Origin of the sequence: Marinobacter sp. 1-4A, from assembly GCF_016597725.1 — a bacterium.
GTDB lineage: Bacteria > Pseudomonadota > Gammaproteobacteria > Pseudomonadales > Oleiphilaceae > Marinobacter.
This window is the reverse complement of the sequence record NZ_VCGY01000002.1, coordinates 458,199-573,118: the sequence shown is the minus strand read 5'-3', so window position 1 is coordinate 573,118 and position 114,920 is coordinate 458,199. Positions and strand designations below refer to the sequence as shown.

General features: G+C 53.8%; 103 protein-coding genes. 59 read left to right on the top strand and 44 right to left on the bottom strand.

Going from position 1 to position 114,920, the window contains the following annotated elements:
- The first annotated feature begins 22 nt into the window (after window positions 1-22).
- The 4 genes from FE845_RS06365 (at window position 23) to FE845_RS06350 (ending at window position 2,641) form a co-directional block, all read left to right on the top strand.
- On the top strand, window positions 23-523 hold the full coding sequence (locus tag FE845_RS06365) for a DUF4198 domain-containing protein (protein WP_227714117.1): 501 nt from the start codon (window positions 23-25) through the stop codon (window positions 521-523).
- Between the two features lie 26 nt (window positions 524-549).
- A complete protein-coding gene (locus FE845_RS06360; RefSeq protein ID WP_200362492.1) occupies window positions 550-1,719 on the top strand; it encodes a lipase family protein in 1,170 nt (389 codons plus the stop codon).
- 55 nt (window positions 1,720-1,774) lie between these two features.
- Window positions 1,775-2,233 carry a DUF6795 domain-containing protein gene (locus FE845_RS06355; RefSeq protein ID WP_200362490.1) on the top strand — a complete coding sequence of 153 codons (459 nt, stop codon included), beginning with the start codon at window positions 1,775-1,777 and terminating at the stop codon, window positions 2,231-2,233.
- A gap of 102 nt (window positions 2,234-2,335) precedes the next feature.
- Window positions 2,336-2,641 carry a hypothetical protein gene (locus tag FE845_RS06350; RefSeq protein ID WP_200362488.1) on the top strand — a complete coding sequence of 102 codons (306 nt, stop codon included), beginning with the start codon at window positions 2,336-2,338 and terminating at the stop codon, window positions 2,639-2,641.
- A 75-nt stretch (window positions 2,642-2,716) separates the two neighbouring features.
- Here FE845_RS06350 and FE845_RS06345 read toward each other — a convergent pair whose 3' ends face one another.
- The 6 genes from FE845_RS06345 to mutM all read right to left on the bottom strand — a co-directional run bounded on the left by FE845_RS06345 (window position 2,717) and on the right by mutM (window position 7,811).
- A complete protein-coding gene (locus tag FE845_RS06345; RefSeq protein ID WP_200362486.1) occupies window positions 2,717-4,252 on the bottom strand; it encodes a phosphoenolpyruvate carboxykinase in 1,536 nt (511 codons plus the stop codon).
- 174 nt (window positions 4,253-4,426) lie between these two features.
- The gene (gene hslO, locus FE845_RS06340) at window positions 4,427-5,281 is read right to left on the bottom strand and encodes an Hsp33 family molecular chaperone HslO (protein WP_200362484.1); all 855 of its coding nucleotides are present in this window, start codon (window positions 5,279-5,281) and stop codon (window positions 4,427-4,429) included.
- A 58-nt stretch (window positions 5,282-5,339) separates the two neighbouring features.
- On the bottom strand, window positions 5,340-5,747 hold the full coding sequence (gene hslR / locus FE845_RS06335; protein WP_200362482.1) for a ribosome-associated heat shock protein Hsp15: 408 nt from the start codon (window positions 5,745-5,747) through the stop codon (window positions 5,340-5,342).
- Between the two features lie 41 nt (window positions 5,748-5,788).
- Complete coding sequence (gene yrfG, locus FE845_RS06330) at window positions 5,789-6,478, bottom strand: GMP/IMP nucleotidase (RefSeq protein WP_200362480.1); 690 nt, start codon at window positions 6,476-6,478, stop codon at window positions 5,789-5,791.
- Window positions 6,479-6,545: 67 nt separating this feature from the next.
- Entirely contained in the window at window positions 6,546-6,878 is a 333-nt protein-coding gene (locus FE845_RS06325; RefSeq protein ID WP_200362478.1) for a hypothetical protein, read from the bottom strand.
- 120 nt (window positions 6,879-6,998) lie between these two features.
- Complete coding sequence (mutM, locus tag FE845_RS06320; RefSeq protein WP_200362476.1) at window positions 6,999-7,811, bottom strand: bifunctional DNA-formamidopyrimidine glycosylase/DNA-(apurinic or apyrimidinic site) lyase; 813 nt, start codon at window positions 7,809-7,811, stop codon at window positions 6,999-7,001.
- Between the two features lie 164 nt (window positions 7,812-7,975).
- Here mutM and FE845_RS06315 point away from each other — a divergent pair, with 164 nt between their 5' ends.
- Entirely contained in the window at window positions 7,976-9,154 is a 1,179-nt protein-coding gene (locus FE845_RS06315; RefSeq protein WP_200362474.1) for a fatty acid desaturase, read from the top strand.
- On the opposite strand, the gene rsmD is transcribed toward FE845_RS06315, so the two are convergent.
- On the bottom strand, window positions 9,130-9,777 hold the full coding sequence (gene rsmD / locus FE845_RS06310; RefSeq protein ID WP_200362472.1) for a 16S rRNA (guanine(966)-N(2))-methyltransferase RsmD: 648 nt from the start codon (window positions 9,775-9,777) through the stop codon (window positions 9,130-9,132). The genes FE845_RS06315 and rsmD overlap by 25 nt on opposite strands.
- A 159-nt stretch (window positions 9,778-9,936) precedes the next feature.
- On the opposite strand from rsmD, the gene ftsY reads away from it, so the two are divergent.
- The 8 genes from ftsY (at window position 9,937) to FE845_RS06270 (ending at window position 18,133) form a co-directional block, all read left to right on the top strand.
- The gene (gene ftsY, locus FE845_RS06305; protein ID WP_200362469.1) at window positions 9,937-11,154 is read left to right on the top strand and encodes a signal recognition particle-docking protein FtsY; all 1,218 of its coding nucleotides are present in this window, start codon (window positions 9,937-9,939) and stop codon (window positions 11,152-11,154) included.
- Window positions 11,155-11,193: 39 nt separating this feature from the next.
- Window positions 11,194-11,883: a cell division ATP-binding protein FtsE gene (gene ftsE / locus FE845_RS06300; RefSeq protein ID WP_200362467.1), complete on the top strand. Its 690-nt coding sequence runs from the start codon at window positions 11,194-11,196 to the stop codon at window positions 11,881-11,883.
- Complete coding sequence (ftsX, locus tag FE845_RS06295) at window positions 11,873-12,886, top strand: permease-like cell division protein FtsX (protein WP_200362464.1); 1,014 nt, start codon at window positions 11,873-11,875, stop codon at window positions 12,884-12,886. Before ftsE ends, ftsX begins: the two co-directional genes overlap by 11 nt.
- Before the next feature lie 195 nt (window positions 12,887-13,081).
- Window positions 13,082-13,942 (top strand): RNA polymerase sigma factor RpoH, encoded by an 861-nt coding sequence (rpoH, locus tag FE845_RS06290; RefSeq protein ID WP_200362462.1) that lies wholly within the window; start codon window positions 13,082-13,084, stop codon window positions 13,940-13,942.
- 237 nt (window positions 13,943-14,179) lie between these two features.
- Window positions 14,180-15,091, top strand: coding sequence for an NAD(P)-dependent oxidoreductase (locus FE845_RS06285; RefSeq protein ID WP_200362460.1), 912 nt, complete (start codon window positions 14,180-14,182; stop codon window positions 15,089-15,091).
- A gap of 5 nt (window positions 15,092-15,096) precedes the next feature.
- Window positions 15,097-15,870 carry a hydroxypyruvate isomerase gene (hyi, locus tag FE845_RS06280; RefSeq protein WP_200362458.1) on the top strand — a complete coding sequence of 258 codons (774 nt, stop codon included), beginning with the start codon at window positions 15,097-15,099 and terminating at the stop codon, window positions 15,868-15,870.
- Between the two features lie 108 nt (window positions 15,871-15,978).
- Entirely contained in the window at window positions 15,979-16,659 is a 681-nt protein-coding gene (locus FE845_RS06275) for a response regulator transcription factor (protein WP_113816488.1), read from the top strand.
- Window positions 16,646-18,133 carry an ATP-binding protein gene (locus tag FE845_RS06270; protein ID WP_200362456.1) on the top strand — a complete coding sequence of 496 codons (1,488 nt, stop codon included), beginning with the start codon at window positions 16,646-16,648 and terminating at the stop codon, window positions 18,131-18,133. Before FE845_RS06275 ends, FE845_RS06270 begins: the two co-directional genes overlap by 14 nt.
- Here the strand turns inward: FE845_RS06270 and FE845_RS06265 are convergent.
- On the bottom strand, window positions 18,130-18,411 hold the full coding sequence (locus tag FE845_RS06265) for a hypothetical protein (protein ID WP_200362454.1): 282 nt from the start codon (window positions 18,409-18,411) through the stop codon (window positions 18,130-18,132). The genes FE845_RS06270 and FE845_RS06265 overlap by 4 nt on opposite strands.
- 283 nt (window positions 18,412-18,694) lie before the next feature.
- A complete protein-coding gene (gene greB / locus FE845_RS06260; protein ID WP_200362452.1) occupies window positions 18,695-19,168 on the bottom strand; it encodes a transcription elongation factor GreB in 474 nt (157 codons plus the stop codon).
- 190 nt (window positions 19,169-19,358) lie between these two features.
- Between greB and FE845_RS06255 the strand changes: the two genes are divergently transcribed.
- Window positions 19,359-19,817 (top strand): hypothetical protein, encoded by a 459-nt coding sequence (locus FE845_RS06255; protein WP_227714114.1) that lies wholly within the window; start codon window positions 19,359-19,361, stop codon window positions 19,815-19,817.
- 83 nt (window positions 19,818-19,900) lie between these two features.
- Here FE845_RS06255 and FE845_RS06250 read toward each other — a convergent pair whose 3' ends face one another.
- Entirely contained in the window at window positions 19,901-20,161 is a 261-nt protein-coding gene (locus FE845_RS06250) for an acyl-CoA-binding protein (protein ID WP_200362450.1), read from the bottom strand.
- Window positions 20,162-20,438: 277 nt separating this feature from the next.
- Between FE845_RS06250 and FE845_RS06245 the strand changes: the two genes are divergently transcribed.
- A complete protein-coding gene (locus tag FE845_RS06245; protein ID WP_227714113.1) occupies window positions 20,439-21,293 on the top strand; it encodes a DNA ligase in 855 nt (284 codons plus the stop codon).
- Between the two features lie 30 nt (window positions 21,294-21,323).
- On the opposite strand, the gene FE845_RS06240 is transcribed toward FE845_RS06245, so the two are convergent.
- Window positions 21,324-22,106: a substrate-binding periplasmic protein gene (locus tag FE845_RS06240; protein ID WP_200362448.1), complete on the bottom strand. Its 783-nt coding sequence runs from the start codon at window positions 22,104-22,106 to the stop codon at window positions 21,324-21,326.
- 270 nt (window positions 22,107-22,376) lie between these two features.
- Here FE845_RS06240 and FE845_RS06235 point away from each other — a divergent pair, with 270 nt between their 5' ends.
- The 4 genes from FE845_RS06235 (at window position 22,377) to FE845_RS06220 (ending at window position 25,034) form a co-directional block, all read left to right on the top strand.
- Window positions 22,377-22,700 (top strand): DUF883 family protein, encoded by a 324-nt coding sequence (locus FE845_RS06235; protein WP_200362446.1) that lies wholly within the window; start codon window positions 22,377-22,379, stop codon window positions 22,698-22,700.
- On the top strand, window positions 22,700-23,212 hold the full coding sequence (locus tag FE845_RS06230) for a hypothetical protein (protein ID WP_227714112.1): 513 nt from the start codon (window positions 22,700-22,702) through the stop codon (window positions 23,210-23,212). The genes FE845_RS06235 and FE845_RS06230 overlap by 1 nt, the downstream gene beginning before the upstream one ends.
- A 289-nt stretch (window positions 23,213-23,501) precedes the next feature.
- A complete protein-coding gene (locus FE845_RS06225) occupies window positions 23,502-24,080 on the top strand; it encodes a porin family protein (RefSeq protein WP_200362444.1) in 579 nt (192 codons plus the stop codon).
- 171 nt (window positions 24,081-24,251) lie between these two features.
- Complete coding sequence (locus FE845_RS06220; protein ID WP_200362442.1) at window positions 24,252-25,034, top strand: ATP-binding protein; 783 nt, start codon at window positions 24,252-24,254, stop codon at window positions 25,032-25,034.
- A 9-nt stretch (window positions 25,035-25,043) separates the two neighbouring features.
- On the opposite strand, the gene FE845_RS06215 is transcribed toward FE845_RS06220, so the two are convergent.
- From FE845_RS06215 to pdsR, 3 genes are read right to left on the bottom strand one after another with little or no spacing between them, the layout of a single operon-like run.
- A complete protein-coding gene (locus FE845_RS06215; protein WP_200362440.1) occupies window positions 25,044-26,351 on the bottom strand; it encodes a DUF3422 family protein in 1,308 nt (435 codons plus the stop codon).
- Entirely contained in the window at window positions 26,348-28,432 is a 2,085-nt protein-coding gene (locus tag FE845_RS18785; RefSeq protein WP_200362438.1) for an ATP-binding protein, read from the bottom strand. Before FE845_RS18785 ends, FE845_RS06215 begins: the two co-directional genes overlap by 4 nt.
- Before the next feature lie 3 nt (window positions 28,433-28,435).
- Window positions 28,436-29,137 carry a proteobacterial dedicated sortase system response regulator gene (gene pdsR / locus FE845_RS06205; protein ID WP_200362436.1) on the bottom strand — a complete coding sequence of 234 codons (702 nt, stop codon included), beginning with the start codon at window positions 29,135-29,137 and terminating at the stop codon, window positions 28,436-28,438.
- A 424-nt stretch (window positions 29,138-29,561) separates the two neighbouring features.
- On the opposite strand from pdsR, the gene FE845_RS06200 reads away from it, so the two are divergent.
- The 4 genes from FE845_RS06200 to FE845_RS06185 are packed head-to-tail and all read left to right on the top strand — an operon-like array spanning window position 29,562 to window position 33,472.
- The gene (locus tag FE845_RS06200; RefSeq protein WP_227714111.1) at window positions 29,562-31,616 is read left to right on the top strand and encodes a marine proteobacterial sortase target protein; all 2,055 of its coding nucleotides are present in this window, start codon (window positions 29,562-29,564) and stop codon (window positions 31,614-31,616) included.
- Window positions 31,613-32,266, top strand: a complete 654-nt coding sequence (locus FE845_RS06195; RefSeq protein ID WP_200362432.1) for a class GN sortase — start codon at window positions 31,613-31,615, stop codon at window positions 32,264-32,266. The genes FE845_RS06200 and FE845_RS06195 overlap by 4 nt, the downstream gene beginning before the upstream one ends.
- 47 nt (window positions 32,267-32,313) lie before the next feature.
- On the top strand, window positions 32,314-33,012 hold the full coding sequence (locus FE845_RS06190; protein WP_200362430.1) for a lysophospholipid acyltransferase family protein: 699 nt from the start codon (window positions 32,314-32,316) through the stop codon (window positions 33,010-33,012).
- 58 nt (window positions 33,013-33,070) lie between these two features.
- Window positions 33,071-33,472: an MAPEG family protein gene (locus tag FE845_RS06185; RefSeq protein ID WP_200362428.1), complete on the top strand. Its 402-nt coding sequence runs from the start codon at window positions 33,071-33,073 to the stop codon at window positions 33,470-33,472.
- Between the two features lie 71 nt (window positions 33,473-33,543).
- On the opposite strand, the gene FE845_RS06180 is transcribed toward FE845_RS06185, so the two are convergent.
- Window positions 33,544-33,984 carry an OmpA family protein gene (locus FE845_RS06180; RefSeq protein WP_200362426.1) on the bottom strand — a complete coding sequence of 147 codons (441 nt, stop codon included), beginning with the start codon at window positions 33,982-33,984 and terminating at the stop codon, window positions 33,544-33,546.
- Between the two features lie 199 nt (window positions 33,985-34,183).
- On the opposite strand from FE845_RS06180, the gene FE845_RS06175 reads away from it, so the two are divergent.
- Window positions 34,184-35,632, top strand: coding sequence for a rhomboid family intramembrane serine protease (locus FE845_RS06175; protein WP_200362424.1), 1,449 nt, complete (start codon window positions 34,184-34,186; stop codon window positions 35,630-35,632).
- A 28-nt stretch (window positions 35,633-35,660) separates the two neighbouring features.
- Here FE845_RS06175 and FE845_RS06170 read toward each other — a convergent pair whose 3' ends face one another.
- The 3 genes from FE845_RS06170 to FE845_RS06160 are packed head-to-tail and all read right to left on the bottom strand — an operon-like array spanning window position 35,661 to window position 41,031.
- Window positions 35,661-37,115 carry a hypothetical protein gene (locus FE845_RS06170; RefSeq protein ID WP_200362422.1) on the bottom strand — a complete coding sequence of 485 codons (1,455 nt, stop codon included), beginning with the start codon at window positions 37,113-37,115 and terminating at the stop codon, window positions 35,661-35,663.
- Window positions 37,116-37,117: 2 nt separating this feature from the next.
- Entirely contained in the window at window positions 37,118-38,107 is a 990-nt protein-coding gene (locus FE845_RS06165) for a two-component system response regulator (RefSeq protein ID WP_200362420.1), read from the bottom strand.
- On the bottom strand, window positions 38,107-41,031 hold the full coding sequence (locus FE845_RS06160; RefSeq protein ID WP_200362418.1) for an MHYT domain-containing protein: 2,925 nt from the start codon (window positions 41,029-41,031) through the stop codon (window positions 38,107-38,109). Before FE845_RS06160 ends, FE845_RS06165 begins: the two co-directional genes overlap by 1 nt.
- A gap of 271 nt (window positions 41,032-41,302) precedes the next feature.
- Between FE845_RS06160 and acnA the strand changes: the two genes are divergently transcribed.
- On the top strand, window positions 41,303-44,071 hold the full coding sequence (gene acnA, locus FE845_RS06155) for an aconitate hydratase AcnA (RefSeq protein ID WP_200362416.1): 2,769 nt from the start codon (window positions 41,303-41,305) through the stop codon (window positions 44,069-44,071).
- Between the two features lie 70 nt (window positions 44,072-44,141).
- Here acnA and FE845_RS06150 read toward each other — a convergent pair whose 3' ends face one another.
- The gene (locus FE845_RS06150) at window positions 44,142-46,136 is read right to left on the bottom strand and encodes an ATP-binding protein (RefSeq protein ID WP_200362414.1); all 1,995 of its coding nucleotides are present in this window, start codon (window positions 46,134-46,136) and stop codon (window positions 44,142-44,144) included.
- The gene (locus FE845_RS06145; protein ID WP_227714110.1) at window positions 46,133-47,920 is read right to left on the bottom strand and encodes an ATP-binding protein; all 1,788 of its coding nucleotides are present in this window, start codon (window positions 47,918-47,920) and stop codon (window positions 46,133-46,135) included. Before FE845_RS06145 ends, FE845_RS06150 begins: the two co-directional genes overlap by 4 nt.
- A 105-nt stretch (window positions 47,921-48,025) precedes the next feature.
- On the opposite strand from FE845_RS06145, the gene FE845_RS06140 reads away from it, so the two are divergent.
- The 5 genes from FE845_RS06140 to FE845_RS06120 are packed head-to-tail and all read left to right on the top strand — an operon-like array spanning window position 48,026 to window position 52,584.
- Window positions 48,026-49,684, top strand: a complete 1,659-nt coding sequence (locus FE845_RS06140) for a diguanylate cyclase (RefSeq protein WP_200362412.1) — start codon at window positions 48,026-48,028, stop codon at window positions 49,682-49,684.
- Window positions 49,650-50,888 carry an HDOD domain-containing protein gene (locus FE845_RS06135; RefSeq protein WP_227714109.1) on the top strand — a complete coding sequence of 413 codons (1,239 nt, stop codon included), beginning with the start codon at window positions 49,650-49,652 and terminating at the stop codon, window positions 50,886-50,888. The genes FE845_RS06140 and FE845_RS06135 overlap by 35 nt, the downstream gene beginning before the upstream one ends.
- Window positions 50,878-51,276 carry a response regulator gene (locus tag FE845_RS06130; protein WP_200362410.1) on the top strand — a complete coding sequence of 133 codons (399 nt, stop codon included), beginning with the start codon at window positions 50,878-50,880 and terminating at the stop codon, window positions 51,274-51,276. The genes FE845_RS06135 and FE845_RS06130 overlap by 11 nt, the downstream gene beginning before the upstream one ends.
- Before the next feature lie 40 nt (window positions 51,277-51,316).
- On the top strand, window positions 51,317-51,673 hold the full coding sequence (locus tag FE845_RS06125) for a DUF2288 domain-containing protein (RefSeq protein WP_200362848.1): 357 nt from the start codon (window positions 51,317-51,319) through the stop codon (window positions 51,671-51,673).
- A complete protein-coding gene (locus FE845_RS06120; protein ID WP_200362408.1) occupies window positions 51,673-52,584 on the top strand; it encodes a lysine exporter LysO family protein in 912 nt (303 codons plus the stop codon). The genes FE845_RS06125 and FE845_RS06120 overlap by 1 nt, the downstream gene beginning before the upstream one ends.
- A gap of 19 nt (window positions 52,585-52,603) precedes the next feature.
- Here the strand turns inward: FE845_RS06120 and FE845_RS06115 are convergent, their stop codons facing one another.
- Together FE845_RS06115 and FE845_RS06110 are read right to left on the bottom strand one after the other, a co-directional pair.
- Window positions 52,604-53,812 carry an HD-GYP domain-containing protein gene (locus tag FE845_RS06115; RefSeq protein WP_200362406.1) on the bottom strand — a complete coding sequence of 403 codons (1,209 nt, stop codon included), beginning with the start codon at window positions 53,810-53,812 and terminating at the stop codon, window positions 52,604-52,606.
- Window positions 53,809-54,618, bottom strand: coding sequence for a TatD family hydrolase (locus FE845_RS06110; RefSeq protein ID WP_200362404.1), 810 nt, complete (start codon window positions 54,616-54,618; stop codon window positions 53,809-53,811). Before FE845_RS06110 ends, FE845_RS06115 begins: the two co-directional genes overlap by 4 nt.
- 162 nt (window positions 54,619-54,780) lie before the next feature.
- Between FE845_RS06110 and FE845_RS06105 the strand changes: the two genes are divergently transcribed.
- Both FE845_RS06105 and FE845_RS06100 read left to right on the top strand, forming a co-directional pair.
- Entirely contained in the window at window positions 54,781-56,052 is a 1,272-nt protein-coding gene (locus tag FE845_RS06105) for a D-amino acid dehydrogenase (protein WP_200362402.1), read from the top strand.
- Window positions 56,049-57,296, top strand: a complete 1,248-nt coding sequence (locus FE845_RS06100) for a methyltransferase (protein ID WP_320159669.1) — start codon at window positions 56,049-56,051, stop codon at window positions 57,294-57,296. The genes FE845_RS06105 and FE845_RS06100 overlap by 4 nt, the downstream gene beginning before the upstream one ends.
- A gap of 32 nt (window positions 57,297-57,328) precedes the next feature.
- Here FE845_RS06100 and FE845_RS06095 read toward each other — a convergent pair whose 3' ends face one another.
- The gene (locus FE845_RS06095) at window positions 57,329-58,528 is read right to left on the bottom strand and encodes an OmpA family protein (RefSeq protein WP_200362400.1); all 1,200 of its coding nucleotides are present in this window, start codon (window positions 58,526-58,528) and stop codon (window positions 57,329-57,331) included.
- Between the two features lie 171 nt (window positions 58,529-58,699).
- Complete coding sequence (locus FE845_RS06090; RefSeq protein WP_200362844.1) at window positions 58,700-61,027, bottom strand: ATP-dependent helicase; 2,328 nt, start codon at window positions 61,025-61,027, stop codon at window positions 58,700-58,702.
- 275 nt (window positions 61,028-61,302) lie between these two features.
- Here FE845_RS06090 and FE845_RS06085 point away from each other — a divergent pair, with 275 nt between their 5' ends.
- From FE845_RS06085 to FE845_RS06075, 3 genes are all read left to right on the top strand, one after another.
- Window positions 61,303-61,680, top strand: coding sequence for a DUF2237 family protein (locus FE845_RS06085; protein ID WP_200362398.1), 378 nt, complete (start codon window positions 61,303-61,305; stop codon window positions 61,678-61,680).
- A complete protein-coding gene (locus FE845_RS06080) occupies window positions 61,680-63,842 on the top strand; it encodes a tRNA(Met) cytidine acetyltransferase TmcA (RefSeq protein WP_200362396.1) in 2,163 nt (720 codons plus the stop codon). Before FE845_RS06085 ends, FE845_RS06080 begins: the two co-directional genes overlap by 1 nt.
- Before the next feature lie 70 nt (window positions 63,843-63,912).
- Window positions 63,913-64,620: an ankyrin repeat domain-containing protein gene (locus FE845_RS06075; protein WP_200362394.1), complete on the top strand. Its 708-nt coding sequence runs from the start codon at window positions 63,913-63,915 to the stop codon at window positions 64,618-64,620.
- Between the two features lie 17 nt (window positions 64,621-64,637).
- On the opposite strand, the gene FE845_RS06070 is transcribed toward FE845_RS06075, so the two are convergent.
- Window positions 64,638-65,744 (bottom strand): enoyl-CoA hydratase/isomerase family protein, encoded by a 1,107-nt coding sequence (locus FE845_RS06070; RefSeq protein ID WP_200362392.1) that lies wholly within the window; start codon window positions 65,742-65,744, stop codon window positions 64,638-64,640.
- A 233-nt stretch (window positions 65,745-65,977) separates the two neighbouring features.
- Here FE845_RS06070 and FE845_RS06065 point away from each other — a divergent pair, with 233 nt between their 5' ends.
- Window positions 65,978-66,313: a c-type cytochrome gene (locus tag FE845_RS06065; RefSeq protein ID WP_200362390.1), complete on the top strand. Its 336-nt coding sequence runs from the start codon at window positions 65,978-65,980 to the stop codon at window positions 66,311-66,313.
- A 23-nt stretch (window positions 66,314-66,336) separates the two neighbouring features.
- Here FE845_RS06065 and ppnN read toward each other — a convergent pair whose 3' ends face one another.
- Entirely contained in the window at window positions 66,337-67,719 is a 1,383-nt protein-coding gene (gene ppnN / locus FE845_RS06060) for a nucleotide 5'-monophosphate nucleosidase PpnN (RefSeq protein WP_200362388.1), read from the bottom strand.
- Window positions 67,720-67,829: 110 nt separating this feature from the next.
- On the opposite strand from ppnN, the gene thiI reads away from it, so the two are divergent.
- Complete coding sequence (thiI, locus tag FE845_RS06055) at window positions 67,830-69,284, top strand: tRNA uracil 4-sulfurtransferase ThiI (protein ID WP_200362386.1); 1,455 nt, start codon at window positions 67,830-67,832, stop codon at window positions 69,282-69,284.
- 5 nt (window positions 69,285-69,289) lie between these two features.
- On the opposite strand, the gene FE845_RS06050 is transcribed toward thiI, so the two are convergent.
- A complete protein-coding gene (locus FE845_RS06050) occupies window positions 69,290-70,303 on the bottom strand; it encodes a histone deacetylase family protein (protein ID WP_200362384.1) in 1,014 nt (337 codons plus the stop codon).
- Window positions 70,304-70,549: 246 nt separating this feature from the next.
- Between FE845_RS06050 and FE845_RS06045 the strand changes: the two genes are divergently transcribed.
- Window positions 70,550-72,004 carry an NAD-dependent succinate-semialdehyde dehydrogenase gene (locus FE845_RS06045; RefSeq protein ID WP_200362382.1) on the top strand — a complete coding sequence of 485 codons (1,455 nt, stop codon included), beginning with the start codon at window positions 70,550-70,552 and terminating at the stop codon, window positions 72,002-72,004.
- Window positions 72,005-72,070: 66 nt separating this feature from the next.
- Here the strand turns inward: FE845_RS06045 and FE845_RS06040 are convergent, their stop codons facing one another.
- The 3 genes from FE845_RS06040 to FE845_RS06030 are packed head-to-tail and all read right to left on the bottom strand — an operon-like array spanning window position 72,071 to window position 75,335.
- Window positions 72,071-72,484, bottom strand: coding sequence for a phosphate ABC transporter substrate-binding protein (locus FE845_RS06040; protein WP_200362380.1), 414 nt, complete (start codon window positions 72,482-72,484; stop codon window positions 72,071-72,073).
- A gap of 11 nt (window positions 72,485-72,495) precedes the next feature.
- Entirely contained in the window at window positions 72,496-73,689 is a 1,194-nt protein-coding gene (locus FE845_RS06035) for a hypothetical protein (RefSeq protein ID WP_200362378.1), read from the bottom strand.
- 32 nt (window positions 73,690-73,721) lie between these two features.
- Window positions 73,722-75,335, bottom strand: a complete 1,614-nt coding sequence (locus FE845_RS06030; RefSeq protein WP_200362376.1) for a methyl-accepting chemotaxis protein — start codon at window positions 75,333-75,335, stop codon at window positions 73,722-73,724.
- A gap of 218 nt (window positions 75,336-75,553) precedes the next feature.
- Here FE845_RS06030 and uvrD point away from each other — a divergent pair, with 218 nt between their 5' ends.
- Complete coding sequence (uvrD, locus tag FE845_RS06025) at window positions 75,554-77,719, top strand: DNA helicase II (RefSeq protein WP_200362374.1); 2,166 nt, start codon at window positions 75,554-75,556, stop codon at window positions 77,717-77,719.
- Window positions 77,720-77,949: 230 nt separating this feature from the next.
- On the opposite strand, the gene FE845_RS06020 is transcribed toward uvrD, so the two are convergent.
- From FE845_RS06020 to arsH, 3 genes are all read right to left on the bottom strand, one after another.
- The gene (locus FE845_RS06020) at window positions 77,950-78,747 is read right to left on the bottom strand and encodes an undecaprenyl-diphosphate phosphatase (RefSeq protein WP_200362372.1); all 798 of its coding nucleotides are present in this window, start codon (window positions 78,745-78,747) and stop codon (window positions 77,950-77,952) included.
- A gap of 144 nt (window positions 78,748-78,891) precedes the next feature.
- Window positions 78,892-79,956 (bottom strand): ACR3 family arsenite efflux transporter, encoded by a 1,065-nt coding sequence (arsB, locus tag FE845_RS06015; RefSeq protein WP_200362370.1) that lies wholly within the window; start codon window positions 79,954-79,956, stop codon window positions 78,892-78,894.
- Between the two features lie 9 nt (window positions 79,957-79,965).
- Window positions 79,966-80,682 (bottom strand): arsenical resistance protein ArsH, encoded by a 717-nt coding sequence (arsH, locus tag FE845_RS06010; protein WP_200362368.1) that lies wholly within the window; start codon window positions 80,680-80,682, stop codon window positions 79,966-79,968.
- Between the two features lie 134 nt (window positions 80,683-80,816).
- Here arsH and FE845_RS06005 point away from each other — a divergent pair, with 134 nt between their 5' ends.
- The 3 genes from FE845_RS06005 to arsJ are packed head-to-tail and all read left to right on the top strand — an operon-like array spanning window position 80,817 to window position 83,448.
- Entirely contained in the window at window positions 80,817-81,212 is a 396-nt protein-coding gene (locus tag FE845_RS06005; protein WP_200362366.1) for an ArsR/SmtB family transcription factor, read from the top strand.
- A gap of 36 nt (window positions 81,213-81,248) precedes the next feature.
- The gene (locus tag FE845_RS06000; RefSeq protein WP_200362364.1) at window positions 81,249-82,253 is read left to right on the top strand and encodes an ArsJ-associated glyceraldehyde-3-phosphate dehydrogenase; all 1,005 of its coding nucleotides are present in this window, start codon (window positions 81,249-81,251) and stop codon (window positions 82,251-82,253) included.
- A 1-nt stretch (window position 82,254) separates the two neighbouring features.
- Entirely contained in the window at window positions 82,255-83,448 is a 1,194-nt protein-coding gene (gene arsJ, locus FE845_RS05995) for an organoarsenical effux MFS transporter ArsJ (protein ID WP_200362362.1), read from the top strand.
- 12 nt (window positions 83,449-83,460) lie between these two features.
- Here arsJ and FE845_RS05990 read toward each other — a convergent pair whose 3' ends face one another.
- A complete protein-coding gene (locus FE845_RS05990; RefSeq protein WP_200362360.1) occupies window positions 83,461-84,087 on the bottom strand; it encodes a hypothetical protein in 627 nt (208 codons plus the stop codon).
- 135 nt (window positions 84,088-84,222) lie between these two features.
- Here FE845_RS05990 and FE845_RS05985 point away from each other — a divergent pair, with 135 nt between their 5' ends.
- Both FE845_RS05985 and FE845_RS05980 read left to right on the top strand, forming a co-directional pair.
- Window positions 84,223-84,894 carry an SDR family oxidoreductase gene (locus FE845_RS05985; protein WP_200362358.1) on the top strand — a complete coding sequence of 224 codons (672 nt, stop codon included), beginning with the start codon at window positions 84,223-84,225 and terminating at the stop codon, window positions 84,892-84,894.
- Window positions 84,891-86,030 carry a DUF3524 domain-containing protein gene (locus FE845_RS05980; protein ID WP_320159668.1) on the top strand — a complete coding sequence of 380 codons (1,140 nt, stop codon included), beginning with the start codon at window positions 84,891-84,893 and terminating at the stop codon, window positions 86,028-86,030. The genes FE845_RS05985 and FE845_RS05980 overlap by 4 nt, the downstream gene beginning before the upstream one ends.
- A 27-nt stretch (window positions 86,031-86,057) precedes the next feature.
- On the opposite strand, the gene FE845_RS05975 is transcribed toward FE845_RS05980, so the two are convergent.
- On the bottom strand, window positions 86,058-86,462 hold the full coding sequence (locus FE845_RS05975; protein WP_200362356.1) for an acyl-CoA thioesterase: 405 nt from the start codon (window positions 86,460-86,462) through the stop codon (window positions 86,058-86,060).
- 180 nt (window positions 86,463-86,642) lie between these two features.
- Here FE845_RS05975 and FE845_RS05970 point away from each other — a divergent pair, with 180 nt between their 5' ends.
- From FE845_RS05970 to phoU, 5 genes are all read left to right on the top strand, one after another.
- Entirely contained in the window at window positions 86,643-87,692 is a 1,050-nt protein-coding gene (locus FE845_RS05970) for a substrate-binding domain-containing protein (RefSeq protein ID WP_413785072.1), read from the top strand.
- Between the two features lie 64 nt (window positions 87,693-87,756).
- Window positions 87,757-89,145 (top strand): phosphate ABC transporter permease subunit PstC, encoded by a 1,389-nt coding sequence (gene pstC, locus FE845_RS05965; RefSeq protein WP_200362354.1) that lies wholly within the window; start codon window positions 87,757-87,759, stop codon window positions 89,143-89,145.
- Window positions 89,138-90,415, top strand: coding sequence for a phosphate ABC transporter permease PstA (gene pstA / locus FE845_RS05960; protein WP_200362352.1), 1,278 nt, complete (start codon window positions 89,138-89,140; stop codon window positions 90,413-90,415). Before pstC ends, pstA begins: the two co-directional genes overlap by 8 nt.
- 76 nt (window positions 90,416-90,491) lie before the next feature.
- Entirely contained in the window at window positions 90,492-91,340 is an 849-nt protein-coding gene (gene pstB, locus FE845_RS05955; protein ID WP_265091982.1) for a phosphate ABC transporter ATP-binding protein PstB, read from the top strand.
- A 42-nt stretch (window positions 91,341-91,382) separates the two neighbouring features.
- Entirely contained in the window at window positions 91,383-92,105 is a 723-nt protein-coding gene (gene phoU / locus FE845_RS05950) for a phosphate signaling complex protein PhoU (RefSeq protein ID WP_200362350.1), read from the top strand.
- Between the two features lie 28 nt (window positions 92,106-92,133).
- On the opposite strand, the gene FE845_RS05945 is transcribed toward phoU, so the two are convergent.
- The 6 genes from FE845_RS05945 to FE845_RS05920 form a co-directional block, all read right to left on the bottom strand.
- A complete protein-coding gene (locus FE845_RS05945; protein ID WP_200362348.1) occupies window positions 92,134-92,499 on the bottom strand; it encodes a histidine triad nucleotide-binding protein in 366 nt (121 codons plus the stop codon).
- A gap of 34 nt (window positions 92,500-92,533) precedes the next feature.
- On the bottom strand, window positions 92,534-93,829 hold the full coding sequence (locus FE845_RS05940) for an FAD-dependent monooxygenase (RefSeq protein ID WP_200362346.1): 1,296 nt from the start codon (window positions 93,827-93,829) through the stop codon (window positions 92,534-92,536).
- 85 nt (window positions 93,830-93,914) lie between these two features.
- On the bottom strand, window positions 93,915-94,469 hold the full coding sequence (locus tag FE845_RS05935) for an aminoacyl-tRNA deacylase (RefSeq protein ID WP_200362344.1): 555 nt from the start codon (window positions 94,467-94,469) through the stop codon (window positions 93,915-93,917).
- Between the two features lie 170 nt (window positions 94,470-94,639).
- The gene (locus tag FE845_RS05930; RefSeq protein ID WP_200362342.1) at window positions 94,640-95,473 is read right to left on the bottom strand and encodes a mechanosensitive ion channel family protein; all 834 of its coding nucleotides are present in this window, start codon (window positions 95,471-95,473) and stop codon (window positions 94,640-94,642) included.
- 127 nt (window positions 95,474-95,600) lie between these two features.
- Window positions 95,601-96,713, bottom strand: coding sequence for a tRNA 2-selenouridine(34) synthase MnmH (gene mnmH / locus FE845_RS05925; protein ID WP_200362339.1), 1,113 nt, complete (start codon window positions 96,711-96,713; stop codon window positions 95,601-95,603).
- A gap of 469 nt (window positions 96,714-97,182) precedes the next feature.
- Window positions 97,183-97,587 (bottom strand): VanZ family protein, encoded by a 405-nt coding sequence (locus FE845_RS05920; RefSeq protein WP_200362337.1) that lies wholly within the window; start codon window positions 97,585-97,587, stop codon window positions 97,183-97,185.
- A gap of 97 nt (window positions 97,588-97,684) precedes the next feature.
- On the opposite strand from FE845_RS05920, the gene cysZ reads away from it, so the two are divergent.
- The 7 genes from cysZ to FE845_RS05885 all read left to right on the top strand — a co-directional run bounded on the left by cysZ (window position 97,685) and on the right by FE845_RS05885 (window position 107,451).
- Complete coding sequence (gene cysZ / locus FE845_RS05915; protein ID WP_200362335.1) at window positions 97,685-98,434, top strand: sulfate transporter CysZ; 750 nt, start codon at window positions 97,685-97,687, stop codon at window positions 98,432-98,434.
- Between the two features lie 16 nt (window positions 98,435-98,450).
- Window positions 98,451-101,333, top strand: coding sequence for an RNA polymerase-associated protein RapA (gene rapA / locus FE845_RS05910; protein WP_200362333.1), 2,883 nt, complete (start codon window positions 98,451-98,453; stop codon window positions 101,331-101,333).
- 67 nt (window positions 101,334-101,400) lie between these two features.
- Window positions 101,401-103,851 carry an acyl-CoA dehydrogenase gene (locus FE845_RS05905; RefSeq protein WP_227714105.1) on the top strand — a complete coding sequence of 817 codons (2,451 nt, stop codon included), beginning with the start codon at window positions 101,401-101,403 and terminating at the stop codon, window positions 103,849-103,851.
- Between the two features lie 18 nt (window positions 103,852-103,869).
- Window positions 103,870-104,250 (top strand): fluoride efflux transporter CrcB, encoded by a 381-nt coding sequence (gene crcB / locus FE845_RS05900; RefSeq protein ID WP_200362331.1) that lies wholly within the window; start codon window positions 103,870-103,872, stop codon window positions 104,248-104,250.
- 235 nt (window positions 104,251-104,485) lie between these two features.
- Window positions 104,486-104,692 (top strand): cold-shock protein, encoded by a 207-nt coding sequence (locus FE845_RS05895; RefSeq protein WP_071265711.1) that lies wholly within the window; start codon window positions 104,486-104,488, stop codon window positions 104,690-104,692.
- Window positions 104,693-104,860: 168 nt separating this feature from the next.
- Window positions 104,861-105,436, top strand: coding sequence for a glutathione S-transferase family protein (locus tag FE845_RS05890; protein WP_200362329.1), 576 nt, complete (start codon window positions 104,861-104,863; stop codon window positions 105,434-105,436).
- Window positions 105,437-105,705: 269 nt separating this feature from the next.
- Window positions 105,706-107,451: an alkaline phosphatase D family protein gene (locus FE845_RS05885; protein ID WP_227714104.1), complete on the top strand. Its 1,746-nt coding sequence runs from the start codon at window positions 105,706-105,708 to the stop codon at window positions 107,449-107,451.
- 3 nt (window positions 107,452-107,454) lie between these two features.
- Here the strand turns inward: FE845_RS05885 and FE845_RS05880 are convergent, their stop codons facing one another.
- Window positions 107,455-109,854 carry a xylulose 5-phosphate 3-epimerase gene (locus FE845_RS05880; RefSeq protein ID WP_200362327.1) on the bottom strand — a complete coding sequence of 800 codons (2,400 nt, stop codon included), beginning with the start codon at window positions 109,852-109,854 and terminating at the stop codon, window positions 107,455-107,457.
- 130 nt (window positions 109,855-109,984) lie between these two features.
- Between FE845_RS05880 and ilvD the strand changes: the two genes are divergently transcribed.
- From ilvD to FE845_RS05865, 3 genes are read left to right on the top strand one after another with little or no spacing between them, the layout of a single operon-like run.
- Window positions 109,985-111,661: a dihydroxy-acid dehydratase gene (gene ilvD / locus FE845_RS05875; RefSeq protein ID WP_200362324.1), complete on the top strand. Its 1,677-nt coding sequence runs from the start codon at window positions 109,985-109,987 to the stop codon at window positions 111,659-111,661.
- 30 nt (window positions 111,662-111,691) lie between these two features.
- Window positions 111,692-112,633, top strand: coding sequence for a D-alanyl-D-alanine endopeptidase (pbpG, locus tag FE845_RS05870; RefSeq protein WP_227714103.1), 942 nt, complete (start codon window positions 111,692-111,694; stop codon window positions 112,631-112,633).
- A gap of 45 nt (window positions 112,634-112,678) precedes the next feature.
- Window positions 112,679-113,158 carry an asparaginase domain-containing protein gene (locus FE845_RS05865; RefSeq protein ID WP_200362322.1) on the top strand — a complete coding sequence of 160 codons (480 nt, stop codon included), beginning with the start codon at window positions 112,679-112,681 and terminating at the stop codon, window positions 113,156-113,158.
- A 2-nt stretch (window positions 113,159-113,160) separates the two neighbouring features.
- Here the strand turns inward: FE845_RS05865 and rsuA are convergent, their stop codons facing one another.
- Window positions 113,161-113,853: a 16S rRNA pseudouridine(516) synthase RsuA gene (gene rsuA, locus FE845_RS05860; protein WP_200362320.1), complete on the bottom strand. Its 693-nt coding sequence runs from the start codon at window positions 113,851-113,853 to the stop codon at window positions 113,161-113,163.
- A gap of 5 nt (window positions 113,854-113,858) precedes the next feature.
- Entirely contained in the window at window positions 113,859-114,887 is a 1,029-nt protein-coding gene (locus FE845_RS05855; RefSeq protein WP_200362318.1) for a metal-dependent hydrolase, read from the bottom strand.
- Window positions 114,888-114,920 lie beyond the last annotated feature (33 nt).

Genomic DNA, 114,920 nt, shown 5'->3' with positions numbered 1-114,920 from the left:
TCTTTTCCGGGACGGTGTTGTCTTGTTTAAGCGCTTCTGGATTTTTTCTGTTATTGCATTGGCCGTTTTAATGGCGACTGGGGTTTACGCAGGTATGTTTGGGTTTACTAAAAAAACAACTGTTCATCTTTCTCCACTGGTTGAGGGCGTTGTAACCCTAAATGGGCAGCCTCTTGTGGGAATTGAGGTGTATAGAACTCTTGATTACGACCAAGAGTACAAGGATAAGGCTCTTACCGATGCGGAAGGGCGCTTTGCCTTCCCAGAGAAAAATCTAGAGTCACGAAGACCAAATCAATTGGGAGACGAGACGCGAGTCCGTCAGGTGATTGGCTTGGATTATGAAGGGAGGAACTATCTACTCTGGTACGCAGTGCCTGGCGGTATTACTCCCAGAAAAGCTATATCTCAACGTTTAGCTGAAATGAAGTGTGAACTTACAACTCCGGAAAAAGAGCAGGTTTTTGAGAATGTCGAGCGACCGGAGTTTCCCCATAGCGTTTTCAGTATTTGCCGCTGGTAACCTAAAACAAGCAAAGGATTATGCAGATGAAACCTATATCTCCAAGGATGGCGTCAGAGTTCGCGGAACTTGTGTATCAGATTCGAGCGCCTAATACTGAGGGTAATTATCGCGTTCCAGTGGCGCACCTTTCACTATCGCGTGCTTTCGATCTGGATCTATCAGGTGGCCCTGTAACCGGTCGTACGGGTGGGGTATTTGGGTTGTTTCGAAAGACATCCGGATTTGCTTTTCTCGCGAACGGAAAACAGAATTTCGAGGGGCACCATGTGATCGCTGTGCGTGGCACGGCGACTAGTCATGACTGGCTGACCAATGGGAACGTTGGGATATCGACGTCGGTTAATGGTAGCTCTGTTCATGCGGGCTTTAACACTACGTTTGAGAGTATGAAGCCAGCACTTGACCGCCTGCTAACGCCAGCAATAGCTCAGGGGCCAGTGCGAGGTATTCATTGCGTCGGCCATAGTCTGGGGGGAGCTCTGGCTTCGCTCACGGCGGACTGGGTTAGGAGTCGCTATCGGAAGCCGGTAAACCTTTACACCTTTGGCGCGCCCAGAGTTGGAATGATTGGTTATTCTAGATCTGCGTCGGAAGGTGTACACGCCCTTCATCGTTGTACCCACGGTGCCGACCCTGTTCCGAATGTACCGCTTTGGCCTTTTGTTCATGCGCCAACCAGTGGGGCTGAGTATCGTTTGGACGGTGGCACAGGAATTAGTGTCACCGCGCACGGAATGAGTGAAGACGATGTTCCCGGCTACCGCAATACCGCAAACGTTGAAGACTGGTCCCAGCTGCATCGGCGCTCCGAAAGTAACTTGACCCGACCGGTTCGTCTTGAGTATGAGCGCCGTAATGAAGCATTTTTTTCCAGCCAGTGGGCCGATAAACTGTCGGCAGCCCTAATCACACTGCTTCGAGACTCGGGGTACTACGCTGCAGTGGTGGCGCAGGCTGCAATAAGCTCGACGCTGACTTTTTACGACCTATTGGCAAGGACGATAGAGCAGATTGCTGCTGCATCCAGTCGTTTTGCGAATCAGGCGAGGGGGCTTTTGGGGCATATGCTGGCTTTTGCTAGGGTGGCCGTCACCACAGTAACTGAGTTGACCTTTCGCTTCATTCGTTGGGTTTTCGATCAGACAGCGGGAGCGCTATACCGAGCCGTTCGTCAGGCTATAGAGCGGACTTGATATAAGCTTGCTCAAGTGCATGTGCATTTTGTCTGTCGTTGTATCGGGCACTTCAATGGCGACTGAGGCCTGTGCAGAAATGTTTGGTTTCCTTAAGCAATACGATGTTGAGCTTTTTCCTCTAGTCGAAGGCCAGCTTTTTCAGAATGGGGAGCCTCTGGAAGGCGTGGAGATCATAAGAGAAGCGACCTATGACGACGTGGAAACTGAAACGACTGTGACAGATGTAAATGGGCACTTTGCTTTTCCCGGGTGGAGAGCTCGGTCGAATACTCCCGGTAAGCCTCTGATCGAGGCTCGGCTTCGGCAGGTGGTGGCTGCAAGGTATCAGGGTGAGTTTTATATTCTGTGGCAGTACACAACAGATCAAATTACGCCGGAACCTATGATTGCTGATCTTCTGGGGCGTCTTGATTGCGATATTGCGAATGAGCAAGCTGACTACTATTTCCCTATTTCAGATAGTCCGGGTTTTGAGCACATCATTGGTAGTATCTGTAAATTGAAACCCTAACCATAAGGATATGTCGGCAGATACAGGGTTGCTAAGGCTGGCTGAATGGCCTCTTTTACCGAGCTGTCCAAACTGCCTACAAAGGACTTAGGAATAATCGCTATGTCGCTAGATGATTCGTTCTATTTGCGTAATGAGTTGAATCAGCCAGTCGTTTTTACGGCCACACCGAGGCTTGATGAGTCAGGGGCGCCAGAAAGCGAGGCGTTTTTGCCCCACGCCACTTATGCTAAGGAAGCGTTGCGTGCGATTGTTGATGCGCAGCAGGATCCCTTTGCCAATCTGCTTACGGAGTTGTGGCTTTACGCCTACCAAAAGCCGTGGGCTGTGCCTGATACCGTGGAAAAGTTAATTGTGGATATCGCAGACAAAATTGAATGCAGAGAGCTGTTCGTCTATCTGGATTGATCTGCGTTTTCGTACGGGGACGTCGGAAGGTGCGGGCACAAAAAACTCAATCAGAGTCTTTTGTGCCCGATAGTTTTACTGCAGTTTTGGACCGGCTGCGACAATTGAGTCGGAAACATCAAACTTCTTGAAGTTTTCCACGAACTGGTTGATCAGCTCTTCTGCTTTTTTGTCGTAGGCGTCTTTACTAGCCCAAGTGTTCCGTGGGTTCAGTAGGGCGGTATCAACACCCGGTACTTGCTTTGGAACGCTCACATTGAGGGTGGGCAAGTGTTCGGTTTCAACGTCATCCAAGTCGCCGTTTTGAATTCCGCTAATAATCGCACGGGTCGTCGGTATGCTGAAGCGTATGCCTTCGCCGTAGGAACCGCCAGTCCAGCCGGTGTTTACTAGGAAGACCTTACTGCCGTATTCGTCGATGCGCTTCATCAGCAGTTCTGCGTAAACGCCTGCCGGGCGCGGGAAGAATGGAGCGCCGAAACACGTAGAGAAGGTGGATTTGAGCTTGGACGACGAACCCATCTCCGTAGAGCCAACCAAGGCGGTGTAGCCGCTTAGGAAGTGGTAGGCAGCGCCTTCACGGCTCAGGATAGACACCGGGGGCAGAACACCGGTCATGTCACAAGTCAGGAATACAATGTGCGAGGGCTCACCTGCACGGTTTTCCAGCACGCGCTTTTCTACGTGCTCAAGCGGGTAGGCACAACGGGAGTTTTCGGTGAGTGAAACGTCGTTGTAATCCGGCTCACGGGTTTCCGGGTCAATGGTAACGTTTTCAACAATGGCACCGAAGCGGATAGCGTCCCAGATGATGGGCTCGTTCTTCTTGCTTAGGTCGATGCATTTGGCGTAGCAGCCGCCTTCGATGTTGAACACGGTACCCGGGCCCCAGCCGTGTTCATCATCACCGATCAGGAAACGGTGCGGGTCGGCAGACAGGGTGGTTTTACCGGTGCCGGAGAGGCCGAAGAACAGGCAGGTTTCGCCGTCTTCACCTACGTTGGCAGAACAGTGCATCGGGAGTACGTCTTTTTCCGGAAGCAGAAAGTTCTGCACGGAGAACATGGCTTTTTTCATCTCGCCTGCGTAATGCATGCCGGCTAGAAGCACTTTGCGACGGGCGAAGTTAATGATCACGCAGCCATCGCTGTTGGTGCCGTCACGTTCTGGTACGCATTCAAAGTTGGCAGCGTTCAGAATCTGCCACTCTTGCTTATCAGCCTGGTTGTAGCTTTCCGGGCGAATGAACAGATTGCGACCAAACAAGTTTTGCCAAGCGGTCTCGGTGGTCATCTTCACGGGCAAATAGTGCTCAGGGTCTGAGCCTACGTGCACTAAGGAAACAAAGCTGTCTTTTTCAGCAATGTAGGCCTCTACACGATCCCAAAGAGCATCGAATTTATCCGCATCGAATGGGCGGTTGATCGGCCCCCAGTGGATGCTGTCAGAGGTGCTTGGCTCTTCGACAATATAGCGATCCATAGGGGATCTGCCGGTGCGTTCGCCGGTCTTAACGACTAGTGAACCGTTGGAAGCCAGCTGGCCTTCGTTGCGCGCCAGTGCTTGCTCTACCAGCTGTGCTGTACTCAGATCATTATAAGTGTTGCTCACTTCGACCTCGCCCTCGGGATGTCTTAGTGACTGCTCAGGCCGCCTGCCCAAAATTGACGGAAATCTGAACAATCGGGTCAATTCAGGCGCGCTATTATGCCAGAGGCGCCGGTAAAAAACGACTGCTCCAGAAGCCGCATGATTGCTGGCTTCCGGGCGAATTCGTAACCAAGCTTAGTGTAGCGTGTGGCCAGCGAAAAGGTGATCTATATCGTTTCTATCGAAGCGATAGTGTGCGTGGCAGAACTGGCAATCCATATCGATGGCACCCTGCTCCTCCAGTATGCTGTAACACTCGTCTTTGCCTATGGCTTCCAGCGCGACGAGGGTTCTGTCTCTGGAGCAGCTGCACTGAAACGCTACCGCCTCGGCGTCGAAAAGCCGAACGGTTTCTTCGTTAAACAAGCGGTGTAGTAGGGTTTCGCTATCTAATTCAAGCAACTCGGCAGCTTCAACAGTGCGCGCAAGGTGATTGACCCGCTCCCAAAGCTCGTTGTCCTCCTCGGTAGCACCGGGTAGACGTTGGAGCATTAAGCCAGCAGCGCCGTTTTCATTGGAAAATAGAAACAGGCTTGTGGGGATTTGCTCCGAGCGCTCAAAATACTCTTCAAGGCAACCGGCGAGGGTTTCGCGCTCCCGGGGCACAACACCCTGATAGCGGTTGCCCTGTCTAGGGGTAATAGTAATGGCCATGCGACCATCGCCCAGCAGGTTGTGGAAACTGTCTTCGCTTATAGCCTGCTCATCAAATCGCGCTAGGCCACGGATTTTCCGGTCATGGCTGCATTCGGCCATGAGTGTCCGAAGCGGGCCTTCGCCTTGCGCCTGAATGGATAGGGTGCCCTCGAACTTTAAACTGCTACTCATTACGATGCTGGCTACCAGCGCCTCGCCAAGCAGGCCGCGAACGGACTCGGGGTAGGGCGCCTGATTGGTTATTTCCAGAAAGCTTTCGTTAAGCTGAACCCAGGCTCCGCGCACCTGGCTGTGTTCAAATATAAAACGCTGAAACTGGTCGCGGGATGCCATGGTGGTTCTCCTAAAAACTGGGTGCTTAATTAGATAGGCGACATCAGATCGATGTGGCTCAAATGCTGTTCTGGTCGCGAAATTTTTGAATGTCTCGGCGATCTTTCTTGGAAGGCCGACGGGCTGGCGGTAGCTGGGCTGCTTGCATGGTTTTGCGTTGCCACGAGAGATCTTCTCGCTTTTTTACGCTGTCTTCAGTTTCGTGATAGAGCTTCTGGGCTTCTGGCGCACCGCGCCTGCGCTCACTTATATCGTCAACAATCACGACTTTTTCCATAAAGCCGAGGCGCAGGGTGAGTGTGGCGCCAGGCTCAACCAGCCGTCCGGGCTTGCAACGTTGGTTATTGTAGTGAACTTTGCCGCCTTCAACCGCTTCTTTGGCTAGAGCGCGCGTTTTATAGAATCGCGCAGCCCAAAGCCATTTGTCGAGTCTAACCCGTTGATCGTCCGAAGTGGATGCCGCCATGTCTCCTCACCTGATGGGCGTTTGACAGCATTATAGCGCTCTCAGCCATTAGATGGCAGAGGCCTTTGCCGGTGAATGGAAGGCAGAATTTCGTCAAAGTGATGAACACAGGGTATGTCGGGATGCGTCTCCCGGGCAGCTTGCGTACTATCTGGAGCCAAAATACCCAAGCACTGAGCAATGCCTGCGGCTCGAGCACTTTCTAAAACGGGGAAGCTGTCATCCACCATCAGAGTGGTGGCGGCGCGGTATGGCGCCAATTGCTGTAGGTCTTGCCAAAACGCGGTATCTTCTTTGGGTTTGCCCAGTTGGTGACTAGAAACAATGTTGTCTACAAAACTGTCGAGGCCTGTGCGTTGTAACTTTAACTCAAGGGGGTCGGGATGGCAGTTGGTTACGATGACCGATCTCAGCCCGGTTTTTTTGAGTGCTTGGAGGAAGTTCGCTACGTGAGGGCGGTAACCAATTCGGTCGCCGACTTCGGACTTTAGGCCCGTAATGTCCATAGCGAGCCGCTCACTCCAATAATCGGTGCAATACCAGTTCAGAGTGCCTCTCTCGGCCATGATCATGCTGATAAGTTGGTGCTTTGCTTCGCCGGGGTGCAGGTCGTAATGTTCGGCGTAGCGCCGGGGCAGGTGTTCCAGCCAGAAGTGGTTGTCGAAGTGCAGATCAAGCAGTGTGCCGTCCATGTCCAGGAACACGGTTTCGAGAGACGTCCAGTTGATCATAGATAAAAACAGCCTGAAGAATTTTCGTCAGGCTGCCGCAGATGCCAGCAAGAGGCAAGCCGGAATGTTACTTATCAGACTGCTCGACAGTCTCGGTTTTTTGGCCAGTTGTGGTGCAGCCAAGGCAGCGTACAAAAGTCGCTTTCGCTGGGCCCACTACCAACGTTTCTCCAGCTTCAGCGGCATTACCGCCAAGCAGTGAAAACGGTAGGGATACTAGATAAACGGCGGTTCCAACAACAGTAGTGGCTAGTAGAACGGGGCGCACAAACACTGCGTCACCGGCCATCGCCAAGGCGGACGGGCTTTCATCTATGGCTCGGGCGTGGCCTACGGATGAAAAAGCTAACAAGCAAGCCGCTAGCGTGGCCATCAAGGTGCGTGAAATGGTGCGGGTCATTGTGTGTCTCCTGAGTGTTAATCCTCTGTTAACTATGAATCATATTTGCGTATTTTCAAACGAATATTCGTTGAGAATTGTGCATTCTCATGGGGTTTAGGCCGGGAGTCGCCAGAGAAACTACCTCTGGCACCGAGTGCAGTACACCGTTGACCGACCGCTCATGCGGATTTCCTTCAAGGGTGTTTCGCACTCTGGGCAGGGCTCCCCTGTTCGGCCATAAACGAGCAATGATTGAGCAAAGTAGCCCGGCTTGCCATCACTATTCACGAAGTCCCTCAGGGTCGTACCGCCCATCAAAATCGCAGCACTGAGAATTTCGCGAATGGCCTCCGCAAGGCGTTGATAGCGATCGAGGCTGATGCGCCCAGCTTTGCGTCGGGGGTGAATGCCAGCTTTGAATAAGGCCTCGTTGGCGTATATGTTGCCTACGCCCACAACCACGTGGCTGTCCATAATGAAGGCTTTCACTGGGGTGTTTTTTGAGCGCGAGAGTTGGAAGAGCATTCGGCCATTGAACTCCGGTGATAAAGGCTCTGGGCCGAGGCTGGCAATTAATGGGTGCGCCGCAGCAGGGTCGGCCCACAACCAACAACCGAATCGACGGGGATCATTGAAGCGAAGAGTAACGCCGGAACCCAGCACAAGGTCGATATGGTCGTGTTTCTGTGCTGGCGCGTTATCGGTGATGATGCGAAGGCTACCGGACATGCCCAAGTGGATGATGGCTGTGCCATGATCCAGATTCAGGAACAGGTATTTCGCGCGCCTGTCCACTGTTCGGATCATCTGGCCTTCCATTTGTTCAGCGATGTTCTCAGGCACGGGCCAGCGTAGGCTGCCATTGCGAACCTTGATTTTGTCGATGGTTTGGCCTTCACAGTGTGGCGCAATGCCGCGCCTTGTGGTTTCCACTTCGGGTAATTCGGGCACGCAGACTGTCTCCGGTCAAATGTGTGAGCCGTAATGTTGCGCAAATGTGAACAGTAACAAATTTGCATTTTAAAGCTGTTGTTCTGGCTAACAGCTGTACGCTAAAGTAATCGTGCCGGTGCCAAAAATTGCAGGCGCCCAAGATTTTGATTTGAGGATAAATTATGTGGTTTAACGGTCTCCTTGACCTATCAGTGATGCAGCTGATTTTAGTTGCTTTGGGTATGACCCATATCACTATCATCAGTGTAACGCTCTATCTGCATCGCCATTCAGCTCACAACTCATTGGATTTGCACCCTGTTCTGAAGCACTTTTTCCGCTTTTGGTTGTGGCTGACCACTGCCCAGAATACCAAAGAATGGACCGCGATCCATCGTAAGCATCACGCCAAGTGCGAAACGGCGGAAGACCCACATAGCCCAGTGGTGCTTGGGATAAAGAAGGTGTTGTTTGAAGGCGCGGAACTCTATGCGTCGGCGGCTACACCCGAGACTCTTGAACGTTACGGCCAGCGTACTCCGGATGACTGGGTCGAGCGCAACATATATAGCCGCCATAAGGTGTTGGGTATTGCGCTGATGGCGGTTGTTAACTTAGCGTTGTTTGGTGTGCATGGTATTTGGATTTGGGCTGTGCAAATGGTCTGGATACCCTTCTGGGCAGCCGGCGTGGTGAACGGAGTTGGCCACTGGATGGGCTACCGTAATTTTGAGTGTGCAGACAATGCCCGCAACATTTCTCCGTTAGGCATTTTGATTGGTGGTGAAGAACTGCACAATAACCACCATACCTACCCGAACTCATCCAAGCTCTCGCGTCGTTGGTACGAGGTGGATATCGGCTGGGGCTACATCCGCACTTTCCAGCTGTTTGGTCTAGCCAAGCCCAAAGGATATCGGCCCATTGCGCATTATGTACCGGGTAAGCAGGATGTCGATGTCGAAACCGTTCAGGCCATTGCCAACAACCGGTTTGATATCATGCGCCAATATCGCAAGCGCGTAACAGAGCCGGTTCTGCGCCAGCAAAAGAGCCTGATGGATGACGAGATTCGGCCCCGTTACCGAAAGCTCAAGCAGCTTTTGTCCCGGGAAGTCACCCTCATAAAGCCACGTGAGAAAGAAACGCTGGAGTCGGCTCTGGAAAGCAACGCTGTTTTGCGCCAGATCTACGAGATGAGCAACGACTTACAGGCTCTCTGGCGCCAGCGTGGACTTAAACCACAGGATAAGCTGCACGCATTGATGGAGTGGTGCAAGGAGGCTGAAGCCAGCGGCATCCGGTATCTAGAAGAGTTTGCCGCTCATTTGCGGGCCTATTCGTTGCGCCCCGCAGCCTGAGCGACCCGGTATAGACAGTAAGTGACCTGTCCTGCGGTTTTTTGCCGGTGCAGCTGCCAGTCGGCGGGTGCAGCCGGTGTGGGCAGGTCGCTCTCATGCTCCACATAGACCCATCCCCCAGACTTAACCCAGCCGTGAGAATCCAGCAGCGGAAGTAGCGTTGTTAACCAGCCCTGCCGGAATGGCGGGTCCATAAACACGATATCGAACGGCTGCCGCGCCCGCTGGCTGAGATAAGTGTCTACGTTGGTGCAGGTAACCGTGCCAGCCTGAGAGCCAAGAAACCGAAGGTTGTTGCGCAGCGCCGTTGCCAGAGCGGGGTTGTTGTCAACCAGCGTGGCATGGGCGGCACCTCTGGAAAGCGCCTCTAAGCCAAGTGCGCCCGAGCCGGAAAACAAATCTAAACAGTCGCTTCCCGCCAAATGAAATGAAAGCCAGTTGAACAGGGTTTCCCGCGTGCGTGCTGGCGTTGGGCGCACCCCTCCAGCGTCCGGGAAGCGAAGTTTACGGCTGCGCCAGTCGCCGCCGATAATGCGTAGCTCTCCGCTGGTTCCCGGGTTCCGGGCTGCGCCTTTTTGGGGCTTGCTTGAAAGCCGCGGGCCTGAGGGTTTTCTTCGTGCCATATCCTAAGCTCCGGAAGCTGACTGGGTTCTTGCTGGCTGCCGTATATTAGCGGATAACCGGCGTTCCATGATAATCCACGCCACCCTCACTTCCAGAGGACAGTCTGCTAGAATGTGCGCTTTATTTGTCCCGCCCAATCAGACTGACGGTATGACTTTATGATGGCAGAGTGGATTTCAGTCGGCCTTTTGGCCCTTCTTGTATTTGTATTTGTTCTGGATATCGCCAGCAACCGGCGCCGGGTTCCGCGGCCGAAGCCCGTGCCCCAGCGCAAACCGGAGGTTCTGAAAGGTCCCGCACCCGCCGCGCCGGTTGAGAGAAAAACTCCGGCCGCTACCCCTGAACCCTTGCCAGAAGAGCCTGCGAAAGCGCCAGCCGCCCCTGCGCCGAAGGCAGTGGCAGAGCCTGAGCCCGCACCCGAACCAGAAAAGATACCGGAGCCGGAAGCTGCGCCCCAGCTCAGCGTATTCGAGCGCATCAAACAGGGTTTGGGTAAAACCCGAGCGAGCCTCACCGGTGGTATGGCTGATCTTTTTGCCGTTGGCAAGAAGATCGATGAAGATCTACTGGAGGAGATCGAGACCACTCTGCTGATGGCCGATGTGGGCGTGACTGCCACTTCAGAAATTATTGAATCCCTCACTGACAAACTCCAGCGCAACCAACTAAAAGACGGCGAAGCACTGCGCAAGGCGTTGCGTGATGAATTGCACGGTTTGCTTAAAGATGTCACCAAGCCGCTGACGATTGATGCGGGAACTAAGCCATACGTCATTTTAATGGTCGGCGTGAACGGCGTAGGCAAGACCACCACAATCGGCAAACTTACGAAAAAGCTCCAAAGCGAAGGCAAGTCCGTCATGCTGGCGGCAGGTGATACCTTCCGTGCTGCCGCTGTTGAGCAGCTTCAGGTTTGGGGCGAGCGCAATAATGTTCCCGTGGTGGCTCAACATACCGGCGCTGACAGCGCATCGGTGATTTTTGATGCCATACAGTCAGGCCAGTCCCGTGGCGTGGATGTTGTGATCGCCGATACGGCAGGCCGGTTGCAGAATAAAGACAACCTGATGAGCGAGCTGGAAAAAGTCGTTCGGGTTATGAAAAAACTAGATGACACTGCGCCTCATGAAGTCATGCTGGTACTGGATGCGGGCACAGGGCAGAACGCACTGAGTCAGGCACAAGTGTTCCAGAAGGCGGTTGGCGTGAGCGGTATTACCTTAACGAAACTGGACGGCACAGCTAAAGGCGGTATCGTGTTCGCCATTGCCCGCCAGTTGCAGCTTCCTATTCGCTTTATCGGTGTGGGTGAGCAAGTTGATGATCTACGCAGCTTCGATGCCGAAACCTTTGTGGACGCATTGTTTGCAGAATAGTTTATCGAGCCACCTGAACTTGTGGAGCAATAGCCCGCCATGATCGAATTTCGTCAGGTTACCAAGCGGTATGACAGTGATCATACCGCATTGCGACAGGTGAATTTTCATCTAGCCCGTGGTGAACTGGCCTTTCTGACAGGGCACTCCGGTGCGGGAAAAAGTACCCTGCTGAAATTGCTTATGGTTATGGAGCGCCCCAGTGCCGGGGAAGTGGTGGTGGGTGGCCAGATCTTAAATAGCCTGCCGAGGCGACAGATTCCATACATACGTCGCCACATTGGCGTGGTGTTTCAAAACCACCAGCTGCTTTTTGATCGTACCGTATTCAACAACGTTGCCATGCCTTTGGAAGTTATGGGCGCTACGCCGCGTGACGTAGGGCGTCGGGTAAGAGCTGCGCTGGATAAGGTTGGCTTGCTGAACAAAGAAAAAATGAATCCCTTACAGCTCTCGGGCGGTGAGCAGCAGCGCGTAGGCATTGCCCGGGCTGTGGTGAACAAGCCACCGCTGCTGTTGGCGGATGAGCCGACGGGTAATCTGGACCCAAAACTGTCGGCAGATATCATGAACCTGTTCGCGCAGTTCAGTCAGGTTGGTGTAACCGTGCTCATAGCCAGCCACGACCTTGCTCTGATCAACGAGATGAACCGGCGCACATTAACTCTGGATCACGGTAATCTGATTGCCGGTGGTAATCCGCTTCAGGGAGGTGCCGGTGGCCGCTGACCCTTCACCTAAGCCCCGTAAGGCAGATGCCGAGAGAGGCGCCAAAACGTCTCGTTCTCCTTGGCGTGAGCAGGCTGAATCCTATTTTATACATCACCGCAAAGTAGCTCGTGACAGCGCAGTCCGCATGTGGCGAACACCGGTGGCAAGCCTGATGACATGGACCGTTATGGGTGTGGCTTTGGCTTTGCCGGTTGCGCTCCTGCTGCTGTTAGCCAGTCTGCAGGGCGTGAGCGCTGGGTGGGAAAGCAGTGCCCGTGTAACCGCCTACATGAAAATGAGCGCTAGCCTTGAGCAGACTCAAGCCTTAGCCGGTGAGATCGGCGGAGATGGCCGCGTAGCCGAGCTGGAATTGATTGATCGCGATCGTGCCTTGGCAGAGTTCCGGGCATCGTCGGGCCTTGATGATGCTCTGGACTATTTGGAAGAGAACCCCTTGCCCCACACCTTGCTGGTCACGCCTGAGGAAAGTGCTCGGTCGGCCGACGGTGTTGCAGCTCTGGTAACTTTTATAGAAGGCATGGAGGGGGTTGAGCGGGTTCAGGTGGATCTAGGCTGGCTACAGCGCCTCAACGCTATGACAGACCTACTTGCGCGGGCTGTGTGGGCGCTTGCCATATTGCTGGCCGCAGCCGTGGTGCTGGTGATTGGCAATACCGTGAGGCTGTCCATAGAGAGCCGTCGTGACGAGATACTGGTCGCCAAACTGGTAGGTGGCACAGACAGTTTTGTGCGCAGGCCTTTTCTTTATACCGGTGCCTGGTTTGGTCTTGGAGGGGGCGCTGTTGCCTTGATACTGCTGCAACTATCCCTGTGGTGGCTGAGTGGCCCCGTTGAACGCCTCGCCGGACTGTACCGCAGTGACTTCTCACTGAACGGTTTAAGCTTTGACGGTGCGTTTGCATTGATTATTGTCGCAATGCTGCTAGGCTGGCTGGGCGCTTGGGTAGCGGTAAAGCGCCATCTTGATGACATTGAGCCGGGTGAAATTGCCGGTGGTTGATGATCCGGACTGCGGAAAAACCGTATTGAAGTGAAATGCATTTCGGGATAGGTTCGTAAGCAGTTAAAGTTAGGGAGAATTCTCCATTTAGTTGATTTGAAACGTTTTACTTGGGGGTTCAGGAACTTTTAGGGTTCGTGACGGTCTAATTTTTATTCGCTATATTATGCGACCGTCAGGTTCGGAGGATACAGCATGGGTACGAGCTTACAGCTCATTGAAAAACTTGTTCCGGGCGCAAATCTTGAGGCATATATTCAGGCCGCGAGTCGCATTCCGGTACTCACCGTGGATGAAGAACGGGAGTTGGCCGAGAGACTGCACTACGAAGAAGACGTAGATGCGGCTCGCCAACTGGTGTTATCCCACTTGCGTTTCGTTATCCATATAGCCCGCAGCTATTCCGGTTATGGGTTGGCGCAGGCGGATTTGATTCAGGAAGGTAACGTTGGCTTGATGAAAGCCGTCAAGCGCTTTAATCCGGAGTACGGGGTGAGGCTGGTGTCTTTCGCGGTGCACTGGATCAAAGCAGAAATTCACGAGTTCATTCTGCGTAATTGGCGCATTGTGAAAGTGGCGACGACCAAGTCCCAGCGTAAACTGTTTTTCAACTTGCGCAGCCAGAAGAAAAAGCTGGCGTGGTTGAGCCATGATGAACTGCACGCAGTGGCAGACGACTTGGGTGTTGAGCCCAGGGTTGTGCGGGAAATGGAGGGCCGTTTGGCGTCCCACGACACCGCCTTTGATGGCCCGATGGATGATGATGACGATAGTGCCTACAAAGCGCCAGCGTATTATTTGGAAGACCATCGCAGCGACCCTGCCGTTCAGCTTGAAAAAGCGGACTGGTCAGAGGACTCTAACGGTCGCTTAATGCAGGCATTGGAACTGCTTGATGAGCGCAGTCAGGATATCCTGCGTGAGCGTTGGTTATCCGAGAATAAGGCAACACTGCATCAGTTGGCAGATAAGTACGGTATTTCAGCCGAGCGTATTCGCCAGCTGGAGAAAAATGCTATGAAGAAGATCCGTACGCAGATGACGGAAGCTGCCTGATTAAGGCAGAGCATCTGCAAGTGTCCTGAAAACGCCACCACCGGCTCCGGTTGGTGGCGTTTTTGTTTGTGCCTTTTGTGACTTATAGTTTGGTGCACGAAGTAATTGGGCAGGCCCTTCCAAAACACGCTGTGAATACATCCCTGTACGCTCGGCTCCGCCATCCATGGCTCCGCACGGTTTTGGAAGGGCCTGCCCAATTACTTCTTCCCGATACTTGAAGCCGAGACCTCTAAAATGACTGAAAAACTCCCCCGAATCGCATTTCTTGGCATCGGCCTCATGGGCGCACCCATGACCCGTAATCTGCTGGATGCAGGTTTTCCCATGAATTTATGGAATCGCACCGCCAGCAAGTGTGAGCCGTTTGCTGCTGAGGCAACTGTCGCGGCCACCCCCGCTGACGCAGTGCGAACCGCCGATGTCATTATCACCATGCTGGAAAACAGTGATGTGGTAGAGCAGGTGATGGTTGCCAGCGGTGCTATAAAAGCCATTAAGCGGGGCGCTCTGGTGATTGATATGAGCTCCATTCAGCCATCGGTGGCTCGTCGGCACGCTGCACTTGCGGCGGAACAGGGCGCAGGTTATGTGGATGCGCCGGTTTCCGGTGGAACTCTGGGGGCAGAGGAAGCACGATTGAGCATTATGGCGGGCGGTTCGGAGAATGATGTTCTTCGGGCGCAGCCGATTTTCGAGGTGCTGGGCAAGTGTATGCGGATTGGGCCCGTAGGCGCCGGGCAGCTTGCCAAATTGGCTAATCAGGCGATTGTCGGGATCACCATCGGGGCTGTGTCTGAGGCTCTGTTGTTGGCTGCTAAAGGAGGGGCTGATCCGGCCGCTGTGCGGGAGGCGCTAATGGGTGGTTTTGCTGGTAGCCGGATTCTTGAGTTGCATGGTCAACGCATGATCGACCGGGATTTCTCGCCCGGAGCGCCAGCGCGTATCCAGTTGAAAGACATGCGGATGATTTTGGATGAAGCCCGCGCTGAAGGATTGACGCTACCCTTGTCACAGCAGGTGCATAATGAATATCTGTCTCTGGTTGCTAATGGCCACAGTGACGCTGATCACAGTGGCCTTCTGCTGGAATTGGAGCATATGAACCGCACCCGCCTTGGTGGTGCTGGCTCGGGATCTAAGGAGTAACTGCCATGCCGCGTTTTGCTGCCAATCTATCGATGCTATTCACCGAAGTGCCGTTTACCGAGCGTTTTGCCAAAGCGGCGGAGGCTGGGTTTGCAGGCGTGGAGTATCTTTTCCCCTATGAGTGGCCCAAGGAACAGCTCGGCAAGGCCTTGGAAGACAATGGTTTGACTCAGGTCCTGTTCAACCTTCCCCCAGGTGATTGGAATGCAGGGGAGCGTGGCATTGCATGCTTGCCGGATAGGGTGGATGAATTCCGCGCAGGTGTGAGTCAGGCGATTGAGTACGCGCGAGCGCTGGGGTGTACACGGCTGAACTGTTTGGCTGGATTGAAGCCGGTGGAACTGGATGAAGACACGGCATGGCAAACGCTGGTGGCGAATGTGGCCTGGGCAGCGGATAAGCTTGAGGGTGAGGGCATTACGTTGTGTATTGAGGCAATAAACTCGCGGGTCGATATGCCCCGTTTTTTCCTTGATACGTCTGCTAGAGTCATGGCGCTGATTGAGGAAGTGGATGTCGATAACCTGCGCCTGCAATATGACATCTACCACATGCAAATCATGCAGGGCGATCTGGTGCGATCCATGGAGTGCTTGCTTCCATGGATTGGGCATATCCAGTTTGCCGATAACCCGGGTCGACATGAGCCGGGAACCGGGGAGATTAACTTTTCGAATGTTTTTTCTGCCATCGACAAAATGGATTATGACGGCTGGGTAAGTGCGGAGTATCGGCCCTTTGGCACCACGGCAGATAGCTTGCACTGGTTGCCGATCTGAGGTCGCCCGTCGCCATTAGCGACACCCTCTTACAAGATCGTAACTGGCCGGTGTCCCGAGATATTCGTACTCTGTTGTTAATGTAATCCGCTATCAGGAGGGGATCCGGTGAAAGCGCTGGTAATCGAAGACGATCAGGACGTAGCAAATTATCTTGTTAAAGGGCTGAAGGAATCAGACTTCGTAGTCGATCATGCTGCCGACGGCAAAGACGGCATGATGATGGCCGCCAGTGAAGAGTACGACATCATGATTGTCGACCGTATGCTCCCGGGCATGGACGGGCTCTCTATCATCAAGACGGTCCGCGCTACGGGAAATCAGGTGCCGGTACTTATATTGAGTGCCTTGGGCGATGTTGATGATCGGGTTGAAGGCTTGCGGGGCGGCGGTGATGATTACCTGACCAAACCTTTTTCTTTTACTGAACTTCTCGCCCGAATTGAGTCGCTGGTTCGCCGGAACCGCCAGTCTGCGGAAACCGAAACAGTGCTTCGGGTAGCCGATTTGGAAATGGATCTGTTGGCTCGAACCGTAAAACGCTCTGGCCAGAACATTGACGTTCAACCCCGTGAGTTCCGGTTGCTGGAGTACTTGATGCGTAATGCTGGTCAAGTGGTCACCCGAACCATGCTGTTGGAAAAGGTCTGGGATTATCACTTTGATCCCCAGACTAATGTGATCGACGTACACATCAGCCGTCTACGGGCAAAGATCGACAAGGAATTCGAGACACCCTTACTGCAAACCATCCGTGGTGCAGGATACATGCTTCGTGAAACTGCTTAGCCAGCTCAGGACATCGTCCTTCCAGCTTGCCCTGCTGTACATGGTGGTGTTTGCCACCTCGGTATTTTTGTTACTGGCCTTTATTTACTGGCGTACAGCGGGCTTTATGACCGCTCAGACCGACGAGACCATTGAAGCGGAGATCGCTGGGCTGGCGGAACAGTACAGGGGGCGTGGCGTAAACGGCCTGATCACGATCATTCGTGAGCGGGTTGCTCGCGACCCCAATGCAAAAACGATCTATCTGCTGACTACCGAAGATTTCCTCAAGCTGGCAGGTAACCTAGAAACCTGGCCGGAAGGCAGCCCCTCAGAAGGCGGTTGGGTTAACTTCACGCTCAGTTCTGCAGTGGGCTGGACGGGGCCGGAGCGTTTGGCCCGGGCTCGAATCTTCGAAGTTCAGGGTGGATTGAGGTTATTGGTCGGCAGAGATGTCGACGAACTCACCAATCTCAAACGAGTGATTGAAACCGCCATTAACTGGGGAATGGGAATCACCCTAGCTTTGGCGTTGCTCGGCGGTTACCTGATGAGTCGAAACACCATTCGCCGCATCGAGGTCATTAACAATACCTCCCGACGAATCATGAACGGACACCTCTCACTGCGCATACCCACCCGTGGTACAGAGGATGACTTTGATCAGCTTGCAGAAAACCTGAATCAAATGTTGGACAGGATTGTCTACTTGATGGAAGGTATTCGCCATGTGTCTGACAGTATTGCCCACGACCTTCGCACTCCGCTCACCCGCCTGAGAAACCAGCTCGAAAACACCTTGATGTCCGTTGATAACGATGAGGCCCGTGAGCAAGCTGGTCGTGCTGTTGCAGAAGCGGACCAACTGCTTGCCACCTTTAATGCTCTTTTGCGTATTGCGCGCTTGGAGACGAAAGGTAATTCTTCTGACATGAAGCGGGTGGCACTGGATGAGTTGGTGTCAGATGCCTGCGAGCTATATGAAGCATTGGCGGAAGACAAAGAGCAAACGTTTGAGCAGGCCCTTGAGCCGGGTGTAATCATAGAAGGCGACCGTGATCTGCTATTTCAAATGATCAGTAATCTGATTGATAATGCCATCAAATATACGCCCGAACAGGGTGCCATTGGCGTGGCTGTACGAAAGGAAGGGGGCGACGCCGTTTTTGAAGTCCGGGACAGCGGTATCGGCATTCCCGACGATGAGAAAGATCAGGTGTTTCAGCGCTTTTACAGAGTTGGTAAGAGCCGTTCGCTTCCCGGCAATGGTTTGGGGCTCAGCTTGGTGAGCGCGGTGGCGGAAATCCACAAAGGGCGGATCGTGCTGAGTGACACAGACGAAGAAGCGCAACCGCCAGGCCTTACGGTCGCGGTGTATATGCCTGCCCCCACCCATGTACGCAAACGCATCAGGGCTAAGCAGGCGGGGCAGGAAAGTGACTCTGTCAGTGCTGGTGCCGCTGTGGCACAGAAACCCACTGTATCCGAGTCTTAGTGGCTCGGGCGGAACCGGTTAACCTGTGACATAACCGGAGCGATCAGCGAGTCGGCACGGGTTTCAATTTGTTGGGTAATACGCTCAAACTGTGAGCGACGAAGGTTTATGCGAACCTGAATGCTGTCCCACTCACCTTCTAGATGTTTCTGTTCTGACATCAAAAAAGCCGCAATGTTATGGCGGTTAACTTTTCCGGTGATGCCCATCTGTTCAAGGCGGTAACCCACGGCGTCTACGCCTTCCAGAGCTATATTCAGAAGCTTCTGTGTATTCATTATGCTATCTCCAAAACTGGCAGCGGATATAAGGTTCGTTAGCCGAAAGCTATAGGCGTTCCCTAGAGTGTACAACCTAATTCCCAATGCGGAGGCTGACCAAAAGGTAACTCGCCGGCAAGGGCGGGGTAATGCAGGGTGTGGAGAATAGGATGGGTAGTTTGAAGCAAGCATGTATAGCCGCTTGTTTCTCCCTCCAGCACAGCGCTAGCCTTACCCCGTTTTTACGGGGTTTTTTTATGCTTGATGGAAAAGCTTCAAGAAGAGTAGTTGGCCGGTTGCGCTATTTATCGTAAGTAATGTTATTGATATACCACGTGATTGTTCCAGCATCGGTTCTCACCTCGGCCTCGTCGCCCACTTGCTTTTTTAGCAGAGCCCGGGCCATGGGCGAATCGATGGAAATGTAATCGTTGCGGTTGAAAATCTCATCGTAGCCTACGATTCGGAACCTCAGGGTTTTGCCATCATCGTTTTCGACTTCTACCCAAGCCCCGAAAAAAACTTTCCCTTCTTGATCGGCGTGATGTTCTACCACTTTCAGGTTGTCCAAACAGCGCCTTAAATAGCGCACCCGGCGATCAATCTCCCTGAGCCGCTTCTTGTTGTACTGGTAGTCTGCGTTCTCGCTGCGATCACCAAGACTGGCTGCCCAAGTAACCTTTTTGGTGATCTCCGGGCGCTCAAATCGCCAGAGTTCATCAAGCTCATTTTGCAGGTCATCGTAGCCCTGTCGGGTGATAAGTGGTGTCTTCAAGGCTGCTCCTATTTTTGCAAGAGAGTGTGTACCGGGAACTAAAGAGGCTGCAAGCGTGACGATCGAGTCATTTTTACCAGTGAAAGTTGTCACAAAACGGTCAATCAACTGAGAAATACGGCCGGTTTGGCGATAGACTGATTAAAATTTGACACATTTAAGACAGAGTGTGTCTCGGAGGATGGACGCCATGAACCTGTTACAACGTATTGCTGGATCGCCTGAATCGTTTCGCTCTAGGTGTGTTCCTGCTTTTCTATTGCTCATGGTAGCAGGATTGGCAAGCGCACAGACCAGTTCGGGCGAGAATGAGGTATTTGAAGTTGAGGAGCGCTCCACTCTGGAGACAATTTCTTTTAGCTCAATTGAGGAAGACGCTCTATCAGAAACGGTAATTGAGGGCGCCCTGACAGCGCCAGCCGAGGGTATTCCGGTACAGCAAGTAGGAAAGGGGGACTTTTATTTAGACCCGCTTGCGTTGCAGCCCGGTGATGGCCGCACAGATCTCGGACGCTCGGAGATCCCAGTCGAGTTTCGCTTCAGTACGCCCAAGTCTATTCCCGGACAAACACACAGCGATAATTTTGTGATTCGTCCGCCGAACAACCGTACTTACGATGCGCTCAATTTGAATGTAACCGACCGTTGAGTGCTTCTTCAGGTTAACCGGTACATAGGCAGAGAGGCGATCCCGGCGGTATGTTCCAAGCCGGGATCGAAGTGCAGCTTGGCTTACTTGAGGGATTCGAGTTTGTCGATGTACTTTTGCATCGCTTCTTCTTTTGACATGCCTTTGCACTTTTCCCAGGCGTCATACTTGGCGCGGCCAACAAAGTCCATCATGCCCGGGCGCTTGCCCGATACGTCGCCTTCGGTGCCCTGCTTGTACAGTGCGTAAAACTCTAGCTTCATTTCGTTGGACGGCTTGAAGTCACCTTCCGCAGTCTGAATGAAGTTTACCGCCTCGTCGAAACTGGTTTTCAAATCGCTCATATCAATCTCCTCCTTGGTTTTTGTGATAATGCCTTGAAGCTATACATGTGCTTGCAGGAGTATAGCCATCGCGTTGCTTGCCGTCATTGACCGATTTTCTGTCTGCTTTGGCCAGTAGGTCACAAGTGTGTGAGCAGGTACAGTTGCCTTGATAAAAGTATGCCAGGGCTCACAGTTTGGTGCTCTGTTGGCAGGTTTGCTTGAGAAGTCTGGTTTGTCTGTGTAGGTTTTTAGCCAGATCAATGGACGATAAACGTTAAGGATTAGACGCGTGCAAATGATGTGTACATGGAGGTTCATTGCAGCCTTATTTTTGCTTTTAACGTGTGCTGCGCGTGCCAGTGAGATTGAACCGCCGCCGGTACCTCTCGCCAGCACTTATCAACAGGGAGTTGCCCTAGAGGATTACTGGGTAAGCGAAAAGTTGGATGGAGTGAGAGCTTATTGGAACGGGCATGCGTTTTTATCCCGTAATGGTAATGTTTACAGGGCGCCAGACTGGTTCATGGCTAGGCTTCCCGGTATTCACTTGGATGGCGAGCTATGGATGGGGCGGCAGCGCTTTGCGGAGTTGTCTGGCGCTGTGCGTAAACAGGTGCCCGTTGACGCCGAATGGCGTCGTATCCGATTTTATGTATTTGACCTGCCGGGGGCCGGGCCATTTTATGAGCGCTATGAACAGTTGCAGGCGCTGGTAGGTCATGCTGACTCGCCCTACCTGAAGCTGGTGCAGCAAAAGCCAACTTCCTCACACTCTGCGCTGATGGCTGATTTGGACAGGGTTATCGCTGAAGGTGGTGAGGGCTTAATGTTAAAGCGGTGGGAAAGCCCTTACGAGGCAGGACGCTCTGATGACCTATTGAAGGTAAAAGCCTTTGACGATGCAGAAGCTGTGGTGGTTGAGCACATAGCGGGCAAAGGGCGCCTGCAGGGCATGATGGGAGCGTTGAAAGTAGAGCTTCCAAATGGCCGCCGCTTTCGCATTGGAACAGGGTTTAGTGATGAGATCCGTGCGCACCCGCCTGCACCGGGAACGCGCATAACCTTCAAACACTTCGGCCTAACAGCAACCGGCTTACCTCGCTTCGCAAGTTTTTTGCGCGTGCGTGACGATGAGCCACCAGAACCTTAGATAGCCTCTGGTGGCGCATGAGGCCTCAGATTACTGCCTATAGCTGTTTTCAATTCTGTCCAACTCGCCTGCTTTGCGGGCCTCGTCCAACGCTCGTTGAAAGTCGGCAACAATGGCGGGGTCAGTGCTGTTACTGAAAGCCAGGTACATGGGCGTTTCGCGGAACACCAGCACCGGCTTTAGTCCGGTGATGCCATGCTCTTCTTTGGCGACCAGAGGGCCAACCAAGCCGTCTGTTACCCACAAATCCGCTTGTCCCAGCATCAGCCGCCGAGTGTTCACGTCGCCTGAAACGGCAGTGAGAACATTGAACCCCTTATCGATCAGGTAGTCCGACATTACGTCACCCTTATAGCCAGCAATCTGTAGGTCTTTTGCATCGTCAAGGGAATTCAGGCTGATATCCGAATCCGGAGCGGCAAAGAGCGTCCATTTAATAGATGCTAACGGGCCTACCCACTGGAACTGGCTCTCACGCTCATCCGTTCTGGCGGTGCAAAAAAGACCATGGTTTTCACGTCCTTGAACCCAGCTATAGGCATAGCTCCAGGCTCGCATTTTCATAACATAGTCGTAATCTAGCCGGGCGAGGGCGGCTTTCACCATATCGCTACAGATGCCGGTAATATCGTTTTCGTCATGGGCAAACGCCTGACCAGATACCGTATCGTTGTAGGGTGGGTACTTCTCAGTAAAGATATATAAACGGTCGGCAGCTGTTGTTGATGCCGCGAATCCCGTCAGTATCAACGACAACAAACCAGTTTTTACGCCGTTTAAGATCTTACGAGAGGTTAAAGTCAGCATAGGCATTAGCTTGTCCTTATTTTTTGATTCCGGTGCCCCAGAAGGGCTGCTGTTTACCGCGACGTTTTATCATGGCCCGTCCGTAGGCAAATGTCAGTGACAAAACGTAGCAGGTTACCCACCACAGGCGCTCCACTTTCTGCAGGGTTAGTGTACAGTTACGAAGTTAGAACCCTGTGCTACAGTAGTTTGCGAGCGGTCTTGCATGGCAATAAGTAGTCAGTCTAGCCGAGACCGTCGTCGAATGAACTCAGGAATCGAATCAGGAGACAGCTCATGGAAAAGCAAACAGTAAAAGATGATTACGGCCGCGTAAAAGAAGATCTCCAACTACTGCGGGAAGACCTTGCATCACTTACCAAGGCTGTTGCAGATGGCCAGAAGGCCAATGCCAGTAACCTGAAAGACGAAATCAGCCGCGAGGCCCAAGCCGTGTTTGATAATCTGCGCAAGCGCGGCGACGCCGCTCTTACTCGCGCTACAGAGGCTGGCTCGCAAACCGTAGAGAGTGTGGAGCACAAAATTGAGGAGAGGCCGTTTCTCAGCATCATCCTCATGTTTTTGGCAGGTGTTATCGTAGGCAAAATGCTCGATCGCTAATGCTGCCCGACTCTGCAACGATCCAAAGCACCCTTCGTAAACTTGTCGCGGCTATCACCGGCGTGGTGTTGGCCTTGGTGCTGCTTACAGCGCTGCTAGTTACCGGCTTTTATTTTTTGGTCAATGCAGCGGCTCTGGCTCTGGCTCCCCTTGTGGGTAAGCCAGGGGCCATGGCGATTACCGGGTTTGCATGCTTGTGCTTGCTCGCACTGTTCTTCTATCGCATGACTCGCCCTGCCAAATCCCGTAAAGAAAGCGAGGGCGGCACGCCAGCCTCTGGCTCCGGATCCCCCATTGAGGTTTTGCGGTCGTTAATAGCCCAAAACCCTCTGGAAGCTGCTGCTCTGGCCTTTGCCGTAGGCGTTGCTGAGCAGGCCGACCCTAGATTGAAAAATCTACTGCTTCAAGGCGGCATGGTTCTGATGCGCCAGGCTCCGAACTCTGCTAGCTCCAAACCTCGCGATTCCGCGGACTCTTCCGCACCTCCCGCAGACAAGCCCTCAGTCGAATAGCTTTTTCTTGGCCCTGCCAGCTCGAAAAAAACCGCCTTGGAAATCCTTTGTCCTGTGCCTTCGAGTAAGTGACGGTGTTTGATGTTTTTCTTTTAAAGCTATGATTTATTTTAATTTTCTACAATAAATTAAGAGAGTATGAAGAGATTTTAGTCTGGATGTAACCCAAAACTGCGATCAGAACTACTAGGGTAGAAGCACGTATTTCGGGGGCGATGGGTGGAATTACTCAGCCACCCGAAGAACGCTATTCACGAATAGAACTCTTAACTAGTGAGGATGATGCATTATGAACTCCAAAGCTCGTATTGCCTGTGCCACGATTTTGTCTGCCAGTGTTTTTGCAGCTCCTGTAGCCTTGGCGCAAGGCTCTTCTGATCGTGACGCCTCCGGCCCGTACATTAAGGGAAGTTATGGTGGCTATAAATCGCACGGTGGGGATTTCGATGATTCGAATGATCTTTATGGAGCAGGGCTAGGTTACCAGTTCAATGAGTTCTTCGGCTTGGAAGCGAACTATGTCGACTTCGGCAATTTCGGTAAAGACGACACGAAGGCAAGCCTAAAAGGCGGCGCGCTTGTGGTGATTGGTCGACTACCGCTATCAAGTAGTTTTGGTGTCTACGCCAAAGCGGGTGCATTCGCTGCCGCGCTTGACGTTGATGCCTTTGATGAAGACGAGACCTATGACGATGTGAGCCCTGTCGTTGGTGCGGGTGTCGACTTCCGCATAACGGAGCACCTGAGTACATTCTTAGAGTACAACCGGTATAACGTCGATATTGATGAAGATGACTTTAACGGCCAGTTGAATAACGACGGTCCAGATTTTGATACTGCACAGGTTGGCCTCAAGTTCCAATTCTGATTAGAGCCAGTCTGACCCTCAAAAACAGCACAGAGGTTTAACCTCTGTGCTGTTTTTGCTTTTAGCCGCTTCGATAGCCTGCCCATAGCTCGTACCGATATACTGACAACCGGCTTCCCCGGCAGAGAACCGGAAAGCATATCTGTACTCAACGGAACGGAATGAAAGCTTATGTCTGAACAGCATCCTTTTGACTGGTCATCAACTCCGGCTGCGGTGTGGCGTCGCCATCGTTCAGGGCTGCGTGCCGTTCGTAGGTTAGACCCGGTGCAATGGGGCTCGCTTACGGGTATTGATCGCCAGCAACAGGCGCTTGCCCGCAACACAGAACGCTTTCTTGCCGGTGAACCTTCCAATAACGTGCTGCTTTGGGGAGCCAGAGGAACGGGAAAATCATCCCTTATCAAGGCGCTGCTGAATCGCTACCAAGAGCAGGGATTGAGAATTATTGAGGTGGATAAGGACGATCTGGTGAACTTGCCGGAGATTGTGGATGACATTTGTGATCTACCATTCCGCTTCGTTATCTTCTGTGATGACTTGTCGTTTGATGTGGGTGAGTCCGGCTATAAAGCGTTGAAAAGCGTGCTTGAAGGGTCGCTGGAATTACCGCCAGAGAACGTTCGTGTTTATGCTACCTCCAACCGCCGACATTTGATGCCGGAGTTCATGTCCGATAACTTAAAGGGCCATACTCAGGATGGCGAAATTCATCCTGCGGAAGCCATTGAAGAGCAGGTTTCTCTGGCTGATCGCTTCGGTTTGCAGCTGTCCTTTTACGCGTTTCCCCAAGAGGTGTATTTGCAGGCAGTGGATGCGCTTTTTCCGAAGGTTGCTGACAGAGAGCATTTGCACCGTGAAGCCATCCGTTTTGCCACCCAAAAAGGGGTACGAAACGGTCGCACGGCGCAGCAGTTTTACCGACAGTTTGCCGGAGATGAAAATCTGGGCTGAGGCTTTTTGCTACTGCCGTCTTGCCATGCGGATAAAGTGATGGTGAACAAACCGAATCGCTAGATACACCAGTGCAAGTGTAGCGGGAATGGCAATCCCCAGCGCCAGAGTTTTGTTGAAGATAATCCCTGCTTCGTAGATGGAATCCAATGCCAGCTTGAGAAGACCGATCAGATAATAGGTGATAGCGACAACCGAAAAGCCTTCAACCGTGTGCTGCATCATCAGTTGGATTTTTGAGCGTCTGTCCATGGAGCTGAGCAGCTGCTGATTCTGGCTTTGGATCGCCAACTCTACCCGAGTTCGCATCATGTCAGATGTACGATCCACCCGGCGGGATAGGTCCTCCAGCCGAACGCCCACGGCTTCGCAGGTTTTGACGGCGGGAGTCAGGCGCCGAGTCATGAATTCAGAGATAGTGAGATGGCCTGATACTTCATCTTCCCGCAGTTCTTCGAGGCGTGTCAGCACCAGCTGATGGTAGGCTTTGGTGGCGGAAAAACGGAAGGTGGAGTGAGCGCGAAAGGCTTCGATTTTGGCTGCAATATTAGTGAGTTTGGCCAAAATAGATTGCTCATTCTGGGTTTCGTTATCTGCCAGAGCTTGCGTGATAATGGCGAGCTGTTGGTCCATCTCATTGAGGGCTGGCGTGATTTCTCGCGCTACAGACAGTGCCAACAGAGACATCAAGCGATAGGTTTCGATTTCCATCAACCGTTGAACGAGCCTGCCTAATTGGCTGTCAGACATGCTGTAATTGAGCACCATGAAGCGGCCGAAATTGTCTGAGTGCAATTGAAACGTACCCAGTACCCTCGCAGCCCCTTCCTGTGGGCTGCTACCTACCAAGCGCATGCCCTCAAAATGCCGACGCATAAACGCGGGTTCGTTCCGGGCGTGTTCCACCGACGGGCCAACGTCAATATGAAAGGCGGCAACCACTATTCCTTCGAGTTGTTCTAGCCAGCCTCGGGGCAGTGCGCTGACACCCGTTTCCTCAAAGGGCTCGGCATCGGACGGAGCCAGATTGGTAAAGGTATAAGCGGTAAATTCCAGATGGACCTCGCGGCGAATGCGCAGCTGGTCAAAAGTTTGTTCATAGCAAGTGACCTCTTCCTCTGGCCAGGGTTGACCAAGCATACGGTGCAGGCTTTGCAGATGCTTAAACTGGCTTTTACGCTGCTCCGATGTGGTCAACACTGCGATGTGACTTACCCTTGCCTGCGGTGGTAACACCTGAAACGGACGCGAATGCAGCTCCTGATACAGGTCAGGGCGCAGCGGGTGAAAATCCAGTGCGAGGGTTTTGGCGGTCACGGTTCAGTCCTTGGTTTATCCGGAAGCTTTGGGATGATAACGCGGAAGCAGGCTCCGTCAATGCCATTCAGACGCTGGTTTTGAGCGTCAACTCGGCCACCAAAGAAGTCGGCAATCAAGCGCACAATCAACAATCCTTGGCCAAGGTGCCCCTCGGTTTTGCCTTCACGTTGGGATACAAAGGCCTCAAAAATGTCTACGCCCGAGCTGGTGGGCAAGCTTGAACCTTCGTTAAACACTTCGATCTGGCAGTGTTCCGGGTGTTGGTCCAGACGTATTTCAATTCTGCCGTTTTCGGGTGTGAAGTCGCGCGCGTTATCGACCAGTTTGTCTAGCATTTGTACGAGCAGTTCCGGGGAACCCACAAAGTTGATGCCAGACTCCGGTCCCGTGTAGATAAATTGATGATCTGGATCTAAGGCCTTATAGGCGGCGCTTGCCTGACTGATCACCTCTGCCAGATCGAAGTCTTCTTTATCGGCGTGATCAAAGCTCTGCTCCAAACGGGCTGCTTCGCTCATGCCATTGAGGATTTGTCGCAGGCGCTCGGTAGCTTTAGCCGCACGCCCGATGTATTGCGAGCGTTCATCTTCGGTTTCGGCGTGAGATAGGTTTTCCAGAGATGAGCGCACCACGGCCACGGGGGTTTTGAGTTCGTGGGAGAGGCGCTTTGAAAAGCTCTCCAAATAACGGTTATAGCCGTGCAGTCGGTCAGCCATCTGGGCGAAATGGTTCTGCAGCTGGCCCAGCTCATCCTTTGCCCCGGAGCCCGGCAGTGTGCCGATAATCCGGCCATCCTGATCAATGGTGGCGCTGACCGCGCGCTGTAGACGGGCAATGCGCCAAGACAGCCAACTGGCGTAGCCCAACAACACCAACGTCAGGCCGATAATAATCAAGGTGCTTCGAGCGATAACTGAGCCCAGCGTAGAGCCGGATAGCGTTAGTAGCTGATCAAGAGACTGTTCGACGATCAGTGTTCTGCCTCCGAATACAGGTTTGGTGGTCATCAACCAAATGCTGTCGTCTTCATGCCGTACAAGCCCTTCTTTGGGCAGGATGTTCATGTCCAGACGGTTGCTGTTGGCGGTGAGCGTTGCAGGCGTGGGTTGATACATCTGCACCAGTGCTCGCAAGGTGTTGAGGCTTATGTGCTCAATAATTTGCAAAGGGCTGAGAGCCTCAAACTCTGGCGGCGCCTGTCGGGCAGGCGTTGACTGTTGTGCGATGACCCAGCCCGCGGGCTCGATCAGCCGGGTAACTTGGCCTCTACTCATTCCTGACGTCAGTTGGCGCTCCAGTTCGGGTTGGCGTTCCACAAGAGCGGGTAGCGGGTTTGTTGATGTGGATGTTTGCGCCGAAGTCGAGTTGTCCTGCCACTGGATAGCAAAACCTAGGCGACTGTCTGGCGGTGGTTTGGGAAGTTCCAATTCAAGCTGCCAGCCGTTACCCACGCTGTGCCAATATCCGCTTACACGGTAGTCGGGCTTGTTGTCGCTGTCTCCGCTCGTCGCATTAATCGTGGTTGCGTAGACCTTGCCTGGCGCGGGGGTGCGTATGAGCCATGCTGCGGTTCGAGCGTTGGGGTTCAGTTTAGCGTTTGCGGGCTCTAGCCAGAGCATTAGCCGATCATGAGGCTGCTCGGGCGCGCCGGGGTTGAAGAATACGGGCTGGCGGTTGTTGAGGCGTATTAACAAGTACAGGTGGCGTTGGTCGGTCGCAGCTTGCCAGCGCATGGTGGGTTTGCTGATGGTGTCTGTTGGGCGATCCGGCGCTGCAGTAGATTGCCAGGGTTGGAGTTGTTCACTCTCGTCGTAGCCGGGCCAGTCATCGCTATAGCCGTCCAGGTTTATGGGGGTTTGGAGGTTTTCTACGTAGATGGCGGGCGCATGAGGCGCGACGACCGGGAGCCCAAGGCTTAGATCACCGGCGGTTTGTGCAAGCCGGTCTGCCTGATCCTGTAGTTGTTGTAGCGCCTGCTGCCGTAGGGCTTGATCCAGTTCCAGCACAAACTGAAGGCCGGCCCACGGGATGAGCAGCATCAGTAGGCTGGCAATAAAAAGCTGGCGTTTGAGAGTCACGAATCAGAGCTCACGGGCATTCCAGCGGTATCCCATGCCGTAGGCGGTTTGGATGCCGTCGAAGGTGCTGTCGATCTGCAGGAATTTGCTGCGGATGCGTTTGATGTGAGAGGTAACGGTGTTGTCGTCCAAGTGCGTGCTGGCGGCTTCCATCAGTTGGTCGCGACTGCGCACGTGGCCGGGGTGTTGCGCGAGTGAGTGCAGCATCCAGAATTCTGTAACCGTGAGGTCTATTGCGTTGTCGTCCCAGGCTACGGTCATGCGATCAACGTTAAGGCTCAGGCGGCCACGGTTTATCACTTCGTCGGGCTTTTGCAGAGCGTCCGCCCAAGCATCTGCCCGGCGAAGTAGCGCGGTTACTCTTGCTAGAAGGTGTTCCATGCTCATGTCTTTGGTGACGTAGTCGTCAGCGCCCAGACGCAGGCCGTGTACGGAATCTATGTCGCTGTCGCGGGCGGTCAGGAAGATGATGGGCAGGGTTGCAGACAGTGAGCGTAGGTCTTGGCAGAGGGTAAAGCCGCCTTCGGGTTCGTCGCCTAGGCCGACGTCAATGATGGCGAGGTCGGGGAGGTTTTGGCGCAGTACTTGCCAGGCGGATGATCGGTCGCTGTAGGTGGATACGCGATAGCCACGGCGTTCGAAGGCGGCACGGTAGTTGTCGCGGATGGCGGGTTCGTCCTCTATTAGGACAAGGTGTTTTTTCATGGTTTTTGCTGTTTGTCTGTGGGCGTTGGGGTCTATTTAAACACGGGAGGCGTTTAGAACAAGGTTAGCTTGCGGTGTTGTCATAATTCATCATTTTTTGTTCGCGGAATGTTTGATTCTGCCATGGGGGCGCCTTTTTGGGTTGGTGAAATGGCTGTGTCTGATTTAGTCATGTAGCCAAAGGATTATTGCAATGATGTTTTCTTCTCTGTCCTCTCAGCATAGTGCTTTTCCGTTTTGCTCAAATCCGCCCACCCGAGCGGCTGAAGCCCCTCCCGAAACACGCTGTGAATACGTCCGTGTACGCTCGGCTCCGCCATCCATGGCTCCGCACGGTTTCGGGAGGGGCTTCAGCCGCTCGCGCGGGCTAAGTGCAGGGTGCTCGGGCAGTGTTCGACGCTTTATGGAAGGCGTGAGTTTGTGGATGGCTATGTTGTTGGTTTTGTTTGTGCAGCCTTTGTATGCAGAGGCCAATACCGGTAATGAGGATTCCGCAGGTGTGCTGCATTTTGTTGACGGCAAAGGCCAATGGCAGAAACCGGCGTTGGTGCTGGGGAGTGATTTTGATGTTCGGGTTAGTGGGCTGATTGCAGACAGCAAGCTGGTGCGGACGTTTAAGAACACGAGTGGTGATTGGCGTGAGGGGGTGTTCGTGTTTCCTCTGCCGGAGAAGGCCAGTGTTTACGGGCTGACCATGAAGATTGGTGAGCGCACGATTGTAGGGGAGGTTCAGCCCCGTGAGGAGGCGAAGAAGACTTATGAAACGGCTCGGGATGCCGGGCGGCATGCGGCGACGGTTGAGCAGCAGCGGCCGAATGTGTTTACCACGCGTGTGGCAAATATTCCGCCGGGGGCTGAGGTGAGTATAGAGCTGAATTATCAGCAGCTGGTGAGCTATCGGGATGGGGTGTTTGAGTTGAGTGTGCCAACGACTCTGACTCCCCGATATATGCCGGGTAAGCCTTTGGCGGCAGCGCCGCAGCAGTGGCAGGGTGGTTGGGCTCTGCCTACTACCGAGGTGTTGGATGCGGATGCGATCAGTCCGTTTACGGTGGATGTGGACGATGTTGCTGCGGACAGTCACAGGGCGTCGATTCGGTTCACTATTGATGCCGGGCTTGCGTTGGCGAATGTGTCCAGCCCCAGTCACCCGGTGGATACTCAGCAGGATGGTCAGGTGTTTACAGTTGAGCCTCAGGCGGGTGAGATCGTAATGAATCGGGATTTTGTGTTGCGTTGGCAGGCGTTTGCTGGGCATGAGCCGGGGGCTGCTGTTTTTCATCAGCGCTGGGCGGGTGAGGATTATTTGTTGGCTATGGTGGTGCCGGGGCGGGCGGGTAAAACCCGGTTACCTCGTGAGCTTACGTTTGTGATTGATACCTCCGGTTCTATGGCCGGGGAGTCGATTCGGCAGGCTCGGGAAGCTTTGCATCTTGGTTTGGACACATTGGCACCCGGTGATCGCTTTAATGTGATTCAGTTTAATTCTCAGCCACATGCTCTGTTTATGCAGCCGGAAATGGCAACGGCGAATAATCTGGCTCGGGCGCGGCAGTATGTGAGTGGGCTAAGTGCCGATGGCGGTACGGAGATGGCGCCAGCGTTGACTATGGCCCTGCAGAGTCAGCGTGCGGTTGGGCGGATGGTAGCTGTTTCATCAGAATCAGATTTGGCCCCGAAAGTGCGCCAAGTTGTGTTTATGACGGATGGTGCGGTTGGGAATGAGTCGGCGTTGTTCGATCAAATTCGCCGCCAATTGGGTGACCAACGGCTGTTTACGGTGGCCATAGGATCAGCGCCCAACATGCACTTTATGCGTGAGGCGGCGCGGTGGGGGCGTGGTAGTTACACGTCAGTGCAGGATCCCACGGATATAAGTGGCCCGCTGGCTAAGTTGTTTGCGGCTATGGAGGCGCCAGTGCTGACAGATATTAAGGTGAGTTGGCAGGGGCAGTCTGCATCGGCACTGGAAGACAGTTTTCCACGTAGGCCCGGTGATTTGTTTCAGGGTGAACCTTTGTTGCAGGTGGTGCGGGGTGTGTCGCCTGCGGGTGAGTTGAGTGTTTCAGGTCGGTTACCGGGTGGCGGGATGTGGCAGCAACGTTTGGATTTGCAGCAGGCGGCTCCGGGTACAGGGCTGAACCGATATTGGGCGCGGGAGAAAATAGACAGTCTTCTGGATGAAGCGCGGGTTCAGGCGCAAGAACCGCAGAAGGCCAAGATCACCCGGCTGGCGGTTGAGCACAACCTTATGTCGCCTTATACGAGCTTTGTAGCCGTTGATAAAACACCAGTCAGGGCTCCCGAGAGTGCATTGCAGAAAGACAACCTGCCAACGCTGCTGCCTGCGGGAAGCCAGCCCGGCATGGTCCGCTACCCGCAAACGGCAACCTTTGCGCCCTTGTTGATTGCTTTGGGGTTGCTTGGTTTGATGTTTTCGGCCGCTATTACGCTGCTTCAACGGAGAGCATACCCATGAACCGTTCGTTACTATTGTTGATCACGAGTTCTTCCATGCTCTTGCTGTTCGGGTTATGGGTTCCTGTAAAAGCAGTGGTGGCTCAGGAGTTGCTGGAAATTGCCTGGGCCGAGAGCCAGGCCCGACAAACCGAATCCCGGCCTTGGCCTTGGGCCGATACCTGGCCGGTGGCGAAGCTGTCTATGCCAGAGCTTGGCAGTTCGATGATTGTATTGGCCGGCGTTCACGGTGAAAGCTTGGCCTTTGGGCCAGGGCAGGTGATGGGTGGCGGTGGCCAGCCGGATGCGGTTGTTATTGCTGGCCACCGAGACACCCATTTCCGGCCCCTGAAACAGCTAGAGCCCGGCAATGAACTGCGGCTTCAAAGCCGCGACGGGCGCTGGAAAGAGTATCGGGTAAAAACCACAAGAGTTGTGGATAGTCGTACAGAGCTTATTGATACTCATAAATTGCCTGCAGGTACTCTTTTGTTGGTTACCTGTTATCCCTTCGACAGCATGGATGCCGGTGGCCCGCTGCGCTATGTGGTGGAGGCCCGCGCAGAGGGTGTCGCCCGTGTAGTCGATGTAGAAAGTGTAGAAAGTGATCACGATCAGGTTCTTTATAGTCAGGCCATATTGGACGAAATTGACACTGTTGCAGGCCTATAAACTTGGCGTACACTTGTGCGCCAAAATCCTGATGCAGAGTTTGTCGTATGGGCTTTATCAGAAGTGTTTTGGCTTGGTTGAGTGTACCTGTGCTTTGCATACTCGCCCTGCCATTCTTTATTGTCAGGCCGTTCAATCCGGATAATAACCGGCTACTGGCCATTGCATTGGCGCGCACCGGTCGCGCAATACTTGGTATGAGGCGGCCGGTGGAGGGTGTGGAAAACATGCCTCAGGATCGTCCTGTGGTGGCAATTTGTAATCACCAATACAACGATGATCTTTTTGTGGTGGGGGATCTGGTGGCGCCTCGCACCGTAACTGTGGGCAAGTCCTCACTGGTATGGGTTCCGTTTTTTGGCTGGGCATTCTGGCTGGGGGGCAATGTAATATTGAACCGTGCCCGCTCTCGCAAAGCCGTTGCCGTTATGCAAGCCACCAGCGAGGCGATCACCCGCGAGAATAAAAGCCTGTGGGTTTTTGTGGAGGGCACACGGAGCAAGGGCCGTGGCCTACAGAAATTCAAAAAAGGTGCCTTCTACGCTGCAGTGACCGCCGGGGCGCCCATTGTTATGGTATGCGCAGCCGAGTACCGGAATAAAACAACGGGGTGGCTGGCCCGGCGTGAGCCGGTTACTATGCGAATTCTGCCCCCGATAGAAACCGTAGGCCTTACCACTGAAGACGTTCCTGCTCTTGTCGCACGTTGCCACAAAGAAATGGCGGAGGTTATTGCCAGCCTCTAACACTATTATCGGGTTGCGGTGTGCGGGCTCTTTTCAACCAATTTAGGAAGAACTGAATATGATCGTACCTGTTACCGGAGTGTTTGCTGCTGTACTCGGTATATTGATGTTGGTGCTTTCCGGCCATGTGGTTAGGTTTCGCCTGAAATACAAAAAAGGCATGGGCGTTACTGATAACCCCGATTTTCAAGCCGCCGTTCGTGCCCACGGTAATCTTGCGGAGTACGCTCCCATCGGGCTGGTTATGTTGGGGATCGCTGAGTTGAACGGTGTGGCAAGCGGTCTTATTTACTGGACTGGCATGACTCTGGTAGTTGGCCGCCTTCTGCATGCTTGGGGCATGATCAATGGCCATGGAGAGGAGCACATAGCGCGGGCAATTGGCATTGTAATGACGTGGCTTGCCATTCTGGCAGCAGCCATTCTGTTGTTATGGAATATTTGGCAGGTAAACGGCTGATTGTCTGAGTCAAGCCTCTGGGGCCATATACTCTGGCCCCGGGCTCTTTGCTTGTTTAGTTCTTGGTTCGTTTAGAGAGCTTTCGCCATATCACTGGTTAAATACTCTATCTCTACCCGACGATTGGCGGCCCGGTCATCCGGCGTTGTGAAGGGGCGGCTTGAGCCCCAACTGGCAACGAGAATGCGCGATTCAGGCACACCTTCCTGAACCAGAAACCTGACGACAGCGTTGGTTCGTTGCCGGGATAAAAAGCGGTTATAGTCTTCCGCGCCAAAATTATCAGAATGACCATGAATGCGAACGCTTACAGACGGATGCTGCTTCATGTAGGCCGCATGCTGACGCATGATCGCCGTGTCTGAGCTTTCCAAAGCGTGCTTATTAAAGCCGTAATGGAACCTCATTCGGTGTGGGCGCTGGGTTTCATTAAAAAGATCCGCTGTATTAAAGCCTGAGGCCACGGCTGCTTTAGCAATTAACTCCGGGTTGTCCAATACGAGTACAGTCATCTGCAGTGTCCTTGTTTCAGGTCTCTGGTTTTTCTTGTTATTCCCGCTCACTATTACCCAGAGTGGAAATAACGGTAATTGGCGGATGGTCTAGTGTCCCTAGACCGTTTCGCTGAAAATCATTTAAGCGCGAAAATAAGACACTGGTATGATAGAAAACAGTTTTTCAGGGACAGATTATGATGAATTGTGACCGCCCATGTTGATTATTCCTGCTGAGAACGCCATTAACTGGAAACGCCCCCCCTGGGTGACCCTTGGTTTGATGTTCGCGTGCCTGCTGGTATTCCTGTTTTATCAAGGAGGAGACAGCCGCAAACTTGAACAAGCTGTAGATGTTTATGTGGATGCAGGGTTGCCCCAACTGGAAGAGCCAGCTTATGAGGATTACCTGCAACGAAAAATCCGCTTTGAGGGTGACGATGAACGCGCGCTTGAGTTGCGAGAGTTTCAGCAGTTAAGGGAAGAAGGCGAAGACTTCTGGCTCTCGGCCAGCCTGCTTATGGACCGCGAGTTCTACCAGTATTTGCTGCAGAATCGCGACATAATCTGGGCGCCTGCAGAACGTACGCACTGGCTGGAACAGCGCAGCATCATTGAAGAAACCTACATCCAGCGCCTAAGTGCCAACCAGCTAGGGCTTATCCCCGCAAAACTGTCGCTATACACCCTGATTACCTACCAGTTCCTGCATGGTGGCTGGGGACATATTATCGGCAACTTGCTCTTCCTGTTCCTGCTCGGTTTTACGGTAGAAAAAGCCCTTGGCCCGGGCCGGTTCTTGTTGGCTTATCTTGCTTGTGGTGCTTTGTCTGGCGTTGTTTTCACTGCCTTTTCGCTAGGAAGCTTTATTCCCTTGGTGGGTGCCTCCGGCTCAATTTCCGGTCTGATGGGAATGTATGTAGCCATCTATGGCCTACAGAAAATCCGCTTTTTCTACTTCCTTGGCGTGTACTTTAATTATTTCCGAGCCCCGGCACTGGCCATCTTGCCCGTGTGGCTGGGTAAAGAAATCTACGACTACTGGTTTGCGGGTGCCACGGGCGTTGCCTACATGGCACACGCTGGCGGCTTGCTAGCGGGCGCCGGGCTGGTGTGGCTGCTGGGCAAAAGCTGGTTGCAGGTACGGGAGGAGTTTTTCGAGCCGGAAGACAGTGAGCAGGATGAGCGCTTTACCACCGGCTATGCCCAAGCTATGGCGAGCCTAGGGCGCATGGATTTTGATCTGGCCCGGCGCCAGTTTGAGGCATTGCGTGAGAGCTACTCCGACAGGCCTATAGTGCTGGAGCATCTTTATAATCTCGCCAAGCTACGCCCGGATTTACCCGAGTACCAGTCCCGCACCCGTGAGTTAATGAACGATGCCCAGAGCCGTAGACAGCCAGAGCAGATGGTTGCTGTGTGGCAGGAATACCTGAGAAAAGGCGAGGAACACCATCCGCTTGCTGCGGAGGACCACAATAGAGTGTTGTTCGCCAGCCTAAAGCAGCACGACATGAAAGCGGCAGAAAAGGCTTTTGAGCGTCTGCGTGGTGCAAATGATCCACTGCTGACAACAGAGGCTTGTCGTCTATTGGCTGAAGAGTTTGAAAAATTACAAATGACGCCCAAGGCGAGGCATTATCGGCAGTTGCTTCAGGCAGGCTAAGTCGATGTCGCCCCCACCCTCACAGGCCTTACTCCTGAACCAGAAAGCTAGCCCGAGGCCCCTTAAGCAATTCCCGCTTCTCAGCCTGCGCCAAAAACACCGGAACCTGCTCATGCAGCGGGTGGTTTTCACAGCGCTTCTGAATAAACGTTAAAAATGCCGTCGCCTTCTCCCACTGGTCCAGCCCGTTAGCCAAACTTTGTGCAACAAGGAGATAAGCCGGGGCTAACTCATCGCTGTCCGGGAAACGTTTATGGAAGTCCTGCAGCAGCCGTATGGCGGGCTTGTATTGGCCCCGTTGATATAAACAGCGGGCGCAGCGCACGGCCAGCTCCGGGTCATCCAGTTTAAAGCCCGGCTCCGCCTGCTCCAGCATGCCCAACACCGAGGTTATGCCGTCGCCGTCATTGCGGTCTGCCAGCCAACCCAGAATTCTCGGATGGTATTGATAAAGCTCCGTTGTATCATTTCTGGCTTTCAACAATTGGTACAGCTGACCAATACGCACAGGGTCGTTGCGGTTACGTTTTAAGGCTTCCTTCAACATGCCCTGAACCCGGTCATAGTTGCCGTCCTTCAGGTTCATATCAATATCCGCATCAAAGCGTGCACCACGATCCCGTTGGTGCATATCCTCGCCAGAGGGTTCATCTTGAAGATCCGAAGCGAAGCCTAACTCTTCCTGATACTGGAATAGCAGGTAACCGAGCATATTGAACAGAATCAGAGTGAAGGTACTGTTCAAAAAGCCGGATAGGGGCTGTGAAAACCAAAACGGAAAGTGGTTGTAAGCAAAATCCTGAGCCACACCCGAGGCGAGAGTCAGCAAAATAAGGTAACCGTACAAGAGGAAATACGGGGTGCCGATTCGGGAGATGAGCACGGCTAAATTCATCGGGTTGACTGCAGCGCCCACAGAGCGCTCCATGGCCAACACCATAATGCTGGCAGGCAGTGCGAGCACCACGAAAGCCAGTGCCAGCAGCATTAACAATGGGCCACCCACCATCGCGGCTGCGCCAATAAGGCCACCCATTACAATGAACACCAGTAATTGGAGAATAACAATATTAAACCCGCTGCCGGTGAAGGCTACGGACACAGAGGGCGGCGCTAAGTGGCCTTCCGCTGTGTGATTGATGACTGCATAGGTGTACTTGAACAGTGCCAATGCCAGCACCAACCAAATCGCAATGCCAATCAGATTGGCAGGAGCCAAAAGCGGCACCAAGGTGCAGATAGCAATAACAATCAGTGGGTCCGTGTGAAACGGATAACGAAAAAAAGATCCAATCCGGTTCCAAAAAGGTACGACTTCCGTCGCTGCACCCAAATACCGCATGGCTTTGCTGCATGAAGGGCAAAGCCCGCGTCGCTGCCGTGTGTCGGCGTCGGGCATACAGCGGGTGCAGTAATGCATTTGGCATTCGCCGCAGTGCCATTTCGCCGGGTCGCCTGGATGGTAGTGACAATCGTGTTTCATATTTAATACTGATCCTGCCAGCGTTCACGAACTTCCAGAATGGCCGGTAGGCATTGGAAGAATGCCTCGACCAAATCCGGGTCAAAGTGCTTTCCGGTCTGTTCTCGGATTAGCCCGGTCGCTTTGTCTATCGGCCATGCGCTTTTATAGGGACGCTCACTGGTTAGTGCATCGAACACGTCTGCGAGTGCGACAATTCGGGCAGATACGGGAATATCTGTTCCTTTGAGGCCTTTCGGATAGCCGCTGCCATCCCACTTTTCGTGGTGATTTAATGCTACTTCCCGAGCCATGTCGAGTAGGTTGGAGCCGTCATCTCCAATAATCTCGGCTCCAATTTCAGGATGTGTCTGCATCACGGCCCATTCGTCCGGGTCCAGTTTTCCGGGTTTTTGTAAAATAGCGTCGGGGATGCCGATCTTGCCAACATCATGCATGGGGGCAGCATTCAATAGGGTATCTGCCCAGTTTTCTCCAAAACCTGCTGCCAGCGCGATCAGCTTGGAGAAGTGGCTCATGCGGATAACGTGCAGCCCCGTCTCGTTATCTTTGTATTCGGCGGCTCGGCCCAGACGCTGCACTACGGACAGCCGGGTTTTTACCAGCTCGTCCATGCGCACAAGCGATAGGTGGGTTTTTACCCGGGCACGAACAATGGCAGCATTCACGGGTTTGGCAATGTAATCCACGGCACCCAATGCAAATCCTCGGGTTTCGTCCTCGGAACCCGACAGCGCCGTCACGAAGATAACCGGCATATTGCGGGTTCGGCTTTCTGCCTTGAGTGTTTCACAGACGCTGTAACCGGTCATGCCCGGCATCATAACGTCGAGTAAAATTAGGTCCGGCTGTTCACTTCTTGCCAGTTCAAGTGCGCGCTCACCGTCTTTGGCGAACAGCAAACGATATTGGTCAGACAGGATATTTCGAAGCACCTGAAGGTTTGCTGGTTCGTCGTCTACCAAGAGAAGCGTTTTCATATCAGTCAGCATCAGCAAGGCTCCAGAGTTTTACGGAAGTTGATCAGTATGTCTGCGGCCTTTTCTGGCTCGAAGTCCTCCAGCATCAGATCCATTGCATTAACGCAATCAACAGGCAGCCCCGGCTTGAGCTTCTCTATGTCTTTATCCGGCATCTCGCCTTGACTCAAACACTCAATCACGCGGTTCAGCAGCCCCGTATCCAGCGGCGTAGCGACGGTTTCCGGGGTATTCTCGGGCAGGTCGGGCTGTTGTCGGAGCCAGTCGACGGCTGCATCAAAGTGCCGTTGTATACTGTCCCATAAAGAGTCAGGCGCTGCTGCTTCGGTTTTTAATTGGGACTCCAGCTCTGCCAGTGCGTTGGCGAGGTGTTTGAAGCCTAGATTGCCTGCAAGCCCCCGAAGCCTGTGTGCGGAAGCAGCTTGGTCATGGGTATGCTGTTTTAGAGTCGCGGGTTCGCTGTCCGGGTCATTCAGAAATCGGGCGGCCGCGCTCCGGTGTTTAGCGACGCTCGGCCAAAGCTGGTTTAGGGTACTGTGATCAATGACCCCATAGCTGGCTTGGGCCGTGTTTTTCTCTGGTTTGGCACGATCAATAGTATTCTCAACAGCACTATTAATAGCACTATCAATGCCCAACACCCTTGCCATTTCGTGGGTCAGGTGTGCCATGTCTATAGGCTTGGCGGCAAAACCGTCCATGCCAGCTTGCAGGGCCTCGCGACGATCAGATTCCAACACGCTGGCGGTGAGCGCAATCACCGGAGTATAGCCCCTTTGCTCAGCCGCTTCGTATTGGCGAATGGCGCGCGTGGCTTCGTGGCCATTCATTTCGGGCATTTGCACGTCCATCAAAACCAAGTCGAAGGCATCTTCACGATAGAGTTCCAGCGCCTGTTGGCCGTTGCTGGCTGTCACCACCTGATGTTTTCGCTGGACCAAGACTGTGGTCAGTAGTTCAATGTTTTGCGACACATCATCGGCAACCAGAATCCGTAACGGCGGTAGAGCAACTTCTTGTTCGGAGTGCAGTTCGTCGTCTACCGGTGCACCTATATCAAGCGCTAACGTTACCCGGAAAACAGATCCCTCGCCGGGCGTGCTGGTTACGGTAATTTGCCCGCCCATCTGCTCCGCCAGCTGTCTGGCTATGGTGGTGCCAAGGCCGGTGCCACCGAAACGGCGGGTCATACTGGAATCTGCCTGAGTAAAGGGTTCGAAGATTTTATCAAGGCGGTCCGCAGGGATGCCGACGCCGGTATCTTCCACCAAGACCACCAATTTCTCTGCTTCTGTGTAGTGAACTCTTAGATTGACACCACCGGTTTGCGTGAACTTTACGGCGTTGCTCAACAGGTTCAATATCACCTGCTGAATGCGCAAGGGGTCACCTTTGAAAAAATCCCCGGCCTGATAATCTAAGTTCAGATAAAGGCCTTTGCGGCCAGCGCTGAGTGATTGGGTTGCTATGATTTGTTCACAAAGTTGTCTGAGATTGAAATCCCGGATTTCAAACTCGATGTGGCCGCCATCGAGCTTTGCCGAGTCCAGAATGTCGTTCAGCAAGCCCAGAAGTGATCTGGCAGAGGTTTTCACAACGCACAAATGCCGCGCCTGAGACTCTTGTAGAGGGGTGTCCAATACCAAGTCCGTGAAACCTATGATGGCATTCATGGGCGTGCGTATTTCATGGCTCATGTTGGCCAAGAAGGCGCTTTTAGCCGCGGCTGCTTGTTCCGCTTCTTCTTTGGCTTGCCGCAGTTCGGTTTCCATTTTGTGGCGTTCGGAAATGTCCGTTAAGAAGCCGACAAAGGTACTTATGCCGCCCAGTTTGGATTCGCCTATCGCAAGCAATACCGGAACCTGATGGCCATCCTTATGGAGGGCCCACACCTCGCGGTTGTAGCCAATGATCTTGCGCTCGCCGGTACGCAGGTAGTTTTTTAGATAACTGTCATGGGCATCCCGATGGGGATTGGGCATCAGCATGCTTACATTTTTCCCGATAACCTCTGCTGACTTGTAACCCAAAATCCTTTCGGCGGATTCGCTGAATGATAGAACGATGCCGCGGTCGGAAATCTTCACTATGCCATCCACAGCAGCATCCAAAATAGCTTGGATCTCACTCGCAGTTTCTTGGCTTCGCCTCAATAGCGCCCAGTAACGGGCCAAGGCATTCACACTGGCGGCCAATAAACTGAGGCTAACGGTGATGAAAGCAATCGTAAGGGCAAGTGCGGTGTGGCGGTTGCTGCCGGGAAGAAAATCCGGGTCGGGTTCACCGATGAAACGAGCCGCCTCCATGGCGGTGTAGTGCATACCGGCGATGGCCAACCCCATCACGATTCCGGCAAAAAGGCGACGTTTGTATCCGCGCATGGTGGTTCTGTGTCGCAGGCCGAAACTGATCCACAACGCCAAAGTACCCAGCAGAACCGCAACAACAATAGACAGCACAAACAGAAAAGGATCGTATCTTAGAGCCGGCCCGATCTCCATCGCCGCCATGCCCAGATAATGCATGGTTCCGATGCCTGCCCCAACAATCACGCCGCCGCCAAGCAAGCGTGAGCGGGTTAGATTATGGCCGGCAAGCAAACTTAGGGCTACCCAAGACGCAAGCAGGCTGGGTGCCGCTGAAATTGCGGTAATCCAGGGGTGGTAGTGAACCATAGCGGGCATTTCGAAGGCCAGCATGCCAATAAAGTGCATCGACCAGATGCCAAACCCTAGAGATGCCGAGCCGCTGACTAAATGCAGGCGCTGCAGGGAAGCTGTGGTACTTCGCCGCGCTGCCGCTGCAAGAGTGAGCGCCAGATACGATGCACCGATAGCAATAACCAGTGATAAAGCAACTAAGGCGGTGTCGTATTGGCCCGTCACCAGCTTATCGGTTGCGGGATTGAGTACAAAAAAATGATCAAGCGCCAGCAATGCAGGTTACCTATTGCCAAAATATAGTTATTAAAAGTCTACCTTAACCCTAAGAGATGGGCTCGCAAATCCTATTTCGTTTAAATTTTGTACGCTGGCAATGATTGCCTGAATACCGAACATTCACAAAAGTGAGGTTGAACTATAATTATTCGATGCAATAGTAGTAGGTGACTTCACATTCCCTGACTTTTGCGCCAGCCTGCTTGTCTGAGGTCGCAGCGCCAGTTGTAAAAGTGCTCGGATCACGACGAAGAACGGAGGCACAATTATGTCTAATAACAGCCTTGGCAAAGACAGCCTGAATACCCTTACCAGCCTGAGTGCTGGTGGGAAAACCTTTCATTATTACAGCCTGCCCAAAGCCGCAGAATCTCTTGGCGACATCAATCGTTTGCCGTTTTCCCTGAAAGTCCTTCTGGAAAACCTGCTGCGCAACGAAGACGGCGTGACTGTGGATCAAAGCCATGTAGACGCAATGGTGCAGTGGCTGAAAGACAAACGCTCAGACACCGAGATTCAATTCCGCCCGGCCCGGGTGCTAATGCAAGACTTTACCGGTGTGCCCGGCGTCGTTGATTTGGCCGCCATGCGCGAGGCCGTGAAAAAGGCTGGCGGAGACCCTGCTCTGATCAACCCTCTGTCGCCTGTGGATTTGGTCATTGACCACTCGGTAATGGTGGACAGATTCGGCAGCTCATCAGCTTTTAACGATAACGTTGCCATTGAAATGCAGCGTAATGAGGAGCGCTATGAGTTTCTGCGTTGGGGCCAGCAAGCCTTTGATAACTTCCGCGTGGTGCCGCCGGGAACGGGGATTTGCCATCAGGTAAACCTTGAGTACCTCGGCAAAACCGTGTGGCAAAAAGAGCAGGGCGGTAAAACCATCGCCTATCCCGATACGCTGGTGGGTACAGATTCCCACACCACCATGATTAACGGCCTTGGTATTCTTGGCTGGGGTGTGGGTGGTATTGAAGCGGAAGCTGCCATGCTCGGCCAGCCGGTATCCATGCTAATACCGGAAGTGGTCGGTTTCAAAATGACGGGCAAGTTGCGCGAAGGCATCACCGCTACAGATTTGGTGCTGACCGTTGTTGAGATGCTGCGCAAGAAAGGCGTAGTGGGCAAGTTCGTAGAGTTCTACGGCGACGGCTTGAAAGATATGCCGATAGCGGATCGTGCCACCATTGCCAACATGGCGCCGGAATACGGTGCAACCTGCGGCTTCTTCCCGGTGGATGAGCAAACCCTTACATACCTGCGCCTGACCGGCCGCGACGACGAGCAGATCGAGCTTGTGGAAGCCTACGCCAAAGCTCAGGGCTTGTGGCGCGAGCCAGGGCATGAGCCGGTTTACACGGCCACACTTGAGCTGGACATGGGAGATGTTGAGGCCAGTATGGCGGGGCCGAAACGGCCTCAGGACCGGGTCGCCCTGAAGAACATGAAGGCGGCCTTTGAGTTACTGATGGAAACCGCCGAAGGTGGCCCGGACGCACCTGAAAAGCGTGAAATGGAACTCAAATCGGAAGGCGGGCAAACCGCTGTGGGCGTCGATAAAAGCTACCGCCACCCCTGTAGCCGCGAACTGACTCTGGACGGGCAGGATACGCGTCTGGATCCCGGCGCGGTGGTGATTGCTGCGATTACCTCCTGTACCAACACATCCAACCCCAGCGTAATGATGGCTGCGGGTCTGGTGGCGCGCAAAGCTGTGGAGAAAGGGCTGAAAACCAAGCCTTGGGTGAAAACCTCGCTGGCGCCCGGCTCCAAAGTAGTGACCGAATATCTTGAAGCTGGCGGTTTTCAGGAAGATCTGAACAAGCTGGGCTTTGATCTGGTCGGTTACGGCTGCACCACCTGTATCGGTAACTCCGGCCCGCTGCCGGATGAGGTAGAGAAAGCCATTACCGATGGCGATATAACCGTTGCCTCGGTGTTGTCGGGCAACCGCAACTTTGAAGGCCGCATACATCCGCTGGTGAAAACCAACTGGTTGGCGTCGCCACCCTTGGTCGTGGCCTATGCTTTGGCCGGTAACGTGCGCCTGAATCTGGCAGAAGAACCACTGGGCGAAGACCGGGACGGTAATCCTGTGTACCTGAAAGACCTGTGGCCAAGCCAGCAGGAAGTGGCTGAGGCTGTCGAAAAAGTCAAAACGGATATGTTCCGCACCGAATACGCTGCGGTGTTTGATGGCGATGCTACCTGGCAGGCGTTGGAAGTGCCACAAACCAAAGTGTACACCTGGTCTGAGGACTCCACGTACATCCAGCATCCGCCGTTCTTCGAAGGTATGGGGCCGGAGCCTGATCCGGTTGAGGATATTGTCGACGCGAATATTCTGGCTTTACTGGGGGATTCGGTAACCACCGACCATATTTCCCCGGCCGGTTCCTTCAGCGCCGACAGCCCTGCAGGTAAATACTTGCAGGAGCGAGGGGTCGAGCCGAAAAACTTCAACTCCTATGGTTCCCGTCGCGGTAACCACGAGGTGATGATGCGCGGCACCTTTGCCAACGTGCGTATCCGCAACGAAATGCTGGATGGCGTTGAAGGTGGTTTCACCAAATTTGTACCCACCGGGGAACAAATGCCGGTTTATGACGCCGCCATGAAGTATCAGGAACAGGGAACACCGCTTGTGGTGATTGCCGGTAAGGAATACGGAACCGGCTCAAGCCGCGACTGGGCTGCCAAGGGCACACGCTTGCTGGGCGTTCGTGCGGTGGTGGCGGAGTCTTATGAAAGGATTCACCGCTCTAACCTGATTGGTATGGGTGTAATGCCGCTGCAGTTCCCGGAAGGTGCAGACCGCAAGAGTCTGAAACTCACCGGTGAGGAGACCATCAGTATCAATGGATTGTCCGGTGATATAACGCCGGGCCAAACCTTGACCATGACGGTAACCTATAAGGATGGTTCCACTGCAACTTGCGATTTGAAATCGCGGATCGATACAGCCAACGAGGCGGTGTACTTCCACCACGGTGGCATCCTGCACTATGTGGTGCGTGAAATGCTCAAGTCTGCCTAAGCCAGTGGCTTATTTGGCATAGGATAAAGAGCAGAACCGGCAGTCCCTGAAACGGGGGCTGCCGGTTTTTTTATGGATTCGTGTCGGCGACCGGGAGGCGCACCCAAAAACTGGCGCCTTGCTCTGGCAAAGACTCAAAGCCGACTTCGCCTCCCATCACTGTAATGAGTTCGCGGGTTATAGCCAGCCCAAGCCCCGTCCCGCCTTGGCTGCGGGTGTCGGAACTGTCTGCCTGTGCAAAGCGCTGAAAAATCTGGTCCCGAAAGGCTTCCGGAACGCCCTTGCCGCTGTCGTGCACGGTAATTGTAATTGTTGGCTTTCCTTCCGATATCTGCAGTTCAGCCGATACGTCGACGCGGCCTTGGTCGGGTGAGAATTTGATTGCGTTGGAAATCAGGTTATTAAACGCCTGCAATAGGCGTTGGCCGTCTACAATTATGTCGGCTTCTGGTATGTCTTGCGCAAGATGGATGGTGATCCCACGCTGTGCGCCATACAGCTGGTTTGCATTGACCGCTTGCTCCAGCAGAGGTTGTAAGGGCTGGTGCTGCATATTGATGTTCAGCTTGCCTGCCACGAGTTTTTCAATGTCCAGAAGATCGTCGATCAGCGTTGCCAGCTGGCGGGCATTGCGCTCGGCAATGGTTATCATATTCAGTGCTTTTGGCGAAATTGCCCCAGCGGCACCGCCTGCCACCAACCCGATAGCGCCAGTTATAGAGGTGAGTGGTGTACGCAGCTCGTGGCTCACGGTAGACACAAACTGGTTTTTCAAGCGCTCGACTTTCTTGCGTTCGGAAATATCTTCCGCCAGTACCCAAAGCAGCTTGCGCCCCGAGGAGTCACGTATCAGCATGCTGTGCACGATTGCCGGGTAGGCGTTACCGTTGCGGTCGATAATTTCTTGCTCGATGGGGCCGAAATAGCCATTTTGCTTTAGTTGTTCCAGAATTTCGGCACGTAATGAGACCTCTATAGGGCTAAGCAACTGGCGATAACTCAACTTCAGAAATTCTTCTTTACGATAGCCTGTTGATTTCAGCATGGCAGCATTTACGTCGATGATTCCGCCGGTGTGGTAATCCGCAAGAACGATACCCGAGGGTGCCAGCTCGAACAGGCGCCGTAACTGTTGCTCACTTTCCTGAAGCGCCAGCAGGGCGCGCTTTTTTTCGTGAATGTCTTCCAGATAGCCGTGCCAGAGAATACTGCCGTCTGGCAGTTTCTGTGGCGTTGAGTGGCCTTCAATCCAGCGTATGTTGCCATCTGGTCGACGTATTCGGAATTGGATAGACCAAGTGCTTAGCTGTCGGGATGACTCCTCGATGGTCGCGATCACAGTTGGGGCGTCTTCGGGGTCAATTATCGCAAACACAGAGGCAGCATCTGTTTGGGCTTGAGTTGGAGTGACGCCGAAAGAACGCTCTATCCCCTTGCTGCTATAGGGAAAGCACATGCTGCCATCGGGATAACGGCGGAATTGGTACAGGCCGCCCGGTACCATATCCGCAAGCTGTTTGAGCATAACCAGAGATTCGCTCTGTTTCTCCAGCTCCTGATCCCGATAGTGAATGGCTAGCGCTCGGGCGCTGATCTGTTCCTCGGCACAGTCGGCGAGGTCGCGCAAACATTGGCGGTCTTCTTCGCTGAGTGTGCGTGGCTTACGGTCAATAACACAGAGTGTGCCGAGGGCGTAGCCATCCGCACTGTGCAAAGGCGTACCGACATAAAACCGGATATTCGGGTCACCCGTGACTAGAGGGTTGTCTCGGAAGCGTTCGTCTTCTCGGGCATCCTCAACCACCAAAGCTTGGTTGTCGAAAAGTGCGTGGCCACAAAAGGAGACACTTCGCGGGGTTTCGCTGACATCCAACCCCACACAGGATTTGAACCATTGTCGATCACGGTCAACCAGTGAAATCAACGCAATGGGTGCATCCAGAAGTCTGGCTGCCATACGGGTAAGTCGGTCAAAGCGTGCTTCTGGCGGGGTGTCGAGAATTCGCAACTGATCCAGTGCCGCTTGCCGCTTGCTTTCATTGGCCGGAAATTCAGGGGTTATCATGATGAAGATCCCTCCGTTAACGCGGTGTTGTTCAGAGGCAGCTCAACCCAAAAATGTGCGCCATTATCATTGTAATATCCAACGCTGCCGTTCAGCAGCTTCGCAAGCTGGCGGCTGATTGCTAGGCCCAGGCCTGTGCCGCTAGTCGCCCGGGTAGTGCCCGTTTCTGCTTGGGCAAAGCGATCAAAAATCTTCTTCTGAAAGCCTCCGGGAACACCCTTGCCCTGATCGCTGACAGTGATGCGGAGGGTGTTTTGATCGGTTTTTTTGGCACTGAGCGTTACTAGGCCATTTTTTGGCGAAAACTTGATGGCGTTGCTGACAAAATTATCAAGAATTTGTCGCAACCTGTGGCCGTCGGTATACAAAGAGATAGCGGGTATGTCGGGAGCAGTCAACCTGACACCGAACTCGCGTGCCATTGTTTCATTGTCACCAACAGTGTCGGCGAGCAAGGTCTGCATGTTCTCAGCTTGCAAGCTCACGCGCAGTTTGCCGCTGGAAAGTTTGCTGAAGTCGAGCATATCGCCGATGAGTCTTTGTAGGCGCTCACCATTCCGTAGGGCTAGCACCGTCAACTCTTTGGCGCGACCAGGCAGTTCGCCTGCAGTGCCGGATTGTAGCAGGCGCAAGGCGCCATTCATTGAGGTTAAAGGTGTGCGTAATTCATGGCTGACATTGGAAACAAAGTTGTCTTTGAGCCGGTTGGTGGCGTCCCGCTCATCCATTAATTGGTTAAATGCCTCGGCTAGATCACGCACCTCTGGTGCGCCTTCTTGTCGTAGGCGCCGGGAGGACTCGGGCTTCCTGATCATTGAACGGATGCGTCGGGTCATTTGGGTGAGGGAGTCGGTAGTAGAGCGAAGAGCGAGATAAGTCAGCAGTAATATACCCAACGTTAGACTTACACTGAGCACAAAGAAGCGGCTAAATGCCTGCTGGGCGGGCGCAGTGGCCAGAGATTTTGGTACAGCACGTATAAATAGCCAGCCCAAACGCTGTAGGTGACTGGTTGCATAGATCAGCGTCTCGCCTGAATTGGTTTCAACCTCTCCAAAACTGACACCGGACAGGGCGGCATCAATCAGTAAGTCCTCACCGGGGTTTGGAAGGTTCTCTATCGCTTTGCCAGTAGGAGAGCCCTCTATAAACAGAAAGTTGCCTGAGTCGATCACCAAAAAAATAGCGTCTTCGATGGCACCATTACGAACACTATCGGGTACGAGAAGCGACTGATGCATTTTCAAGGTGCCGGTAACGAAGCCCAGAAGTTCTCCGTTATCACTCTCGATAGGTGCAATAAATACCATCAAGGGAATGCCCGTTGTACGGCCTATCAAGGGGCGGCTGATCACCGGTTTGCGGGTTGTCATGGCTTCACGCCAGTGTGGCCGGTCTGCGTAATTGGTGCCTACCCTGTCCGGAACAAACGTGTTTTCCGCAATAAGCGTGGCGTTAGCGTTTGAAACGGTAAGGCTATGGGGGAATAGCTCACTCAGCTTTTGCTGCTTTTTGAGCAGGCTCGTGAGTTGCGCTTCAGGTAGCAACTGATCATCTTGGCTTAGAATGCTTGCGAACTGGGCCAGAGCATTGGTTCGGAGCTCCAGATCCTGACTGACTAAGCTTGAAATGTGGGCGGTTTCGTTTGCCTGTTGTGCGGACAGATTGGTTGCAAAGTCTTCCAGCAATGCGGTGTAAGCCACGTAGATAACAGAACCAACGGTAGCGAAGCAACCAAGCATAACAATGATGGCAAGGCGGGTACCTAGAGATAAGTGGGTCAAAACGCGCTCCTGTCTGGCAATTTTCTCCAAAACTTGCTTTGATTGAACAGTAATTGAACCAGAATTCACAGCGTTTGCGCGCGATATTTAATAACAAGAGCCTTTATGCCTAAAAGCCTCTCTTCCGATGTGCGGAAAAAACTGGAGACCCTTCGCAACCGTTTCCGGGATAAAACGATCGGTGATATTCAAGGGCTGGTTGCTAATATCCAAAACGCGTCACAGCGCTCCGAGGCTGTTAACGAGCTGGTTGCCGCCTATCAATTATTACATCGGCTTGCCGGATCAGCGGGCACTTTGGGCTTTACCCAGCTTGGCGAACAGGCCCGCAAGCTTGAGATTGCAATAAAGCCCTTAGCCGAGCAGGTAACCGAAGGAGTAGACAGCGAACGCATTCGGCTTCAGTTGCAACAGCTGTTGGATGGCGGCTATGAACGTGACATTTCAAGCCTCGGTAGCCTTTTGGGTGCAGCCGAACCGGTATCCGCCCAGTGGCATAAGCCTAAACCAGCGGAGGCCGATCGCCAGTCGGTTGTGTTGATCCTAGAGCCGGATCAGTTGCTTAAAGATCAGATTACGCAGGGTTTGGCGTTGTATGGATACCAAATACGCAGTCTGAGTAGTGGGGAACAGTGGCCGGACAGCATGGACGATGTTGATCTGGTGATGATCAGAGATACATTGTTACAAGATGAGGGTGCAGCCTGGCTGTCTAAGCTTCGAAGCCTTCCAGTGATTTGTTTTAGTGGCGCCCATGACTTTACTACGCGCTACCGGCTGGCTTCTTTGGGTATTGATGCTTGTGTGGATGAGCCCCACGACATTCCTGCGCTCGCAGACCGGGTAGAGCAGCTTCTGGCAGAAGGGCTGGCAACGCTCACCGGGCGAGTGATGATTGTGGACGATGATAAAGAACTGCTGGAACACTATCGGTTGGTTCTTACCAGTGGCGGCTTGCAGGTTCGGGCGCTGGATGACCCATCCCGCTTATTGTCGGAACTGGCGGATTTTCGGCCGGATATTCTGCTGATGGATGTGCAGATGGGCCAGTACGATGGCCCAGTGTTGGCTCGTATGCTGCGGTTTCAAGCTGAATGGCTGAGCCTGCCTATTGTTTTCTTTTCGTCTGAAGAAGACCGCGACCTGCAACTGGATGTACTTGCGCGGGGCGGTGATGACTTTGTGACCAAACCCGTCTCAGATCAGTTTTTGGTTCGCACTGCGAGAATACGCTGTTATCGTGCCCGGCAGCTCGATAAGTTGGTATCTCTCGACAGCCTCACCGGCCTACTAAAGCACGCCCTAGCCAAAACCGAACTCAACCGCGAGCACGCACGCTGCGCCCGCTACGGTCATAATTCGGTGGTTGCGATGCTGGACTTGGATCACTTTAAGCAGGTCAATGACTCCTACGGTCATGGCACTGGTGACGTGGTGATTAAGGCTTTGTCCAACCTGTTGCGCCACCGGCTACGTAGCACCGACATTATCGGCCGCTACGGAGGCGAGGAGTTTGTGCTTGTGATGCCGGAGTGCACCATGGACGAAGCCGTAGACATACTCGAAGCACTTTGCCAGGATTTCGCCCGGCTGGTGTTCAATGCCGGAAGCACGGAGTTTTCGGTAACTTTCAGTGCCGGTGTTGCTACCCTCAACGCTTATGAATCCGGTGAGCAGGCTCTTGAAGCCGCCGACAAAGCTTTGTATCAACGCAAGCGCGCCGGGCGTAATGGCGTTACTCTGGCCGCTGGTGACCTATCTTGATGATTATTTGCAAATTCAGAGCGTCATTATGGATGTTTTGATTCTCGAAGATGATGAATTGGTTGGCGATCTACTCGAGACCGTTGTGGCGGGCGCCTATCCCGGTGCGTCTATTAAGCTATGTACTCTGGTGCAATCGGCAATAAACAGTTGGCAGAAAAAGCCGGCGGACCTAGTGATTGCTGACTGGAACCTGCCGGATGGCTCAGGGCTTGAGTTGATTCGCGCAGTGCGGAACACGAGCCGTGATGTCCCAGTGCTTATGATCAGTGGCCGCGCAGACCGTGACTCCATTTTGGCCGCGGCCCATCTGGGTATTAGCGGTTACGTCAGCAAGCCATTTCAAGTGGACGTTCTACATCAACGGCTGACAGCTCTGGTGCCCAGCTCAATCGATCTTGGCGATACGTCAAGTAATACGCTGGAAGACAAAATGGAGGCGGCCTGCAATTCTGCGATCCAACTACCAGGACAGATCGACACCGGTGAAATTCTTGCACTCATAGAAAAGCGAGATGAGTTGGATGCCATAGCCTTGGCGGAACACTGGAAAAAAGAGCCATCCCTAAGTGCAAAAATGCTGGATGTGGCGAACAGCGCGTCTTTTCGCCGTTCCGGCACACCGGTAAAAACGCTCAGGGAAGCCATCAGTGTGATTGGCGTTGCTATGGCCCTTAATCAAGCTTTGGCCCTTTCTCTGGATATTTCGGGAAAGCTCGCTTGTTCACGCTTGTCGGAGCGTGCACGCCAAGAGCAGGAGCAGGCGTTGCAGGTGGCGGAGTCTGCCCGGGCTTTGGCTCAACGAATTGGCGATAAACCAGCGATCTACTACACTGCTGGCCTGTTGAGCAGGGCTGGTGAGTTGGCTGCGCTGAAAGTTTTACAGAACCATTCTGATGAATCCGGTGATCCTCCCGAAATAGAACAGATTGACTCTGCACTTGCCTATTGGGCGGAAAAGCTTGGAAACCGAATCAAAGTGCAGTGGCGCTTACCGCTTGATCTTCGAGAGCTTATTGGTGCCGTATATTTTGTTAGCAGAAGCAATGTTAGCCAGTCTAAGTTGGTTATGCGCACTGCGGCGCTACTAGCAGCCGAACAGGCAGATAGCCCCGAGTGCCGCACACTGTTGCGACGGCTAGGTATTGAACACCAAGAAGGCGGTCGAGAGAACAGTCGAAAGGACAGTCAAGATGGCACCTGAAAGCCTAAAACGTATTTTGATGGTTGAAGACGAGCCGGATATCCGAACGGTTGCGGAACTGGCCTTGGAGGCCATTGGCGGATTTGAGCTTACGGCATGTGAGTCGGGGCAACAGGCGTTGGAAATAATAGAAGAATGCAGGCCTCAGTTGATTGTGCTGGATGTCATGATGCCCTGCATGGATGGCCCGGCTACTTTGCAGGCGATTCGTGCCTTGCCGGACTACGCCAAAGTGCCAGCAGTGTTCATGACTGCAAAAGTCCAGAGTAATGAAGTTCAGAGCTACCTCGCATTGGGTGCGGCTGGTGTTATCCCAAAACCCTTTGACCCACTCACACTGGCAGATCAGATCAGAGAGATCTGGAACGAGGCTCATGCAATCGGTTAAGCTTCTGCCGTTTTTACTGTCACCGTCGCAAAAGGCTGTTATGTCGTCCTCTCGCAATAACGATGAAACCAAAGCTAAGCTTAATCTGGAAACTTCCCGCATACGCTGGCACGAGTTACAAACTTATTATGCCCGAGGCCAGGTTGTACGCGTCGGCAAAGCTCTGGATTTGTTAGATGTAGCCTCCGAGCTTACTGCAGATAACCGTGCACTGTTTGAGCAGTGGCTTGCTGCAGGTGATGTGGGCGATGTGCCTCCCGACATGGCGCGAGCTTGGTACGACCGTGATGCCGAACTCTGGGCTGTGGTTGTGGCGCCTTGGGTGCTGGTACAGGACCGCACAGAAGCCTCTCTGCCCTCTGGGTCTTCCAAGCCTTCCGGCTCGTCGGTGCATTAGTGTTTACCGACGCTTTATTGATTCTTGCCCCACTTTTTTTAGGCTTCGCTTTGGCGCTGAAAAACCGGCGGCTTATGACTGGAATCCACTACACGGTCGAAGCGCTGGTGTACTTTATTCTGGCATTGCTGGGGTTAGGCTTGGGCCAGATGGAAGGCTTGTCTAGCCAACTTGGCACCATGGCCAGCCAAATGTCCGTTCTGGTGGTTGTTCTGTTCGTAGCGAATATGGCCGGACTGTGGTTATTTCATCGCTGGCAGCCCATGGTGCCCGAACATCGGGATGGGTCTGCGGGAAATACCGGCTATGTGCGGCTTTTCATGGCGGCCCTGAAGCCTCTGCTTGCGGTGTTTGTGGGGCTGATTTTAGGTTATTTCCTGCTGCCAGCACTGCCGCAGGCCGAGCAACTGGCTACCTGGTCGCTTATGTTGCTGTTGTTCCTGATTGGTCTGCAATTGCGCAATGCCGGGCTTTCGTTGCGAAAACTGTTGATGAACACACAGGGCTTGGGGATCGCATTCATGCTTGTGCTCAGCTCTTTGCTGGGTGGCGTGCTGCTGATTCCGGTGTTGGGCTTGCCGTGGAACGAGGTGCTGGCCCTAGCTTCGGGGTTTGGCTGGTATTCTCTCTCGGGCATTGTGATCGGGGAAGCCCTTGGGCCTGCCTGGGGCGGTGTGGCTTTTCTGAACGATGTACTGCGCGAGATCATTGCCCTTGCCATCATTCCCTTGCTGATAGGCAGTCGGCCAGCTATGGCTATTGGTTATGGCGGGGCTACATCCATGGATTTTACCTTGCCGGTGATTCGCAGCAGTGGTGGCCTGAGCTGTGTGCCAGTGGCCATTGCATCGGGCTTTTTGCTGTCGTTTTTATCGCCGGTTCTAATGGGTGTTTTCTTATCGCTAAGTTAAGTCGACAGAACAGCCGAGGTCAGCTAAGAAACTTGCGCACATCAATTTGGTAATCGTCAGGATCAACCGAGCGTAGAATACGATCCTGATTACCCGATTTCGAGAGGTCAATGGTTGTCACTGTAATCGGCATTCGAAATTTCGTGTGGTACATCACCCGTACCACAGGAAGGCGCTGATCTTCCTCGTTGATCTCAACCACAACACCGAGCCGCCCGCTATCCAGTAAAACAAGAGACCCGACCGGGTACAAACCAATGCAGCGGATGAACTGTTTCACCAGCGCTGCGTCCAGATGACTTCCACTCCATTCCAAAAGTTTTTTCAGGCCTTGAGTCGGTGTCATGCCCTTGTGGTATACGCGGTCCGCAGTAATTGCATCATACACGTCTGTAATGGCTACCATGCGCCCATATACCGAGATCTCTTCGCCCTTTAGGCCTTCCGGGTAACCGGAACCGTCCATTCGTTCGTGATGCTGCGCTGCAGTGATCACAGTAAGCTCACCTATGCCTTCTGTTGCAGAGAGAATGTCCCGGGAGTGCCGGGCGTGGAGCTTCATTACTTCGAACTCTTCCGGCGAAAGGCGGCCGGGTTTGTGCAACACGTCATCGGGCGTTAGGATTTTGCCAAGGTCGTGGAGCAGGGCGCCAACAACCGTTTGATGCATCACATCTGCGGGAAGTTGGCGATATTGCCCGAAAAGCGTCATCAGCACGCTCAGGTTTACCGAGTGTTCGAGCAAGTAATTGTCTTTTTCACGTATCCGGCCCAGACACCCCAGCGCATTGGCGTTACGGGATACCGAGTTCTGCAACTCATCCGCAAGTTTGTGAATGGGCGCCACATCAACAGGTGCGCCCATTTTTGCGCTGCTCATGAAGCTGCTAACCAACTCCTGTGCCTGCGAATGAACGCCCATCGCAATAATCATCTCTTCTGAAAGAGACACCTTCGGTGCAACCCCTGGCGTCTGTTCGCCAGCTTTTTGCAGGGCTGCGTCATTACGCGTATCTACTTCCGCCGCAGTTTCTGAATCCTGACTGTCGATTCCCTTTTGCACGTCAATGTAAACAAACTGCACCCCCATCTTGCGGATTTTTTCGATGGTTTCATCCCGTTTGATTACGCCGCGCCTGCGTTGCGTGTTGTGGGGAATCCAGTCGTTGTTCAGGTCGGAAATGTACATGCCGACCTTCAACGCGGAGACGGGGATGCGTTTGATCATGGCGCTGGGAAAAACGTTCTCAGGCTGTTGTGGTAGGTTTGGGTAATCACATCGTTCAGCGGTAAGTCCTTTACCTCTGCAATTTTTTCAGCGACAAACGGTAGGTAAAAGGGCGCGTTCTCCTTGCCACGATAGGGTACCGGCGTGAGGAAAGGCGCGTCGGTCTCCAGAAGGATTTGACTGATGGGGGCCATACGAACGATATCTCGCACATTTTCTGCCTTATTGAAGGTCGTAATACCATTAAAGCCCAGATTCCAACCCTGATCCAATGCATATTGGGCAAGACCGGGGCCGGATGTAAAGCTGTGGATTACCCCTCGGCGCTTAAGAGACTGTTCAAATTCCTTCAGTATAGCGATGGTTTCTTCGTCTGCCTCCCGACTGTGGATAACGACCGGGCGGTCACTGTCGCAGGCAATTTGAAGCTGGCGCCGAAAGACGTCTCGCTGGGTGGCGCGATCGGCTTTGTCATAAAAATAGTCCAGCCCAATCTCGCCAACGGCAACAATCTTTTCGTCTCGAGCGTGGGCGCGGATCTCTGCCTCTACGGCATCGTTATAGGTTTCTGCCTCATGGGGGTGGATTCCCTGAGTACCATACAACCATGGTGCCTTTGTGCTGAGCTCTCTAACTTTTGCTAAATTATCCGGTGCCACGGCAATGGTAATTACCCGTTCGATATTCACCTGCCGTGTCTGCGCCAGAGTTTCCTCTAGCGGGCGCTCCTTGAGATAGTCCAGATGGCAGTGGGTTTCGATAATCGGGTGATCGAATACGGGAATCTCGCGACGTTTTTTACTCATGAACAGGTGCTAGGCTCCGGTACAGGCAGTCGGTTTGACTGCTACTCTTAGGCGTGAAACATAAGAGTCTACCAGTTGTCTGTTTATTGGCCTACGTTCATCCATAAGGGGTTTCCTTGATGAATGTCGCTGTTCCGGTTTGATTCAGGGTGGGAGGTGCAGATGCACGTTGTCGTAATTGGTGGTGGCGTTGTGGGTGTAACCACAGCCTGGGAATTGAGCCGTCGTGGTCATCAGGTGACGGTGCTTGAACGTCTTAGCATGGCAGGAAGTGAAACCAGCAAGGGCAATGCAGCGCAACGCTCTTACGGCGTGGTTTATCCTTGGGCTGACCCAAGCATGGTGTTTAAGGCGCTGCCCTGGCTTGTTAAGCAGGATGGCCCGTTAAAGCTGCGCATGCCGCCATCTCTTGCAGCCGTGCAGTTCATGTTTTCGACTCTAAGATACGCCTGGTCACCCGGCCTATTCGGCTTTAATAAACGCGCTATGCTTCGCCTTGGTATTCACAGCCGTGAGCGTTTTCTGAAGTTGGAAGAAGAGCTTGATCTGGGGTTTGATGGCGGCCACCGCGGGCTCTTGCATCTTGCCAGCACGCCTGAAGAGTTAGAGGTGTACCGAGGCACCCATAAATTGCTCAACGAAATGGGCATTGCTTCCCGGTTGCTGACACCGAAGCAGGTTTACGAGGCCGAGCCCGGGATGTCAGAAAAAGGCCCGCTTTACGGCGCTCTAAGCTATGACACCGATGGCACCGGCGACTGCCACTTATTTTCGCTGGCACTGGCTAAAGCCTGCGAAGAAAAGGGCGTGAACTTTCGCTACAACGTTCAGGTGAAACGACTGGTGGCCAATAGCCAAGCGGTTGAATCGGTGGTTTTGCAAAACGAGAACGGCCAACAAGAAACCCTTGAGGCAGACGCCTTTGTGATCAGCGCAGGTTGTTGGTCTGATGAGTTGGTTCGGCCTTTGGGTCTCAAGCTGCCCATCTATCCCATTAAGGGTTACAGCATTACTGTGCCTCTGAAAAACCCGGATAACGCGCCGGTTTCCACCATTCATGATGACAACTACAAGGTTGTTTCCACGCGATTGGGCGATCGCTTGCGCTCAACCGGCTTTGTGGAGCTGGCGGATTTTAATCGCGACATTCCAGAAGCGCGTATAGCCACTATTCGCAAATCCGTAGAGTCCCGTTACCCCGGTTGTGCAGACCTGGATGCCGCGGAAACATGGACCGGATTTCGGCCCATGACCCCCGATGGCCCCGCCATCATCGGCCGTGGTCCCCGCGAAAACCTGTACCTTAACACCGGCCACGGCACCTTTGGCTGGACTTTCTCGGCGGGCAGTGCGGATGTAATTGCGCAGGTGTTGGATGGCGAAGAGCCTGCTGTGTGTTTGGATGCCTTCCGTCCGGGGCGCTATCGGGAGTGAGTGTTTCCCCGGCCATCGATTCGTTTTACTCGCGGTGGCGATCGCTCAATGATTGGCTTGTGCGGCATCAGACAATCTGGCGGCCAGCTCCGTTTATCGAGCCAGTGCCAGAGTGGGTTCAGAGCCATCGTGAACTGGCGCAACTGTTGATGGGGCTTAGTGATGCTGAGTGCGCCGAGTTAGATGGTAAGCCAGAAAAGCTGGCAAGTATGGCGTCCCAATACCTGCCAGAGCTGGCTCTGTACGCAAATTTGGTGACTGTACCGGAGTTAGCTCCTGAGCCTGCTGATGTTGTGGCAGCGACACTGCCTGAAATCCGGGCAACGGATATGCCGGGACGCAAGCGAGAGCAGGCGGGTGCTTTTACAGCTGCATTGAAGCCGCTGCAGCAACCGATTTTGGATTGGTGCTGTGGCAAGGGGCATTTGTCTCGAACGCTCGCCGCACAGAGTCAACATCAAGTTGAAGGTTATGAATGGGATTCAAAGCTGGTAGCCGATGGCAACCGGCTGGCTACCCATTTTGGAGACTCGGTTCACATCCACTGTCAGGATGTTATGGCGCCCCATGTGCCCCTGCCAGACGGTATCCATATAGCAGCCCTGCACGCATGCGGGGATCTTCATCGGCAGTTATTGTTACAAGGCGCCGCCGCAGGTGTGCCGCGATTGAGCCTGTCGCCTTGCTGCTATCACAAAACTGCTGAGGGGCGTTACAAGGTGCTTTCAGAGCGTGCAACGACGCACGATGGAAGGCTTATGCTTAACCGTGATGATGTGCGCCTAGCCGTAAGGGAAACGGTAACCGCGCCAACCGGCGTTAGAGCTCAAACGACAACATTGAGCCAGTGGCGGCTGGGGTTTGATGGGCTCCTGCGTTCGCTGCGCGGGGTGGATGCCTATCTACCCGTGCCGTCCTACTCACCAAAGTTAATGCATCAGGGGTTCGCGGCTTTTTGCCATTGGGCTGCCAGTAAAAAGCAGCTTGTTTTGCCAGCACACACAGACTTCGATACTTGGCTTGCTCATGGCGTGCAGCGCCATAAAGATGTACGCCGTTACGAGCTTATCCGGCATGTATTCCGTCGGCCTATGGAGTTGTGGCTGGTTCTGGATTACGCGGTCTTTCTAGAAGAACAGGGGTACTGTGTGCGGTTCGGCCGCTTCTGTGCTCGATCTCTGACCCCCAGAAACCTGTTGCTGGATGCCGTCAAAAAGAAAGGCGCCCGAGAGCGCCTTTCTTAACTTCACTTGTTTGTCTTCAAACCCATGCCTGATTAACGGCGAATCTGAATGCGCGCTTCAACCCGACGGTTTTCAGCACGGCCAGCGGCCGTGGCGTTAGATGCAACCGGCTCAGTCTCTCCATAGCCTGTCGCGCTCACTTTGGCAGGATCTACTCCCAGAGGCCCGGTCAAACGGTCGGCAACGGCTTGGGCACGACGCTGTGACAGGAACTGGTTGTAGCTTGCCTTGCCGGTGTTATCGGCGTGGCCAGCAATTTCTACGATAGTTTCAGGGTTTTTCTTCAGTGCGTCTGCAACGCGGCGGATTTCCGCATCGTAAGCATTGCCGATGACCGAGCTGTTGAGCGGGAACTGAACCTCAATGGTAAAGGTTTCGATGGTTTCAGTTACGCCTTCGCAACCGGTTTCGTCCACGTCTGCGCCAGCGGTTGTGTTAGGACACAGGTCCTGACTGTCTACGACACCGTCGTTATCGCTATCAAGTTCGCAGCCACGGCTGTCTACCTTGGCACCGCGCGGGGTGTTGGGGCAGGCATCACGAACATCGGCTACGCCATCGCGATCTGCATCCGGCTCACAGCCCATGGCGTCAACCATAGCTCCAGCGGGGGTGCCGGGGCACTGATCACGGGAATCGGGAACGCCGTCTCCATCGGTATCTGGCGGTGTCGGCGTGCCGACGGTGCGGTGAAACGCAAAACTGATTCCGAGCGATACCTGAGTATCGAAGGTGCTTTCATCGATGCCGTGGAACTCACGTAGGTCGCCCCGTAGAGCAACGGAATCTGACACGTTGTAACGGAAGCCAGTACCTATGTTAACGCGGGTTTCGTCATGGTCAGTGCCGGTTGTGCGATAGCTAATGGAATCGTTTACGCCAAAGTCAGCATGCCCTGCGCCCGCAGAAACGTATGGGTTCCATGCTTTATCTTGCCCGGCAAAGTAGTAGATGCCGTCGATACGAAGCTCTTCAAACTCAGATGATCCATCCACATACTTGCGGTCTGCATCAGCGCGGGAGTACAGAGCTTCAACTGCCCAGTTTGGCCGGAACCGGTACTCTAGGCCCACACCAAATGTACCTGTCTCACTCAAGTCGCGATCATCATCAAAAAGCTGGAAGGCGGCAAAAGGATTAATGTAAATGGTTTCCTTACGCTCGGCCGCTAAGGCCGGGGCGGCAAGAGTAGTGGCGATGGCGGCCATCGCAATCGGGCGCATGATGTTCATGCAGAACCTCCAGTTGAACTTGTATTTAGGTTGCTGAGTGACTTAAACGATCGGAATGCACAGTCGGTTTCAATCTAAGCTAAAGAGTTACAAAAAACAAAGATAGAGTACTTACGGTTACATTAGGAAATGTACGTGTAGATCGCCAAGGGAGGCACTGCAACAGTGCGATTATGAAAGCGGAATACTAAAATAGAGGTGTGCGCTTTTTTTGCTGAAATTCATTTTTTCGCCACTGGCAAAATGCACTTCGAAGGAGCTCTCATCTTCCGAAACCACAGTGCCAGCACCAAAAATGGAGTGGGTGAGGCGCGGTTGGTGCCACAACGGCGATGTACTTGTAGCACTGGCTTGGGCTTTGCCTTCAAGGGTGATGCCCTCCTGCGATGCGTAACGTGAGCTGACTGGCGTTAGGGGCGCTTGCAGCTTCAGTACAGGGTTGGTCTCCGGTGTCCGCTCATCAAGCCAGCGCCCGAACTCGTTAGCCAACTCGAAACAGAACTCCTCCACGAACCGGCTCGGGCCTTGATCGCCATCCAGATGCGGCTGTGTACTTACTGGCCGGGAGATCAAATGCAGTGTTTGCCGGGTGCGGGTTATGGCAACGTACAAGAGCCGTCGCTCGCTTTCCAGAGTGGCACGGGCATCATCTTGAGGTCGGGGGCTGTGGGGTAGGTACTTCTCTTGTAATCCGGGTATGATCACCCTTTGCCATTCCAGCCCCTTGGTGCGGTGAATGGTTGACAGCAATACACCTCCGCCCGCCTGTTTTTCATTGGCCTGTTGGCGTAGCGCTTTGAGGTGTGCGAGAGCTCCCGTGGCGTCCACATCGAGGCCTTTGAGATAGTCGCGGAAGCCGTGAATGGTATCTATGCGTTCCTCAGCGCTTTCATGGGTGAGTGCGAGACTGCGAACGCCTTCGTACAGATCCGTATGCTCTGCATACACTGTGATCAAACCGGCAACGGGACCGGAGTAGCCGCGCAGCTTGTCCAGCACTTCGCCCAGCTTACGCAGTTTACGTGCTGCCATGGGCGCCAGTGCATTGTAATCCAGCGCCAGCAATCGTTCGTGCCAGCCATTGGAAAACCCGGCAAGAAATTGCGCTAGCTGCTCCAGCTCCGGTTCTTTGAGGCCCACATGGGGAAAGCGCAAAAGCTGGCGGGCCAGCTCTAGCCTGTCTTCCTCGGGCAGTTTCTCAAGCGTTCCGGAAACCACCTTTAATAATGCTGTGATGGCCTGCACTTCCCGGCTGAACAGCGCCCCCTTGCCAGCATCAATGCGATAGGGGATCTGCCGGGCCAGCAGTTTTAATTCAATGGGAACGCTCTGGCTCCAAACCCGGAAAAGAATTGCGGTTTGCGCCAAGGTGTCTGCCGCATCCTGACCCAGAATCTGTAGCACCGCATCGGCGTCGTTCCCGGCCCGGTGTAGGGTGATGTCTGTGGCAGGAGTGGATGGGTGGGAGTGGCACAAAACGTCCTTGCGACCGGTGTTATGGCAAATCAGATGATTGGCAAGCAGCGCCACTCGGTGACCATAGCGGAAGGTGAAACTTAGGGTCTGTTCCAGAGGGCTCTCAAACTCGTCGCTAAAGCGTTTCAGAATAAATTCGGGCTTTGCGCCCCGAAATTCGTAGATGGTTTGGTCGGGGTCACCCACTACCGTTACCCGGGCGCGATCGCCCGCTACATAGCGCAGCAGCAAATGCTGAATCTCGTTGGTGTCTTGGTATTCGTCCACTAGAATCAGATCCATCTTATTGCCCACCAGCCGTTGCAAGGGAGGGTTCTGATGAATCGCCATCACCGGTTCGTAGAGCATATCGGCAAAGCTGATACGGCTTTGCGTTTTGCGCCATTGCTCGAAGCTGTGGAACAGGTCAATCAGGTATCGGTGCTTTTCTGAGTAGCCCAGATCTTCAAATACTACCTCGGCCGGTGACAGGGTGGTTTTCACCATGTCGATAAATCCGGTTGCTGTCTCTACAAAATCTTTCTTGTTTCGCCTTATTTCGTCCGCCAAGTCCTCCGGCGCCAGTCGCCGTGTTAACAGCCAGGCTTGAAAACTGATTTCCTGCTCGGTCAGGATTTTTTCAGAGAAGCCCGGTAGGTAGCCTTCACGCACAAATCGCTTATATAGCCGCAGCCCCATGGCATGGTAGGTTCGGATTTCCGGGAGCGCCAAGCCGCTTTGGTCACACACTTCTTGTAGCTTACGCTCAAAATCTATGCGGGCGCTGCGGTTAAACATAAGCACCAGAATGCGCGCAGGGTCGTGCCCTTGCTGCAGCAAATAGCGGATGCGCCAGGCAAGGGTGGAGGTTTTACCGCTACCTGCCACTGCGGTAATTACCGAGTGCTCGTAGCCAGCGGTAATAATCTCCCGTTGTTCATCGGTGAGAAAGTCAGGCAGATCTAAGGCAGAGGATTCAGGGGTGTTTGTTGGCATAGGTGCTATTGTACTGGCCAACTGGTAGCGCGGGTACCTGTGCCGCATAATTGCTGGCAACATGTGGGTTTACCATTCTCCACCCATCGTTCTAGTTGGGTGCGAGGAAGCAGAGCGGGGCCCTTTCCAAAATACGCTGTGAATACTTCCCTGTACGCTCGGCTCCGCCTCTCACTGCTTATGCTCCTGCGTCGCAGTGAGAGTCCGGGGTTGGCCGTCCATGGCCAGCCCGTGAAGAGCTTTTCGCTCTTCACCCATGGCTCCGCACGATTTTGGAAAGGGCCCCGCTCTGCTTCTTACCTCGACAGTTATAGGAGACGAATATGCAAATGGAAGAATCAATTAACGTACTTGGTGAAAAGCTGGAAACCTGTAGCACTGATCCGGAAACCGGCTTTTACCGGGATGGCTGCTGCAATACTGGGCCAGATGATCATGGTTCTCACACCGTATGCGTTGTCATGACCGATGAGTTTCTGGAATTTTCCAAAGCTCGTGGGAATGATTTGAGCACGCCCGTGCCCGCCTTCGGATTTCCGGGGTTAAAAGCTGGAGACGGCTGGTGTCTATGTGCGGCCCGTTGGCATGAGGCTTTTGAGGCGGGTAAGGCGCCAAGAGTGCGGTTGCGTGCGACCCACCAGGGGGCGCTGGAACACTGTGCTCTGGGTGATTTGAAGTCCCACGGAATTGACCTTAGCTAATGAATCCCGACACCTTGGCCCCCTTGCTGGATACGGAAGCTTGGCGCTCGCTGCAATCTGACCTTTTAGCTGCCGGGCAGCGGCGGCTGGTATTGCTGGAAGGCGCCCGTGAGCTTTCTAGGCAGTGGCTGCAAGCCCTGTTGCCAGCACTGGAGCTGATGAAAGATGGGCTCTGGATCGGGGACGCAGATGACGCGCCCGATAACCGTTTGGTCAGCATTAAGGCTAATCAGGCACGGCAGTGGCTGGGTCAGGAAACGTCGGTCATTGTATGGGATGGTTGGCAGGGGAATCCGCCGGATGCGTTTGCAGCGCTGTCGGGCACGTTGAAAGCCGGTGGGTTACTGTTTTGGTTAATGCCATCGCTGGAGGAGTGGGGGAGTTTTGCTGACCCGGATTATTCCAGAACCGGCTTGGACCATGATCAGTCTCATCCTTTTGCCGAGCGTATGGCGCGCATTCTTGCGCTAGATCCTTCGGTGATACGGGTGCAGTCCGGCGCGCCGGGGACAGTAATTCTTCCCGTGCTGCCTGAGCCAGCTTCGGCATTCCGAGTGACTACAACGCCGGACCAGCAAGCGTTGATTAATAAGCTTGTAGCTTTTGGGTTGGGGCGTCGGCGTCGGCCATTGGTGGTTACCGCAGATCGTGGGCGCGGTAAATCGGCGGCTCTTGGTATGGCAGCGGCGCAACTGCTGCAGCAAGGGCGTCGGCAGGTGTTAGTGACTGCGCCCGCACGGGATAATGTGACTGCGCTGTTTGCCCACGCGCTGGAAAGCCTTGGTACCGATGTTGTAAGAGCTGAGGATAACCGGATAGACACTGTGTCTGGCGCCCGGATACGCTTTTTACCGGTCCGCGATTTGTTAAAGCACAGGCCGGAAGCTGAAGTGGTACTGGTGGATGAGGCGGCAGCTATTCCAGTCTCCTTGTTAAAGCGGGTTCTTTTGGGGTGGCCGCGGGTCGCCTTTGCCTCAACGGTTCATGGCTATGAAGGCGCTGGGCGTGGGTTTGCTATTCGCTTTCGCCGGATTCTCGATGAGACAACACCCCAGTGGCAGGCGCAAACGCTGTCCAAGCCCGTGCGCTGGGGCGAGGGTGATCCGCTGGAGGCGCTGATATCGGAGCTGTTTCTGCTTTCTGCCGAGCATGACCCAGCGGTAGATTTATCGGACGCGGTGGCTAGCAAAGTGGTGATTGAACCCTGGCAGCCTGCTCTGGCCTCGGAGGCTGAGTTGACCAATGCCTTTGGATTGCTGGTAGACGCCCACTACCGAACCACGCCCGCAGATCTTAGGCAATGGCTGGACGATTCCGCCGCTAGAAGCTGGCGCGCTCTTGTGAACGGTAAGACGGTGGGTGTGCTTTGGGGTGCAGTAGAAGGTGGTTTGAGTAAAGATCTGGCAGAACAAGTGGCCAGTGGCAAGCGACGCATTCGTGGGCACCTTCTGCCCCAGTCTTTGGCCAACCACAGCGGGTTTCCGGAAGCGGCTCGCTTGCGTGGTTTGCGGATTGTTCGTGTTGCTGTTTCAGCTCAGGCAAGGCGCCTCGGGATTGGGAATCGTCTGGTTGCTGCAGCGGCTGAGTGTGCAAAACAAGAGGGCTTGGATTTCACTGGCACCAGCTTTGGCGGCAGTGCCGACCTGTTCGCCTTCTGGGCATCGTGTGGATTGGAGTTTGTACGCATTGGATTGCAGCAAGAGGCGACCAGTGGCGAGTACCCCTTGCAGATGATGAGTGCCCACAGTGATGAGGCCTCGGCCCTTGTTCAGCAATTGCGGGCTCGGCTGGCGCGGCACTGGCTCACGCTGGTGCCATTGAATTGGAAGGATTTGGAGCCAAAGCTGCTGGCCGGGTTAGCCGCTGAGCTGCCTTCATGTTACCGGCCGGATGCTTCAGATATTCAGGACATGAAGAACTTTGGTGACGGCCACAGAGGCTTCCGGCTAATGTTGCCGGTGTTGCGTGAATTGAGCATGGCTTCAGGGTTTATGAAGTGGCTTCGTGCGCACGGACGTGCGGCTATTTGGTGTCGGGCTGTGTTGCAGGGCTGGCCTTGGTCGGATTTGCAAAGTGAAGGCTTATGTTCGGGGCAGCGGGACGGGGAAGATCAGTTGCGCGCTGTCATCCGTGAACTTATGCAGAAGGGGCCAAAGGTGTGACGCGCTCGATTTAATTATTGTGCACACCTGCTCAGAATAGATCACACCTAACTGACTGAGACTTCTTGATATGGCCAAGGGAACCGGCTTCTCCCATTTTTCGATCCTGTTATCCACCCTACTGCTCGCCGCCAGCGTTACGTTGGTTAGTGGGTGTGCTTCCAAAGAAGCGCCTGCCAACTTGCATCCGCAGGTCGACAGCACGTCGGGCTCGGATCTCTATCGTGCGGCGGCGCAAGGTGATGTTGATGCTGTTAGCAAACTGACGGAATCAGGTGCGCCCCTGAATACGCTTACGGGTAACGGCACACCGCTAATGGCTGCTGTGCGAGCAAAGGCGGATCGGGTTGTGTGGTATTTGCTCAGTCAGGGGGCAAGCCCGGACCTTGCAGAGAGCGATCAGGTTACCCCGCTGATGGTGGCCTCGGAGCAGGGAGATCGTCGGCTCGCGCGCCTGCTGTTGCATGCGGGCGCTAAAGTGAATGCTACCGACCTTCAGGGCTATACACCGGTTATGCGTGCGGCGGAGAAAGGTCAGTTGTCGGTGGTGAAGATTTTGCTGGCGGCCGGAGCCAACGTCAATGTCAGTCAAAACGGCGAATCACTGCTCATGAAGGTAGTGTCTACCGGCGACCTGCTAACCGCAGAAATGCTTTTAGCAGCTGGTGCTGATGTAAACTACCGCGCTGAGAGTGGGGCCACAGCGCTTGATGTTGCCCGCACCCGCAATCACCAAGATTTGGAGATGCTGTTGGTGCAGGCTGGGGCTGAGCTTTAAAGCGCTTGAGTGGGCCCCTACTTCCCAAGCTGCATGGGGTCTGTTTCATCGTCCCATACGGGTAAGAAGTGGGTGTCGACAACTGACTGGGGCACTTCTTTGATGCCCTCATAAGACCACTGCGGGTTCTGGTCGCGGTCTATCAGTCTGGCTCTTATGCCCTCTGCCAGATCGGGCCTGCGCAAGCATTCCCACACCATGGCCAATTCCATCCGGAATACGTCTTTCAGTGTCATCTGCTGGGCTTTTTTAAGCTGATGCCAGACAAGCCACGCAGATACCGGGCAACCCCCTTTTAGTGTTTTCATGCAGGCCTGCCACCATTCGGAGTCGACACGGGCAGTCAGCAACTGGTCGATAATCTCCGGTAAGCGGGTGCCAGCGCACAGCCTTGCAATATCCCGTTCGTGTAATTCCAAATAACTGGGGGGCAGAGCCGGGTAATCGGGGGTTTCAAATTTGCTCAATAAGTTGGTCAGGCGGCTGTCATCGCTGGCGACACGGCCGCTCCAAGCCTCTTCCTGTAGGCTTTGAAGCAGGCGTTGATGATCACTGGTTGGTAAGGCCATATCCGCGAGTCCGACACGCAGTGCGTCAGTCACGTTCAGGCGTGCGCCGGTAAGGCCCATAAACAAACCAAGACGCCCCGGCAGGCGATTCAGGAACCAGCTGGCACCAACGTCTGGAAACAGCCCTATGGATATCTCCGGCATGGCCAGAGTGGCGTCTGGCGTAAGCAGTCGATAACGACAAGCGGAAAACAGACCTAGGCCGCCGCCCATAATAATACCGTGTCCAATACCCACAACCGGCTTGGGAAACCTGTGCAGGGTATAATCCAGTTCATACTCGTGCCGGAAAACACTGAAAGCAGCTTCGGGCTCTTCCGCTCCCGTTAATGAGCGGTACAAAAGCTGAATATCCCCGCCAGCGCAGAAACTTTTTGCTCCGGTGCCGCGTATCACTATGATACAAATACGATCGTCGTCAACCCAGCGCTCTAGGCTGCTCCGGATAGTGACGATCATATCTTCGGTGAGAGCGTTCAGCGTAGACGGTTTATTCAGTGTCAATAAGCCGACATGGCCTTCGCGGCATGGGAGTTCTTGAACCTCTACAGACATTAATAGGGTCTCCGGACGATAAAATAGTCTCTGCTACAATCTATGTTCGTATAGTTCTTTTAACCGGCACAAAATTAAAGATTGCTAACCTTGAAGCAATTGCATTGATCTATGGCATTTGCGCTCTGGTATGGCTGTGATATAAGTTTCAGCCAGTTATTCACGGGCTCAAAGCGCTTGGTTTTAGAGCACCGGTTTGCAAAACTTAAAACGATGATGAGAGGTTAATCATAATGAAACTTAAACACTATGTTGTTGCAGGTCTTTTTACACTGAGTGCTGCGGTTCCTGCTGTAGCTGCCGCTGCTGGTGATGCTGCTGCGGGTAAGGCAAAAGCGGCCGTTTGTGCTGCATGCCACGGCCAGAATGGCGTTGCACAGATTCCAATGTATCCTAATCTGGCTGGCCAGCATGAGCAGTATCTGGCAGCTTCACTCAAGGCCTACAAAAACAAGCAGCGCAGCGGTGGCCAAGCTGCCATTATGCAGGGTCAGGCTGCAGCATTGAGTGATGAAGATATTGCCAATCTGGCGGCTTACTATGCGAGCCTGCCTGCTGGCGGTAAGTAAGCGCTATTTGCCAGTACAGCAGCTCAGGCTGCTGTACTGACTATCCGGTAGCTCGGGCGATACGCAGATGTGCCCGGCAATTTCATACGGTTCTGGGCCACAAACTGCTCCAGCATAGCTTCCAAAGGCTTGATCAGGGTTGGATCTCCCGCAATTTCAAACGGTCCTTTTTCCTGAATTTTTCGAATGCCCCCTTCTTTTACGTTGCCAGCGACAATGCCACTGAATGCCTTTCTCAGATTTGCGGCAATCAGATGTACTGGCTGGTCACGGTGTAATTCCAATGCAAGCATGCTCTCATGGTCCGGCTCGAACGGCTGCTGGAACACAGGGTCGATTTTTAGCATCCAGTTAAAATAGTAAGCATCCTGCATGGCACGGCGGAAGGTTTCGACATCGTGCATTCCCTTTTTCATGGCCTGCGCTACCCGCACTGGATCGTCGATGATGATTTCATACTTGCTAGCGGCATCATCCCCCAGCGCGTTACGGATGAACTTATCGATCATCTCGAAATATTCGGCGTTCTCTGGCCGTCCGGTAAATACCACAGGGAAGGGTAGGTCGGCGTTATCCGGGTGCAACAGTATTCCCAGCAGGTAAAGGATTTCCTCTGCAGTACCTACGCCACCGGGGAAAACCACGACACCATGGCCACAGCGCACGAAGGCTTCCAAGCGCTTTTCAATATCCGGCATTATCACCAGTTCATTAACAATAGGGTTGGGCGCTTCAGCACCGATAATGCCCGGCTCGGTAATGCCGATGTAGCGGCCGTTTTTAATGCGTTGTTTGGCATGGGCGATGGTGGCACCTTTCATGGGGCCTTTCATGGCACCCGGGCCGCAACCGGTGCAAATGCTCAACTCTCGCAGGCCAAGCTGGTGCCCGACTTCTTTGCTGTACTGGTATTCCTCGTGACTGATTGAGTGCCCGCCCCAGCAAACAATCAAATCAGGCTGTCGGCCCGGCTGCAGCACTCTGGCGTTGCGCAGAATGTGGAACACCATGTTGGTAAGGTCTTCCGGCTCTTTGCTCTTCAGAGCCTTGGCAAACTGGGGTGTAGAGTGGCTGTAAACAATATCCCGTAACACAGAGAACAAATGTTCACGGATAGCCCGGAGCATCTCGTCGTCCACAAACGCGTGTGCAGGTGCGTTGATTAGCTCCAGTTTCAGGCCTCTGGGCTGGGGGATCAGACGTATATCAAAGTCCGTATGGGCTTCCATCAAGTCCTGGCAGTCATCGGTCACGACACCTGTGTTCAGAACCGCCAAAGCACACTGCCTGAATAGCCGGTACAGGCCGCCTTCGCTTCGGTCTTTAAGCAGGTTAACTTCGTGATTGGACAGTATTTCCAGACTGCCCTCCGGGGATACAAGGGCATTGATGGTGGGTGCGGTCATGAATGGAAAAGCTCCTGAGTGTTGCGGTAAAACCCGATTTTGAGGCTTAGAGCCAAAACGTTACACTATGCGCCTTTGTGATCATACACCATCCGACAAAATGCCCATTTATGAAACTGTTAATCCGTCCCGCCCCGGAAGTCGCCATTAAAAGCAAGCCGGTTCGCCGCCGCCAAATGCGCCATCTGCGCCAGAATGTCCGTAAACTTCTGGCCCGGCTGGATCCCGACATTGTGGTAGACGGCAGTTGGGACAGGGTAGATGTAGAGGTACCCGAGGGTCGAAGTTTGGATGGCGTCGTTGTGGATGAGCTTTTGCGCATTCCCGGCATTTCCACTATTCAGGAAATAGCAGCGTTTCCGTTTGTTAGCCTCGAGGATATGGCAGAGAAAGCGGTAGAGGCATTCGCGGGACGCCTTGACGGTAAATCCTTTGCGGTTCGTGCACGGCGCCACGGTGAACATGATTTCTGCTCGGTGGACCTCCAGCGCGCAGTCGGCAGCGCCCTGATGCAATCGGCTTCTGGCGCCAGAGTTGACTTGCGTAATCCTCAAGTGGAAGTGCGTATCGAAGTGCGTGATGACCAGTTTCATATTGCCCATCGCAGGCATCGTGGCTTGGGCGGTTACCCACTGGGCACTGTTGAGAACGTTATGACTCTGGTATCGGGGGGTTACGATTCGTCTGTTGCGGCCTATTTGATGTTACGCAGAGGCTTGCGTAGCCATTTCCTATTTTTCAACCTGGGTGGCGTGGCGCACGAAGTGGGTGTGCGTCAGGTGGTTCACTATGTGTGGAGTCGCTACGGCGCTTCCCATGGGGCCAAGTTTATCTCCGTGCCTTTTGAGGGCGTGGTGGAAGAAATTATGCGTTCCGTTGGCCACCGGCACTGGGGCGTGGTGCTCAAGCGGCAAATGCTAAAAGCCGCCAGCGAAATAGCGCAAAGCAACAACGCTGTTGGTTTGGTAACCGGTGATGCGGTGGCTCAGGTTTCAAGCCAAACCCTGACCAACTTGAATGTAGTTGATCGTGCCAGCGACGAGGTGGTGTTGCGGCCACTGATCGCCATGGACAAAGAATCCATTATCAGGATTGCCCGGGAAATCGGCACGGAATCCTATGCCCGAAGCATGCCCGAGTACTGCGGCGTTATCTCCCAGAAGCCCGCCACTCGTGCCCGTCTGCATCGGGTAGAGGCTGACGAGGCTGAGATGGACCCGCGGGTTCTGGCGCAGGCTATTGGAGCCCGTGAGGAAACACCCGTTGAGGGCTTGTTGGAAAGTACCACGACGCCGGAAGAAGTTGATCTGGTGAAAACGCCAGCGGTAACGGATGTGATTATTGACGTGCGCCATCCGGCGGAGGGCGAGCTTTCGCCGCTAGTGCTTACCGGCAATGAAGTGCTTAAAATTCCGTTTTATGAATTGAGCCGAAAGGTTCCAGAGCTTCCTTCCAACCGCCAGTACCTGCTGTACTGTGATCGCGGTACCATGAGCCAGATGCACGCTGTAAATCTGAAAGCAGACGGGCACGCAAACGTCAAAGTTTACGCACCCGCCTCTTGACGGTGTCAGCCAGCCAAACCCCTGAAGAACTGCTGCACGTTCTCATTAAGGGTGTCGAGATCGTAGCCGCCTTCCTGCACGACGAGTGTCGGCAGGCCGAGCTGTCGCATGTGGGTGCTAAGCCTGCAGAAGCCTTCTGACGATACCGAGACCTTGGCCTGAGGGTCATCCTTGTAGATATCAAAGCCCAAGGTCAGTATTAGTGCGTCTGGCTGATACAGCTTAATAGCCGCTATGGCCTCCTCAAGCTTTCTGAAAAAATCTTCTTCGGATGAACCGTGGGGCATGGGGAGGTTGATGTTGTAGCCGTAGCCCTCGCCTTCGCCGCGCTCATTCTCAAAACCAGACACCACCGGGTAGAAGTTGGTGGGGTCGCCGTGAATGGAAATATAAAGCACATCGCTGCGGTCGTAGAAAATTTCTTGAATGCCCTGGCCATGGTGCATGTCAGTATCCAGAATCACCAAACGCGGAAACCGGGGCTTCATGTGCTCGGCCGCAATGGCGGCATTGTTGAGATAGCAAAAACCGCCTGCCGAGTCTTTGCGGGCATGGTGCCCGGGCGGGCGGCATACGGCGTAGGCTGTGCGGTCGCCTGCCATTAGTGCGTCTGCAGCACCCAGAGCGGTTTGCGCAGACCAGTAGGCGGCCTCCCATGTGTGCTCGCCTATGGGGCTGCTACCGTCGGCTTGATAGCGCGCAGCCTCTGCCAGAATGCCTGACAGGTGGTTTGGGGAGCGAACGAAGATATTGGACATGACTTCCTCGCCCCAATCGTCCATCTCTTTCCAGCGCCGGTGAGCCGATTCTAGAAAACGCAAATACCCTAGATCGTGCACTTTGGAAATTGGCCTACCGCCTTGATCTGAAGGCTGCAATACCGGTATCCCCATTTCCTTCAAGCCTTCCAGCATCTGGCTGGTGCGGTCCGGCACCTCCTGAGGCTGACGCATTTGGCCCCGCGTGAAGTACGACTGGGGAGAGTGCTTGTTTTGCGCGGGATGGAAAAACGCTTTCATTATCCGACCTCCTGAGTTTCCGGTACTGCTTCGGCACGGTTTCTGTGTTTTTTCTGCACGTTCTATGTACTAAGAATACAGACACTTTTTATATCGGCATTGGGAGTATAGGCACAGATGGAGAATGGTCAAAAGCCGAGACATCGACTTTACAGGTAGTGATTCAGCATCCACTATGGAAGACAGATTCAACCAACGCAACTGTACACCTTTGTGGGTGTCGTTACTGACTGAATAGGAGCCGACATGATCGAGTCACCACTGCTGGGAAAGATGACTGGCTACATCGGCGGTCGCTGGACGGACAATGAGCACGGCAATACCTTCGATGTCTACAACCCGGCAACGGGTAAGGTTATTGCGAAAGTCGCTTCCATGTCTGAAAGTGAGGTGAAGGCGGCGATCGATGCTGGTAAGTCCGCACTACAACTGACCACTCCCTACTCCATCGAAACCCGCAGAAAATGGCTGGAAGATATCCGTGATGCTCTCAGGGCAAACAAGGAAGAAGTAGGCCGAATACTATGCTTGGAGCACGGCAAGCCGCTTAACGAAGCTCAGGGTGAAGTGGATTACGCTGCTGGCTTTTTCGATTATTGTTCTAAGCACATTCAAGCACTGGACGCCCATACGCTGCCGGAAAAACCGAAAGACTGTACCTGGACGGTGCACTATCGCCCCATTGGTGTCGCCGGGCTTATCACGCCCTGGAATTTCCCCATTGGCATGATTGCGAAAAAACTCTCGGCCGCTTTGGCAGCGGGTTGTCCTTCCGTGATTAAACCCGCCAGTGAAACGCCCTTGACCATGATCGCGTTGTTCAAACTGATCGACAAACACGTGAGCCTGCCAGATGGCATGGTGAATCTGGTGATGGGCAAGGCCAGCGTGATTGGTAAGGTTCTGTGTGAAAGCCCTGATGTGCCTATGCTGAGCTTTACCGGCTCCACAGAGGTTGGCCGCAAGCTGGTGGTGGATACCGCCGACCATATTAAAAAGCTGGCTTTGGAACTGGGTGGCAACGCACCGTTTATTGTGTTTGAGGATGCGGATCTGGACGCTGCTGCAGATAACCTGATTGCTAACAAGTTTCGGGGCAGTGGCCAAACCTGTGTGTGCGCAAACCGGATTTTTGTTCATGAGAAGGTCATAGACACCTTCGGTGAAAAGCTCGCGGAGCGGGTGAACAAAATGACGGTGGGGGATGGTATTGCAGGTGATGTTGATCTTGGTCCGCTCATTAATAAAGCCGGTTTCGACAAGGTGAAACGCCATTTGGAAGATGCCCTGAGCAAAGGTGCATCGCTGATTGCAGGCAAGCAGCCGAGCGATTTGGGTGAGGGGCACTTGTTCTTCCCGCCAACGGTTGTCTCAGGTGTAACGCCGGATATGTGCTGCTCTCGGGAAGAAACCTTTGGGCCACTGGTGCCTATGGCCAGCTTCGGTAGCGAGGAAGAGGTTATCGAAGCCGGGAATGATACCGAGTTTGGTTTGGCCTCCTATGTGTTCACTGCCGATGCAGAACGTGCCCAGCGTGTCGCTGCGGGCTTGCGGTTCGGCCATGTGGGATGGAATACCGGCACCGGACCAACGCCTGAAGCGCCTTTTGGTGGTATGAAAGCGTCTGGTACAGGGCGTGAAGGCGGGCTGGAGGGGTTGTTCGAGTTTGTTGAAGCCCAGACCATACCAAGAGGCTTCTGATCTGAAGACTACAGCTTAAACAAAGAAGGCGAGCCATGGCTCGCCTTCTTTGTTTCTGGCTACTGGTTAAGGCTTAAGAATAACCTTTACCGAGCTGTCTACGTCGGCTTCATCGATATAGCCAATACTGCCAGGTGTCGATGCAACCTGAGCTTTCATCGCAGCCGGGCTGGCGGCTTCTGCGGGTGGCTGGCCGCGGCCAGTGAACACCTGCTTAGACCAGAAAGCCTTGAGCTGGGCATCATTCCGCCCTGTGATCTTGTCGTGAAACTGAGCACGCACCGGGCTGCCTTCGGGTAGCTCGAACGGTGTGGCTTTTTGCCCGTCTGGAAGCGCATTGCTGCGGTTCAGGTACAGGTCGCGCACAAGGTTGTCGGTGAGGCTATCCGGGCCTGCGGGGTTACCAATAATCACAACATCAGCCAATGCAAAGGGGCTGACCAGCAAGCTGGCCGCAAAAATCAGGCTTAGCTTTTTCATGGAGGCCTCCGTTAAAACGCCGAGTCGAGTTTAAGGGTGTAAACATTAGTGCTTTCAGTGTCATTTGAGAGCATATATGTGGTGTTCAGATTGCCATAACCCTTATCAAGCCCTCGAACGTGCGTTACGTCTGCCTTGATCGCGACCCCAGGGGTGATATCCCAACGGGTGCCGATACTGTAATCCGTGCGCTGATAGTTCAGGATTGACTCAGGGACCGCGCCTGGAATAAACGCACCAGTGCGCTCGTCATCATCCATGCTTTCTGTCCAGCCTGCGGCGATGTACGGCGTCCAGCTGCCAAAACGGTGTCCAATAGACAGGTAAGCGGAATCGGTATCGGCGAACTTGCCATCTACTTCGGCGCGGGTGACTTCCGAGATAATCTGCCAGCTGCCGTCGTCGTAGCTTGCGCCGATGCCGTAGAAACTGCCTCGGTCACGATTCGCCAATTGACTATCAACCGTAATACCTGGCGGAACCAGTGCTTTCAGGCGAGTTGCATCGACTGTAACTTCGGAGGTCGCTGCCACGGCACGTACTGTCCAGACATAGTCAGTCCATGTCAGGTTAACACCACCAATGTTACGCAGTTGCACATCACCGGAGTTGCCGTCTTCGTCGGTGAAGCCGGTGAAGCCGGTTACTGTGAGCGATGAGTCATCAAAATTGAAATTATACGTGGCGTCGGCGCCAACATAACTGGTAATCGCAATGGGGCCGTAAACGCTTTGAGGTGGGCGTGCCCAGGGCTGAGCGTAGCCAACTTCAAGGGAGTCGGAGTACATGAAGAACGGGATGCGCATTTTACCCGCTCGCAACTGCAAGTTATTGGTAGGACGGTGGCTTAGGTACGCCCACTCTACCTGTGGCTCCCAGTCGTCAGCGCCACGGCCGACCAGCTGAAGAACGGCTTGGCTCTTTTCAGTTACATCAAACGTGCCTTGCAGTGCCAGCAAGCTAAGGTCAGCCACGTTTGTTTTTTCAGTGATGCCGGTATAGCCAGCGTCGTTACTCGCCCGTGCTACGCCTGTGCTGAAGAAACCGTTGAAACGTACACGGTCGTTTTTGGCAGCGTTCAACTGCTGTTGCATGGAGTTGAGCTGCTGCTGCATGTTGGCCAATGTGTCTTCGGTGCTTTGGGCAGAAGCGGAACTCGCCGCAATGGCTAAGGCCAGTGGGGCGAGACGGAGCAATTTTTTCATAGGTTTTCTGTCCATACGTTTTCGGGGTTGATTTACACGCGGAACTGGCTGGCAACAGTTTGGAGACCATTGCTGACGGTCTGGATATCGCGACTGACGTTATCCAGCTCATCGGTGCTTTCCATGACTGCCTCGGCATTCCGGTGCATATCCGTCATGTAAGTGGTTACTTCATTAAACGTGGTGCTTTGTTCGTAAGTTGCGGCAGCAATCTGTTCGTTCAACTCACTGATTTGCTGCACGTTCTGCAGAATTCGGGAAAGTATTTCGCCGGATTCGGTAGTCGCTTCAACACCTTCATGAGCCTTGCTTACGCTGGATTTCATAGAGGTAACTGCTGAGGAAGAAAGCTTGGAAAGCTCTGAAATGACACCCTGAATTTCTTCGGTTGCTTTGTGTGTGCGCACGGCGAGCCCCCGTACTTCATCGGCAACCACTGCGAAGCCGCGACCATGCTCACCCGCACGGGCTGCTTCAATGGCAGCGTTCAAGGCCAACAGGTTGGTTTGCTCAGCGACGGTTTGAATGGTGTCGAGCAAACCGCCGACCCGCGCGGAGAACTCATCAAACTGGTTCACTAGACCTGCCGTATTCTCAATTTCGCTTACCAGTTCGCGGATGGTTGCGACATTATTCTGGACCTTCTCCTGCCCCGATTGGGCAAAGCGCGCTGCGTCTTGAGTCTGGTCGGATGCACTGGAGGCAAAACCGGCGACTTCTTCAACACTTTTCACCAGCTCATCGACCGAATTGCGTGTAGATGAGATGGCTTGCGCTTGGCTACTAATGCGCTCGAGGTTGGCGCGGCTAGCATTGGTTAGATGCCCGGTGGCGGTGTTGAGACCATTCACATCGTCGCTGATGGTGGCAAAGGAATTATGCAGCTTGGCAACAAACAGGTTGAATTGGTTAACCAGCTCACGGAGTTCATCCCGGCCTTCGTAGTTCAAGCGTCGGGTTAGGTCGCCCTCGCCAGAGGCCATGTTTTTGAGGGAATCAATAATTTGAGCAAGGCTGGAGGATATGGAACGCCCGATCACCAAGCTGATTGCGATCAGTACAATCACCGTAACTACGAGAATAATGAGGGCCAACGTTTGTGCTTGGCTTGAGGCTTCAACGGTTTCAGAAATAGCCTCTTGAAACTGGCCGCGATTGGTTTCCAGCATTGTGTTCAGCCCGGCTTGCAGCTGCTCCAGACGCTCGGCGTTGCGCGCAGCATCATCGCCGATACGGCTAAAGTCGGCAGTACCATCAATAATCGTGGTCGCTATGCGGGTGGCATTATTGTAATAGCTATCCAGATCCCGGCTTAGCTTCCGGGCGGTGTCAGTCTGGTTGGGGTTCAACTCTGCGATTTTGTTCAGGTTGGTTGCGATGGTGTCGCGATAAGCTTGGGTTGATTTCAGCTGTTGGTCGTCCCCCGTGGTTACTGAGCCACTGATTTGCTGCTCCATCAACTTTAGCTGACCTTCGTTGATTGTGGTCAGTTCCAGTGTTGGATAAAGGCGATCTTTTACTTCACTCAGGCGCTCAGAGTTGGATCGCTCGGTCATAAAGGCAAAGCCCTGACTGATCAGAAAAGCAAGAATGGCAATGCTGACAAGTAGGCCAAGCTTTTGCGAAATTTTAAGTGCTGACAACATAGTCTCTTCCTGATGGGACAACCCAAGTGCGCAGGGCAAGCATATAGGTTGCTATTATTAGACGAAATGCTGATTGTGTTTCGTACTGTTATTTTCTGTTGTCGGCCAATGTGAGCGGAACTTGATAGTGAAATGTACGCATCAGCGCAGGTTTGGCGCTGAGTTGTTATAATCCGCAGCCTGAATTCCCAATTCACCGGACTACAGCGGTTTCCCCCATGGATGTCTCTCACATTATCGATTCCTTGAATGATGCCCAGCGTGAGGCAGTCACAGCACAGAACGACCATTTGTTAGTGCTGGCCGGTGCCGGGAGTGGAAAAACTCGGGTGCTGGTACATCGGATTGCGTGGTTGATGCAGGTAGATCGCGTTCCACCTACGGGCATTCTGGCGGTCACTTTCACCAATAAAGCTGCCAAAGAGATGCGTTACCGCATCGAAGAGATGATGAATATCCCGTCGCGGGGCCTTTGGTTTGGCACCTTCCACGGTATTGCCCACCGTCTGCTACGGGCACACTCAAAGGATGCCGGGCTACCAGAGAACTTTCAGGTGCTGGACAGCGATGATCAGCTGCGCATGGTTAAGCGGGTGATGCGTGAAGCTCAGATTGACGAGAGCAAGTTCCCGCCCAAACAGGCCCAATGGTTTATCGGCAGTCAGAAAGACGAGGGCTTGCGGGCTGACCATATTCAGGAAAATCCGGGGGACCATTTTACCTCCACCATGTTGAAGGTGTATCGCCGCTATGAAGAACTGTGCCAACAGAGTGGGCTGGTAGATTTTGGGGAGCTGCTTTTGCGCTCCCACGAACTATGGTTGCATCGGCCGGAGCTGCTGACCCATTACCAGCAGCGCTTCCAGCATATTCTCGTTGACGAGTTTCAGGATACCAATACCATCCAGTACGCATGGCTGCAGGTTCTGGCGGGCAATCGTGTTCCCTTAACCGTGGTGGGTGACGACGACCAATCCATCTACGGCTGGCGCGGTGCGAAAATCGAGAATATCCAGCAGTACCAGCGAGACTTTCCCAATGCCCGGTTGGTTCGGCTAGAGCAAAACTACCGTTCCACACAGTTGATTCTGAAAGCTGCTAACTCGGTGATTGCTAATAACCAAGGCCGGTTAGGCAAGGAGCTCTGGACCGATGGCGTAGAAGGCGAACCCATCAGCCTGTATGCCGCGTTTAATGAGCAAGACGAAGCCAATTACATTGCCGACAGTATCTCCAGCTGGGTAAGTGAGGGCAATTTGCGCAGCGAATCCGCCATCCTGTACCGCTCTAACGCCCAGTCCAGGGTGTTGGAAGAGTCCTTGATGCGTCAAGGCATCCCGTACCGCGTGTATGGTGGCCTTCGCTTCTATGATCGTCAGGAAATTCGCAATGCTTTGGCGTATTTGCGGCTGGTGCATTATCGCCGAGACGACGCCGCCTTCGAGCGGGTGGTGAACGTGCCAACCCGGGGCATCGGGGCAAAAAGCCTGGCGGAGCTGCGCGAATACGCAACCAACCAAGGCATATCGCTTTGGGAATCCGCAGAGCGCCTGCTGGAAGCTGAACAGGTTAAAGGCCGAGCGAAAACTGGCTTACAAACCTTCATTAGGGTCATTGAAGAGCTGTCTGTTATGGCCGAAGAAGCATCGCTTCACGGCCTGATGAAGCAGACCATTGAAGCCAGCGGGCTCAAGGACTACCACGCCAGCGAGAAGGGCGAAAAGGGTCAAGCTCGGGTTGAGAACCTAGAGGAATTGGTCAACGCCTTAGCCGATTTTGAGGTGGAAGAGGGTGTAGATCCGCTCTCGGAATTCATTGCTCAGGCAGCACTGGATGCTGGCGAGTCTCAGGCGGGTGATCACGAAGATAGCGTGCAGTTGATGACCCTGCATTCCGCCAAGGGTTTGGAGTTCCCACTGGTATTTCTTGCCGGTGTCGAAGAAGGGCTATTTCCCCATAGCATGTCTCTGGAAGAGCCGGGACGTATGGAAGAGGAGCGGCGACTGGCCTATGTGGGTATCACCCGAGCCATGAAAAAACTGGTGATTACCTACGCCGAATCCCGTCGTCTTTATGGGCAAGAAAAGTTCAATGCACTTTCCCGCTTTGTGCGGGAGATTCCCGGTGATTGCCTGCAGGAAGTGCGGTTGCGTAACACGGTGACCCGCCCGGCGATGATGGATCGCCCGAACGAAGGCTTGTTCAGTCAGGACTCTGCTCAGCAGTCCGGTTTCAGTCTGGGGCAGCGGGTTCGGCACCCGAAGTTTGGCGAGGGTGTGGTCATGAATGCTGAGGGTAGCGGTCACCATACGCGGGTTCAGGTGAACTTTGATGAAGGGGCTAAGTGGCTGGTGCTGGCCTATGCGCCTCTGGAGGCTTGCTAGGCCTTGGTGTTCGCAGAGGCAGGGTAAGGCTTTTCAAAACACGCTCCTTGCGGCACATCCATGTGGCGCTTGGGCTCCGCTTCTCATTGCTTTATGCTCCTGCGTCGCAGTGAGAATCCAGGGTTGGCCGTCCTTGGCCAACCCGTGAAGAGCTGGCGCTCTTCACCCATGGCTCCGCACAGTTTTGAAAAGCCTTACCCTGCCTCCGCTTCTGACGCTGCGGCAGCCCTTTACATCAATGCCACGTAAATAACCCCTGCCAAAATAACTCTGTAGATAACATAAGGCCACATGCCCACTTTGTTGAGCCATTTCAGGAAGAAATGGATCGCGGTAATGGCAACAACGAACGACGTAACACCACCTACCAAAAACGCGCCCCAATCTACGACTATATCCGCAGTCGCAACTTCCAGCAGCTTAACCGCAGAGGCCAGTGCGGTAATTGGAATAGCCAATAGGAAGGAGAAGCGGGAGGCGGTTTCCCGGCTCATGCCCAGAAACAGGCCTGCAGTGATGGTAATACCGGATCTGGAGGTGCCGGGAACAAGTGCGATTGCCTGAGCAATGCCTACCAGTAGTGCATCTTTCCAATTGAGGCTGTCCAGAGAGCGTTGGCGTTTGGGCATCCAGTCTGCAACGCCCAGCAGCAGGCCGAAGATCAGCGTAGTCGCGAAAATGATTTCCACGGCGCGCAGTTCGTTATCGATGATGTCCAACAATGCGAGGCCCGCCAGACCAGCCGGTATTGTGCCTATCACCAAATAAAGGGCCAAGGCGCCTTGGCCAACGACGCGGCGACGGCTAATGGAAATAAGGCCATCCCGGGCGATACTGAACACGTCGGCGCGGAAGTAGAGCACCACCGCCAGCAGGGTGCCCACATGCACGGCAAGATCGAAAGCGACACCTTGATCCACCCAGTCGAAAAATGCGGGCACAAGAATAAGGTGCGCAGAGCTGGAAATGGGCAGGAATTCGGTCAGTCCCTGAAGGAGGCCAAGGAACAAAGCCTGAAGAAAATCCATTCTGAGAGTTCCGTTCGGGTCAGAGGTGTAAAGTTCGTGGGAAAGAAAAGGTGGTCGGGATATTAGCAGGGTGCTAGTTCACTGAACAGATCTCAAGCCCCGGATGTAATGCGCTTAGATCGCGCCCGGGGCAGCCCAGAGCCGTTAGGTTGGAAATTTGTTGCGGGTGGTATTGGCAATTCTTACGAGAACCAGCATCAAAGGCACTTCCACCAGCACGCCAACCACTGTCGCCAATGCCGCTCCTGATTGCAGGCCAAACAGGGCAATGGCTGCGGCTACCGCCAGTTCAAAGAAATTACTGGCACCGATCATGGCGCCGGGGGCGGCGATGCAGTGGCGAACCTTCCACAATCTGGCCCACCCGTAAGCGATGAAAAAAATCAGCACCGTCTGGATGATCAGCGGTACGGCAATTAGCGCAATGTGCAGCGGGTTTTCCAGAATGACTTCGCCTTGAAAGGCGAACAGCAACACGAGGGTGACAATCAGCGCCGCTGGCGTAATGGGCCCCAGCCGTTTCATGAACACGTCGTTGTACCAAGGCTCGCCTCGGTGCGCGATTAATGTGCGGCGGGTAAGATAGCCTGCGGCCAGCGGGATCACGATATACAATACAACCGACAGAATTACTGTATTCCAGGGCACCTGAATGTCGGAGATGCCTAGCAGAAAGACCACAATGGGTGCGAAGGCAAACAGCATAATGATGTCGTTCAGGGATACCTGAACCAGTGTGTAAGCGGCGTCGCCTTTGGTGAGGTAGCTCCACACGAACACCATGGCCGTACAGGGTGCTGCGCCCAGCAGAATCGCGCCTGCCAGGTATTCGCTGGCTAATTGCGGGGCGATCCAAGGTTCAAATACTACCATCAGAAAGAACCACGCAATGGCGAACATGGTGAAGGGTTTGATCAGCCAGTTCACAACGGTGGTAATGGCTAAACCCTTCGGTTCTTTTCGCACTCCAACAATGGCGCTGAAATCAATTTGCGCCATCATGGGAAAAATCATTGCCCAGATCAGGATGGCGATAGTGATAGACACCTGTGCGTATTCAAAGCGAGACAGGGCTTCAGGCACCACCGGCGCAAACTGGCCCAGAGCCACGCCAGCGATAATGGCCAGAGCTACCCATACCGACAGATAGCGTCCGAACAGGTCCATGCCTTCTGTTTTTGTGTTTTCCGCTTCGGTGTTTTGGCTCATAGCTCACTCTCAGATAGACCGTTGGTTAACACGCTTTGATAAGTCTTCAGCGCTTTCTTTTCGCTCGGAATAGCGGTTGGTGAGGTAGTCACTGCGGTCGCGTACCAGCAAAGTGAATTTCACCAACTCTTCCATCACATCCACGATGCGGTCGTAATAGGCAGAAGGTTTCATACGGTCATTGTCGTCAAACTCCATGAACGCTTTTGGCACTGGTGATTGGTTTGGAATGGTCAGCATCCGCATCCAGCGGCCCAGAACCCGCAGTTGATTAACCACATTGAACGACTGGGAGCCGCCGCACACCTGCATCACCGCCAGAGTTTTACCTTGAGTGGGGCGAACCGCCCCTATGGACAAAGGAATCCAGTCAATTTGGGTTTTCATAACGCCAGTCATGGCACCATGGCGCTCCGGTGAGCACCACACCATTCCTTCCGCCCACTCGGCCAGCACTCTCAGTTCCTGAACTTTCGGGTGAGAAGCCTCTTCGGCATCGGCCAGCGGCAGGCCGCGCGGGTTAAAGATGCGGGTTTCCGCGCCCATGGCCTCCAGTAAACGAGCGGCCTCTTCAACGGCAAGGCGGCTGAAAGAACGAGCGCGCAAGGAGCCGTACAGAAGCAATATTCGAGGTGCGTGTTCCGGCGCCTCGGTAGTAAATAGCTGCTCACTGGTGGGGGGCTGAAACAGTTCGGCGACAATATTGGGCAGGTCGGTTGATTTCATAGAGCGACTGGAAGTCCTAAAATTTCAATGAGTGAAATGGCTGGTTGGTGTCTTTACTTTGTAACATTACCTGCCTAATATCGCCTTGATCATATATATGGATAATCGAATATTCAAGAGTGTGAGCTAACTGCATGATCGATAAAAAAGGTGCCTTGCCCGCACAAGAAACTTGCCAGCAGTCCATAGAAATTAGCCCTATCGTGCTGTTTAAGGCTTTGAGTGATGAATTGCGGCTGGTCAGTATGCTGCTGATTCGGCGCCGGCAAGAGTTGTGTGTCTGCGAACTGACAGAAGCCTTAGATGTGTCTCAGCCAAAAGTCAGCCGTCATCTGGCCATACTGAGAGACACAGGGTTGGTGGCAACAGAGCGCCGGGGGCAGTGGATCTACTATTCTATTCCCCCCACTTTGCCTGCGTGGGTGTTTCGAGTTTTGGACGAAACGGCGGCACATAACGAGGCGGTACTTAAATCACCTCTGGCGAAGCTTCAGGCCATTGTCGATCGCCCGACGATGCAGTGTCCCTGATCCTTGGCCTGATGGCTTTCACGCAAGGAGATAGTTATGAGCAAGATCAAAGTAGGTATTAACGGATTTGGCCGTATTGGCCGCCTGTCGCTGAGGGCGGCCTGGGGCTGGCCGGAACTGGAGTTTGTTGCCATTAACGACCCCGGGGCGGAGACTCACGCCTTGGCGCACCTGCTGAACTTCGACAGTGTTCACGGTATCTGGAGCCATGAGGCTTCCGCCAGTGGCGATGAGATGGTGATCGACGGCAAGCGCATCGAGGTTACCCATAATAAGGCCATCGGTGACACGGACTGGTCAGGCTGCGATATAGTGATCGAAGCCAGTGGCGCCAACAAAACCGTCGCGGCGCTGCAGGGTTACCTCGATCAAGGCGTGAAGCGCGTAGTGGTGACAGCGCCGGTGAAGGAAGCTGGCGCCAAGAACATAGTGATGGGCGTGAACGAGCACATTTTCGAGCCGGCCAGCGACCGCATTGTGACAGCAGCCTCTTGCACCACCAACTGTCTGGCACCGGTGGTCAAAGTGATTCACGAAAAGCTCGGCATTAAGCACGGCTCGATCACTACCATTCACAGTCTGACCAATACCCAAACAATTCTCGACGCGCCCCATAAAGACCCACGTAGAGCCAGAGCCTGCGGCAGTTCGCTGATTCCTACGAGTACTGGTTCCGCTACCGCAATCATTGAAATCTTCCCGGAGCTGAAAGGGCGCCTTGATGGCCACGCAGTGCGGGTTCCTCTGACCAATGCTTCGCTGACTGACTGCGTTTTTGAAGTGGAAACACCAACAGATTCCGACATCGTGAACCGGTTGCTGAAAGAAGCCGCCGAGGGCGAACTGAAGGGTATTCTGGGTTATGAAGAGCGCCCGTTAGTCTCTATCGATTACAAAACGGATCCGCGCTCATCCATTGTTGATGCTTTGTCCACGCTGGTTATCAACGGCACTCAGGTAAAAATCTACGCCTGGTACGACAACGAATGGGGATACGCCAATCGCACTGTAGAACTGGTGCGCAAGGTAGGGGCTGTCTGATATGAGCGCAGCCATCCGTCAGTATCTGGTGATCACAGGTAATTATTGGGCCTTCACTCTGACGGATGGTGCCTTGCGTATGCTGGTGGTGCTGCACTTCCATCAGCTCGGGTACTCGCCCCTTGAAATTGCCCTACTATTCATTTTCTACGAGTTCTTCGGGGTGGTGACCAATCTGGTGGGTGGGTATCTGGGCGCTCGTATGGGCTTGAATCGCACCATGAACATCGGATTGTTCCTGCAGATCGCGGCCTTGGCCATGCTGGCTGTTCCGGCGGCCATGCTCACAGTGCCCTGGGTGATGGCGGCGCAAGCTTTGTCTGGTATTGCCAAAGACCTGAACAAAATGTCTGCCAAAAGCGGCATCAAATTGCTGGTGCCAGATGAGCAGCAGGGCACTTTGTATAAATGGGTCGCCATACTGACGGGATCGAAGAACACGCTGAAAGGCGTGGGCTTTTTTCTGGGTGGCGTTCTGCTGATGTCGGTGGGCTTCACCGGCGCGGTGCTTGCAATGGCTGCGGCTCTCGGGTTGGTTTGGCTCGCCAGTCTGTTTTTGCTTAAACAGGAGTTGGGCAAGAGCACCGCAAAACCGAAATTCCGGGAGATTCTTTCAAAAAGCCCGGCCATTAACGTGCTGTCTGCAGCCCGTATGTTTCTGTTTGGTGCCCGGGATGTGTGGTTTGTTGTGGCTCTGCCCGTTTATCTGCATACGGTCTTTGGTTGGGATTTCTGGAAGGTTGGCGGTTTTATGGCTATCTGGGTCATCGGCTATGGCGTTATCCAGACCATAGCGCCCCGGATTACCGGCACAAGCGAAGGCAAACAGCCTGCCGCATTCTGGGCCGCAGGACTGGCATTGGTTCCTGCGGCGATTGCCCTTGGTCTGATGGCCGGCTGGTCGCCACAGATTGTGGTCGTGGGTGGTTTGTTGCTGTTCGGAGTTTTGTTTGCCATCAACTCCTCCCTGCATAGCTACCTGATTGTCAGCTATGCCAGAGGTGATGGTGTATCCCTGGATGTGGGTTTCTATTACATGTCCAATGCCGCGGGCCGGTTGCTGGGTACGATATTGTCTGGCTGGGTGTATCAGGTATACGGGCTGGAGGCGTGCTTGTGGATATCGTCGGGCCTGGTATCAACAGCTGCGTTGTTGTCATTGATGCTGCCCGAAAGGCATGTAGTTAAAGCATGACAGCAGGTGGGTTTAGAAACGCAACACCAGACCTGCAGATGCCTCAACTTGGAGATAGCCGCTGCTGCGGTAGGTAAGTTGGCAGCCACCTGAACAGAATACAGAGCCGCCGGAATCCAGGGCTGTATAAACTCCTCGAAGGTCAAGCCGTAAGCGTAGCTTTTCACTAAGTAAGAACTGGTAACCACCGCCGAGGGACAGGGCCAGACGATGCTCTGTATTGTATGCTGAATCGCCTGGCTCCAGGCGGGTCAGGCCTAATACGCCAGATGCAAAGCCCCCATAGCTTTTGCCACCCGGGAAATAAAGACCACCGAATTGCAGTTGGTAGATAGTAAGGTCAATTTCCCTAGTGCCGGGGGCAAAGAGGCCGTTATTCAGCTTTACCGAGGTACCCTGGCGGCCAAAATACAGCTCACCCTGCTTACCTGCTTCTGGCAGGTCGAAATTCAAGGTTAGTCCATGGCTTTTGGTGTCCCTGAATCGGATTCGGTCTTTTGTGTTGGCGCCAGCGGTTTCAATATCGACCGAGCTGCCCATGCGATAGCCCACGAACGGTGCTATGCCCATATCAGCGGTTGCGGCCGGAGCGACCAGAGCGAAGCTCATTGCCAGTGCACTTAACTGCCTGAAGTTCATAGGTTGCGGGTCTCTGCTATCGCGCTTTGGTCAGATTAAACGTTATGGTGTAACCATTGCAGATACGGACGACCTTGCCAATAGGCAGGCGAGGCTCTGTAGATCGATGAATTTGATCAGAATGGAGGAGTTTTTATGTCGGAATCCAACATAGTTGTCATCACAGGTGCTAATCGTGGCATTGGGCTTGAGCTCGCTCGCTATTATGCCGGTGAAGGGCATGACGTAATGGGAGTGTGTCGACAGTCCTCTGATGAGCTGGCAAGTGTGGCGGCACAGGTAATTGGAGGCGTAGATGTAACCACTGACGAAGGCATCGAAAAGCTGAAGGCAGGCCTCGTGGGCAAAAACATCAGTCTGCTGATCAACAATGCGGGCTTGCTGCAGGATGAACAGCTGGGCAGCATCGATTTCGGTTCCATTCGCGCACAAATGGAAATCAACGCCTACGCACCTCTGCGTGTAGCTGAAGCCCTGATTCCTTTTATGGGGCAGGGCAGCAAAATCGCCAATATCACCAGCCGTATGGGCTCTATTGCCGATAACGATTCTGGCGGTCGTTACGGTTATCGCGCATCCAAGGCGGCATTGAACGCGTTTGGCAAATCCTTGGCGATAGATTTGAAACCAAGGGGGATTGCTGTAGTTCAGCTGCATCCGGGTTATGTGAAGACCCGAATGGTGAACTTTGGTGGCCTGATCACCCCGGAAGACTCTGCCCGTGGGCTGGCTAAACAGATTGCCAGACTGAATCTGGAAAACACCGGCTCCTTCTGGCACAGCAATGGTGAAGAGCTACCCTGGTGAGCATCAAGCCACGTATTCTGCTGCTGTCGGCCTACGACGCCGCCAGTCATAAACGTTGGCGGGAGCAACTCGTTCAACTCTTGCCGGACTATCACTGGCATACCTTGGCATTAGCCCCACGATTTTTTCAGTGGCGTATCCGCGGCAACGCTCTGAGTTGGCTTAACGAGCCCTGTTTTCAGACGCCCTGGGATTTGGTCGTTGCTACATCCATGGTGGACCTCGCAACCTTGCGGGGGCTGCACCCAAAACTGGCGAGCACGCCTTGTTTGTTATACATGCATGAGAATCAGTTTGCCTTCCCTGTAAGCAGTCAGCAGCAGGGGCGCGTAGAGCCTCAAATGGTGAATCTCTATGGCGCTCTGGCTGCAGACTGTGTGGCATTCAACAGTGCTTGGAATCGAGACAGCTTTTTGACCGGGGTGGGGGCGTTTTTGAACAAAATGCCAGATGCGGTGCCGAAGGGGCTGGTCGATAACCTAAAGCATAAATCCGAAGTGCTGCCGGTGCCTATCGAAGACGCTTTGTTTGAGGGCACACCAACGCCCTTGAATCGAGAGTGCCCGCATCTGCTCTGGAACCACCGCTGGGAATACGATAAAGGGCCAGACAGGCTGCTTAACTTTCTGAACGTGTTAGAAAAGCAGCAACAGCCGTATCGTCTGAGCGTGGTCGGAGAGAGTTTTCGTAACCATCCAAGCGCCTTTGCCCAGATAGCGACAAGGTTCCGTGATCGCATAGAAAATTGGGGGTTTCTGGAGAGCCGAGCTACATACGACAGACTGCTACGCAAAGCAGATATTGTTCTATCAACGGCGCTTCATGATTTTCAGGGCCTGTCGATGCTGGAGGCTATGGCCGCTGGGTGCATCCCATTGGCGCCGGACAGGTTGGCTTATCGGGAGTACGTGCCTCACAGCTGTCGTTACGAAAGCCATGAAGAGGCTGCTGATACGGAAGCGGAGGCTGCAGTCAGTTGCTTGCAGCGGCTTATTGAAAAGCCGCCACCTTGCTGCCAACCCGATGCCTGGGGTGCGTCGGTGCTTTTAGGGAAGTATCGATCTCTGTTTGACCGGCTCATCAAGACCACGCCTAAGCTTGAACCTTCAAGTGATTCGATGGGATCAATGCAGTGAGGCTTGGCGAGCAAGGTCGATTGATGGTCAGGCTTTCTGTTCCGGAACTTCTCGAATTCGGCCTTGTTCATCAATGGCCACGTAGACAAACCTGCCCTCGGTGACTTTGCGCGGATTTTTTGCGGTGCGGTCAAGGGTCCATACTTCCACATTGATTTTCATGGAGCTGCGGCCTATGTCTACTAATTCGCAGTAACAGCCGACTTGGGAACCGACCCGTAACGGGGAAAGAAATTCCATCCCGTCCATGGCCACGGTAGCGTTGCGGCCCAGAGAAATACGTCCAGCGACGGTGGCTGCGGCAATATCCATCTGTTTGACCAGCCAACCGGCGAAGACATCGCCATTGGCGTTTGTATCCTGAGGTAATGGAACGATCTGAAGGGTTAAGTCGCCCCGGGGCTGGGGTTTATCGTCATCGTATGCAGTCATGGATCACGCCTTTTGTTATCTAGAATTATTTTCTTAGCATGTTAACGGCCTATCTGGCGGCTGCAAGCTTATTTGCGGCTTCTACTCTATGTGTAACAAAGCTGTCATACAGAGGCTTTAATCTTCACCCATCAGTAAACCGGTGCTGTACACAACATAAGTGACTGATGGAGATACAACGTGATTAAACCGAATAAAGCTATTGCTATTGTTGCCTTGACTGGCGGGATGTCTATCGTTTCCGCTCCCGCACTGGCCCGTGACACCGTAAACGTTGTGGGTTCTTCAACGGTTTACCCTTTTGCTACCGTTGTTGCCGAACGCTTTGGTCGTAACACTGACTTCCCCACGCCTAAGCTGGAATCAACCGGCTCGGGCGGTGGTTTCAAGTTGTTTTGTGCTGGAATCGGCACCCAGCACCCGGATATTACAAACGCGTCGCGCCGGATGAAGGCTAGCGAGTTTGAAATGTGTCAGCGCAATGGCGTAGAGGCCATTACCGAAGTGAAAATCGGTGCCGATGGCATTGTTATCGCTAATTCGAAGGAAGCGGACCCCATGGACCTGAGCCTGCGCCAGGTGTTCTTGGCTTTAGCGAAAGATGTGCCAGACCCCAAAGGCGGTGACAAATTGGTCGCCAACCCTTATGAAAAATGGAGCGATATAGACTCTAGCCTGCCAGCGAAAGAAATAAGTGTGATGGGACCACCTCCGACGTCCGGAACCCGTGACGCTTTTGTAGAAATCGCGATGGAAGGTGGTTGTAAGACGTTTGATTTTATCAAGGCGATGGAAAAGAAAGAAATGCGCGGTGTTTGCCATAATATGCGCGAAGACGGCGCCTTTGTTGAAGCCGGTGAAAACGACAATTTGATCGTTCAGCGACTGGCTCAGGACAAAGACACACTGGGTATCTTTGGCTACAGCTTCCTGATGGAAAACAGCGGTGAAATTCAGGCATCCACCATCAACGGTGTGGAGCCAACGCCAGATACCATTGCCGATGAAGAGTATCCCGTGGCTCGCTCCCTGTTTTTCTACATTAAAAATGCCCACGCAGGTGTGGTTCCCGGTATCGCCGAATATGCACAGGAGTTCACCACAGAAGGTGCATGGGGCGACAATGGCTACTTGGTGGATGTGGGCTTAATCCCTAACCCACGCAATGTGCGCATGGAAACCGCAAAAGCCGTTAGAGAACTCAAGCCAATGACGGGTAATGAGCTTTAATATCCGATTGGTAGAAAATAGGGGCAATGAACTCAGGAGACAGCCATGAATCAACGAGACTACCATGCAGACAGCTGATTTATTGCCCCTAGTTTTGGTGCTTGCCGCAGTGGCTTACGGGTTCGCTTTTATGCGCTCCCGCGCTGTGGCAGCGCCTTTGGGTGGTATCCGTAATCTCAAGGCTCTGCCAGCGTACTATGCCGCCAGAGCAGCACTTTGGTGTGCAATCCCGGCCCTGATTATTCTAGGAACCTGGGCTGCGTTTGAAGGCAAAGTCATTCAAGACATGGTTATGGCGTCCTTGCCCGCAGAACTCGCTCCGCAATCGGCAGGGCGCGCCAGCCTGACGCTTTCTCAAATTAGTAATCTAGCCGCTGGAAAGCTGGACCCAGCGATGGTTCCGGAAGGCATTTCCGGTGCCGCGACCCTACTGCAAGAGTTGCGCGAGCAGAGTAGTCAATTCAAGACGCTATTAGTAATCTTGATTGCGGTTCTTGGTGGCACCTTTGCCTGGACGCAGGTCGCACCGCAAATCAATGCTCGCAAGAGTGTGGAGCGTACGCTACAGCGTTTGTTTTTCGTGTGCGCCGCCGTTGCCATTCTTACCACCATTGGCATTGTTTTCTCAGTTATTTTCGAAACCTTCCGTTTTTTTGAAAAGGTACCGGTGAGTGAATTTTTGTTCGGCACCAGTTGGAGTCCACAAACCGCCCTGCGAGCGGATCAGATAGGTTCAGAAGGCGCATTCGGTATTATTCCGTTGTTTACCGGAACGCTCATGATTTCTGCGATTGCCTTGCTGATTGCTGTGCCGGTTGGCTTGCTGTCAGCGGTGTACCTCTCCGAGTACGCCAGCCCAATGGTGCGTTCGGTGGTCAAGCCCTTGCTGGAAATGCTCGCCGGTGTGCCTACTGTCGTTTACGGCTTTTTTGCAGCGCTCACCGTAGCGCCCTTTATCCGTGATCTAGCTCTGGCTTTGGGGCTTGAAGCCTCTTCCCAGAGTGCGTTGGCGGCGGGGCTAGTGATGGGCATTATGATTATCCCTTTTGTGTCCTCTTTATCCGATGACGTGATTAATGCAGTTCCCCGCACTCTGCGGGATGGCTCTTTGGCGCTGGGCGCCACCCAGTCTGAAACCATGAAGAATGTGATTTTTCCGGCAGCGTTGCCGGGCATTATGGGGGGCATATTGTTAGCTGCATCCCGGGCCATTGGTGAAACCATGATTGTTGTTATGGCCGCCGGACTGGCCGCAAACTTGACGGCCAACCCGTTGGATTCGGTCACTACCGTCACGGTGCAAATTGTCACGCTGCTCACGGGCGATCAGGAATTCGACAGCGCCAAGACTCTGGCCGCATTTGCTCTGGGCATGATGCTCTTTATCGTAACGCTGCTGCTGAACGTGATTGCACTGAAAGTCGTGCGCAAATACAGGGAACAATATGACTAATCCAAGTTCTCAGGCGGAACTTGTCCGTCGCTCGCTAAAGCGTCGTTATCGCAAAGAGCGTAGGTTCCGCTTTTATGGCGTAGCCGCTATTTCGATTGCGCTCTTTTCTCTGGTGATTCTGTTTACCGACATTATCAGCAAGGGCTATACGGGCTTCATCAAAACCACGGTGACCCTTGAGGTGCATTTAGATGGCGAATTAATGTATCTGAACGATGCCTCAGATCCGGATCAGATCGCCATGGCGGATTTTCAGGCACCTATCATTAAAGCTCTACAAGGGTATTTTCCGCAGGCCACGAGCCGTGCGGATAAACGGGAGCTCAGCCGGATGACCGGCAGCTACGCCAGCAATCAAGTGCGAGACCTGTTGAAAGAGAACCCGGATTGGCTTGGTAGCACTCGCACTATTGAGTTTCCGGCGCACGATACGGTATCGGTTTATGTAAAACATGCAGGCGACCCCGGGTACTCCATACGCCTCACCGAGCAGCAACAGCGTTGGACAGATGAGCTGCTGAGCAAAGGCGTCATTGATACTGGATTTAACGATGTGTTTTTTAGCCGGGGGGATTCTCGGGAGCCATCCAACGCCGGTATTCTCGGAGCCTTGATCGGCTCCTTGCTGACCATGGGAGTGACCTTGGTTATCGCCTTCCCGGTGGGAGTGGCAGCTGCGGTTTATCTGGAGGAGTTTGCACCGAGTAACCGCCTTACGGACTTTATTGAGGTCAACATTAATAACCTTGCTGCTGTTCCCTCTATCATTTTCGGGTTGCTGGGGCTGGCGGTGTTTATCGGCCTATTTGGTATGCCTCGCTCGGTGCCCGTAGTGGGCGGTTTGGTGCTGGCGCTGATGACATTGCCCACCATCATTATCTCAAGCCGGGCGGCAATCAAAAGCGTGCCGCCTTCGATACGGGAGGCGGCAGAGGGTATAGGCGCGTCGAAAATGCAGGTGGTTCTGCACCATGTGCTACCGCTGGCCATGCCCGGCATGTTGACCGGTTCTATTATCGGCATGGCACAGGCACTGGGCGAAACCGCGCCTTTGCTTTTGATTGGCATGGTAGCGTTTATTGTTGAGATACCAGAGGGCTTCTTCAGTTCGGCAACGGTTTTACCCGTGCAGATTTTCATCTGGGCCGGCAGTGCAGAGCAGGGATTCGTGGAGCTGGCCTCTGCCGGCATTATGGTTCTGCTCGCCTTCCTGATCACCATGAATGCATTCGCCATATGGCTGCGCAAGCGCCTTGAGCGCCGTTGGTAGAGAGACCACACTTATGGGCACAACGATTAACACTATCCCGAAAACTATGAATCCAACAGCGATAAAAGAGACAGCCATGCCTGAAGCCGACCCAATAAACGCTCCGGTTGAGCGCCCGGCAGACACAGTGATTGAAGAAGGGAAAACCGTTGGTATCCCGTTTTCGGACGATCCCAAGTTTAAACTGCGAGATGTGGAAGTGTTTTACGGTGAAACCCGGGCCATCAAAAACATCAGTCTGGATATCGCTCGCAATGAAGTTATCGCCTTTATCGGGCCTTCCGGTTGCGGCAAATCCACCTTTTTGCGCTGTTTGAACCGCATGAACGACAGCATTGATAGCTGCCGGATCAAAGGTTCATTGCTGTTGGATGGGCAGAACATCTATGACTCAAAGCGAGACGTAGTTGAGCTGCGCGCGCGCGTGGGTATGGTTTTCCAGAAACCCAACCCCTTCCCAAAATCTATCTACGACAATGTTGCCTATGGCCCTCGCATTCATGGTCTGGCCAATCGCAAGTCCGATCTGGACGACATTGTAGAAAACAGCCTACGCAAGGCAGGCCTGTGGAACGAGGTGAAGGATCGCCTTGATGCCATGGCAACCGGCATGTCAGGGGGCCAGCAACAGCGGCTGTGTATCGCAAGAGCCATCGCCGTCAGCCCCGAAGTGGTGCTGATGGATGAGCCCTGTTCGGCGCTGGATCCTATTGCTACTGCCAGAATTGAAGAGCTCATTGCTGAGATGTCCGAGAGCTACACCATTGTGATCGTGACCCACTCGATGCAGCAGGCTGCGCGGGTATCCAACCGCACCGCCTACTTTCACCTAGGCCATCTTGTGGAAGTAAACGATACCAGCAAGGTGTTCACGACGCCGGAACACGAGCTGACCGAATCCTACATCACCGGCCGTTTTGGTTGATCCCGGTGCCCAGAACAAGCCAGAACAAGAGAGGAGCAAAGCGTGCCTAGTAAAAAAGACGACGTTTATGGGGATCATATATCTAACCGTTTCAACGACGAACTGTTGGCCTTGAAAACCCGATTTCTAAAAATGGGCGGTCTGGTGGAGACTCAGATCGAAAGTGCTTTGAAGGCCTTGACTGAAGGCGATGGGTATTTGGCGGAAGAAATTCGAGCCAACGACCGAACGGTTGATCGGATGGAAATGGATATTGATGAGGAGGCCATGCTCATCATCGCCCGTCGCCAGCCCACGGCCCGGGATCTGCGGTTGGTGATTTCGGTCATTCGAATGGTGGCGGATTTGGAGCGAGTAGGCGACGAAGCCAAAAAGATTGCCAAGTTTGCCATCAAGCTCACCGAAGAAGGGCAGGCGCCCCAAGGTTACGGGGAGGTTCGTCATATTGGCGCTCATGTGATGACCATGCTTCATGACTCACTGGATGCCTTCGCCAGACTGGATTCCGAGCAGGCTTTACGGGTAATGAAGGAAGATAAACGAGTAGATGAAGAATATCAGGCGGCAGCTCGAACGTTGCTCACCTTTATGATGGAAGATGCCCGCAATATTTCGCGTTGCATGTCAGTGATGTGGGTTCTGCGGTCGTTGGAGCGGGTGGGCGATCACGCCTGCAATATTGCCGAGAACGTTATCTTTATGGTGAAAGGCGAAGACGTACGCCACACCCCAATGGAAGAAGCGGAACGGGTGGTGGGGCGTTAAAGCCCCACGCTATCCAAGCTTTGGTTGCTCAGGCCTGCTTCATTTTGTCGGTATACGGTGGCCAGCCTAGAGGTTTGCCTGCCAAGAGATGCAGATGAATGTGGAATACGGTCTGGCCGGAGTTTTCACCGCAGTTCATCACAGTGCGATAGCCGTCTTCGGCAAAGCCCATCTCTTTGGCGAGCTTGGAGGCTACCCAGTAAAGATGGCCGACCAGTTCCCGGTCCATCTCCTCGATATCATTGATGGTAGCAATCAGCTTTTTGGGGATGATCAGCAGGTGTACCGGTGCTTGCGGATTGATATCGCGAAACGCCAAGCTGATGTCGTCTTCATAAACGATATCCGCCGGGATTTCGCGATTAATGATCTTGGTGAAAAGCGTTTCTGACATTTTGGCTTCCTTTTGTTTATCGTTGTCCAAATATTCAAAGCTGGCTCAAACCCGGCAACCGGGCTGTTAATTGCCGGATAACCGCTGGTAGCTCATCGTCGATTCCCATGGCATAGCGTGCTACCCGATTGCGTGCGAAGGGCAGGGCACGGGCCGTGCCCAAGCCGAGGTTCCGGAGCAAATGAAGCGGCGGAATCTGGTTGCTAAACAGATGATAAAACGCATCCATGGCGAACATCATACGCCTGTTCGCAGGTCGCCGTTGCTGCTCATAGCTGGCCAGCCATGAAGGCTTGGCCAGATCGTCCCCGGCTCTCTTGGCTTCTTTCAAAAGACTCTGCAAACACTGGGTATCCTGAAAACCAAGGTTTACGCCCTGTCCCGCTAAGGGATTGATGGTGTGAGCGGCGTCTCCCACTAGCACAATACGCCCCGCCGAGTAGTGCTTGGCGTGTTGGCGGGCAATAGGAAAGCTGGCGCGATCTTCAATATGGGTAAGCTGCGGAAGTTCTGCTGGAAAGCCCTTCTGTATCTCCACCATCAAGGCTTCATTGTTCAGGGTTTTCAGGCGGGCGATTTCTTCTGGCGAGTCGTACCACACCAGTGAAGCGCGGCTTTCCCCAGAGTGACTGGCGCCTGCGTTATAAAGCGGCAGAAAGGCTCTGGGGCCGGAAGGGTAAAACCCCTGCCAGGTGATATCTTGCACTGGCCCCTGATAACGCACAGAAATAACCATGGCCTGCTGACCGTACTGGTTCCGGGTAACACCGATGCCCGCCATGTCCCGCACCCGGGATTGCGCACCGTCGGCACCAATTATGAGTGCGGCGGTCAGTTCCTCGCCACCCTCAAGCACAACTTTGGCCTGACCACCAGTCTGGGTAATGCCAGTGACGCCCTTGCCTGCCAGTATGGTAACCGAGGGCTCGGCTTGTGCAGCTTGCCAAAGGCCCTGCTGGGTTACGGAGTTTTCAACAATATGGCCTAGGTGAGGGGCGTTCAGCCCGGCGGCATCAAATTCCACCTGATTGGACGTGCGCGGTAGCAAGTTGCTTAATGGATGAGGGGTTTCATCCCACACCGCTAGGCGGCGATAGGGTGTTGCGCGCATATTGAGGATATGGTCCCAAGCGCCCAGACTTCGCAGATAGCGTTCGCTTCCAGCGCTTAGGGCGGAAACGCGTATATCGGGGGCAGAGTCCGGATCGAACTTGGGTGCAGGTGCGCGATCAACCATCGCGACGCTGAAGCCTTCCTGCCCGAGGCCAGTAGCAAGTGCGGCGCCAACCATGCCAGCGCCGACAATTACAATATCAAATGCTTGAGTCATATCGGTTTCCTGTCTGATGCCCACAGTTTACGCGATGGCAACAATCAGACAAGCGACCGGGGTCAAGCCGAATACAATAGCAGCATTAACCTAGCATCCCGGATGCCTGTTGTTCCGAGTGTTCCCCGGGCTGGCCACGGCTTTTCAATAACCACGCCGGTTTCTGGGTGCCGGGTTTGATAAATCCTCGATTGAGCACCATAGGCTGAACCAGGTTTAGAAAATCCCGGGTTTTCATGTGCAGGGTTTCTGTATGGCTGCCTGCGGCAAAGGCCAGCTCGGATTGTTCCGTTAGCGGTTCGGCACAGTAAACGGTCATCCCGAACAGGTTGCCGAAAGGCGGCATGGCCCCGACTTCACAGTCTGGGAAGCGATCCTGAAATTCCTGCTCGTCGGCAAGGTCAACAAAGTCGGTATCCAAAATGCGGGAAAGGCTCTCCCAGCGCACGCGCCAGGTTGCAGGCATAACCAGCATCGCCATTTTTCCGTCCAGTTCGATAATGACAGTTTTAACGACCTTATCACCCGCAATTTTCACGTGGTGGGCAAGATCCTGAGCGGTAAACGCGGGGGGGTGAGTGAGGCACATGTATTCAACATTGGCCCCATCAAGAAATTCTTTTAGCTGCTGTATCGGCATAGAGAAAGCCTCCTACCAGCAATGACAACTATCCGAAGCGGTCGGCATGTGTAGCTTGCTCCGGCGACGTTCTGACGGGGCCCCAAGGGCCCCGTCATTATTGGTCAGCTTAGCTTAGGTTGTGCTGTTTGCGAGTAACGGGTTGTATCTATGTGATACGGATTGCTATTTCACTCGGTTTTGTACATGTGAACGTCGCGCTGAGGAAAGGGAATGGAGATACCTTCCGCATCAAAGGCTTTTTTCACACGCTCTTGCATGTCCCAGTAGAACGGCCATAGGTCCCCAGACTTTGTCCAGGCCCGAACAGTAAGGTCAACAGAGCTGTCTCCAAGGCCGCCCACCACAATTAGTGGTGCAGGGTCTTTGAGCGCGCGCTCATCTTCTTCGATAAGCCGTTTGCAAATGCTCTTGGCTTTATCGATATCGTCGTTGTATCCAATGCCGAACTTCATATCGCAACGGCGTGTGTCGTAGACGCTCATGTTGGTCAGGCTGGAGTTGGACAACTCGCCGTTGGGGATCACTACGCGACGATTATCAAAGGTGTCCACAACCGTGTAGAGAATACTGATTTCACGCACCGAACCCAGAAAGCCCTGAGCTTCGATCACATCGCCCACCTTGAACGGCTTGAAAATCAGAATCAGTACGCCACCGGCAAAGTTCCCCAGGCTGCCCTGCAGAGCAAGACCAACAGCCAGGCCTGCGGCACCAATGATAGCGACAAAGGAGGTAGTGGCGATGCCCACCATGGAGGCAACAGAGATCAGCAGCAGAATTTTGAGAACAGCGCTAATTAACCCGCACAAAAACTTGTTAAGGGTAGGGTCTTTCTTGCCAAGCTTGGCATCCAGAACGTTCACAAAGCGATTGATCAGCCATAGGCCGATAATCAGCGTAATAATGGCTAGCAAAACTTTTGGGGCATAGGTCATGACCAGTGCAATGGCCTGATCCACATATTCAGAAGCGCGCCCGTCAGCGCTAAATAGGTCTTCCATAGGGACTCCTTGTGATTCCTGTTCTTAGTTGATTGTCGTTTTAGTGTGGTTCCGGTGCCGCCGGATCAGTTCACGCCTTTTTATAGCAGACAAGGCGGCCGGGGTATATCGGAGTTGCAGCGGAGACTCACAGCGCCGAAGTAGAGACATTTTCGCCCGCCCAAGCGATTACGGTCTCCGCTCCGCCTCGAATAAGAATTTGCCCCTGCTTCTGGCTAAGTTGGTAGTCGTACATGGGGTCGTAGTAATTTTGCAGCAGGGGCTGGATCCAAGCGTCATGACCATCAACGTCACCACGGCTTTCCTGTTGCTGCAGGGCTTGCTCCATAAGACTCCGCAGCTGGCTGTGGCGTTCGCCACCTAGGCGCTTGCTTATGCGTTCTAGAGCGCCAAGCAGGTAGTCACGGAAATTCAGCCAGCCTGCTTCCTCTCCGTCCCGCTTTATGTATTCGGTACACATGCCCTCTACGTAGTCTTCCCGGATAATGCGTGTGCGTTCTTCTAAAGACTGTTCGAGGACAAGAAGCGGAGCGCGGGCCATGCGTTCTTTCAATGCATCGGGCAGGGCGCAGCGGCCGACAAGACGGCTTTCATCTTCAAGGTAAATCGGCCCGCCTGTTAGGTGGTGTGCTTTGAGCATGGCAACGGCCAACCGGTTTTCAAAGTCTATTTGCGAGGGTTGTGGTGTTACCTGACGCCCGAAACTGGAGCCTCTGTGATTTGCCAGCCCTTCCAAATCTACCGGGTTGGGGAGTTGCCGCAGAACGCGTGTTTTTCCGGTTCCCGTGCGTCCGCTAAGAATGCGGAAATCACCGGCTTCTATGAGGTTGTCGAGGCTGTCGATAAGGAAACGGCGTAAAGCCTTATAGCCACCCTTAATGAGAGGGTAATCAATACCGGCGTCTTTGATCCACTGTTGGGTGAGTCTGGACCGCAAACCGCCCCGGAAACAGAATAAGTAACCCTCGGGATGGTTGGCTATAAACCGTTTCCAGACTTCGATTCTCTGGGCTTGAATGTCGCCCGAAACCAGTTGGTGCCCAAGCCGGATGGCTTCGTCCTGACCTTTCTCCTTGTAACAGATTCCCACCCGATGCCGCTCTTCGTCATTCATCAGGGGAGCGTTTTGAGCACACGGGAAGCTGCCTTTGGCGAATTCTACGGGTGCCCGTACATCCATCAATGGGGTGTCGTTTAGGAACAAGGAAAGATAATTATCGGTATCGGGTCTGCTTGCCATGACAGGGCTCAGTCGCTTGCCAGAATGAGGCGGCAGTATAACGGATGGGGCAAGGAATAAAAAAAGGGCAACCCTAGGGCTGCCCTTTACCGGAACAGGTCGGCGCATCCTTGCGCTGAGTGCAACAGCCGTGTTGCGAATCCATTTGCCACTCCGTGGTGCCAGCATCCGAGCCAGCCATCCGAATAGTTATCCCTTAAGCCAGATATCCATGTATCCCTGCTTCTCCCTGCATTCCATGCCGGGGTGCATCCAGTGCGTCGTCCGTTTCCTTGCCATCCCTGACGAAGTCACTATACCAACGGCTGATGATAGAAACCTGCGGGATCTAACCTGTCTTTGCTAAAGGGTTGGCGGTTGGTGTTAATAAAGATTAATCATATCAATGTTTTAAGTTTTTCTGAGGTGACAATTTGGCCTCTGCGCACGTCAGATTACTGCAAGATCTCACATACTTGTGAGATATATCTCACACGGAGTTGGGCGAATCTCTCAAATCCTGATGACTCACTTTGCGTAGCCCAGGCCAAGGTAGGAGTCCGATTAAAATGCCTGCACCGTCTGCGGCGACGTCCATCAGCGAAAAGTCTCTGTATGGCAGGTTGGCCTGTACGGCCTCGATGCCCAGCCCAAACGCCAGTAAAACCGGTGCGTACCAGATAGCCCGGAGCTGTGGCCACGCCAGTCGTGTGAGAATGGTGAGTTCAACAAAGGCGATCAGATGGTTCACTTTGTCGCTGGGAGCGGAAGGTATCGGGTAACTGCTGTTTGTGGTTGCCAGAAAGCCGATAGCGACAACTGACAGCAATAGGGCAAGGCGCCACAGCGGGCGGCAGTGCAACAAAACGGTCAGTTGGTGTTTCAGTGTTGCCATTGGTGAAATCCGTCAGAGTTCTCTGGCTGTGTGAAGGTTTTCAACATGATATGCTTTGCGCCCCGTCACTGTCATTGAAGCGGAGGGCCAATCGGCGATGCTCAGAGGTAATTTTTTTCGTGGACTGGGCTATTTGGGTGAGGGCTTTAGCCTGATTCGCCAGCCTGGCTTGCGGCTATTCGTGGTCATTCCGCTTATCATCAATATTTTTCTCTTCGGACTGCTGTTTTATTTCTTGGGCGAACTGTTCAGCGTATTAATTGCGACCGCGATGGGTTGGCTTCCCGACTGGCCCTGGCTGCAGGCACTGGATTGGCTATTCTGGATTTTATACGGTGCTGTAATCCTGCTTATGTTGGCCTACGGGTTTGTGATTATCGCAAACCTTATCGGCTCGCCTTTCTATGGCTACTTGGCAGAGCTAACGGAAAAGCATCTTACTGGCCAAGAAGTGAGCACCGATGACGGCTGGGCAACCATCATAAAAGATATTCCCCGAGCGCTATGGCGTGAAGTGCAGAAGATCGCCTATTACCTGCCCCGGGCTTTGGGCCTGTTTCTTATTGGCATTATTCCGGTGGTCAACGTGGTTGCGGCCGTGCTGTGGTTTTTGTTCAACAGCTGGATGATGGCGCTGCAGTACGTGGACTACCCGGCGGATAATCACAAAGTGAGCTTCAAGGCGTTGCGCCAGCTGCTTGCCGATACTCGCCTGTCAGCGTTGGGCTTCGGGCTGCCGGTAGCGTTGGCCGCTATGGTGCCGGTTCTTAATTTGGTCGTAGTTCCTGCCGCAGTTTGCGGCGCGACCGCCTATTGGGTGCGCGAGAAAGGCGCAACACGAAACTAAAGAGTCTGGAGGTTTTTTGGACGCATCGGATTTTGCTATAGGTCAGCGCTGGGTCAGCCACAGTGATACGGCGCTTGGCCTAGGAATAGTGACAGACATTTCTGGCCGGCGGATTACCCTGGGGTTTCCTGCGGCGGATGAAGAGCGCACCTACGCTATTGATAACGCTCCGCTTTCGCGCATCGTGTATCAGTTGGGTGAGGAAATCGAAACCTTCGAGGGTTCCAGATATCTGGTCCGCGCGGTTGAAGATCTCGGTGGTGTACTGCTTTATCACGCAGAGGCGATAGATGATGGCGAGGAGCATGAAAAGGATTTGGAGCAGATATCCGAAGTAAAGCTCGCGGGTTCCGTTAATTTTTCTGCACCGCACCAGCGCCTGTTTGCAGGCCAGTTTGATCGCAATGGCGCCTTCCGCCTGCGCTTCGCCACACTGCAACACATGGACCGGCTGCGTGCGTCCCCCGCACGCGGGCTGATTGGCGCCCGCACGCAGCATTTGCAGCACCAAGTTTACATTGCCCATGAAGTTGCGAAACGCCATGCGCCACGGGTGCTTTTGGCCGATGAGGTGGGCCTTGGTAAAACCATTGAGGCGGGCCTTATTCTGCATTACCAACTGCAGACCGGTCGAGCCCGGCGGGCGCTGATTGTGGTTCCGGATTCCCTGATACACCAGTGGCTGGTGGAGATGCTAAGGCGTTTCAATCTGCGTTTCTCTATTGTGGATCAGAGCCGCTACGATGCCATAAAAGACTCCGAAGACGATGTCGACGCTTTGATGAATCACATCTTTGGTGACGAATCGTCCGTTAACCCGTTTGAAAGCGATCAGTTGGTGCTCTGCAGTCTCGATTTTCTGGTCAATAGCAAAAAAGCCAGAACCGACGCATTGAAGGCAGGTTGGGACCTGATGATTGTCGATGAGGCCCATCACCTAGCTTGGAGTCCGGAGGAAGTTAGCCCTGAATACCAGTTGGTAGAAGAACTCTCAGAGGTAAGTGAAGGCTTGCTGTTGTTGACGGCAACGCCAGAACAAGTGGGTGTGGCTAGCCATTTCGCCCGGCTTCGACTGCTTGACCCTGCACGGTTTCATGATTTGCAGGCGTTTCAGGACGAAGAGCAGCAGTACGAAGCAATTAATGATGTGGTGCGGCGTATACAAGATGAGGACTCGGAGATCCAAGAGGAAGACCGCAAGGCCTTGGAACTCTGGTTGGGCAATGAGATGGCGCAGTTGTTGGCAGGGGACTCCCCACGCCAGTCCATTATAGATGCACTGCTGGATCGTCATGGCACCGGGCGGGTGTTGTTCCGTAATACTCGTGCTGCCATTCAGGGTTTTCCGGAGCGCCGGGCCAATGCGGTGCCTTTGGATTGCCCGACCATGTATCAAGATCAAGCCTTTGGCTATCCCGGCTTGGCTCCCGAGCAGTCGGTGCCGGAAGAGCAATGGCTTGCAGACGATCCGAGAGTTGCCTGGCTTGAGAAAAAACTAGCTAGCTTGCGCCCCGCCAAAGTGGTGGTGATCTGTGCCATGGCTGAAACGGCCATGGCCCTGGAAACGTATTTGCAGCTTCGGGCAGGCATTCGCAGTGCCGCCTTCCATGAACACTTGAGCCTTTTGGAGCGTGACCGAGCCGCCGCCTACTTTGCTGACGACGAACAAGGCGCTCAGGCATTGATTTGTTCCGAGATTGGCAGCGAAGGTCGCAACTTCCAGTTTGCGCACCATCTGGTGCTGTTTGATTTGCCCGCAAACCCTGATTTGCTTGAGCAGCGTATTGGGCGACTTGACCGCATCGGGCAGACGGAAACCATCGATATTCATATTCCTTACCTTAGGAACACGTCGCAGGAGGTCCAATACCGCTGGTTCCATGAAGGTTTGAATGCGTTTTCTGAAAGCTGCGCGGTGGGCGTGGCGGTGCAGGAAAAGGTTAGCGAGCAGTGGAATAGCGCCATCGAAGGCGACTTGTCCGTACTGGATAATCTGGTTGAAGCGTCGGCGGCTGAGACCGATCGCCTGAAAACGCTGCTACAGAATGGTCGAGATGCTTTGATTGAGCTCAATTCCTGCCGCCGGGATATCGCGGATACGTTGATTGCCGGTATTGAAGAGGAAGAAGGCTCCGTTCAAGTGCGCGACTACATGATGGAAGCCTTCGATATTCTCGGCGTGGATGTGGAAGACCACTCTGAACATGCCGACATTCTTCGCCCCGGCGAGCAATATCAGGCTGGCCACGTTGCCGAGTTGCCGGAAGACGGTGTAACCGTTACCTGGGATCGCCAGCATGCTCTGGAGCGGGAAGATATAGGGTTTATGAGCTGGGAGCACCCTATGGTCACCGGCGTGATGGACTCGGTGACCAGTTCCGGGCTGGGCAAGGCGGCACTGGCAAGCTTGTCAGTGAAGGCGTTGCCAGCAGGAACCTTGCTTATGGAAGCCCTGTTTACGGTGCACTGCCCAGCGCCCGAAGCCCTGCAGCTGACACGGTATTTGCCGGTTTCGCCCTTGCGTTTGCTGGTGGATGTGAACGGTAAAGAGCTTTCTGGTGCACTGCCCCATGATCGACTGAATGATCTATGCTCCAATATCCGGCGGCGCACTGCACAGGCGATTGTGCCGCAGATTCGGCCACAGGTGGAAACGATGGTAGACCACGTGGAGCGCTTGTCTGCTCCGCATCTGGAGCCCATGAAGCAAAAGGCTCTTGAGCAGTTAGCGGCAAACTTTGAGCCGGAAATCCGCCGACTGGAAGCCCTGAAAAAAGTGAACCCGGCGATCCGCGAAGAGGAAATTGATTACTTCCGCAGTCAGCTCGCGGCCGCACAGGAAGCCATTGGGCGCGCGAGTCTGGCTTTGGAAGGGATTCGGGTGATCGTCACAGCTTAGAGCTGTTTTTTGAGATACCCTTGAGTAAACAATTTTTCAATTGACCCATGGATAACAGAGAGACCCTATGATGACTTTGATTCTGTTTCTTGTGGCACTGGCAGGCTTGCTAGTTGTTATGCGGCGTGAATCCGGTGCAAAACCGGCTATTGGTGTAATGCTTGTGGTTGGCATTCTGTCGTGGATGTTTGCGTCAGGATGGCTGGCTTTGATTCTCTTTATCGGCGCTGCTGTTACTGCTGCCGCCGGGTTGCCGGGCCTGCGTCAGGGCTGGCTCACACCGCGCATTTTCGCCATGTTCAAGAAAGTGGCTCCAAAAGTATCGGCTACCGAGAAAGTGGCGCTTGAAGCTGGCACCGTGGGTTGGGACGGCGAGCTATTTACCGGGCAGCCGGATTGGCACAACCTGCTGATCAATCGGCACACCGGCCTAAGCGAAGAGGAGCAGGCTTTTGTGGATAACCAGTGCGTTCAGGCGGTCTCTATGTGTAATGCATGGGATATCGCGGTAGAGCGCGCCGATCTTCCGAAAGAATTGTGGGACTTCCTCAAAAAAGAGAAGTTCTTTGGAATGATAATCCCCAAAGAGTACGGCGGGCTTGGTTTTTCTGCAAAAGCCCAGACTGCGGTACTGCAAAAGATTGCCGCCAACGAGATGTTGATGGTTTCCGTAGGCGTACCCAACTCTCTCGGGCCTGGCGAGTTGCTGCTGAAGTACGGTACGGATGAACAGAAAAACCACTATTTACCGCGATTGGCTGACGGCCGCGAAATTCCCTGCTTTGGCCTTACAGGCCCCCGTGCTGGTTCGGATGCCACCTCTTTGCCGGATGTGGGCACGGTGTGCAAACAGGAAGTAGACGGTAAAGAAGTTATTGGTATAAAGCTGAACTTTGAAAAGCGCTGGATCACCCTTGCACCCATCGCGACGGTTGTGGGGCTGGCGTTCCGCATGTTTGACCCGGAGGGCTTACTTGGTGACACCAAAGACTATGGCATTACCTGTGCGCTGATTCCCCGTGACACCAAAGGTATGGACATTGGCCGCCGCCATTGCCCTATCGGTAGTCCCTTCCTGAATGGCCCGATCATCGGTAAGGACGTATTCATCCCGCTGGATTACATTATCGGTGGTCTGGACATGGCCGGTCAAGGCTGGCGCATGCTGGTCGAGTGTCTCTCTGTTGGCCGCTGTATCACGCTGCCCTCGGGTGCGGCAGGCTCTGCTGCTTACGCTGTGGGAACTGCGGGCGGCTTTACCCGTATCCGCCGCCAGTTCAACACGCCTGTGGCAGATATGGAAGGTGTGCAGGAGCCTCTGGCTCGCATTGCCGCCAAGACCTATATCTCACAAGCGGCGGTTAACCACACAGCTAACATGATTGATAAGGGCGAGAAGCCTGCTGTGCCATCGGCGATCCTCAAGTACCACCTGACTGAATTTCAACGTGGCATTTTGGCAGATGCCATGGATGTTCACGGCGGCAAAACGGTGACTCTGGGGCCGCGTAACTATCTGGGCATAGGCTATAGCGGCTCACCTGTTTCCATTACGGTGGAAGGTGCCAACATCATGACCCGGAGCCTGATGATTTTCGGTCAGGGCGCGATTCGTTGCCATCCTTATGTGCTTAAAGAGTTGGCCGCTAAAGATAATGACGACATCAATGCATTTGACGACGCTTTCTTTGGCCATGCAGGTTTGATTTTCGGTAACGCAGCTCGTGCCTTTACTCAGGCGCTTAGCATTGGCCGCGCCGATGTTCCGTTCGACAGTGCCAGCAGAAAGTACGCTCAGGCGGTTGCCCGGTTCAGTGCCGCTTTTGGCCTCTGCTCCGACGCCGCTATGACGACGCTAGGCAGTGAATTGAAAATGCGCGAGCTGATCTCTGCACGGCTCGGCGACATGCTCTCCAATTTGTACCTCGCTTCCATGGTGCTCAAGAACTGGCACGAAACCCAGCCAGTGGAAGGTGAAAAAGAAGTGATGCAATACAGCCTTGAATTGCTTCTGCACCGCACAGAGGAGGCATTGGATGGCTTTCTGCAAAATCTGCCGAATCGTGCGGTAGCCTTGGCTCTGCGCGCAATCACCCTGCCTCTAGGTAGGCGTTGGGATAACCCCCATGATGATCTTGCACGCAAGCTTGCTCGATTTATTTCCACCGATACGCCGATTCGTCACAAGCTGCTTGTTGGCACTTGGACGACAGAAGGCGAAGGTGCGGTGGAGAATCCGGTGGCTCGTTACAATGGCTTGCTGAAAGACTACGACAAAGCCGAACAGCTCTACCGGAAAGCTACGAAGGCCTATGCCAAAGGTGAGCTCCCGGCCACTGCGTTGCACCCGGAAGAGCGCTTTGAAGCGGCCTTGGAAGCTGGCATCTACACCAAAGAGGAAGCCCAGTTCATGCGTGAGTACGAATCTGTGGTGCTTGAAATGCTGACTGTGGACGACTTTCCGTTTGATGAGTTTGCCCGCAACAAGGAAACTTTGATTGACCACAACCCAGCATAAGCAGGTAAGCGGTTGACCATGTGGTTATCGCTCATTGCAGTCAGCGCAGGTGCCGTTGTCGGCGCCAACCTGCGCTGGTTGCTTGGGCTTTGGTTGAACTCCAGCTATCACGCGATTCCATTTGGAACTCTTGCCGCCAACTTAAGTGGTGGTTGGTTGGTTGGATTGTTACTTGGCTACTTCAGCCAGAGTAGTTCGCTGGCGCCTGAGTGGCGTTTGTTTGCCATTACAGGCTTGTGTGGTGCGCTGACGACATTTTCTACCTTTTCTCTCGAGATGTTTGCTGCGATTCAAGACGGCAAATGGGCGATGGCCATTACGGGCATTCTCGCCCATGTTATTGGCTCTATACTCATGACTGCATTGGGTATTTATACCTTTGGTGTATTGAAAGGCTGATGGGTAGGACTACCTAGGCGATTTATTTTAAATCTACTTGGCAAGCCGATGATTCAGTAGTAGAGTGTTTTGGAAGGAAAGATTCAGCAAAGCATTTCATGAATATGACGTACTCCGCAGTTAGTAGTGACCGTCCTGTTTTTGATCCCGCGAGTTCTGTATTTCCGTAAAACGCTGACCAGTCACATTCAGTGAATGGCAGCAGATAATATGATTGATTTCAGGAAGTTTAAGTATGTCTACTACTACCGGTACTGTTAAGTTCTTCAACGAAGCTAAAGGCTTTGGCTTTATCACTCGTGAAGGCGGCCCGGACGTTTTTGTTCACTACAGCGCAATTCAGGGCAGCGGTTTCAAGACTCTGGCAGAAGGCCAGCAAGTTGAGTTCACCGTTACCCAGGGCCAGAAAGGTCCTCAGGCGGAGAACGTTACTCCTCTCTAATCCCGCTCGGATAGAGTAGTAACCGCCAAAAAGGCAGCTTCGGCTGCCTTTTTTTTGTTATAAGGATTGGGTTATTTTCCTGTGCTACGGGATTGATGTGGTACATTTTCAGCTAGGCACTGTGTTGATGAAGAGTGTCTTTAAAGGGTTTACTCAACCGGAGAGTTTATGAAGCTGTTTGGATCAACTACCTCGCCCTATGTCCGGCGCATCCGCATCCTGCTTGATGAGGAACGCTACGACTTCGTTAATCTGGATATTTACGGCGAAGACCGTGACGAAATCCGGCGCAACAATCCGGCGCTGAAAATACCCGTACTTGAAAGCGATGGTCAGGAAATCTACGATTCCCGGATAATTTCTCGCTATATCAGTTCCAAGCAGGGCCGCGACCCCCTAACCTGGGACCAGCAGAACCAGCTTACCCTGATTGACGGTGCCAATGATTCAGCCGTGATTTTGCTGTTGGCAAAGCGCTCTGGTCTGGATGTAGACACACCAGGCGTATTATTTTTTGATCTGCAGCGCGAGCGCATTATGACAACCTTGCGTACACTCGCCGCTCAGGTTGAAGACGGACAGTTCGAGGAGTGGAATTACCCGGCCATGTGTCTCTACTGTCTGGTGGACTGGTTGGATTTTCGCGACCTTGTCGACTTCTCGGGCGTCGAGAGCCTGCTAGCCTTCCGCGACAGCCACAAAGAGCACCCTTGGGTGGCTGAAACCGACCCTCGTCAGCCCTAATCGTTCGCCAGTAAGGTGCCCGTCAGGTCGGGCACCTGTTTCTTTAAGCCCCCGATACCCCATCCTTCGCTGCGTTTATTCCCTGCCACTGTGCACTGATTTTCTTACCTGTCGCAATTTGACAGGGCGTTGTCGCAATTCGGTAGTGCGTTCTTCACACAAGCGGACTAGTTTCTAAGTTGGCGCAATAAAAGGTGCGTGCTGTTGTGTTTCGGGCATTGGGTGCTCGACCTCTGTCCACCTCCAAGAATTTAAAGGAACCTATAATAATGACAAAACTGACGAGACGGGACTTTCTGAAGGCGTCTGCCATGGGCATGGGCGCAGTGGTTGTCTCAACGGGCTTAGCTGGCTGTGTATTCGATAGCGACGACAAACGCTCTACAGAGTTTTCTCACGGTGTTGCCAGTGGCGACCCCTTGGCCGACGGAGTGGTTCTATGGACCCGGGTAGTACCGAACAAAGAGTTTGAGAAAGCCGTGAGCGTGGCTTGGGAAGTGGCTACGGACTCCGGTTTTGAAAATTTGATTCACTCAGGTACGGCAGAGGCCAGAAACGCCCACGATTTTACGGTTAAAGTGGACGTTCGTGGCCTCACCTCTGGCCAGACCTACTACTATCGGTTCCGGACCTCCGACAGCCAGTCCCCCGTGGGTAAAACCCTCACCTTGCCGGAGGGCAGCGTGGATTCGGTTCGTCTGGCCGTGGTGTCTTGCGCAAACTACCCTGCAGGTTACTTCAACGTTTATCGTGAAATCAGCAAGCGGGATGACCTGGATGCGGTTGTACATCTGGGTGATTATATCTATGAGTACAGCAGTGAAGCGGGCAGTTATGCTGCGGCTGACGCGGCTGCGCTTGGCCGCACCTTCCCGGCAGATAACGATGTGGAGCTGATAACGCTGAAGGATTATCGCCGCCGCTACGACATTTATCGGTCGGATGCAGACCTGCAGGCGCTGCACGAAAAAGTACCGTTTATTGTTGTTTGGGATGATCATGAAGTCGCAAACGACGCATGGCAAAACGGTGCAGAAAACCACAATGCCGATGAGGGCGACTACGGCACCCGTAAGCTCGAGGCTCTGCAAGCATACTTTGAGTGGATGCCTATACGCCCGGTGTTTGAGGGTAATGACGAGGCAATATTCCGCACTTTCCGGTTTGGAGATTTGGTGGACCTGCACATGCTGGATACCCGGCATATGGGACGAGATGAACCACTGAACTATCTGGATTACTTTTCATCAGATGGTAGTCTCAATCAGGCCCAGTTTATTGCGGATGTCGGGAGCCAAAGTCGCACTTTGCTGGGTGCCGAGCAGTTGCTCTGGCTTCAGTCCTCAATGGGATATTCCACGGCCAAGTGGCAGGTGTTGGGTCAACAAATACTCATGGGGCGTATGAACCTTCCGGCCGAGTTATTGGTTGCTATAGCAACGGAGAATTTTGCAGGCTTGCCGCAGGCGCTTGGAGAGTTAGCTCAGCTTAAGGGCCGGAAGCTGGCAGGGGACCCCACACTTACCGCCGCAGAGTTGGCGCGGATAGAAACTGCTGCGCCTTATAACCTTGATGCGTGGGACGGCTACCAGTACGAACGGGAAGTGGTTCTGGGTACCGCAAAGCAGTTGAATAAGAACCTTGTGGTGCTGGCGGGGGATACCCACAACGCTTGGGCCAATAACTTGAAAGACTTTAATGGCGATCAAATAGGCGTGGAGTTTGCCACATCTTCGGTGTCATCACCGGGCTTGGAGGAGTATCTGCAATTGCAGGCAGATCAGGTTGCCGGAGCCGAGCAGGGCATTGGTTTGCTGGCGGATGATCTGGATTACCTGAACCTCAATCAAAGAGGCTACATGATGGTCACCTTCACAACGGATGAGGCGCGGGCTGACTGGTACTTTGTGGACACTATCAAGGCTCGTGATTACGCCATTGATACTACCCGCAGCGCGAGCCGGAGAGTCCGGCCCGGCATGGGTAACCGCCGTTTGGAGTCTGTTCCGTCCTGACGGCTATGGCAGGCCGCGAGTGATCAAAGTAGGGTCACCGCGGCCTTCAACGGCTGCCAGTTCGGCACTGGATAGCCACTCTCCGGGTGGCTTGTCTAATACGCTGGCGCAAGCGGCCAGAGCGTGGCCCCAAGAGCAACGATTGGCGAACAGCATGCCTGCCTCGTTCAAGGTGCCGCCGCGATTGATGTAACCCAGTATTCTGCTTTGACTGGGGTTTGGAAATAGCGTGTGAATGTGCCCGCGAAATACCTCCGGTCGCATGTGTGTCAGCGCAACTCGCCGATGCAAACGGCTGGGAAACAGCCGTTCCCTCTCAATCTCCGTCATGCAAATGTCTGCTTCCAACGTGTCTCTCGGCTCGCGGAAGCGCCCCGGTTCCTGCATGTAGACCAGTCGGAAAGATGTGCCTGTTTCACGCAGCCGCTCGCAAGCGCGGATGGCTTCTGAAAGCTGGTAGGCGCCGTTCGCGATCAACAGGATTGGCTCGTCGCCAGATGTATCTTCGTCCACTACCAACGCGCCATGCCGTGCAAGAGCCTCGGCTTCGTGGGTATCGAACACGCAAGGCCGGTTTCGTTTGGGTATGACCATGCAACTGATGGTTCCGCGCCCTGTGAAAACCGAAGGAAGAACCGCCAGAGTGCTGTTGTAATCCGCCGGGAAAAGCACCCGGGACACATCGCTCATTTCACCCAGCAGGCTTTCACAAAAGGTGGTGTCTTGGTGCGACTGCTCGTTCTTGCCGTTTTCCCAAGTGTGGGAAGTGGCAATCACCGGCAGGCCAAGCCAGCGGGCAGGGCGGCCAACGGCTTTCTGGTGGCGCGCAAAAATCAGCTCTTGGCGGATTGCGCCGAGCATTTTTACGCAAAAGGCTTCGTAGCTGGCGACCAGATTGATTCCGGCTTTGTTGGCTAGGCAAGCAGACACAACGGCTTCCTCGTTCAGTACGGTGATGATTTTGCCATCAACCGACTCCGAGTCATTCTCGGGATCGTTAACCCGGTGTTTGAGGTCTTCCAGAACCCCTGTCAGGCGATTGCTGGCAAGCTCATCGGGGTTACCCACACGTGCCCTGAGCTCCGGGTTTTGCGCAACCAAAGCCCGGAAGAAGTCGTCAACTGCCCGCATGGGAGAAACTGGCTCATGGCAGGCGGCAATGACCGGAATAGCTAAGTCTGGCGGATTGCGTTTCGCCAAAGGATGGTCGCGCTCCAAGGGTCGAGACTGCTGCTCATGCTCTTTCAACCGCAACACGCTTTGTGCAAGTTCCTGCGGAGCAACCCAAAGGCGCGATGCGTGTTTTTGAAACAATTCCCGAGCTCGAACGTCCAGTCGCGGGTTACCGGGCAGTGGCAAATTATGTGCTGGGTTTAGTCCTGCACCATAAAAGCCAAAACCTTTCACCGTTTCGGCAATGCCGTAGGGAATGCGAACCGGATAACTTAGCTCGCCTTCCAGCGCACGGTCACTCCGGTATTGCAGTGAGTTCTCCATTTCGGCTAGCGCACAAACAAAGGCCGCCGGGTCGCGGCCATCGAACCTGAAAGGATCGAAGCCCAGAGCGGCAAGACGCGCCTCAAACCTTTCAAGCCCTTCGCGGGTGCCCAGTTCCGTGCGCTGTTCAATACGCCGTCCATTGGCGATCATTACTGGCATCACCAAACCGCAATCGGCTGCCCGCCACCAGCGCGGGATCCAGTCACTGCCGCGCTGCTCTTCAGCTGCGCCATCAGACAAAAAGGCGATGAGTGATTCGCCAGGCAGTGGCATGTGGGCGTACTGAAGCTCGGCAAAGCCTAAGTAACCGCCTTCAATAATACCGCCCGCCGTGTATGGGTTAACATGACTTCCCAATGGGGCTGCTGTACTGCCATCCGGCTTTTGCTGGTAGCTGTAAAAATCCGCTACCATCCGTGACAGCCCATCCGTTCCGGTGTAGCGTTTATGCTGTTCTGGCAGAAGGTTGCTGGTGAGCACGTTCAGTGCATCGATGGCGGCAACGCAATGCCCTTGGCCCATCAGCCAGCTGCGGGTTCGCCCTGTCAGGTTATTTAGAGCCATGTAGGCTGCATAGGCTGGGACCATGTTCAACGCGCCGCCAGTATGGCCTTCGGGATTGCACTTGAAGTCCTTTGCAGCCAAAGGGGCGCCAGAGCTGTCTACGCGGTTTGCATAAGTCATGTGTACGACCAACCACATGCCAGCGCTGGTTAGCCGGTCTAGGTCCGCCAGCTTGCGGTAGACTGTAGCGGTATCAGGTTGGAGGCCTGCGGCAACAAGACGAGAAGCAAGAATTTGAACATGCTCGCAAGTGGTGTCGGTATGCTGGATGACGCCATAGCCGCGGCGCCAGAGTTCGTACTCTGGACAACCCGTTGATGGCGAAATGGGTGATGACATAGCTTGCCTCCAAGGCATAATTATTGTGCAACGATTGTAAGAGGCACTCGCATTGCGCCGTTTGATTCAGGTCAGGCGGACAGGCTTCTCACGACAACTGCGTTTTGTAACTGTTTTAAAGGAGAAACTGATGACCGATGACAAACGCCGCCGTTATTCCGCCCCTGTGGTGGATGGTGTGGGCAAGTCCGCTAGCCGGGCTATGCTGCGGGCTGTCGGTTTTACCGATGAGGATTTCCGTAAGCCGCAGATCGGCATTGCCTCCACCTGGAGTAATTTGACGCCCTGTAACATGCACATTCACGAGTTGGCCGAAGCTTCCTCGGCGGGCGCTGATTCAGCTGGCGGCAAGTCATTGATCTTCAATACCATCACGGTTTCTGATGGCATTGCCAATGGCACGCTCGGTATGAAGTACTCGCTTGTGTCGCGGGAGGTGATCGCCGACTCCATAGAAACTGTGGCAGGGTGCGAAGGGTTTGATGGGCTGGTTGCCATTGGGGGGTGTGACAAAAACATGCCAGGCTGCCTAATAGGGCTGGCCCGACTGAACCGGCCATCGGTGTTTGTGTACGGCGGCACCATTCTGCCGGGTGAGAACCATACGGACATTGTGTCGGTATTTGAGGCGGTGGGGGCTCACGCTCGGGGCGATCTCGATTTAATTGAAGTTAAACAGATTGAAGAAACAGCCATTCCCGGCCCGGGTTCCTGTGGCGGTATGTACACTGCCAACACCATGGCATCGGCTATTGAAGCCATGGGGATGAGCCTGCCGGGAAGTTCCGCACAGAATGCGGTATCCAATAACAAGCTGGATGATTGTCGTGCCGCGGGTGCAGCGGTTTTGAATCTTCTGGATAAAGACATCAAGCCTTCAGACATTATGACCCGAGCGGCGTTCGAGAATGCGATTACCGTTGTGATTGCTCTGGGTGGCTCAACCAACGCAGTTCTGCACCTTTTGGCAATGGCCAGCACGGTTGATGTGGAGCTGAGTCTGGAAGACTTCGTAGAGATTGGTAAGCGCGTACCTGTTCTTGCAGACTTGCGTCCTAGCGGCCACTACATGATGTCTGAGTTGGTGGCGATTGGTGGCATACAACCTCTGATGAAGATGTTGCTCGATCGAGGCTTGTTGCATGGAGACTGCCTGACTGTAACCGGCCACACGCTGGCGGAAAATCTGGCTAAAGTAGAGCCCTATCCCGAAGATCAGGACATTATCCGTGCGTTCGACAACCCTGTGAAAGCAGACAGCCACTTGCGCATTCTCCATGGCAATCTGGCACCGGAAGGCGCCGTTGCCAAGATCACCGGTAAAGAAGGCACTCATTTTTCCGGGCGTGCCCGGGTGTTCCATTCCGAAGAAGAAGCGCAGGCGCGGATTATCGACGGAACCGTGGTTGCCGGTGATGTGTTGGTGATTCGATACGAAGGTCCGAAGGGTGGCCCGGGTATGCGTGAAATGCTCACGCCGACATCGGCAATTATGGGTAAGGGGCTTGGCAACGATGTAGCTTTGATCACGGATGGTCGTTTTTCCGGAGGCAGCCACGGCTTTGTCGTTGGGCATATCAGCCCCGAAGCTGCAGAAGGTGGCCCCATTGCGCTGGTTGAGGATGGGGATACAATTACCATCGATGCGGTGGCCAACACTATGGTATTGGATGTGTCTGACCAAGAGCTTGAACGCCGACGCAAAGCTTGGGTCGCTCCCGAGCCACGATTTACACGCGGCGTGCTTGCCAAATACGCTCGCACAGTAAGTTCTGCGTCCACCGGCGCGGTTACTGACCTGCCATGATGCATCAATAAAGCAGAGACAGAACGCACCATGTATAAAGTGAACATCGCGCGGATGCTATTGTGGCTGGCTTTATGCCTGCCACTAGCAGTAAGTGCGCAGCAGAAGAGCGCCAGCGTGGCTGGTACTCAGAACTTGAATTTAGCGTCGGTCAATGCGGCCGTGGCGATGGCCGGTAGCAACGAACTGGTATTTGGCCGGAATGCAGACCGGCCTGTTCCCATTGCTTCAATAACCAAAGTGATGACAGCTCTAGTGGTGCTGGAATCCGGCGCCCCGCTGAATGAGTGGCTGGTATTCCAGAAACGCCACACGGCTGCCGCCGCGAATGCCTACACTCGCATCCGAGTAGGCTCGAAGATGCGCCGTTCCGATGTGCTCCGCATTGCGCTCATGTCGTCTGAAAACTTTGCAGCCTACACCTTGGCCCGAAGTCATCCGGGTGGCTTCGATGCATTTATTGATGCGATGAACGCCAAAGCAAAAGCCCTCGGTATGGACGGTACCCGCTTTGTGGATCCGACGGGGCTTTCGGCAGAGAATCTATCCACAGCGGGGGATTTGGTGAAGCTTGTTAATGCCGCGGCAAAGCACCCGGAGATTCGGGAGTATTCCACAACGGGCTATTTTCGCGGCAACTTCCGCAACCCCCGTTATAGCTTGTCATTTGGTAACACCAATGCTCTGGTGCACCGGGAAAGTTGGGGGGTGGAGCTGAGCAAAACCGGCTATCTTTCGGAGGCCGGGCGCTGCTTGGTGATGATATCGGAAATGAACGGCAAGCAGGTGGTCGCGGTGCTTTTGGATTCTTTGGGAACTCGGTCTCCAATGGGAGATGCAGGGCGCATCAAACGCTGGCTGGATACCGGTGCCGAAGGGCGCGTGGCAAAAGCTGCAAGGCAATACGCACAAAAGAAGAACGCGGCATACAACGCAATGGCCCATGGCCCCGCAACGACCGCGCTCAAGTAACGTCTACTCAAAGTTGCGCCAGACGCTGAACAGGGCAGGAAGGTCATGATCCAGATTTTTACCACCGGCGGTACCATCGATAAGGTGTATTTCGACGCCAACAGCGAATTTGAGATCGGCGAGTCTCTGGTGCCGGAATTGCTGGCGGAATCCAATATCCATAAAGGCTACAGCCTGCGGGGGTTGCTGCGTAAAGACAGCTTGGAAATGAATGATGCAGATCGTGCACAGGTTCTTGATGCCGCCACCGCCAGTGAAAGCAATCGTATATTGATTACCCACGGAACGGACACCATGGCTGAAACGGCTCAAGTGCTGTCGCCTCTGAGCGGTAAAACCATCGTCCTTACAGGCGCAATGCAGCCTGCACGAATGCGCCGCAGTGATGCGGTGTTCAACATAGGGTTTGCCTGGGCAGCGGTGCAGCTTCTGCCTCCGGGCGTTTATATCGCGATGAATGGCGAGGTGTTCGAGGCTGGTGCTGTGCGTAAAAACCTGAAGGCTCAGCGCTTCGAACGCACCTGATCTCAAGCAATCGAAGCGATTTCCTGCTCCGTCAGCTCTCGATACGCGCCCGGCTTCAGTGCCGGGTCGAGTGAGACGGCGCCAATGCTCTGCCTGTGCAGGGCTTCCACATGGTTCCCCACCGCTGCAAGCATGCGTTTGACCTGATGATAGCGCCCTTCTGAAATGGTCAGCTCAATCAATTGTGGCTCTACAACTTTGACCTGCGCCGGCTTTGTAGGCTTCACTTCGTTGTGAAGCACAAGGCCTTTCTCCAGCTCTTCAATGGCGGACTCTGAAATGGGTGTGTTCAAAGTTACCCTGTAAGTTTTCGGGCAGTCTACTTTGGGGGAGGTGACCCGGTGAGACCATTTTCCATCGGTTGTCAGTAGCAGTAAGCCTGTGGTGTCGGCATCTAATCGTCCGGCAATGTGCAGATCTTGTGTGAGTTCCGCAGGAAGAAGATCCAGTGCCGTTGGGTGATCACTGTCGCGGGTTGCACTGACAACGCCCGCAGGCTTGTTCAGCATCAGGTAGCGTTCGCCCTGAATCGTCAGTTGCGCACCATCCAGAGAGATCGCGGCATCCGCAGGAACGTGCTTTCCCGTGTCTTTCCAAACCTCACCATTAACCTCAACCCGCCGTGCATGTATGGCCCGTCTGGCCTCTTTGCGAGAAAGTGGTGAGTTTGTGGAAATAAATTGATCAAGGCGCATGGTTGTTAACACTCCTGGCCAGAGGTTGGCGTTGCAAGGCTGGCAAGACACAGTACTGGAATTGCGCCGGTGGTGCGGGCCCAAAGCAAAGGCAGGGCGCCGGTATTCATAACGGGGCGTGGTGCTCGCGCACCATTGCCGGGAATAACGGAGCCATCTTGCTGATTCGCGAGAATGAAGGTGAACGGGTGAGCCCCGGGAATGCCAAGCCGAACGTCGGTTGCGGTGATTTCCCCGCCGTTGGTTTTATAATCTAGGAAGCCGCGGGTAAACCATTCCAGACGGCGGGTCTCGGGTAATTGCGAGACAGCCTTGGCCAGCTCTGGCTGGCGCGGAAAGTATTCAAGTGTTAAAGGTGCGTCGCCGTCCAGAAAGCCGGTTACGATTTCAACGCGGTGTTGGTCGGTCATGGCTGTGGCACGCCAGAGCACGGTGTTGAACGGCATGGGTTGTACAAGCAATTCAGCGTCTTCAAAACCGGCGTCTGCAAGTGCGGGCTGCACTCGCTCGGTGATGGCTTGCTGGGCTACAAACGACCAACCGAGATACGCAGTGGAGAGAACCAGCCCCGCTGCCACGGCGCGCACCGCCGGAGGGCGTATGAGAAAGGCGATGCAGCCTGCCAAAAGCGGAAGTGTATAGAGAGGATCGATGATAAAAATGCTGCTTATGGCAAGCGGCCTGCCAATCGGCCAGAAAAGCTGGGTTCCGTAGGTGGTGAAAGTGTCTAGTAGCGGGTGCGTCATTAACACCATTGCCGTCAGTAACAGCCAGCGCGAAAACCCCGGCTCCGGCTTCCAGCGCCAAAGCAAAGCTGCCAACAGTAGTGAAAGAGGTGCGAGCACAAACAGAGAGTGGCTAAAGCCTCTATGCTGCGTAAAGTTCGCAACCGCCGTTCCATAGTCAATCAGCACATCGAGATCGGGCAGAGTGGCTAGTAGCGCGCCGGTAAGCAGAACAGGCCGCCCGAGGGATTTGCCTGCCAAAACACCCGCGATGGAGGCGCCCAGAGCAGCTTGGGTGATTGAGTCCATGAATTCCGTAAAAGTAGAAAGTGTTGGTGAGTA

Excerpts from the sequence above, each read along its gene's own strand:
- FE845_RS06360 (WP_200362492.1), top strand. The coding sequence starts at position 550 with ATGAAACCTATATCTCCAAGGATGGCGTCAGAGTTCGCGGAACTTGTG.
- FE845_RS06355 (WP_200362490.1), top strand. The coding sequence starts at position 1,775 with ATGGCGACTGAGGCCTGTGCAGAAATGTTTGGTTTCCTTAAGCAATAC.
- FE845_RS06350 (WP_200362488.1), top strand. The coding sequence starts at position 2,336 with ATGTCGCTAGATGATTCGTTCTATTTGCGTAATGAGTTGAATCAGCCA.
- hslO (WP_200362484.1), bottom strand. The coding sequence starts at position 5,281 with ATGGCATCCCGCGACCAGTTTCAGCGTTTTATATTTGAACACAGCCAG.
- hslR (WP_200362482.1), bottom strand. The coding sequence starts at position 5,747 with ATGGCGGCATCCACTTCGGACGATCAACGGGTTAGACTCGACAAATGG.
- yrfG (WP_200362480.1), bottom strand. The coding sequence starts at position 6,478 with ATGATCAACTGGACGTCTCTCGAAACCGTGTTCCTGGACATGGACGGC.
- FE845_RS06325 (WP_200362478.1), bottom strand. The coding sequence starts at position 6,878 with ATGACCCGCACCATTTCACGCACCTTGATGGCCACGCTAGCGGCTTGC.
- FE845_RS06315 (WP_200362474.1), top strand. The coding sequence starts at position 7,976 with ATGTGGTTTAACGGTCTCCTTGACCTATCAGTGATGCAGCTGATTTTA.
- rsmD (WP_200362472.1), bottom strand. The coding sequence starts at position 9,777 with ATGGCACGAAGAAAACCCTCAGGCCCGCGGCTTTCAAGCAAGCCCCAA.
- ftsY (WP_200362469.1), top strand. The coding sequence starts at position 9,937 with ATGATGGCAGAGTGGATTTCAGTCGGCCTTTTGGCCCTTCTTGTATTT.
- ftsE (WP_200362467.1), top strand. The coding sequence starts at position 11,194 with ATGATCGAATTTCGTCAGGTTACCAAGCGGTATGACAGTGATCATACC.
- rpoH (WP_200362462.1), top strand. The coding sequence starts at position 13,082 with ATGGGTACGAGCTTACAGCTCATTGAAAAACTTGTTCCGGGCGCAAAT.
- FE845_RS06285 (WP_200362460.1), top strand. The coding sequence starts at position 14,180 with ATGACTGAAAAACTCCCCCGAATCGCATTTCTTGGCATCGGCCTCATG.
- hyi (WP_200362458.1), top strand. The coding sequence starts at position 15,097 with ATGCCGCGTTTTGCTGCCAATCTATCGATGCTATTCACCGAAGTGCCG.
- FE845_RS06265 (WP_200362454.1), bottom strand. The coding sequence starts at position 18,411 with ATGAATACACAGAAGCTTCTGAATATAGCTCTGGAAGGCGTAGACGCC.
- FE845_RS06255 (WP_227714114.1), top strand. The coding sequence starts at position 19,359 with ATGAACCTGTTACAACGTATTGCTGGATCGCCTGAATCGTTTCGCTCT.
- FE845_RS06250 (WP_200362450.1), bottom strand. The coding sequence starts at position 20,161 with ATGAGCGATTTGAAAACCAGTTTCGACGAGGCGGTAAACTTCATTCAG.
- FE845_RS06245 (WP_227714113.1), top strand. The coding sequence starts at position 20,439 with ATGATGTGTACATGGAGGTTCATTGCAGCCTTATTTTTGCTTTTAACG.
- FE845_RS06240 (WP_200362448.1), bottom strand. The coding sequence starts at position 22,106 with ATGCCTATGCTGACTTTAACCTCTCGTAAGATCTTAAACGGCGTAAAA.
- FE845_RS06235 (WP_200362446.1), top strand. The coding sequence starts at position 22,377 with ATGGAAAAGCAAACAGTAAAAGATGATTACGGCCGCGTAAAAGAAGAT.
- FE845_RS06230 (WP_227714112.1), top strand. The coding sequence starts at position 22,700 with ATGCTGCCCGACTCTGCAACGATCCAAAGCACCCTTCGTAAACTTGTC.
- FE845_RS06225 (WP_200362444.1), top strand. The coding sequence starts at position 23,502 with ATGAACTCCAAAGCTCGTATTGCCTGTGCCACGATTTTGTCTGCCAGT.
- FE845_RS06220 (WP_200362442.1), top strand. The coding sequence starts at position 24,252 with ATGTCTGAACAGCATCCTTTTGACTGGTCATCAACTCCGGCTGCGGTG.
- pdsR (WP_200362436.1), bottom strand. The coding sequence starts at position 29,137 with ATGAAAAAACACCTTGTCCTAATAGAGGACGAACCCGCCATCCGCGAC.
- FE845_RS06200 (WP_227714111.1), top strand. The coding sequence starts at position 29,562 with ATGGCTATGTTGTTGGTTTTGTTTGTGCAGCCTTTGTATGCAGAGGCC.
- FE845_RS06195 (WP_200362432.1), top strand. The coding sequence starts at position 31,613 with ATGAACCGTTCGTTACTATTGTTGATCACGAGTTCTTCCATGCTCTTG.
- FE845_RS06190 (WP_200362430.1), top strand. The coding sequence starts at position 32,314 with ATGGGCTTTATCAGAAGTGTTTTGGCTTGGTTGAGTGTACCTGTGCTT.
- FE845_RS06185 (WP_200362428.1), top strand. The coding sequence starts at position 33,071 with ATGATCGTACCTGTTACCGGAGTGTTTGCTGCTGTACTCGGTATATTG.
- FE845_RS06180 (WP_200362426.1), bottom strand. The coding sequence starts at position 33,984 with ATGACTGTACTCGTATTGGACAACCCGGAGTTAATTGCTAAAGCAGCC.
- FE845_RS06175 (WP_200362424.1), top strand. The coding sequence starts at position 34,184 with ATGTTGATTATTCCTGCTGAGAACGCCATTAACTGGAAACGCCCCCCC.
- FE845_RS06170 (WP_200362422.1), bottom strand. The coding sequence starts at position 37,115 with ATGAAACACGATTGTCACTACCATCCAGGCGACCCGGCGAAATGGCAC.
- FE845_RS06165 (WP_200362420.1), bottom strand. The coding sequence starts at position 38,107 with ATGCTGACTGATATGAAAACGCTTCTCTTGGTAGACGACGAACCAGCA.
- acnA (WP_200362416.1), top strand. The coding sequence starts at position 41,303 with ATGTCTAATAACAGCCTTGGCAAAGACAGCCTGAATACCCTTACCAGC.
- FE845_RS06150 (WP_200362414.1), bottom strand. The coding sequence starts at position 46,136 with ATGATAACCCCTGAATTTCCGGCCAATGAAAGCAAGCGGCAAGCGGCA.
- FE845_RS06140 (WP_200362412.1), top strand. The coding sequence starts at position 48,026 with ATGCCTAAAAGCCTCTCTTCCGATGTGCGGAAAAAACTGGAGACCCTT.
- FE845_RS06135 (WP_227714109.1), top strand. The coding sequence starts at position 49,650 with ATGGCGTTACTCTGGCCGCTGGTGACCTATCTTGATGATTATTTGCAA.
- FE845_RS06130 (WP_200362410.1), top strand. The coding sequence starts at position 50,878 with ATGGCACCTGAAAGCCTAAAACGTATTTTGATGGTTGAAGACGAGCCG.
- FE845_RS06125 (WP_200362848.1), top strand. The coding sequence starts at position 51,317 with ATGTCGTCCTCTCGCAATAACGATGAAACCAAAGCTAAGCTTAATCTG.
- FE845_RS06115 (WP_200362406.1), bottom strand. The coding sequence starts at position 53,812 with ATGATCAAACGCATCCCCGTCTCCGCGTTGAAGGTCGGCATGTACATT.
- FE845_RS06110 (WP_200362404.1), bottom strand. The coding sequence starts at position 54,618 with ATGAGTAAAAAACGTCGCGAGATTCCCGTATTCGATCACCCGATTATC.
- FE845_RS06105 (WP_200362402.1), top strand. The coding sequence starts at position 54,781 with ATGCACGTTGTCGTAATTGGTGGTGGCGTTGTGGGTGTAACCACAGCC.
- FE845_RS06095 (WP_200362400.1), bottom strand. The coding sequence starts at position 58,528 with ATGAACATCATGCGCCCGATTGCGATGGCCGCCATCGCCACTACTCTT.
- FE845_RS06090 (WP_200362844.1), bottom strand. The coding sequence starts at position 61,027 with ATGCGGCACAGGTACCCGCGCTACCAGTTGGCCAGTACAATAGCACCT.
- FE845_RS06085 (WP_200362398.1), top strand. The coding sequence starts at position 61,303 with ATGCAAATGGAAGAATCAATTAACGTACTTGGTGAAAAGCTGGAAACC.
- FE845_RS06080 (WP_200362396.1), top strand. The coding sequence starts at position 61,680 with ATGAATCCCGACACCTTGGCCCCCTTGCTGGATACGGAAGCTTGGCGC.
- FE845_RS06075 (WP_200362394.1), top strand. The coding sequence starts at position 63,913 with ATGGCCAAGGGAACCGGCTTCTCCCATTTTTCGATCCTGTTATCCACC.
- FE845_RS06070 (WP_200362392.1), bottom strand. The coding sequence starts at position 65,744 with ATGTCTGTAGAGGTTCAAGAACTCCCATGCCGCGAAGGCCATGTCGGC.
- FE845_RS06065 (WP_200362390.1), top strand. The coding sequence starts at position 65,978 with ATGAAACTTAAACACTATGTTGTTGCAGGTCTTTTTACACTGAGTGCT.
- ppnN (WP_200362388.1), bottom strand. The coding sequence starts at position 67,719 with ATGACCGCACCCACCATCAATGCCCTTGTATCCCCGGAGGGCAGTCTG.
- thiI (WP_200362386.1), top strand. The coding sequence starts at position 67,830 with ATGAAACTGTTAATCCGTCCCGCCCCGGAAGTCGCCATTAAAAGCAAG.
- FE845_RS06050 (WP_200362384.1), bottom strand. The coding sequence starts at position 70,303 with ATGAAAGCGTTTTTCCATCCCGCGCAAAACAAGCACTCTCCCCAGTCG.
- FE845_RS06045 (WP_200362382.1), top strand. The coding sequence starts at position 70,550 with ATGATCGAGTCACCACTGCTGGGAAAGATGACTGGCTACATCGGCGGT.
- FE845_RS06040 (WP_200362380.1), bottom strand. The coding sequence starts at position 72,484 with ATGAAAAAGCTAAGCCTGATTTTTGCGGCCAGCTTGCTGGTCAGCCCC.
- FE845_RS06035 (WP_200362378.1), bottom strand. The coding sequence starts at position 73,689 with ATGAAAAAATTGCTCCGTCTCGCCCCACTGGCCTTAGCCATTGCGGCG.
- FE845_RS06030 (WP_200362376.1), bottom strand. The coding sequence starts at position 75,335 with ATGTTGTCAGCACTTAAAATTTCGCAAAAGCTTGGCCTACTTGTCAGC.
- uvrD (WP_200362374.1), top strand. The coding sequence starts at position 75,554 with ATGGATGTCTCTCACATTATCGATTCCTTGAATGATGCCCAGCGTGAG.
- FE845_RS06020 (WP_200362372.1), bottom strand. The coding sequence starts at position 78,747 with ATGGATTTTCTTCAGGCTTTGTTCCTTGGCCTCCTTCAGGGACTGACC.
- arsB (WP_200362370.1), bottom strand. The coding sequence starts at position 79,956 with ATGAGCCAAAACACCGAAGCGGAAAACACAAAAACAGAAGGCATGGAC.
- arsH (WP_200362368.1), bottom strand. The coding sequence starts at position 80,682 with ATGAAATCAACCGACCTGCCCAATATTGTCGCCGAACTGTTTCAGCCC.
- FE845_RS06005 (WP_200362366.1), top strand. The coding sequence starts at position 80,817 with ATGATCGATAAAAAAGGTGCCTTGCCCGCACAAGAAACTTGCCAGCAG.
- FE845_RS06000 (WP_200362364.1), top strand. The coding sequence starts at position 81,249 with ATGAGCAAGATCAAAGTAGGTATTAACGGATTTGGCCGTATTGGCCGC.
- arsJ (WP_200362362.1), top strand. The coding sequence starts at position 82,255 with ATGAGCGCAGCCATCCGTCAGTATCTGGTGATCACAGGTAATTATTGG.
- FE845_RS05990 (WP_200362360.1), bottom strand. The coding sequence starts at position 84,087 with ATGAACTTCAGGCAGTTAAGTGCACTGGCAATGAGCTTCGCTCTGGTC.
- FE845_RS05985 (WP_200362358.1), top strand. The coding sequence starts at position 84,223 with ATGTCGGAATCCAACATAGTTGTCATCACAGGTGCTAATCGTGGCATT.
- FE845_RS05975 (WP_200362356.1), bottom strand. The coding sequence starts at position 86,462 with ATGACTGCATACGATGACGATAAACCCCAGCCCCGGGGCGACTTAACC.
- pstC (WP_200362354.1), top strand. The coding sequence starts at position 87,757 with ATGCAGACAGCTGATTTATTGCCCCTAGTTTTGGTGCTTGCCGCAGTG.
- pstA (WP_200362352.1), top strand. The coding sequence starts at position 89,138 with ATGACTAATCCAAGTTCTCAGGCGGAACTTGTCCGTCGCTCGCTAAAG.
- pstB (WP_265091982.1), top strand. The coding sequence starts at position 90,492 with ATGCCTGAAGCCGACCCAATAAACGCTCCGGTTGAGCGCCCGGCAGAC.
- FE845_RS05945 (WP_200362348.1), bottom strand. The coding sequence starts at position 92,499 with ATGTCAGAAACGCTTTTCACCAAGATCATTAATCGCGAAATCCCGGCG.
- FE845_RS05940 (WP_200362346.1), bottom strand. The coding sequence starts at position 93,829 with ATGACTCAAGCATTTGATATTGTAATTGTCGGCGCTGGCATGGTTGGC.
- FE845_RS05935 (WP_200362344.1), bottom strand. The coding sequence starts at position 94,469 with ATGCCGATACAGCAGCTAAAAGAATTTCTTGATGGGGCCAATGTTGAA.
- FE845_RS05930 (WP_200362342.1), bottom strand. The coding sequence starts at position 95,473 with ATGGAAGACCTATTTAGCGCTGACGGGCGCGCTTCTGAATATGTGGAT.
- mnmH (WP_200362339.1), bottom strand. The coding sequence starts at position 96,713 with ATGGCAAGCAGACCCGATACCGATAATTATCTTTCCTTGTTCCTAAAC.
- FE845_RS05920 (WP_200362337.1), bottom strand. The coding sequence starts at position 97,587 with ATGGCAACACTGAAACACCAACTGACCGTTTTGTTGCACTGCCGCCCG.
- cysZ (WP_200362335.1), top strand. The coding sequence starts at position 97,685 with ATGCTCAGAGGTAATTTTTTTCGTGGACTGGGCTATTTGGGTGAGGGC.
- FE845_RS05905 (WP_227714105.1), top strand. The coding sequence starts at position 101,401 with ATGATGACTTTGATTCTGTTTCTTGTGGCACTGGCAGGCTTGCTAGTT.
- crcB (WP_200362331.1), top strand. The coding sequence starts at position 103,870 with ATGTGGTTATCGCTCATTGCAGTCAGCGCAGGTGCCGTTGTCGGCGCC.
- FE845_RS05895 (WP_071265711.1), top strand. The coding sequence starts at position 104,486 with ATGTCTACTACTACCGGTACTGTTAAGTTCTTCAACGAAGCTAAAGGC.
- FE845_RS05890 (WP_200362329.1), top strand. The coding sequence starts at position 104,861 with ATGAAGCTGTTTGGATCAACTACCTCGCCCTATGTCCGGCGCATCCGC.
- FE845_RS05885 (WP_227714104.1), top strand. The coding sequence starts at position 105,706 with ATGACAAAACTGACGAGACGGGACTTTCTGAAGGCGTCTGCCATGGGC.
- FE845_RS05880 (WP_200362327.1), bottom strand. The coding sequence starts at position 109,854 with ATGTCATCACCCATTTCGCCATCAACGGGTTGTCCAGAGTACGAACTC.
- ilvD (WP_200362324.1), top strand. The coding sequence starts at position 109,985 with ATGACCGATGACAAACGCCGCCGTTATTCCGCCCCTGTGGTGGATGGT.
- pbpG (WP_227714103.1), top strand. The coding sequence starts at position 111,692 with ATGTATAAAGTGAACATCGCGCGGATGCTATTGTGGCTGGCTTTATGC.
- FE845_RS05865 (WP_200362322.1), top strand. The coding sequence starts at position 112,679 with ATGATCCAGATTTTTACCACCGGCGGTACCATCGATAAGGTGTATTTC.
- rsuA (WP_200362320.1), bottom strand. The coding sequence starts at position 113,853 with ATGCGCCTTGATCAATTTATTTCCACAAACTCACCACTTTCTCGCAAA.
- FE845_RS05855 (WP_200362318.1), bottom strand. The coding sequence starts at position 114,887 with ATGGACTCAATCACCCAAGCTGCTCTGGGCGCCTCCATCGCGGGTGTT.